Here is a 104,009-nt window from a genome sequence, read left to right on the forward strand (position 1 = left end):
TTCCCACGGCGCGACGATGGCGCCGATGTCACTGAGGAACTCGGTGACGCCCTCCCGGAAGTTGGAGGTCCGTGCCCGGGTGAACACGATCTGCACGCGGGGGTCGGACTCCAGCAGGGGGAGGATGTCGAGCAGCCGGGTCAGCGCGGTCACGGTGTGCGCCACCACGAGGACCCGGCGACTGTCGGGAGCGGTGGACCAGGCCGGTGCCGACCCGATGGGCACCCGCAGCCGCTCCTCGACCGACATGCGCCCTCCCGGTACCGCTCGCGTCCGTTTCGTCCCGCCCTGCGACGGAACAGCGTACCGAACGGCCCCACCCGTCCCGCGCCCCGGTGTCGCCCACCCGGGGTGGCCGCGGGGACGGCCCTGCCATCGGTGTCACCGCCGGGCCCACAGCGGCACCGGTAGCGGGATCACCGGTGAGGGAACCCCGTACGTCACACCGTCAACGGTTCCGGTCAGTGCGCCGGGGCGACGATGGCGGGCACCGCGCATACCGAGGCCCGCTCCTGCTGCCCGGTGCTCGGCGTCCGCTCCTCGTGCCCGTCGCCCGCTCGCCGGGACGCTGCGCGCGACTCCGCCCCCTGGCCGGGCGTCCGGACTGGGACGCGCCGGCCCTGTCCGGAAGCGAGCTCTACACGCCGTGGGCGGAGCGGCGCGCCTCGGCGTAGCGCTCGCGCACGTGCGGCGCGTCCACGGGTTCGGCGAAGGCCTCCGGCTCGCCGAGGTCCCAGGTCGGCGCCTCGGCGGTCCCCGCCAGCGTCCATGCCGCCTGCCGGGCGGCGCCCACGGCCACGTACTCCGCGGGCCGCGGCACGACCACCTGCGCGCCCAGGACGGTCGGCGCGACCGCGCGCACGGCGGCCGACTGGGCCGCTCCGCCCACGAGCAGCACCCGGCTGACCGGGATCCCGGTGTCGGTCATCGCGGACAGCCCGTCGGCCAGCCCGCACAGCATGCCCTCCACCGCCGCGCGGGCGATGTTCTCCGGGCGCATGTTGGACCGGCGCAGCCCGTGCAGCGACCCGGAGGCGTCGGGCAGCACTGGCGTGCGCTCGCCGTCCAGGTAGGGCAGCAGCACGACGCCCTCGGCGCCCGGCTCGGCGGCCAGCGCCAGCTCGTCCAGCCCCGCCAGGTCCACGCCCAGCATCGCGGCGGTGGCGCCGAGCACCCGCGCCGCGTTCAGGGTGCACACCAGCGGCAGGTACCGGCCCGTCGCGTCGGCGTACCCGCAGATGATGCCGCTGGGGTCCTGCGTGGGGCCCTCGCTCACGGCGAACACGGTGCCGCTGGTGCCCAGCGAGACCACCGCGTCCCCCGGGCGCAGTCCCAGGCCCAGGGCGCTGCCCATGTTGTCTCCGGTTCCCGGGGCCACCAGCGCGCCCGAGGGCGTGCGCCCCACGGCCTCGGCCGGTTCGGCCACGCGCGGCACCCGGATCTCGCGTCCGAACGCCCGCGCCAGCAGGTCGGGGCGGTAGGCGTCGTCGGTCGCCGACCAGTAACCGGTTCCCGAGGCGTCGCCCCGGTCCGTGGTGGGCTCGGCCCCGGCTCCGGCCAGCCGCCAGGTGAGCCAGTCGTGGGGGAGCATCACCGCGGTCGTGCGGTCGGCGTGCTCCGGCTCGTGCTGGGCCAGCCAGCGCAGCTTGCTGACGGTCAGGCTGGCGTTGGGCACGGTGTCCACGGCCTTGGCCCACTCGGCGGGGCCGCCCAGCTCCTCGATCAGGTCCAGGGCCGTCCCGGCCGAACGGGTGTCGTTCCACAGCAGCGCCGGGCGGACCACCGCGCCGACCTCGTCCACGGCGACCATGCCGTGCTGCTGTCCGGCGACGGAGACGGCGGCCACGTCGTCGAGCAGGCCGGAGGAGGCCTCCTCCAGGGCCGACCACCAGGCGTCGGGGTGGACCTCGGTCCCGTCGGGATGCGGGGCGCGGGCCTCGCGCACCACCGCGCCGCTGTCGGCGTCACAGACCACGACTTTGCAGGACTGGGTCGAGCTGTCGATTCCGGCGACCAGGGGCATGGTTCTCGCTCCGTGAGGGCAGGGTGGGGTGGCAACCCTCACAACCTAGAGGATCGGGGCGGGTGCTGGAAAGCGCTGCCACTCTCCGTTGTCCCGTGATGACCGTTGTGCCGGGGAGGTGCTCCGGGTGCGTCGGACTCTTGGTCAACTAAACCGATAGGGAAAGTGGTTGACTGCGGTCATGGCAGCCAGCGCACCACCACCGCACCCGCGGCCGTCCGGCGGGGGTCGTGTGGCCGATGCCACGTGTGCGGAGTCCGGGAAGTGATAATTCCTACCAATTCAGTGGATTAGGCTCTGATCAGCTCCGCGGTACCCCACAGGGTCCGTGGAGCCGCACCCTCGCCGGCACCCGTACCGGCCGCCGCGGGGCCCGTCCCCGCGATCCTCCAACCACGATCACGAAGGAGCGCACCATGCGCACGACTCCAGCCGCACTCGGAGCAGCCGCCCTCACCCTGGCGCTCGCCGCCTGCGGCGCGCCCAGCGAGCAGGCCGCCGAGTCCGGCGGCGAGGGGGACGTGCTGCGGGTGGGCGTCAGCCCGGTGCCGCACGGCGACATCCTCGCCTTCATCGAGGAGAACCTCGCCGAGGAGGCCGGGCTGAACCTGGAGATCGAGGAGATCTCCGACTACAACATCCCCAACACCGCCCTGGTCGAGGGTGAGCTGGACGCCAACTACTTCCAGCACCGCGCCTTCCTCGACGAGTGGGTGGCCAACGGGCCCGACGCCGAGCTCACCTACCTGACCGACGTCCACATCGAGCGGCTCGGCCTGTACTCCGACAGCGTCGAGAGCATCGACGACCTGCCCGACGGCGCCGAGATCGCGGTCCCCAACGACCCGGCCAACCTCGCCCGCGCCCTGGGCATCCTGGAGGCCGAGGGCCTGGTGACCGTCGACCCGGAGGCCGGGGCGTCCGCCACCGAGAACGACATCGTCGACAACCCGCGCGACATCACGGTGACCCCGCTGGAGGCCGCGCAGCTGCCCCGCTCGATCTCCGACGTGGACGCCGCGGTGGTCAACGGCAACTACGCCATCGAGACCGACCTGCCGGAGCAGTCCAACGTCCTGGCCTGGGAGCCCGAGGGCGACGACTACGTCCAGTCCTACGCCAACGGTCTGGTGACCCTGGCCGAGAACGCCGAGGACGAGCGCGTCCAGCTGCTCGCCGAGCTGCTGCACGACGAGCGGGTCCTGGAGTTCATCCAGGAGTCCTGGCAGGGCGTGGTCCTGGCCGTGGACGCCGAGGGCGACATCGTCGGGACCGCCGCCGACGACGCGGCCGAGAGCCCTGAGGCCAGCCCCGAGGCCAGCTCCGACGACGCCGCCGAGGAGAGCCCCGAGGCCGGCGCCGACCAGGAGTAACGGGTCACGGGTCGGCGCCCGACAGGGGCCCGACCCCGTACGTCCCTTCCCTTCGCGAGGGCGGTGGAGCAGCGAGCTCCACCGCCCTTCGTCGTGTCCGGCGGTTGGTGCGGGCACGCCACGCGCCTGGGAAAGGGGGGTGTCCTACTTTCACAAAACCTACTCATTAAGTAGAGTTCTGTCCGGCGGTTCCGCACCCGCACCCGCCCTTGTACCCGAACTTCGGAGCCGAGCCAGGCCCCGAGCCCGAACGCCCAAGCCCGCGAAGGATCCCGATGTCCCCGCGTACGTCCCCGCTCCGCGCCGCCGCCGCGGCCCTGGCCCTCGCCGCGGCCGCCACCGCGTGCGGGGCCCCGGGCGGCGCGGACGACCCCGGGCTCACCCTGGGCTACTTCCCCAACCTCACCCACGCCCCGGCGCTGGTGGGCGTGGAGAACGGCATCCTCCAGGAGGCCCTGGGCGAGGACGTCCCCCTCATCACCCAGACCTTCAACGCGGGTCCCGACGCGATCAACGCCGTCTTCTCCGGCGAGGTCGACGCCGCCTTCGTCGGCCCCAGCCCCACCGTCAACGGCTGGGCGCAGTCCGAGGGCGCCGCCCTGCGCGTCATCGCCGGGTCGACCTCCGGCGGCGCGGGCCTGGTCGTGCGCCCCGGCATCGACGGCGTCGACGAGCTGACCGGCACCACCCTGGCCACACCCCAGCTGGGCAACACCCAGGACGTGGCGCTGCGCTGGTTCGCCCGCGAACAGGGATGGAGCGTCGACACCGAGGGCGGCGGCGACCTGTCGATCCTGCCCCAGACCAACGCCGAGACCGTCAACGCCTTCGCGCTCGGCGAGGTCGACGGCGCCTGGCTCCCCGAACCGCACCTGAGCCGACTGGTCGTCGACGCGGGGGGCGAACTCCTGCTCGACGAGGCCGAGCAGTGGGCCGGGACCGGCGGCGACTTCGTCACCACCAACGTCATCGTCAACGCCGACTTCCTCGAAGCCCGCCCGGAGGCGGTCGAGCGCCTCCTGCGCGGCCACATCGACACCGTCGACTGGATCAACGCCCACCCCGAGGACGCGCGGGAGGCCGCCGCCGCCCACCTGGGAGACCTCACCGGCAGCCGGTCCGACCCCGAGGTCGTCGCCGCGGCCTTCGCCAACATGACCTTCACCGTCGACCCGATCGCACCGTCCCTGGCCGCCGGGGCCGAGCACGCCGAGGCCGTCGGCCTGCTCGACCCGGTCGACCTGAACGGCATCTACGCCCTCGACCCGCTCAACGGCCTCCTGCGCGAGGACGGACGGGACGAGGTCGCCGGACTCCAGGAGGAACAGTGACAGCCACGACCGAGAGCGTCGGCACCGTACGTGCCTCCGCCATCGAGATCGACCGCATCTCCAAGGTCTTCGGGGAGGGCTCCGGCGCCGTCACCGCCATCGACGGCATGTCCGTTTCCGTGCGGGCGCGGGAGTTCGTCGCGATCGTGGGCGCCTCCGGCTGCGGCAAGAGCACCCTGCTCTCACTCGTGGCGGGGCTGACCCGGCCCACCACCGGAACCGTGGACACGGGCGGACACCGCGTGGCCATGATGTTCCAGGAGGCCTCCCTGTTCCCCTGGCTCACCGTCGGCGGCAACATCGAGATCCCCATGCGGGTCAACGGGATCGCCAAGGCACGGCGTAGGGAGCGCGTGGCCGAACTGCTCGACCTGGTGCGCCTGGACGGCTTCGCCCGCAAGCGCCCCCACCAGCTCTCCGGCGGCATGCGCCAGCGCGTCGCCCTGGCCCGCGCCCTGGCCCAGGACGCCGACGTGTTGCTCATGGACGAGCCCTTCGGCGCCCTGGACGCCATGACCCGCGACATCCTCCACGACGAGCTCGAACGCATCTGGCGGGAGAGGTCGCTGACCGTCGTGTTCGTCACGCACAACGTGCGCGAGGCCGTGCGCCTGGGCGACCGGGTCATCCTGCTCTCCAGCCGCCCCGGCCGCGTCATCGAGGAGTTCACGGTGGAGGGTGAGCGGCCCCGCCGAATCGACTCCGCCCAGATCGCCTCCCAGGCGGCCCGGATCACCGACCGGCTGCGGGCGGAGGTGTCGCGCCATGCCGGCTGACCCGAGCACGCAGGACCGCCACGTCCAGGGGCTGGACGCCCTGGAGATGGGGCCCCGGAACCAGTCCGACCGCCCCACCGCCGCGCGGGTGGCGGCCAGGATGTGGGCGGTCACCTGGCCCAAGCTGGCGGCCGTGGCCATCGTGCTCGTGGCCTGGCAGGCCGTGGTGTGGAGCGGGTGGCGGCCGGTCTACGTGCTGCCCGGCCCCGACCAGGTGCTGCCGCGCCTGTTCGCCGAACTCTCCTCCGGCGAGTTCTGGGAGGCCCTCGGGGTCACCCTGCGGCGCGCCCTCGTCGGCTTCGCGCTGGCGCTGGCCGTGGGCGTGGCCCTGGGACTGGCCGTGTCGCGCTTCGCGCCGCTGCGCGTGGCGATCGGCTCCCTCATCACGGGCCTCCAGACCATGCCCTCCATCGTCTGGTTCCCCTTCGCGATGCTGCTCTACGGCATCAGCGAGTCGGCCATCATGTTCGTGATCATCCTGGGCGCGGCGCCCTCCATCGCGGGCGGCCTGACCTCGGGGATCGACTACGTGTCCCCGCAGCTGCTGCGGGCGGGCCAGGCCATGGGGCTGCGCGGCGTGCAGCACTACACGCTGCTGATCGTCCCGGCCGCCCTGCCGATGTTCGTCACCGGCCTCAAACAGGGGTGGGCCTTCGCCTGGCGCTCGCTCATGGCGGGCGAGCTGCTGGTCATCATCAACCAGCAGAACTCCATCGGCTGGGCGCTGAGCCAGGCCCGCCAGTTCAACGACTCCGAGGGCCTGCTGGCCTACGTCCTCATCGTGTTGTGCGTGGGCATCCTCATCGACGTGTTCTTCAACTGGGCCGACCGCTCCATCCGCCAGCGCTGGGGCGTCAGCGCGTCCTGAGCACCGGGTTCCACCCGTCGTCCCCGGCCAGGTAGGCCTCGGCGGTGTGCCCGGCGGCCTCGGCCGGGTCCATCTGCGGACGGTCCCCGGTGACCAGCGCGCCGGGGCCGGAGTTGCGGTACTCGCGCATCCGGAACCGCCGCCAGTCGTGGCCGGAGGCCATCGCGATCCACCCCTCCTCGCGGAAGTGGTGGCCCATCCAGGAGTCGCGGACCAACACCCGCGGTTCGGCGTCCGGGTGCGAACTGGGCACCCACGGGCGGCCCAGGTAGACGGTCCCGGCGGGGGCTTCGCTGGTGAAGCGGCTGCGGGTGACCAGGAAGCCGAACTCCCGGCCGGGCCGGGTGCTCGGCGCGGTCACGTAGCCGTTGTCGGTGTCGCTGCCCCGGTCCAGGGAATGGAACTCGCACGCGTCGAACACGGCCGTGCCCCGGCCGAAGACGAAGTCCACGTCGCCCTCGACGTAGCAGCCGCGGTAGTACTGCCGCGAGGGGGTGTCCTCGTCCGGCGAGTCCGCGTACAGCGTGTCCTGGTGGCCCAGGAAGCGCACGTTGTCGAAGACCAGCCGGTCCCCGGTGGCGCGCACCGCGACCGCCTGGGTGGCGGTGACGCCGGGGTGCTCCTCGCGCAGCCAGGAGTTCGCGAAGGTCAGGTCGCGGACGTGCGCGCCGTCCCCGGAGATGACGACGCTGGCGCTGCCGGACGTGCCGTAGACGCCTCCGCCGGGCTTGGGAGTACCCGCCGCGCGGTCGTACGTGAGGACCACGTCGCGCGGGTCGCCGGTCGCGCCGAGCAGGGTGATGCCGGGCCTGTCCGCGGGGATCACCACCGGCTCGCGGTAGACGCCCGCCCCGACGCGGATGGTGACGCGTTCGGCGGCGCCCGCGGGCACGGCGTCGACCGCGGCCTGGACGCCGGCGTGGTCGCCGGAGCCGTCGGCGGCCACGGTGATCACCCGGCCCTCCGCTCCGGGGGAGGGGTGGCCGGGGCGGGAGGCCTCGCCCGCGTGCGCGGCGCCGGAGGCGGTGGGGGAGCTGCGGCGGACCATGGGAGAGGCCCCTCTCATGTGGTAAACGCTTTCTCCAAGGGCGGGGGTGCCCCTGCAACCGATTGCGGAACTGTCTCCGATGCGGCCGCGCCCCGTCAACCCCGGGCACGTCGAGGGGCCCGGCGCGACCGCCGGACCCCTCGTCACGTGTGTTCCGCCCTAGGTGCGCACCAGCGGGGTGTCCACCAGGTGCTCGGCCACGAACCAGGCCTGGAGCTCGTTGGTGCGGATCACGTCCGACACCAGCAGGTCGTTCGTGCCGTCGTCCCCCAGCTCCTGCGTGCGCGCGGCGGCGTCGTGGCAGTCCTCCAGGACCGCCTCGTGCGCCTCCAGCAGGCGGGAGAGCATCGCGGGCACCTCCTCGACGCCGTTGGGCGGGCGCGGGATGCTGGTGATCTCCGCGACGTGCCGGGGGTCGCCGACCGCCACACCGCCCAGGGTCTGCACGCGCTCGGCCAGGCTGTCGATCAGCGCGGTCTGCTCGTCGGCGTGCTTGTCCATCAGCAGATGCAGTTGGTAGAAGGTGTGACCGCGCATGAGCCAGTGGTGCTTCTTGTACAGGTCGTGCAGGATGCGCGTGTCACACAGCACCTGGTTGAGCCGCTGGCACGAGTACATCCGTGTGTCGTAGGACAGCCCGACCGGGAACTGGCGGACCGTCCCGAACTCCTGGATCTCCTCGCCGCTCTGGTGCAGCCAGGGCTGGCTGCTCCTGGGCTTGGGCGCTCCGGCCTTGCGGTCTGCGGTCGTCACTCTGGTCCCCCTCCAGTCGGTGTGACTCGTGTCGCGGGGAGCGCGCACGGTGGCGCGCTCCGCCTGCCAGTCTCGGCTACCCACCGCTCCCGGGGGCCTAACCTCGCGCCAACCGCGGGTAAGTTTCCCGTGCTTTCACCGGTCAGAGGGGCCATCCGGTCCCGGGGGCGGTGCGCCAGGCAGCGGCGTACCGAGACCGTCCGAGGCGGCCGCTAGTGTCCGGCTGGAGCATCCCCGTGAGAGAGGAGTCCCATGAGCTGGGACGTGCTGTTGACGCCGGCGCCCGTGGACGCGGAGTCCGTCGACGACATTCCCAAGGGCACGGAGACCAAGTCCATCGCGCCGCTGTCACGGCTTCTGGCGACGCTGCGCGAGGCCTTCCCTGCGGCGGACCTGTCCGATCCGGCCTGGGGCTACCTCGGGGACGAGGAGCAGGAGTGGACGATGGAGCTCAACATCGGCACCGGCGACCCGGTCAGGGGCGTGATGCTCCACGTCCGCGGCGGCGACGCCGTGCCCACCATCCTCCGGATGGCCGAGGTGCTCGGCTGCCGCGCCATCGACTGCTCGACGGGCGACTTCCTGCGCGAGGACGACGGCGGATGGGAGTCCTTCCAGGATTACCGCGACCAGGTCCTCCTCCAGGTGTCGCCGGAGGGGGGCGGGCCGTCCGCGGCGTCCTGAGCCCGTCCGTGCGGGACGGCTCAGGGGGCGACGGCGCAGGCGGCCTCCAGCACGAACCGCTGCCAGGGCCGGTGCGGGTCGTGCCCGGTCAGCTCCCGCACCCGGCGCAGCCGGTAGCGCAGCGTCTGGGCGTGCACGTGCAGCGCCTCCGCGGCCGTGGTCGCCGCGCCCTCGCGCAGGTAGGCCCGCAGCGTCTCCAGCAGGTGGGCGTTGCCCTCGGCCAGCAGCGGCCCCAGCACGGTGCGGCGGACCGCGGCCGGGGTGACCGGGCCGCCGTTGAGCAGTGCCAGCACGCACGCGTCGGAGGTCCCGAGCAGCCCCCGGGAGTCGAAGGCGTGCGGGGGTGCGGTCTCCAGGGCGTCGTCGGCCAGCCGGTAGGCGGCCGACATGTCGGTCAGCGCGCGCGGCTCCAGCACGCACCCGCGCCAGGGGCGCCCGCCGAGCAGGGCGGCCACCCGGTCGGCGTCGTCGGGGGAGACCAGCAGCACCACCCGCCCCGAGCGCGTGGTCACCAGCGGGTCGGCGCCCACCGGTTCCACCAGACCCAGCAGCTCCACCCCGGCGGCGAGCGCGGCCGCCCGCGGCGGCGCCCCGTCGGAGGGGCCGCCGTCGGCCTCGGCCACCACCAGCACCGCCGGGTCGGGCGGGGCGATGCCCAGGGTCCGCGCCCGGTCGCGGATGGCTCCGCGCGAGGCCTGCCGACCGATCAGCAGGTCGTCCAGGAAGGCCCGGCGGGCCCGCTCCAGGTCGGCGTCCAGGCGGTGCGCGGCCTCGGCGTGGCCCGCGGACAGGCTCTCGGAGATCTGGTCGATCGAGGTCAGCCACAGTTCGCCCAGAGCGAACACGTCGGTGGCGTCGAGCCGGTCGGACGCGAGTTCGGCGACCAGGCGCACCGCCGCCGCCGAACCCACCCGGTGCGCGCGCACCACCGCGCCGATCGAGCGCCCGTCGGCCGCCCGCGAGCGGCCGATGCCCCGCAGCCGCTCCATGTCCTCCGGCGGCAGCCGCGTCGCCCCGGCCGCCCACAGCTCCAGCGAGCGGCCCATCAGCCACCCGGTGATCGCCCGCACCTCCGTGAGCTGGGACCCGTGCAGCGCGCGGTAGGCCGGGACCTCGGCGTGCACCTCGGCGACGATGAGCTCGACCAGCCCGGCCCGCTCCCGTGCCAGCTCGGCACCGACCCGGGCACGCTGTTCGTGTCCCATCGCCCCACCTCCAGAACGGCCAGGGAAGTCTACCGGCAGGGTCTTCGCCCCAGGGGCGGGAAAGACGTGTGGGCAGGCCGGTCCCAGTGGGGTAGGGGAACGGAGAGAGAGCACAGTGACGCGTGGGAGGTTCCGCTGGGGTGGAGGAGACCGAGGGGACGCGGCGCGGGACGCCGCGCCGCCCTCGCCGGGATCCCCTCCGCCCGCGCGGCGCCCCCTGTGTCCGGGATGTCCCTCCGCGACGGCGGTCACCGGGCGTGAACGGTAAAAAGCCCGCACAACCACGGCGCATCGGGGACCGAGACCCGCCCGGACGTGGCAGTATGCGACTGCGGTACGGGGAAGACCGCACGCTGGAAGAACAAGGCAGACCGTTCGGCGCTGACGGGGGATGAGACAGATGCAGCAGATGACAGTTCCAGAACTCACTCTGGGTAATGGTCTGCGCATTCCGCAGCTGGGCTTCGGCGTGTGGCAGGTGCCCCAGGAGGAGGTCGTGGCGGCCGTCTCCACCGCGCTGGAGGCGGGCTACCGCAGCATCGACACCGCGGCCGCCTACGGCAACGAGGAAGGGGTCGGCGAGGCGCTGCGCCGCTCGGGCCTGGAACGCGGCGAGCTGTTCGTCACGACCAAGCTGGCCAACCCCGACCAGGGCTACGACGCCACCCTGCGCGCCTTCGAGGCCAGCCTGGGGCGCCTGAACCTGGACACCGTCGACCTGTACCTCGTGCACTGGCCGATGCCCCGCAAGAACCTGTACGTGCCGACCTGGAAGGCGCTGGAGCGCCTCTACGCCGAGGGCCGCGTCCGCGCCATCGGCGTGTCCAACTTCCAGCGCCCGCACCTGGAGCGGGTCATGGAGGAGGGCGGGATCACGCCCATGGTCAACCAGATCGAGCTGCACCCCCTGCTCACGCAGGCGGACATGCGCTCCTTCGACGCCAAGCACGGCATCGTCACCGAGGCGTGGAGCCCCCTGGGACACGGCAAGCTGCTCAACCACCCGACCGTCGTCGCGGTCGCCGAGGAGCACGGGCGCACGCCCGCGCAGGTGCTGCTGCGCTGGCACATCCAGCTCGGCAACGCGGTGATCCCCAAGTCGGTGACCCCCGAGCGCATCCGCTCCAACTTCCAGGTCTTCGACTTCGAGCTCTCCCGCGCGGAGATGGACCGGATCAGCGGCCTCAACACCGACAGCAGGTTCGGCCCCGACCCCGACGACTTCGACGGCGTCTGAACCTCCCCGTCGTCCACAGGGGCGCGCGGGCGGACCCCTCCTAGTCGCGCAGTTCCCGGTGCCTGCGGGCCCCGGCCAGGACGGCCTCGGTGCCGTTGCGGCGCATGCGGCCGACGTAGACGGCACCGCCGACGAAGATGGCGGCGACCACCCCCAGCACGGCGACGAGGGCGAGGGCGGAAAGCAGCACAGTGATCGACATGCGCTCATCGTAGCCGCACGTCCGGCGGATTCCGAAAGGGGCCGTCCGGGGCGGGCGGCGGGCGCGACACGGGCAGGGAGGGGCCGCCGATGACGGTGCCGGGGGTGGTCGACCTCCTGGACCCCGGCGCCCTGGTGGAGGTGGTGTGCACCGCCGTGGTCCCCGGGGCGGCCGGAAGCGAACCCATGCGCGCCGAGCGGGTCTGGAGACCGGCCGAGGAGGCCGGACGGCCCGGGGTCACCGTCTCCGCGGACGGGGTCGGTCCGCTCCCGGTCCGGGAGCGGCGCCCGTAGAGGTCCCTTCCCCGTGCTCCGGTGCCCGGTCGGGAACGCCCGCGTGGGTCCCCTCCTCGCGTGCCGGTGCCCGGTCGGGAACGCCCGCAGCCGCCGCGTCCGTCCGGTCGGCGCCGCTCACGGTTCCCCCGGCGCCCACGAGCACCACGGCCACCGCGCACACCGCCATCCCCGCCAGGGCGCCCGGACCCACCGGGTCGCCGAACATCAGCCACGACCACACCAGCGTGGTGGGCGGGGTCAGGTACAGCAGGGCCGACACCCGGGCCACGCCCGTGCGGGACAGGACGGCCCAGTACAGGCCGTAGCCGCCCAGGGTGGACAGCACCACCACCCACACCACCGCCGCCCAGAACCCGGGATCGGCGGGCGGGGCCAGCGTTCCGGTGGCCGCGGCCAGCCCCGTGAACAGCACGGCGCTCACCGCGCACTGCACCGCCAGGGCCTGCACCACCGAGCCCCCGGGGCGCGTGCGGCGCTCCAGCAGGGTGGCGGCCACCAGGGACAGCATCGCCCCGAGCGGCAGCAGGTAGCCCCACCACGGCGCGGCGCCCGGCCGGAACAGGTCCGCGCCCACCACCAGGCCGACCCCGGCCAGTCCCAGCGCGAGGCCCGCCAACTGGCGCGGCCGCACCCGCTCGCCCAGCAGCGGGACGGCCAGGGCGGTCGCCACCAGGGGCTGGAGGGCGGCCACCAGGGCGCTCGTCCCGGCGGCCACGCCCGCCTGCGCGGCGGCGAACACCCCGTACAGGTACCCGGACTGGGCCAGCAGGCCCAGCACGGCGTGCGCCGCCAGGTCCCGCCGTGACATCCGCTGGCGGCACCACAGCCACCACCCCGCCAGCAGGGCCGCCACGACCAGGAAACGCCAGGCCAGCAGGGTGGTCGCGGGCGCGTGTTGGGTGCCCAGCTCCGCGCCGACGAAGCCGGAGCTCCACATCACCACCAGTCCGGCGGCGAGCAGGAGGGGCGGTGCGGGACGGAACGGGCGCGTCTTGGTGTGTTCCATGCAGGCAGGTAAACACACCGGTCGGTATACTCACAATGTAGTCCGAACGAGACGCCCCCCGACGGTGGGGGACGCGACAGAGGGAGTGGACACCGTGCCCGGTACCGTGACGACACCGCTGACCCCGGCCGCGCGCCGCGTCCTGGACGTGGCGACCGAGCTGTTCTACACCCGCGGGATCAACACCGTGGGCATGGAGCTGGTCGCCGAGCGGGCGGGGGTGACCAAGAAGACCATCTACGACCGGTTCGGCTCCAAGCAGCAGCTCGTCGTCCAGTACCTGCGCGCCCGCGACGCCCGCTGGCGCGCGTACCTGGACGGCTACCTGGAGCGCGCCCGGACCCCGCGGGAGCTGGTGGCCGCCACGTTCGACGCCCTGGACGACTGGATGGGCGAGGAGAACCCGCGCGGCTGCGCCATGGTCAACGCCTACGCCGAACTCTCCGACCCCGAGCACCCCGGCCGCGCCGTCGCCGAGGAGCAGAAGCGGTGGCTGCGCGGCCTCTACGCCGACCTCGCCGAGCGGTCGGGGGCCGGGGACCCGGGCGCGCTCGGCGACGCGCTGGCCATGCTGCACGAGGGCGCGGTGGTGGCCCGCAACGTCACCGGGGTCGCCGACGCCGCGCGCACCGCCCGCGCCGCGGCGGACGCCCTGATGACCGTGCACGGCGCGGACTGAGGGGCTCGGGGAACCGGGGCGTCAGGGGGGTGTGCCCGGAGGCCCCGGACAGGGGTCCAGGGCAGCCGTGGGCGCACGGGACCGGTGAGAGCTCAGGCGTAGCCGAGCCGGGACAGCTCCGTGCCCGCCACCTCGCGCACGTCGCCGTACTGGTCGCGCGTCAGGCGCTCGCGCCACGACCCCACGCCCCAGGACTCCGCGGTCAGCAGCTCCGAGGCCGACACCCGCGCCCCGGTGAACTCCCGCAGCCGTTCGGCCGTGTCCACCTCGCCGCCGTGCACGTCCTCGTAGCGCAGGGTCAGCAGCTGCTCGGCGCCGATGGAGCGGCGCAGCAGCGCCGACATGCGGATCGCCCCGCGCCAGCGCATCGCGCACTTGGCGGCGGTGGAGCCCTCCGTGAACGCGGACAGGTCCGACTCCTCCTCCAGACCGAAGAAGTGGTTGGGGAACTCGTGGTCGAGCTTCATGAAGCTCGGTTTGAGCCAGGTCAGCGAGCGCTCGTCCTCCATCATGTCCGCGATGACGTCGCGGCCGTCCCGGATCACCTGGACGAACAGGGCGTCGGGGAAGGCCGCGTGCAGGGCGGTGGCGCAGAACAGCAGGTCGGGGCTGGCGTCGCCATAGCGGCGCACCTCCGCGCTGTGCTCGCACGGCTCGGCGGCGGCGTTGGCGGGCACGCGCGCCCACGGCCCCGGGCAGCGCGGGCAGGTCAGGGGCGTGAGCTGCCAGGCCTCGGCGTAGGCCTCGCGCAGCAGGCTCGCGGTTCCGGCGACCTTCTCCAGCGCGAGGGAGGGGCGTCTGGCCACGGCGTAGACGGCGTTGAGCACGCCCGACGAGCCCGCGCCGAGGTGCAACCCCGGCACGCGCGACAGGGCACGGGCGATCTCGGCGACTCCCGAGTGGGGAGCGCCCAGGACGAACACCGGGCGCTCGACCTTGGTCCCGTTGACCACGAGGATGTAGGACGGCTGCTTCATGACGGTGTCGATTTTTGCACCCTTTGCCCACCTCGTGTGCATCGGCAGGGGATGTGGCCTCCGTGCCCCTCCTGTCCACCCGAGGTTACGCCCCGGGTTGGACCGGGGCCGCGCACCGTTCCGGCCTCGGGCGGGGTGGCGGAGCGACGGAGGGAACGCCGGGCGGAGCGGCGAGCGCGGTGGCGGACGCGGTGGGACGAACGGTCCCCCGGCCGCGTAAGAATGGGGGGTATGGCCTCGACGACCACCGACTCAGCGCCCTTCTCCGACCCCGGGGAGTTCGAACGGGCCGCCGACCTCCTGGAGTCCGCCGAGCGCGTCACGGTGCTCACCGGGGCGGGCGTGTCCACCGACTCCGGCATCCCCGACTTCCGCGGCCCGCACGGGGTGTGGACCACCGATCCGGACGCGCAGGCCCTGTCGGACATCGACATCTACATGGGCGACGTGGACGTGCGCCGCCGGGTGTGGGCCCAGCGCCGCACCCACCCGGTGTGGCGCGCCCGGCCCAACGCCGCGCACCGAGCCCTGGCCGAACTGGAGGCCACCGGACGGCTGCGTGCGCTGGTCACCCAGAACATCGACGGCCTGCACCAGCGGGGCGGGGTGTCCGAGGACGCGGTCATCGAGGTGCACGGCACCATGCTGTGGGTGGTGTGCATGGCGTGCGGGCTGCGCACGCCGAGCGAGACGGTGCTGGCGCGCCTGGACGAGGAGTCCGACCCCCGCTGCCTGGAGTGCGGGGGCATCCAGAAGTCGGACACCATCTCCTTCGGGCAGCGGCTCGACGCGGAGGTCGTCGACGCGGCGACCAGGGCCGCCCGCGAGTGCGACGTGTTCCTGGCCGTGGGCACGTCGCTGACGGTCCACCCGGTGGCGGGGCTGTGCGACGTGGCCATGATGGCGCGGGCCAGTCTGGTCGTGGTCAACGCCGAGCCCACGCCCTACGACGACTTCGCCGGCGCCGTGGTCGGCGACCCCATCGGCGAGGCGCTCCCCGCCCTGGTGGAGTGGGTGCGCGCGGCCGGTCGGTAGGAGCGGAGGGACCGGCTCCGCCCGGGCGGAGCACCGGCGCGGTGGCCGTGGTCGACGCGCTCAACCACCGCTGGTGTACTGGCCCCTCTCGGCCGGAACCGTGCGGAGCCGGGTGACGGTGTCGACGGCCTGTTGTTCCTCGGTCCCCCCGACAGCGTCGGCTGCACGGAGTTCCCGTTCCGGCGCCCATGAGGCCCGGACGAGTTCGAGGACGCGATCGAGGACCTCCTCGTGCGTGTGCGGGGCCAGGGATCGCAGGACCGGGACGACCGTCTCTTCCCGGAGCTGGGTGCCGACCACGACCGCACGCACACCGTTGAGGTAGGAGTTGACGGTGTTCACGAGTTCGGTACCGAAAGCGGACTCCTCGGCCGTGAGGGTCAGGTCCTCCGCCGCCTGCCTGAGCGCCACCAGTTCGAGGCGTCCGAGGGCCCGCTGCGCGAGCAGGCGCCGGTAGGTGCGCAGGCGCTGATCGGGGTGTTCGGCGACGGGCTCCAGCCGCAGCCGCATGACCTCGTGGACCTCCGTCCACGCCTCCTCGGAGTGGACGTCCGCGTACCAGGTCGCCAGGTCGTCCGAGACGTGACGCAGGTACGGCAGCAACCCGAGCAGGAAGCGCGCGGACGTGCCGTTGACCCGCATCGCCGTCGACCGCAGCAGACGGGAGGTGGTCGTTTTGTGCGGCACGGTGATCTCGTAGGGGTCGAGTACGGACGGTGTGGCGTCCATGTTCATCCGCAGCTCGAACCCCGTGCTCTCCCCGACGTTGACCGGTGAGGACTCGTCCAGGTCCACGACGGTGACGCCCCCGCCCGCCTCCCACCCGTTCAGGTGGCGCACGCGCAGGGCCGCCACGATGCTGAACCACTCGGTTCCCGGCAGGGTCCGCCACAGCGCGGCCGTGTGCTGCCAGTCCTGGAGGGTCTCGGGGGAGTCCGGGAACAGCTCCCGGGTGTCGACCGGCTCCTCACGCACGAGACACAGCAGGATCATGAGGTTGCTGGTGTAGTTGGCCTCGCGCCGTGTCAACGGCAGCCGCGTGGGCTCGTAGGCGGTGTAGGAGCGGTTGGAGGCCGGGAAGGGCGCCTCCTGGAACAGCTCCACGAGCAGCCGCGCGTAGTCCTCGCGGGCCCCCGGTTCCTCGGCGAACCGGCGTTCCAGGAGTTCGGCGAGGAAGTCCACGACCTTCTCCCGGCCCGCGTAGCTGGCGAAGGAGGACAGGGCGTACAGCTCGCCGTCGTCGGGACGCGCGCTCCGCCCCCGGCGCCGCGAGGAGCGCGAGCGGGACTCGTCCAGCTCCTCCAGCGCGATCGCCACGGCCCGCGCCACCAGGTACTCCCCGAAGGTGGCGTGCAGGAACTCGAAGACGCTCGCGGTGCCCTCACCCGTCTGCGCGCGGGCCTCGTGGACGAAGAAGAACCTGCCCAGCACCTGGTGTGCGGGGTCGATCCGTCCGTGCAGGTCGACGTCCTCCGCGCGCACCGCCGCGTCGGGCATGAGGACCGCCAGGTCCCGGTTCAGCTCGTCGGCGTCCACACTCTGCTTGCGCCGGGTGAACATCGCCAGCGCGGCGACCTCCAGACGGCGCAGCTCGTCCTCGATCGCGTCGTCCAGGTCCCGGTCGTTGAGGTGGGGCCGGTGCTTCTCCACCTCCCTGCGGGCGAACTTCTTCAACAGGCTCTCGTACAGCTCACCGTGGGAGAGGGTGTCCGAGGCGCGCCGCAGGGCGTTGCCCTCCGCGTCGTAGATGAGCAGCATCAGCAGCAGCAGGGGTTGCTCGGCCAGCTCGCGGTACCGCACCAGGACGTCGATGGTCAGGGGGTCCAGACCGGAGGCGGCGAACGCCCGGGAGTTCGCCCTGTTCCACACTTTCAGCATCTGCCCGATCCGGGCGTCGTCGAAGGGCTCGAGCCGCATGACCATGGAGCCGTCGGGGAAACGGGCCCGGTCCGCCACGACGGTGCGGCTGGTGACGATCACCGCCGTCGGCTGGCCCAGCGCCTCCTGCTGGCGCTGGAACTCCTGGACCCGCTCCAGGTAGTCGGAGCGGTCGACTCCGGTCGCCTGGAGGAGTTCGTCGAAGCCGTCCAGGATGACCACGGGCAGCGCTCCGTCCGCCGACTCCGCGAGTTCACGCCAGGACACACGGGTGTGCAGCGTCGCGGCGAGCCCCTCCTCGATCTGCGTGTGGATGGGCGCGTTCGGCTGGACCGAGCGCAGCTCCACCCGGATCGGCAGGAAGTCGGCGGCGGGCAGGCTGGCCGCGAGCATCTCGGTGAACTTGGACTTGCCCGCACCCGGGTGGCCCAGAATGACCGTGGGGACCTCCGTGGCGACCGGGTGGACCAGGTGGGCGGCGATGACCGGTTGGAGGTCACCGACCACGGGCAGCCGGTCCCACCACTCCTCGGCGGAGGGCGTACCGCTGTGCACCGCGTAGGCGGCGCGGCCCCGCGGCGGGACGTAGGCCTCCTCCAGCGGGGGCAGGGACAGGCCCGGGGGTATGTCGTCCGAACGCAGCACGGGCTGGCGTAGGACCGCCTGGTACCCGGCGGACAGCTCCCGCCGTCGCAGGTCCACCGTGCGGTGGGAACTGATGCGCTCCAGGTGCCTGCGCAGTTCCCCGAGCCCCGTACCGACGACCTCGCGCGTGTGCTCGTGTTCGGCGAGGTGGACCCACATGCCGAACTCGGGGATGTCGGCGGCGAGCTGACGGTAGGACTCCTGGTACCGGCGGGAGGCGTTCGCGGGGACGAGGCGCCGCATGTTCCGCAGGAGGCTGTGATCCTCGGAGGTGATCCCGTGCCTTTCGGACACCGCGAGCCCTGTCAGGGCCACCGCGAAGTCCCTGAACAGGAAGTCCGAGAAGAAGCGGGGGACCCAGCCCGACCCCAGGGACACGGCGGGAGCGGTCCCGGAGTGCGCGAGGACGCGATCCATCAACCCGGCCTGTTCCTCCCCGGTGAACTCCAGGTCGGCCAGGGTGAAGGGGGCGTCCAACTCGGCCAGGGCCTCGTCCACCGCCTCGAAGAAGGCGACGACGACGATGATCTGGTGCGCCGCCTCGATCTTCTCCGTCCGCGACAGGCGGCTCTCGCCGCTGATCTTGTCCCGGATCCCCTCGATGGCCCGCCGCCCCCCGCTGACCAGCGCTCCCCGCAGACCGAAGAGGTCGGGCACCCCGACCAGCCCCAGGCCTCCGTCGGCCAGCCTCTCGGCGAGGCCCATCACCTCCGAGTCGTTGTGGCCGAGGATCTTGAGCGCGTCCGCGTAGGTGAGCCGTTTCGCCATCGGGGGTGCCTCTTCCGGCGTCGAGGGGAGTGGGAACACAGTCGGACCCGGCACCGGGGGCGGTGCCGAGTCCGCAGGTCAGCATGGGTCTCGGGGGTGAGGAGAAGTCATCGCGATCCCGTGGTGGGATCCGCTAGGGCAGCTCCCAGTTCACCAGTTCGGAGTTCTGTTCCTTGAGCATCTCGTTGGCGCGGCTGAACGGCTTCGAGCCGAAGAACCCGTTCTTCGCCGACAACGGGCTCGGGTGCGCGGACTCCACACACGGCACACCCGGCATCAGCGGGCGCAGGTTGCGTGCGTCGCGCCCCCACAGGATCGCCACCAGCGGCTTGTCGCGCTCGGCGAGTGCCCGGATGGCCTGCTCGGTGACGGCCTCCCAGCCCTTGCCCCGGTGCGAACCGGCCTTGCCCGGCTCCACCGACAGCACCCTGTTGAGCAGCAGCACGCCCTGCTGGGTCCACGGGGTCAGGTCGCCGTTGGAGGGCATGGGCACGCCCAGGTCGTCGACCATCTCCTTGTAGATGTTGCGCAGGCTCGCGGGCAGGCGCACGTCCGGGGCGACCGAGAAGCTCAGGCCCACCGCGTTGCCCGGGGTCGGGTAGGGGTCCTGGCCCACGATGAGCACGCGCACGTCCTCGAAGGGCTGCTTGAAGGCGCGCAGGACGTTCTCACCGGCGGGGAGGTAGGTGCGGCCCTCCGAGACCTCCTGGCGCAGGAAGTCACCCATCGCGGCGATCTGCGGCGCGACCGGCTCCAGGGCCTCGGCCCAACCGCTGTCCATGATTTCTTTCAGGTCCTTCGGCATGGCCAGAACACTAGCGGCAGCGAGCGACATCCACGTCCCCTTCGGGCCTGCCCCGTTCCTGGAGGCGCACTTTTTCACCCGAGGACGCGGAGCCGGGAGCCCATCTCGTCCACGTACTCGCGTACGGAGCGTTCGGGGACCCGGCAGGAGCGGCCCACCCGGATCGCCGGGAGGACTCCGGAATGGACCATGCGGTACACCGTCATCTTCGACACGCGCATGATCGAGGCGACCTCCGCGACAGTCAGGAAGCGCACCTCCTCATGAGGTGCCTTCGGTCCGCGCCGAAGCGGTGGGACGGGCACACGGTCATCGAGCCCCAGGATCTGGGCGGCGAACGCGTTCACCCACGCGTGTGTGTCCGAGTCCGCTGTTCCAGCCTCCTCCAGAACCTCCAGGAGGGCTGTGGTGTCCAGAGGACGCCCCAGGGTGAGGACCTCCACCCCCACCGGCCGACCGTCAGCGGAGTAGTCCACGACGAACGGACCGTAGTCGAGGGTTCTCTCCACGCGAGCGTCGGTGAGAGTCAGGTAACCCGCGTCCGCTTCCTGGTCGATCGTCACTCTCCGAGGCGCTGCCATGGGAATCACGATACTTCCACCACCGTTTTGATCACAGGGTCTGGCGTTCCCCAGGTCGTGTCCTTCACCGCCACGTAGATCTTCCTGCCGTCACCGGTGTGTCCGTACAGCTTGTAGGAGTTGTTCGCGGAGTCGCGCGCGGACCTCACGCGTCGGGGACGAGCACGACCTTCCCGACGACGGTGCGGGACTCGGCGAGGGTCATCGCGCGGGAGACCTCCGAGAGCGGGACGCGGGCGGCCACCTGCGGTGCCAGGACGCCGTCGGCGAGCAGACGCAGCACCTCGGTCAGGTCCTCGCGCAGCCGGGCGCGGAAGGCGTCGGCATGGCGGCGGCGTCCGGCCCAGAAGTTGTAGAAGTGGGCGCCGCGGCCGTTGGGCAGGGCGTTCCACACCAGGAGCCGGCCGAAGAGCGCGAGCACGGGCAGCCGGGAGTTGCCCTCGACATCCTTCGTCGACGCGGTGCCGTAGGAGACGAGCGTGCCGCCGCGGCGCAGCAGGCGCCAGGAGCGGACCAGACCCTCCCCTCCGACGTGGTCGAACACCGCGTCCACGCCCTCGGGCGCCAGGGCCCGGATCCTGTCGTACACGTGCGGGTCGCGGTAGTCGACGGGCATCGCGCCGAGCGCGCGCACGGCCTCGTGGTGGCGCGGTGCGGCCGTGCCGATCACGGTGATCCCCTCGTGCAGGGCGAGCTGGACCAGGGCCGTGCCGACGCCGCCGTTGGCGCCCAGCACGACGACGGTGCCGCCCCGTCGCACGCGGGCCGTGCGGTGCAGCATCTGCCAGGCGGTGATGCCGTTGACGAGCAGCGTCTCGACCTCCGCCGGGTCCGCTGTCTCCGGCACCGCGACGAGGTCGCGTGCGTCCAGGAGCAGGTGGCTGGCCCAGGCGCCGGTCTTGGTGACGGCGGCGAAGCGGCGCCCGACGAACGAGGCGTCCACGCCCGGACCCACGGCCTCGACGGTGCCGACGACGTCGTAGCCCGGCACGAACGGGAACGGGGGCTGGTCGAAGTACTTGCCCCGGCGCATCTGCTGCTCGGCGAACGAGACCCCGGTCGCCTCCATGCGCAGCAGGACGTGACCGGCTTCGGGAGCGGACAGCGTCCGGGGCCGCACCTGAAGACGGGAGGGTTCGACCCGGCCGGGCAGCAGGACCTGGGTGGCGGTGGTGGCGGCGTTCATCGGGACTCCTGTCGGAACACTCGGGGTAACGCTTGTAAACTTACATGCGTAACCTTAAGGGTGCAAGGCAGGCCGCACAAGCTTCCAGCCGTAAGGTGACACCATGAAGGACACGAAGGACGCGTCGGCTCCGCGCACCCGTAACCGCCGAGGCCAGGGCGGCCGCCTGCGCGAGGAGATCGTCGACGCCGCGGTGGAGCTGCTCGACGAGACGGGGGACGAGCGCACCATCACCCTGCGGTCCGTCGCGCGCCGCGTCGGAATCGCGGCGCCGTCGATCTACCCGCACTTTTCGGACCAGCCCGCCATCATGCTGGCCGTGGTCCGCAGGGCCTTCGACGAGCTCGAGGCAGCGCTGAACGCGGCGGTGGCGGAGGCGGGCACCGACCCCCGCGCGCGCCTGTACGCCACGTGCCACGCCTACCTCGACTTCGCCCGCTCGCGCCCCGAGCGCTACCGCACCATGTTCGGCGGTCTGTGGATGCCCACGCTCGGGGACTCCTCGGTGACCGGGCAGGAACTCGTCACCCTTGGGGACGCGAGCCTGCGCGTGCTCGGCGAGGCGCTCACCGCCTGCGTCGACGCCGGGATCTCCACCAGCACCGACCCCGGCGCCGACGCGGTCGGGCTGTGGCTGGGCCTGCACGGGCTCGCCCACCAGCGCGCCGTGACCCGGGTGTTCCCCGGCCCGGAGGACATCGGCGAGCGGATGATCCCGGCACTGGCCCGCCTCCGCGAGGACTGAAGGCCTCCGCGTCGCCTCGGGGGCCGGCCTTCACGCCGTGCCGCTCGTGTGTCCGGCCCGCCGGTCAACCGTCCCGTACGGGGCCGTCGGACGGAGATGGCGGCAGCGGAAAGGGGGCGTGTCCGGTCATGCGAAGAAGGTGTAGAGCACGTAGACCGTGAGCACGAGTACCCAGGTCTCCCCGGCCCACGCGGTGACGGCGAACACCTTGTCACGGGTCTTCCCGCGGCGGACGACGGTGCGGAGTTCCTCCCTCCTGGCGTCGAACGCCCGCTGGAACTCCTCCCTGCGCTCCTCTGCTCGTAGGTCGATGGCCTCGATGCGTTCGGCGAGCTGGCCGACGGCCTCCGTCGACTCGTCGGGATCCATGACGGCCAGTTCGGAAGGATGTCTGGCGCCCTTGCCGGTGATCTTGCCGTAGACCCGGCGCTCGCACTCGCGCACGGCGGCGAGCTTCTCCTCGATCGCCTCTTCGAGGATCTCGTTCTCCTGCTGTCTGCTCTCAGCCAGGAGCATGGCGTCGACCGTGCCGCCTTCGATGCGTACGACGCGCCGGACGGAGCCGCGGTGGATCCATGAGAAGAGGAGAAAAACAGGAAGGGCGACCAGAAGGAAAATAATGGTGGTGGCAGGCATACGTTCTCCTCCGGGCTAGCGTGTTTTTCGGCGAGGGATCCTAAGCGCCGGTCTCACCGGTTTCGCCGGTTTCGCCGACTGTGCTGGTTGCTCCAGCCTGGGGACCTCCAAAAGCTCCCGAAGCTTCTCGGTCTCGTTGCTTTTCCACTCGCTATTCCCTCTGCGGCTTGCTCTTCTCAGCGTTTTTATGAGCCATTTTTGATTCAACCTCTCCTCAGTTCTCCTGAGGGCTCCCTCCACGGTGGTAAGGTTTTTCGTATGGCTGTTGGGTTTTTCCTTCCTCAGTTCGTTTTTGGTCATCTTTCTGAAACCGCGCATCCTTGCCTCGGTGTAGTCAAGAAATTTTTTCTTTTTCTGGATGTCCTTCATTATTTTGTTGTAGTCGCTGACCCACTTTTGGAGGGAGGACGACTGCTCGCGGCTCAGAGATGTGAGGTCGATGGGCTCCAGAAGGCCCGCTCGGTTTTTGGTGAGGACTCCTGCATCAACGTACTCCTTGATGTCCTGTTTGATCTTTTTCTCTTGGGCCAAAATATTATTTCGGGCTGTCGAAATATTTGCAAGCGCCATATTGGCTTCAAAAACCGTTCCCTTTTTTTCTTCCCTGTGTCCGCGTCTGAGGTATTCCATTCCATCTTCGATGCTCCTTCTTGTGTCCGAAATGCTCTCGCGGTCACTTCTTCTCTGCTCTTCGGCCTGGTGGTGCGATGACCTGTACGTCAGGCGTGAATTCGCATTCCGCACAACCATTCCCGAAGCCCTTGCTATCAGGGCTCCGGCAATTACGGCAATGAGGAAAAGCACTGATTCCATGAGTCTTGCCAATCATTTCAGGATTCCGTTATTTCTTTCCTCCAGCCCTCTGTGCGGGGCACGGAGATTCTCATTCCTCTCTACGGGAAAGATGGAGGGAGATGACTTCCTCCGTGCGCTCCAAGGTTCCAAGTATGTCTCCGACCTGGTATTGAATTACTCCTCCGGTAGTGTCTTCCTGGACTCGTTCGAGTGCTTGGCTGAGCAGACGGCACCTGCCTTGTACGACCCCGTCGGCCCGGGCGAGACCTCCGCGCTCCTCGTTGAGCCTCTCAAGCCTCCTTAGAAGGGAGGAAATATACTCGTCCGTCGGTGGGGAAATTCCTTTCTTTGCTTCCTTGGAGCGATGAGCCCTGTGTGCGAGAAGAATGACGACTGCGGCTGCCATGAGCATGATGAGCTGTATAGTAATTGCTGACATTTCGGCGATTTCCTTTCTTTTTGCCCTTCTGGGCGTGTGCCACTATTCATCTTCTTGTTCTGCGAGAGTTTTTCTTCTGCGCTGGACTGTTTGACTGGTTCATTTTTTTGGCCAGTGCTGAGTTTCGCTCCTTCTGCTTATCCTCCTTTCTTTTTGATTTCAAGAGATCGTCGAGAATCTCTTTTATCCCCTCGAATTCTTCAGCGAAGTTCTTGGCGCGGGGGACAAGCTCTGATGCCAATTTGATCTTCTTGGCCTCGCTCAGTACGCGTTCCTTATGGGTTTCGATGGGTTGCTGTATGGTTTTGACATCATCCTCAACCTTGAAACGCGTGTGTTCCAGTTCTTGCTGGAGTATTTTTTCGGGGGATTGATTGACTGATTCCTTGATTTTTCTCGCCGCGAGAAGTATGCGCTCGTTGAAAAAGCTAGCCATGCCGATGAGGCCATTGAGTGCGACCATCCCTGCCAGCATGGTGATCAGGCGAAGGGATTCGCTGGGTATGCTGGTCAGTCCCTGCAGGAGATCGCCCAAGGGGTGATCCTCCTTTCCGTCTTCTTTTTACTCAGTCGTCGAGCCAGCCCTCGGGCACGGGCGCGACGGGGAGGGCGCGTGGTTCCTGGTGTCTTCGCGAAGTGCACTCGCGGAAGGGGCCGGTGTCGCCGAGGATCACTGGGAGTTGCGTGTCCAGGTAGTCGCGGTACCAGATCGCCATGCCGGTACCGGGTTCCAAGCGCATCACCTCCCAGGAGTGCCACAGCGCCTGGAACCGGGAGACCGCCTCCGGATGCCGCCACCACTCGGCACACCAGCGGAACTGGCCGCCTTCCGGTCGACAGAACACAGGGACGAAGCGCTCGGTGACGAATTCCTCCACGTCCGCGAAGACCGGCTGCGGACTCTCCTCGTCATCCCCGTCGGCCGCAACCTCCTCCTCGTACCCGTCTGGGTTCTGCTGCTCTGCTTCGTCATGGGTGTTGGCGGTCAACGGTTCGTGTCTCCTCGGTGGTGTCGTCCGGTCAGGTCGCCGAGCATTCTGTAGTGCTCGTTCTCGCTGGTTTCGAGACGCACCGGTTCACCGTCTCCGTCCCCGAGCAGAATGAAAAACGGAATGTCCTTGCTCACAACTATATGATCCTCTGTATCGATCTTCGCGGTTTTATCTCCCCTTTCTTCTGGCGGAACTCTTGTTGTTGGCCTGCTGCGGAGCAGGGGCTCTCGCCTTGCCCTTTCCACTGGCCTTGCCGGAGTGCTGATCGCTTGATTCCTTTTCCAGTGCCTTGTTGATTTTCGGTGCGGCATCAATATTTTTTACCTGCTGGGACATGGCGTCCTTGACCTGCTTTTCAATATTATTCAAGGTTCCCTTGGGAATGTCTTTCTCTCCATGTTTTGGGATAATAACCCTGCCCTTGCCGTTTGGGCCCATGAGTTTGACATGGCTGCCTTTCTGGTCTTTTACTCGAAATCCTCTTTTCTGGAGTTCTGCGATAATCTTCTTGCCAGTTTTGGGGAGTTTATCGTCAGTCATCCTTGACGCTGATCTCCACTGTGCTCAGGGTCGGGTCATCAACGGCGGGCGGAACCGGCTGGTCGGTGTAGTTGAGCTCCAAGGCCTCGATGATCATCGCTTCGGCCTCTGCGCGGGTCTCTCCGAAGCTTGCGATGTCGGCTTCCACGCAGTAGGACACGTACTGGTCTTCCTCCCGGTAGGTGACCACGGTCAGTTTGTGCTTTTCCATGAAGGGTCTCTTTTCTTTTCGTGTGTAACCAGAGGCACCGTCGCCCTGGTTTCGTGCTGCGGACTTCGCTGCCTGGGGAATACGGTCCCTGGGCGGACAGCAACGGCCATGACGGCGGCCTGACCGTTCAGGCCTAGGTGGGACTGATCCGTCAGGTCCAGCCGAGCAGTCGGTAGTGCTCGTTCTCGTCGGTTTCGAGGCGCACGGGCTCGCCGTCTCCGTCCCGGGGGAGGACGAACACCACGCCGTCCTTGCTCACCGCGATCTGGTCCTCCTCCGGGGACAGCGCGTACGCGTCGACGCCGTGTTCGTCGAGCACCGGGTTCCACTCGCTGACCCCGCCCTCGGAGTCCAGCGTGAACTCGATGACGGGTCCCGGAACCGTGGATCCCCGAGAATCCTCGGAGCTCATGTCGAAACCGATGTAGCTGCCGTCCTCGGTGGGGGTGAAGTGGTCGTAGACGCTCCTGCGGTCGTAGTCGTAGGCTTCGTCGCCGTCGTTGGTCAGGATGGCGACCTTCCTGAGGAGGACGCCATTGTCCGCTCGCACCCCTTCGACATGCAGGCTGTCGGCGCCGATCCGTCTCGTCTCGGCGAGTTCCACGGGGTCCAGCGGGGGTTCGCCGCCGATCAGGTTCTCCAGACCCCTGTACTCGGCTTCCTCCTGGACGAGCGCGGGTTCGGCCCCTTCCTCCAGGAACGGCACGGAGTGCAGCGAGGACGTCCTCAGCTCCATGAGGTACAGGTGCTCGCCGCCGGAGCCGAACCCGAGCCAGCGAAAGTGCGGATCCGTTGAGGAGATATCGTCGCCCACGGTGTCGAACTCCGCGATGGTCTCCCTGTCGGCGAGGCGGTGGACGATGACGCTGTCACCGCCTGCGACGAGCGCCAGATAGCCGAAGTCCTCGCTGAAGGCCGCTGTGAGGCTACTGCCCTCGTCCGCGGCGCTCGGGTAGACGAAGAAGCCGTACCTGGCCGTTCTGTCTGACAGTTCCAGCCCTCCCCGCCCGTCGCCGAGGTCGATGCGGTGCAGTTCCTCCCCGGTTTCGGGATCCAGGGTCACCAGCACGCGGTAGTCCTCGGTGTGCGCGATGATCCCGGGGGAGTCGCCCCAGACGGGGGCCGCCTCGGAGGCCGTGGGTTCGGGTTCCCGCGCGCCGCCGTCACCGGTCCCGCCCGAACAAGAGGTGGCCACGAGGACCAGGGCCAGCGGCCCGGCGATACGGCTTAGGGTCGTGGACGTGCTCAATGGATTTCCTCCGTTTTCTCAGGAGTCCGCCGTCTGTTCCGCGCCCCCTCGGTGATCAGGGTGTCAGCGCGTTCGATGGCCTCGGTGATCTGCTTCGCGTCGTCATTCTCGTACCAGGGGCGCATCTCCACGAGGGTGGGCCGGGCCGCGGTGGCGAAGAGCAGCGCCTCTCCCTTGGCGATCTGCCGGATGTCGGAGCCCTGCATGATCTCCTGTCGCCGCAGCTGTACGGAGTGGTTGCCCTTGCCGTCGCCGAAGCTGAACGACCCCGTGGAGACGTCGTGCTGTCCGATCAGCTTGGACAGGGCCTCCACGATCTTGTGGTCGTCGAGCCCCGCTCCGAAGACCTTGACGGTGGCGGCCGACCACATCGCCTCCATGCCGTTCTCCGTCCACACGCGCACGCCCTGCCGGTAGCTCTGGAGGATGGTGACCGGGATGACGCCGCGGGAGCCCAGATGGGAGTACATGTCGGGAAGGTCGGCGATCTTGCAGATGTTGGCCGCCTCGTCCAGGACGGCGACCAGGGGCGGGTCCAGCCTTCCTCCCTGTCCCTCCGCGGCCTCCTCGGCGGCGAGGAAGACGGCGTCGGTCAGCGCCGCGATGAGGGGAGCGGCGGCCGAACGGGACTTGCTCAGCAGGTGCAGCGTCTGGCGGGTGAGCACGAAGGACCGCGGTTCGAACTCCCGTACGCCGAAGTCCTCGGGCGGTGTCACCCACTCCATGATCGCCGGGTCGTCCAGGCAGCGCGCCGCCGTGCGGGCGGTCGTGTAGATGCCGTCCCGGGTCTCCGAGACGATGTTCTGGGTCTCGCGCAGAGCGTCCGCGTAGGCGTTGAAGCCGTGGTCGTACAGGATGTTGACGGGTCTGGGCTGTTTGGCGTCGTGCAACCACTCGCCCACGGTCTCCAGGGACTCCCCGTCCAGGGCCGCGGCCAGGAGCAGCTGCGAGATCAGCGCCTTGGCCGCAGGACCCCACATGTCCTTCTTGGAGTCGTCGTCGATGGTCAGGACGAAGTGGCCCGCCAGACGGTGCGCGGCCTCGACGCTGTCCACTTCCCGCAGCGGATTCCACCACAGGCGCTGGGGCTGGTGGGCGACGCGCTGGGGATCGAACAGCCACACGCTCTCGCCGGTGCGCTCACGCCTCAGCTGGGCGGTCGCGGCCCACACATCCGCCTTGTTGCTGGTGGCGAGCGCGGGTCCGGGAGCGGAAAGCACGTAGGGGACCGCCATCGCGGTCGTCTTGCCCGCCCGGGGGGCCATGTACGCCAGAACGGTGTCCTCCCAGGAGGCGAAGAGCGTCGGTTCGGCCCTGCCGCGCGGACGCTTCACCGCCCCGATCACCAGTCCCACGTCCGGGTCCTTCAGGGACTTGGCCCTGCGTCCGGCCAGTGAACCGCGGCGCAGCCTCAGGGCCTTCTCCGCGGCCGCGGGTCTGGCCAGCTCGGCCACGGTGTCATCCCCGCTGTTGAGCGCGGCCACGGGGTCCGCGGCGCGGCCTCGGATCCCGCCGACCAGCCGTGCGGCCAGCACGACCACGGCGATCGCCAGCAGCACCAGTGCGAGCGCGACCACCAGGACCAGCGGTGTCGGCATGCCCGGCCAGGTGGCACCGGTGTCCCCCCTGGCCAGGGAGAAGGCCCAGGAGACGCCGAACGGGGGGACGTCCTCGTCCACGAGCAGGCCGGTGACCCACGCGCCGCCCCACACCAGCCACACCAGGAGGACGGCGGACCAGAGCGCCACCAGGGCGAACAGGGGGCTGGCCGCGGCGGACCAACCCGTTCCGCGTGGTTGTAGTTGTCTGCCCATGGCTTCTCAGGCCCTCATCTTCTGGTCGGTGTCGTAGAGCCGGGCCTCGTCCGGGGTCAGTGCCATCTGTACGGGGATGCCCAGGCGCTCGGCACCGGTCTTGATCAGGTACTTGCCGCGTCCCGGATGCCTCGCGCCCGGTTGCCAGGAGTCCGGGGAGGACCAGGAGGAGACCAGGTTCTGTTCGGGACCGGTCAGGGGCGTGATCTGGTGGACCCGCGCCAGCTCGCGCGGGGGCAGGCCCGCCATGACGAGGATGGCGCTGCGGTCCACGAACCCCCGCGCCTTGGCCCGGTCCTCCTCACTGGTCAGGGACTCCAGGTCGGAGAGGGAGTGCGTGACCATCACCGACGCCATGCCCTTGGACCGGTTCAGCCGGGTCAGGGAGTCGGCGTACTCCACCAGCCCGGGGGCCCCGCGCAGCGCACGCCACAGCTCGTCCATGACACCCAGGTAGGAGCGCCGGGGGGCCAGGCCCGCGTCCGCGAGGGCGGACGCGGCGTCCACCATGCCGAAGCCGTAGCTCCACGTGCACAGCATGGCCGCCGTCAGCAGTTTGTCGCCCGCAGCCCCCACCCGGCTGATGTCCACGCTCACTGCGGGGCTGGACAGGTCGATGGGCTCACTCGTGTCCTGGTCGAAGACCCCTGCCAGGGAACCGGAGACCAGGAGCCGCAGCGTGAAGATCAGGTCGTCCACGCGGCGGTTGTAGCTCCCCTCCCCGTCGGCGCGCGCCGCCGCCCTCAGGGGCTCGGGGCCCTCCTGGATGACGCGCAGCACGTCCACCACCGTCGGCTGGCGCCCGGTCAGCTCCAGCTTCTCGTCCAGCAGGTCCACCGCGGTGCCGAGCACGACCTCCTCGGCGTTGTTGATGGGCGCCTCGCGGATCAGCAGGCACAGCGCCATCAGCAGCGCGATCCGGCGTCCGCGCACCTCCCAACGCAGCTTCTCCCCGTCGGCGCGGCTCATCCTGGAGACGGCCCTGCCCAGGGGACCGGCGTCCAGCGGGTTGATGCGGTCCATGCCGCGCCCGATCTTGATCACCTGGCCGCCGAGGTGTTCGACGAGGTCGCTGTAGTCGGGCTTGCTGTCACCGAGGACGATGGTGCGCGTCCCCGCCGCGATCGAGCCCGTCACCATGCGTTTGACCAGGGTGGACTTGCCCGTGCCGGGCTGTCCCAGGACGAAGACGCCGGGGTTGGTCACCAACCCCGCCCGCAGCCACGCCAGCGGGTCCAGGCACACGACCTCGCCCGACAGCTGGTCGCGGCCGATCGGCGTGCCCACAGCGGGAGGCTTGCTGCTGGTCACGAACGGGAAGAGGCCGCACGCCTGAGTGGTGGTCGCCTGGTACTCCACGACCGGGCAGATGTTGGGGGAGCGGCCTCCCGCACGGTGCCGCCAGCCCAGCGGGGGAGGCGGCTGCTCCGGGGTTTCGCCGTCACCGGCCCCGGAGACGGTCGTGGGTTTCTCCTCCGCCTTCCGCTCCTTCTGGTTCTTCTTCCACGCGGTCTCCGGCGGGAACCGTTCCGCGCCAGAGGCGGACGGGGAGTCCGTTGTGTCCTCGGAACGCACCGACTTCTTGGATCTGGTCCTGAACATCGTTCCTACCAACCGTTCAGTCGCTGCAACAGCCATGGTGGACAGATTCCCAGCGGGAGCGTGGTGGCGAAGGCGACGTCCTGACTGCCCCAGGCCCGCCTGAGCCGGATACGCGAGGACTCGGCGGCGGACTCGGTCTGGGCGATAGCCGCGGCCAACTGCTCCTCGTGCTGGACGGTCACCGTCACGTACATCGACATCTGCACCAGGCCGGCGCCCATGCTCTCCTCACGTGCGGCCTGGGCGGCGCGCTCCTCGTCCTGCCGGTCGCGCGCGCTGACCTGGTGCCTGATCCTGCGGCTGAGCTCGGACTTGTACTGGGCCGCTGTGCGCTGGTTCTCCAGGGCCGTGGCCGCGCTGGCCGCGGACCAGGGGCGGTAGAGGATCGTCGTCCGCTTGCAGTACCTGGTGGGGGAGAGGAGCTTGGCGAGGACGTTCGAGGTCACGTTGGTGCGCGGGGCCTCCTGCCACACCCAGGACACGCTCGTGCCGCTGTCGTGGACGTACCGGTCATGGCGCAGCTCGGCCGACATGGGCCCGGCGTCGGCCCAGTCCTTCGTGCGCAGGCCGTCGCCGTTCTCCAGGAGCAGTCGGTTGGTGTCTCCTCGCGCCGCGGGGTCGTAGGCGTTGCGCACGGAGGCGACGAGGTGCTGGGGCGTCGCCCTGCCCAGGAGGCTGACCCCGCAGTTGCCCAGCCCGCCCTCCAGTTCGTTGAGGTAGTTGCCCAGTTCGGCGATGGCCTCGACCTTGGTCTTCGGGTTGGCCGGGAACCTGCGGGGGTCGAAGGTGATGGAGATACGGGTCTCGACGTTCGCGCTCACGGAGGGAGTGCTGGCGACGAGGTCGTTCATGATCTTGTGCGCCTCGGCGGGCGCGTCGGGATCCAACTGCGCGGACACCTGGTGGCGCAGGGTGGAGCCGGGGTCCGGCGCGCTCTCCACGGTCACCGCCACCCAGGAGATCCAGGGCATGTATCCCAGACCCGCCAACCACGCGTGCCAGTTGGCGACCCACCCGTCGACGTCGCGGGACTCGGCGAGCCAGGTGGAGTTGGGCGCCGTGCGCACGGTGGCGGTCATGTGCCCGGTGCGGCGGTGCCAGACCAGTCCGTAACGACCTCCTCTGCCGTCCTCGACGTTCAACAGGCTCACGGGGGCGAGGACGCCGGGGAGCTGGAAGGCCCGGGGGTGTTCGACCAGGACACCGCCCACGTACCGTGTGTGGCCGCGGGCTCGGGCGGTGGCCCACCTCAGACGCAGGCCGATCCACTGGCCCAGGGACTGGCCCTGGACGGGAACGATCATCACCAGGGCGGTGACGATGAAAGGCGGCCCGGCGTATACGAGGAGTCCCGGACTGACGGAGGCGACGACGACCAGGACGATGAGTCCGCCCATCAGGGCCATGGTCGCGCCCAGGCCCAGACCGGCGATGCCGATGCTGCGCTGCTTGCGCCATCCGCCGTACATGCGCGGTTGAGACATGGGTGTGGCATCCCTTCGGGACTAGTCGTCCTGAGGCTCGGTGGAGGAGTCTGCGTCGGTATTGGTGGGCAGGGCGCCGGTCTCTGGCTGCGCCGCTCCGCCCGAGTCTGCGTTTTCGGAGGAGGAGCCTCCGTCCTGGGCCGGTGGCGCTCCTGTACCGGTTGGCGGCTGGTCCGCCCCCGTCCCGGGGGGAGCCTCCGGGACGGGTGTCGGTGCCTGGTTGACCTTGTTCGGATCCTGGGAGGCGCCCTGCGGATGGTCCTGGTCGGATGGTGTTTCCTGAGGCTGCTGCGTTTTTTCGTCGCCAGAGTTCTGGGCGCCCACGTCCGATCCCTGCCCGCCACCGGGGTCGCCCGGGGACCCCGCCACCTTCTGGCCGTCGCCCCCGGGGCCGGCGCCGGTCTTGGGCGGGTTGATCCCGTCGCCGAGGTTTCCCAGACCGGCGTTGATGTTGCCCGCCTGCGAGGCCGCCGCTTCCCCGGCCGCGGAAGCGCCGCCGGTCGCCGCGGCGGTCCCCGCTGAGACGGCCGCGTTGAGCAGTGCGGGGGCCGGGTTGGCGAACCCGCCGACGTGGCCGACGGTGAAGTCGAAGAGCTTCACCATGACCGGCATGGCCAGGAGCGCGAGCCCGAGCACGATGACGCCCATCGTCATCGTGTAGGCCATGTTCAGGAGGCTGTCCAGGGTGACGTCCTCCTCCGCGTCCTCGGCCTCGGTGAAGCCGAGTTCCTGCGGTGACGATGTGTTGAGGTCCAGCGCGTCGTCGCCGAACATCTCGGTGGAGTTGGAGAGGTCGGGCTGTCCGCCCTGGAGGAGCATGAACCCCACCCACATCACCATGACCGCGCACGGTTTGTAGAAGATGAGGGCGAGCATCCAACCGGTGATCTTCTCGAACCACTTGGTCCCGGGGATCATCTTCCCGACCGCGGCGAGGGGGAGCACCCCGGCGAGGACGATCAGCGACGCGTCCCGGAGCAGCATGAAGGCCATCTGCGCGAACAGGAAGAGCAGGCCCAGCAGCGCGACGATCAGCATGAAGAACGCGTAGGCCAGGACCTGGAGGTTGTTCTCCATGAGGCCCTGCTCCGGTTGCAGCGCGTTCATTTCGAGGGTGTTGAGGATCAGGTAGGAGGAGAGGTCGTCCGAGAACCGGATCAGGACCTCGGCGATCGCCAGCCCCAGGAAGGTCGTGATGACCAGGGTGATGATGCCGCTGGCCACGTTGGTGAGCGGTTCCACCCTGCGCATCCACGCCAGGCGCGCCGAAGCCGCCAGGAGGCTGCAGATCGCGATGATCGCGACCAGGACGATGAGCTGGTCCTGAATAGCGGCCGAGGGGCCCGCGCCTCCTCCGTCGCCCTCCTGCACGTTGAGCAGGTCCGCGTCGGTGACGCTGACCGTGGGCTTGAGGGCCCAGCTCATGAGGAAGAGCTTGAGCATCGAGATGAAGGCGTTGATCGCGATCGCCGACAGGCCGGTGATTCCCTCCCCGACCCAGTCGGCCACCGAACCGATGAGGCTGTCAAAGATCATGGGAGGGGTTCCTTAGCGTGGGGCCCGACGGTATCGAGGCGTTCACCACTCCGCCTTCGAGCGTCGGCTGGCCCGCGAGTTCAGCGATGATCAGCGAGGACAGGAGCATCAGACAGATACCGAAGACCACCCAGGTGACCCCGCCCACCCCGTCGACCACCAGATCGCTGCCCCCGAACTTTCCCAGGGCCATCCGCCCCGCGGACCAGAGCAGTCCGAGGACCGCGAGCACGGCGACGATTCCCTTGCCCCAGGCGATCAGGGAGGCGACCGCCAGCGAGAACCGCGTGGTGCCCGTGTTGTCGCTGACGGACAGGATGGAGTCGCTCGCCTCGGCGTTTCCCCCGATCCCTGTTCCCGGGATGAGGACGGTCACCATGGGCACGGCGATGAAGGTGATGCACACGGCCAGCAGTACCCAGGGGATCTGGGACACCGCTTCGGACGCCTCGAGCGAGTTCTTGCGCAGGCTCGCCATCACCATTTTCGCCGCGATGACGAGAAGGGAGATGACGGCGATGATCAGGGTGAGCCAGGCGAGCGCGCCGACGATGTGCTCGATCTCCCCGAAGGGCGCCGGGAGGGAGAGCGCGGCGTAGGCGGGGGTGTGTGCGGGGAGCGCCGATTCCGCTGCGGTTGTCGGTGCGGTCATCTCAGAGGAATTCCGTGACGATCGGGATGGCCACCATCATCAGGGAGAGGCCGAAGACGACCCAGACGAGGGAGCCGATGCCGTCGGCGGCGAGGTCGGTCCGTCCCATCTTGCCCAGCGCCATGCGACCGGCGGAGAAGAGGATGCCGATGACGCCGATGACGACGATCACTCCCTTGGCCCAGCCGAAGAGGATCACCAGGGACGAGTTGACCTCCTCGGGGAGGTCGGCTTCGGGATTGGGCACCAGAGCGGCCAGGAGGGAGGCGTCGGTTGCGGTGGTCAGGACAGCGAAGGGGTCCATTTTTCCTCTTTTGCTCTGTCCGTCTGGTCAAGACGGGTTTCTTCTTCCTGCGCGCTCGCCGGCGGCGATGATCTGATCGATCGCCTGTTGGGCTTTCCTGGGGAGCTTGGCCGACGCGACGTCAGGAGTGTTCACGTACCGGAACTGGGACACATAGGGGAAGAAGACGGGGGCGGAGGTCTGTCCCTCCAGCAGGCGAAGACGTGAACGCGCGTCCGCCGGTATCCGTCCCGGGGTCTCCGCCACGACGACGAGTGCGGTGATCCGAAGTCCGAGGAAGCCCAGGATGTTGACGACCTCCGCGGCCCTGACGCTGGCGGACACGCTGTCCCTGGCGACCAGTACCAGGTCCTCTTCGAGACCCTGTGTTCCGTGACGCTTGGTGTCGAAGGCCCCGAGGTCCCTCGCGCCGGGCACCAGTGTGGCCAGCGTCGTCGTCCCCGCGCCTCCGTGGCACCCCATGAACCCGATTTCCCGGGGTGGGGCGCCCTTCCAGGCGGTGCCTTCGAGCGGAGGCGCCCAGGCGTGCTGACGTTCTGCCCGTGCGGCCCCGGTGTCAGGCGCGCGGGTATTGCCGAACAAGCTCAAGACAGGTCTGCCTTCGACTGCTGGGGTAATAGCGGAAAGGTTCTTTGCAGGTGGGTTGACGGTTTTGTCGGCAGGGTTCCAGCGCTCTGAGGAGCTGCCGGCGTTCATGCTCATAGATATCAGTTCCCTGCGACATTCTGTGGATGTGATTGGCCGGATGTGGCCAGAACCGAATCCGCTCCTCGCTAACAGTGGTCACTGTGGCCTCTCGCTTGACGGGACGTTCTGGATTGCCGTGGCCTGCGGCTTCCCCGGGAAAACGCGCTGACCTTTGCTTTGTGCTGTTCCTGCTGGTGGCGCCTGCCTGTTGTCCGTCTCTTTCCCCACCGGCACGAGCACGCACCGTAGTCAATGAGATCTGCATCATTTTTGCCTCCTGTCGTTGGTCGGTGATAGAAATCCGAGCGATCGCAAGGGGCGGGGAAAACCTGCCTGCTATCTGGCCTTTGAACGTGCGCAGGCTTGTCCATGTCTTTTTTCGGTGGCTTCGTGATTGCGGTGGGGAAACGAAATGGGCGACTACTACACCCGGGATTGGAAGGACGGCGTCATGCCGGTGCTCGGGGTCCTCGCGGCACTGGTGGCGGTCGCCCTCCTCGTCTTGGGGGCGCGCTACGTGTTCGTCGAAGGTGATCCCCGGGCGCGGCGCCGCGGGAGGGAGAGGAGGAGTCCAGGCCCTCGCCCGCGGAGGAGGAGGCGGTCCCCGACCTTGCTGAACTCTTCGTGGGGGACCACGATGACCTCGCCCTGGCCGCAAGCGTGGCCGTTGACTTCGCCGCCGAGGCCGCGAGTCTCGCTGAGGGAGACGGGCCCAGCGACTACCACGACCGGCTGGCTCCGTACACGTCCTTCGACATGACCACGCGGCTGCCGAACGATCCGCACGTCGGGACGCTCTACGAACAGCTCTCCGAACTCGGAACCGACACGGTGGGATCGGCCGAGATATTCCAGCTGCGGATCGAGGGGGCCGACACCGTCGAGATCTCCGTGAACGTCCACGCGCGTTACGGCTCCGACCCCCAGCCGATCGGACTGGTCGACCTCTCCCTCAGCTCGGAGACGGGCGAGTGGAAGGTGACCTCGGTCCACAGGTTCCTGCACTGAAACCCGCGAGTCGCTCTCCTCACGAAACAGGTGGACGGATGTTTCCCGGCTCCCGGCGCAGCAAGGGCGCGAAGCGCGCCGACGACCAGGGCGCGGCGGCCCTCGTCGCCGGTCTGGTGGTGCTCCTCCTTCTCCTCGCCATGCTCATCGTCGTGACCATGTTCGGTGGTGGTTCGGGCGAGGCCTGCGTACCGGGTGGCGGGGGAGGCAGTGGTACCCGCTCGGACCAGCCCGACGTCTCATCCGAGGGAGAGGACGACATTCCCGAGGACATGCTGGAGGTCTATCGCCAGATCGGCCGTGAGACCAACGTCCCCTGGAGCCTTCTGGCGGCGGTCGGCAAGGTCGAGAGCGATCACGGGCGGGATGAGAGGAGCCGGTTCGTCAATGACGCGGGCGCGATCGGTCCCATGCAGTTCGGAGTCCTCAACGACGGGGCGGCGGGCAATGCCTGGTCAGCACCCGAGTCCGGCCTGACCACGCACAGTGTGGAGCACTTCGGACATGAGACGTTCTGGGACCACCCCGAATCCCGCCGCGACGATCCGGACTCGGTGTGGCGGCCCTTCGCCGCAGACGGCGACGGCGACGGCGACTACGACGTGCGCGACAAGTGGGACGCGGTGAAGGGAGCCGCGGGGTACCTGCTCTACCTCGGCATCGAGGATGACGTGGAGAATGCCCTCGCGCTGTACAACGCGGACTCCACGGGTGCCTACGCCGACAAGGTCCTGGAATACGCCGAGAACTACTCCGAGGGAGATTTCAACGTCGGATCCGCGGCGGATGGGGAGGGCTCTCGGGAGAGCTGCGGGGATGACGCGCTCGAAATGTCGGTCGAGCCCCAGGACTTCGACGTGGACGAACTCGTGAACTTGCCGCCGGATTCTTGCGCGGTTCCCGGAGCGGTCGGCGGAACCCAGCAGATAACGCCTTTGACCTGCGCTGCGCACAAGGTCATCTACGACCGCTTCCAGGAAGGTGTCTACCTGGTTCACGCTGGTCGCTGCCCCCCGGACGGATTCGAGCATCCGATGGGGCAGGCAATGGACTACATGATCAACAACGGCAGCGTGATGCCGGACTCCGGGCAGAAACAACACGGAGACGCGATTGCCGAATGGGTGATGACGAATCACGAGGTACTGGGAGTGATGTACGTTATTTGGTACAACCGTGTCTGGTTTCCTTCGGAGGGGGTTATGGAGCTGGAGAGCTGGCGCGGTTACGGGGGGAGCGGGCCGACTCTGGGGCACTACGACCATGTCCACGTGTCCTTTAACGGCCCCAGGATCGTGGCGTGCTGAACCGGGCGTGTGACTTCCCGAAGGATGTGGTGACGTGACCGTTCCGGATCAGGGACAGACCGGAGCCGACGGGGTGGATCCGCTCACCGAGGCGAGCAAGCAGGTCGCCGCTCAGTGGTCCGGTCCACGCGGTCGGCAGAGGACGGATACGCGACGGGTGAGCCGAAGGAACAGAAGGGTGTCCAGGTTCGCGGCGAGGCTGCTGGGGCGGCTGGGTTCGGCTCTGCGGAGGCTCTTCTCCGGCGGCACCCGGTCCGAAGCTGGTCGTGGCCGGTCCGGGCGGGGGCCACAGGCTCCTCGCACGAGAGGTGACAACGACCGGTCGGCGCAACGACTGCGGACCCCTCGGGTGAAGGATCCCGCACCCGGGGAAGAAGGCGAGCCCGCTCCGGATGACGCCGCCGTGCGTGCGGAGACCGATACGGCGGGACAACACGAGGCCCGCGGGAAAGCGGGGACCGAAAGGGCTCAGGATACGCGGGACCCCCAACGGCCCACTCACTCCACGGAACAAGGCTCGAAGCGACCGGGTGGAGCCCAGAACGGGAGCGGAGCGACCGAGACGGAAGGGGGAACCGCGCGACCGGCGAACAAGGGTGGTTACCTCAGGGGTGAGCCGTCCAGTCCCCGAGGGCTCAAAGGCACGTTCGTCTCCTTCAGGAGACCTGCACGGCGTCCGGGACAGGGCAAAGCGCCGCCCCAGACGCCGCGGATGTAGCGTGCGCGGGAGCCGTGACCGCCCCGAGGGCTTGCGCGCCGCGCCGTGGCAGCGGCCGCGCCTCCGCCAGGACTGAAGGCCGCCCCGCGCCCCGGCCCCGGTTCGGGTGGTCCCGGGGGCGCGTGGGCGCGGGGGCGTGCCTCCGCTCTGGTGTGCGGGTGCTCCGGTGTCGCTCTGCTTTGGCGGGGGGCAGCGGGCGGGGGGAGGGCATCGGGGGAACGGGGGCGTGCGGGGGCGGGGCGCGGTCTACTCGGCGCGCCATCCCCCCTGGCGGGTGGCCAGGTTCAGCGCGGTGGTCACCAGGGGCACGTGGCTGAACGCCTGGGGGAAGTTGCCGACCTGGCGGTTCTCGCGCGGGTCCCACTCCTCGGCCAGCAGGCCCACGTCGTTGCGCAGGGACAGCAGCCGCTCGAACAGCTCGCGGGCCTCGTCCTGGCGGCCGATCGACAGCAGCGCGTTGGCCATCCAGAAGCTGCACGCCAGGAACGCGCCCTCGTTGCCGGGCAGCTGGTCGGCGGAGTCGTCCAGGTCGGTGCGGTAGCGCAGCACGAACCCGTCCACCATCAGGTCCTTGCGGACCGCCTCGATGGTGCCGACCACGCGCGGGTCGTCGTAGGGCAGGAAACCCACCTCGGGGATCAGCAGCAGCGCCGCGTCCAGTTCCTTGCTGCCGTAGTACTGGGTGAACGTGTTGCGCTGGGGGTCGTAGCCGTACTCGCACACCTCGGCGTGGATCGTGTCGCGCAGGGCCCTCCAGCGTTCGATGGGCCCCTCCTTGCCGAACTCCTCGATGCTGCGCACCGCGCGGTCGGCCGCCACCCAGGCCATCACCTTGGAGTGCACGAAGTGCTGGCGTGGCCCGCGCACCTCCCACAGACCCTCGTCCGGCTCGTCCCAGCACCACTCCAGGTAGTTGACCAGCGAGCGCTGGAGGCCCCACAGGTAGTCGCCGCCGCGGATGTTGTGGCGGCGGGCCAGGTGCAGCACGTCCATGACCTCGCCGTAGACGTCGAGCTGGTACTGGCCCACGGCGGCGTTGCCGATCCGGACCGGGCGGGATGCCTCGTAGCCCGGCAGCCACTCGGCCTCCCACTCGGTGAGCCTGCGCTCGCCCCGGATGCCGTACATGATCTGCATGAGCTGGGGCTCGCCCGCGATCGCCCGCACCAGCCACTCGCGCCAGGCCAGCGCCTCGTCCTTGTAGCCGGAGCGGATCATCGCCTCCAGCGTGATGGTGGCGTCGCGCAGCCAGCAGTAGCGGTAGTCCCAGTTGCGTACCCCGCCGATCTCCTCGGGCAGGGAGGTGGTGGGGGCGGCGACGATCCCGCCGGTGGGACGGTAGGTCAGGGCCTTGAGCACGATGAGGGAGCGGATCACCGCCTCGCGGTAGGGGCCCTCGTAGGTGCACTGGTTGACCCACTTCTCCCAGAATCGCTCGGTGCGCGAGAGCGCCTTCTCCGCGTCCAGGTGGTCGGACTCCTCCACCTGGGAGGGGTGCCAGGTCATCACGAAGGGCACCCGCTGGCCCGCGGTGACGGTGAAGGTGGCGTCGTGGGTGAAGTTGTGGCCCTGGAGGGGGATGGGGGTGCTGAGCCAGATGGCGTCGGGTCCCGCGATGGCCACCAGTTCGGCCCCGGTTCTGTGCACCCAGGGCACGACGTGGCCGTAGTCGAAGCGGATGCGCATGGTCGTCTCCATGCGCACCGAGCCGCTCAGCCCCTCGACGATGCGCACGATGTGCGGGGCGCCGCCGCGCGGCGGCATGAAGTCGATGACCCGGACCGACCCCGAGGGGGTGTCCCACTCCGACTCCAGGATGAGCGTGTCATCCCGGTAACGGCGGCGGGTGGCGCGCGTCTCGCCCTCGGCGGGGCGCAGGGTCCAGCAGCCGTTCTGCTCGTCGCCCAGCAGCGCGGCGAAACAGGCGGAGGAGTCGAAGTCGGGAAGGCAGGCCCAGTCGATGGAACCGTCGCGCCCGACCAGCGCGGCGGTCTGCATGTCGCCGATCATTGCGTAGTCTTCGATCCAGCCGGGCACGCGGCTCACCCCCATCACGTCGTCATGGTCTGTGCGGTCGGCGCCTCGTGGGGTGCGCGGTGCCCTGCGACGGCCGCCCGCGCGCGCACCCGTGTGCGCGTCCCGCCGGGGTTCCGTCTCCTGCCCGCCATGGGGGGCGGCACCGCCGCCAGGCGCCGTTCGGGCCACGTTCCGCCTCCGCACCAGCCGCCGCTTGCCTTCCACCCGGTAATGTGCCCAGGTGAGGGCAGCCGAAAAGGCCGGTGCCCAGGAACCGTCCCGAACACGGTCCTTTCCGTTCACCGCGCTCCCCATCTTCCCCCCTCCTCCGGAGGGGCGCCACCCGCAGGTGCACGTGCATCGGAAGGTGCGGCGAGGTATGTGGCGAAATGGGGCAGTTTGTCAGGCCAGAAGTTATGACGCGGTGATCAAGATCCGGTGACGGGAAGGCCAAGGCCCGCCGGAATGGGTGTACTTGAGCCGTCCGCAACCCCCGCCGGGCCGCCGGAGCCGTGTGCGCGTGACGGTACGGGCCGCGCCCTGTGCGCCGGGAGTCCGCCACGGGCAACCGCAGCCGTGTGAGGGTGGCGGTACCGCTCACCCGGACGGGGAGTGAACGGAAGCAACCTCTCAGGTCAATACAGCTAGGGCCGTGCGCGCGGCGGTACCGCGGAGCGCCGACGCGCCCCGGGAACGGGTTCGCACCGAGGACTTTCACCTCGGGCCGGGGTCACTCCGGGTGGACGGGCCCCGGCGGACGTTCGCGGTCAGCGCCCCAGGACCGGCGGGGCGCGGTCTGCCCGGCGGCCGGGTCGGGCACGCGCATCAGGGGAAGGAAGACCTGGGCCAGCGGACCGATCGCCACCGCGAACACCAGCGTGCCCACCCCCACGGTCCCGCCCAGGAGGAAGCCGGTGACCACGACGGCCACCTCGATCACGGTCCTGGCCAGGCGCACCGACCACCCCCGGGCCGCCAGGCCGGTCATCAGCCCGTCCCGGGGGCCCGGACCCAGCTGGGCGCCGATGTAGCAGCCGGTCGCGACCGCGCACACCACCACCCCGAGCCCCAGCAGCAGCACTCGCACCACCAGTGATTCCGCCTCGGGCAGCAGCCACAGGAACAGGTCCACCGTCATGCCCACGACGACCACGTTGCTCAGCGTGCCCAGACCCGGCTTCTGGCGCAGCGGGATCCACAGCAGCATCAGCGCCGCGCCCACCAGCACGCTCCACGTGCCGATGGACAGCCCCGTCTGGCGGGACAGCCCCTGGTGCAGCACGTCCCAGGGCATCGCTCCCAGTCCCGCGTGGACCAGCAGCGCGCCGCTCAGGCCGTAGAGGACCAGGCCCGCGTACAGCTGTGCCAGGCGGCGCGGCCGGGGCCGGGGCAGGGCGGGGGTGACCAGCACCCGGCCCAGCAGGGCGGCGGCCGCGTCACGGGCGGGACGGGGCTGTGCGGTCACGGGACACCTGTCTTTCCTGGGATCATCGGATGAGAACCCGCGCGGAGGCGCGGGTACGGGCACGCGGTCCCGGCGGAGGCGGGGCCGGAAGCGTCGGGCCCGGGGCGGGGTTCAGGGCGCACGGGGCGAGACGACCGGCCGTGCCGCCCGCCGTCCCCCACGACTGCCCTCACCGGACCCGGGTCCAGTAAGGGGGCCACCTGGGTATCGTGGCGGATGTGGCGCCTGGAATGAAGAGCCAATCCAGGTAACTGGCCCTTTCAACGCGGCGACAGGGGACGGCATGGCGAGACAGAGCGGCCACCGCGCGGCGGAGCGTTCCGGGGGCGGTACCCGGCGGATCAACGGGCGCCTGCTGGCGCGCCTCATCGGCGAGGCGCCCGTGGAGCGCCCCTTCTACCTGGCCATCGCCCGCGCCGTCAGCGGACTGGTCCTGGACGGCCGCGTGCCCACCAACACCCGCCTCCCGGCCGAACGCGACCTCGCCGCCGCCCTCGGGGTCAGCCGCAACACCGTCACCGCCGCCTACGCCTGGCTGCGCGACAACCGCTTCCTGGAGAGCAGGCAGGGCGCGGGCAGCTGGACCGTCCTACCCGACTCCGCGACCAGCGAGCCCTCGCCCTTCGTCCCCACCGCCGAGCACATCGACCTGGGCGTGGCCGCGCCCCCGGCGGTGGAGGGGCTGCGCGCCGCCGCGTTCCGGGCCGCCGAGCAGCTCGCCGCGCACGTGGGAGGGCTCGGCTACTACCCCTACGGGCTGCCCGAGCTGCGGCACGCCATCGCCCGGCGCTACGTCGAGCGCGGGCTGCCCACCACCCCCGAGCAGATCTTCGTCACCAACGGCGCCCAGCAGGGCGTCGCGCTGGCCGTGGACATGCTCGTGCAGTCCGGCGACGAGGTCCTGGTGGAGTCGCCCACCTACCCGCACGCGTTGGACGCCATCCGCCGGGCCGGGGCGCGGGTGCGCACCGTCGGGGTGAGCCCGCAGGGCTGGGACATGGAGTACCTCGTCGACGCGTTCCGCCAGTGGAAACCCGGCCTGGCCTACCTCATCCCCGACTTCCAGAATCCCACCGGCGCCCTGATGGACGACGAGGAGCGCCGGGTCCTGGTGCGCGAGGCGCGCCGGGCGGGAACCCACCTGGTCGTCGACGAGACGGTCGCGGAACTGGCCATCGACTCCGGCGACCTGCCCGCGCCGGTGGCCGCCCACGACACCGACGGCCGGGTGCTGACGGTGGGATCGGTGGCCAAGCTGCTGTGGGGCGGCCTGCGGGTGGGGTGGGTGCGCACCACGCCTCCGATGGTGGCCCGGTTGATGGCCATCCGCCAGCGCTTCGACCTGGCCGGGGCGGTGCTGGACCAGCTCACCGCCACCCACCTGCTCGCCGACGTGCTGCGCATCCGGGCCGAGCGCAGCCGCCAGCTGCGCCGCAACCGCGACGCGCTGCTGCACGCCCTGCGCGAGCGCCTTCCCGACTGGCGGCCCAGCGTGCCCGGGGGTGGGCTGGTGCTGTGGGCGACCCTGCCCCACCCCGTGGCCAGCGCGCTGGCCACGGCCGCGATCCGGCACGGGGTGCACCCGGCCGCCGGTCCGGTGTTCGGCGCCGACGGAACCCTGGAGCGCTACCTGCGCCTGGCCTACACCCAGCCGCCGGACGTGCTCGTGGACGCGGTGGAGCGCCTGGCCGCCGCCTACACCGAGACCCTGGTCTACCCGACGCAGCCCCGGGGACAGCTGTACGTCTGAGGGCACGCCGAGGGGAGGGGAAGGCACGAGGTCCCCTTGCCAACAGCTCACCACGCCCGGCTGCCCCGGCACCACGCCGAATCCGCGCCTGTGGAAAAGTCGGCGTCGCGGACCAACCGGTACCGAACCGATCCGAACCGATCCGCGCCGGACGTGCCGGAGGTGCAGGGATGGATCCGGAACGCTTCGACATGTCCGCCGCGATGCGCGAGCTCGGGTTCCTGGACACCGGAGACAATGACACCGTCGGCCTCGACCGGCTGCTGGACGCGCTCGGTGTGGACCCGGCCACGGTCGGGGCGCCGGAGGCTGAGAAGGCACGGGTGGGCATGGCATGGCGGCTGTTCCTGTTCGACGTGGTGTCGCTGGTCGTCCCGCTCGGTCCCAACGAGGACCAGGAATGGATCTCACGCCTGCACGCCGCGACCACCGCGACCGACGACGCCCTCATCAGCGCGCTCACCCACCCGGATGTCGATCTGCGCAGACTCGCCGCCTGTGCCGTCGCCTACACGCGCGGCACCGGGCCCGCCGTGCTGGACGCGATCCGTGCGCGGCTGGAGCGCGAGCACGACGCCTCCGTCCGGCTCCAACTCCTCGTCGCCCTCGGCGGCCACGCCTTGGAGAGCGCGGAGACGGGCGCCGAGGTAGCCGAGATACACGCCGAACTGCGCCGCCTCATCGGCACGGAGCACGACTCCGTCACCCGCCTGGGCGCCGCCCTGGGGCTGCTCCGCGCCATCGGGGGCGACCGCGTGGCCGAACACGAGCACCCCGTCTCCTCCATCTTTGACCTCCAACCCCACAACGTGGCCGATGACGAGGTCGACGACGACCTGATCGACGCGCTCGCGGAGTGTGTGGGGCCGGGCGGGGAGGCGCTGTACCGGCTTCCCGCCCGGCTGGAGTGGGAGCACCCTGTGCGTGTCGTGGTCGAGCACTGGACCCTGACGCCGCGGACCAGGGTGCGACTTCTGGCTGTCCTCCTCGCACGGCTGGAGGCCGACCCCGCCCCAGACCTGGACCTCGCGCGTCCGGTTCCCTACCTGGCGCGTCAGGCCTGTGACCACGGTATCGACGGCGCCGAACCGCTGGCCACCGCGCTGTCCGGCCTCCTTGACCGTCAAAGGAACGGTTCCGGTCGCCGAGGGGACGCCTGACCGTCGCCGGTCCAGCCGCTCCCGCGTCCTCAGCCGTTCCCCGCGGGCAGGGCGAAGCGCTGGGCGAAGCGGACCACCTCGCCGAGCACCTCGTCCCGGTTGGTCTCGTTGAACACCTCGTGCCGTGCGCCGGGGAAGACCCGCGCGGTGAAGTCCTCGCCCATGATCGCGGTGACGCCTACCCGCGTGCCCTCCAGCGGCACCAGCCGGTCGTCGGAGCCGTGCACCCACAGCAGCGGCAGCGGTCCCACGCTCCCGGCGGCCAGACCGCGCTCGATCTCGGTGAGCATGGCGTTCACCGTGGCGCGCTTGAAGGGTCCGTGCCAGACCAGTTCGTCGGCCACGTACGCCTCGCCCACGGCCGGGTCCCGCGAGAGCGTGGACGGGTCGATGGGGGCGTCGGGGATCTCCTCGGCCGCGGCGAGCCGCTCCAGGGTCTCCCACCGGCCCAGCACCGGCCCGGACAGCACCAGCGCGCTCACCTGCCCGGGGTGGGTCTGGGCGTAGCGGGAGGCGATGAGCCCGCCCATGGAGTGGCCGATGAGCACGAGCGGCAGCGTCCGGTAGGCGGTGCGCGCCTGGGTGACGAGCCGGTGCACGTCCTCGACCACGCCCGCGTAGTCATCGACCAGCACCCGCTCACCGGAGGAGCCCCCGTGTCCGCGGTGGTCGGCGCCGTAGACCACCGCGCCCGCCCGGACCAGGTCCTCGGCCACCGCGTGGTACCGGCCCAGGTGTTCGCCGTAGCCGTGCACCAGCACCGCGAGCCAGGTCGGCTCGCCCTCGACCGGGGCCCACGCCCGCGCCGCCAGCTTCCCCGAACCGTCCGGTCCGCCCGCCAGGGCCCACTCACGTGTGGTGATCACCGTGTCCCGCCTCCTCGCCCGAGCCTTCGTCTGCGACGATCGAAGCCGTGCGCGACCGTCGGATGGTCACCCTACGGCGCGGCGGGGCCGGTGCGCAGCAGTGCGGACCGGGAGTGCGCGGAGCGGGCACGCGCGGCCCGTGGCCCCGGGGGTGTGGGATCACCCGATACGCCGACCGTTTTCTCGTGTCCGCCCACGAAAAACGGCATATGACGCGATTGGGTCTGCCCGCCACTTAAAGGGATCTTCTACGCTTATCTATGGGTACCCCTCGGGCCGGGTACACCTCCGTACACGGACCGCCCGACAACCCGGACTGGAGAGGGTGACGCCCGTGCTGGCCGACTCCTACGGACGAGTGGCGACCGACCTGCGGGTCTCGCTCACCGACCGCTGCAACCTCAGGTGTACCTACTGCATGCCGCCGGAGGGGTTGGAGTGGTTGCCCAAGCCGGAACTGCTCACCGACGACGAACTCCTGCGCCTCATCCGCATCGGTGTCACCCACCTCGGCATCACCGAGGTGCGCTTCACCGGCGGAGAACCCCTGCTTCGCCGCGGCCTGCCCGGCCTCGTCGCAGGGACGACCGCGCTGGAGCCCCGCCCCCACACCGCCCTGACCACCAACGGCATCGGACTGGCCCGCATGGCCCCCGCCCTCGCCGAGGCCGGGCTCGACCGAGTCAACGTCTCCCTCGACACCCTGCGCCCCGACGTGTTCGAGACCCTCGCCCGCCGCCGCAGGCTCAACGACGTCATCGACGGCCTGGCGGGCGCCGCGGAGGCCGGGCTCACCCCCGTCAAGGTCAACGCGGTGCTCATGCGCGGCGTCAACGACGACGACGCCCCCGACCTGCTGCGCTTCTGCGTCGAGCACGGCTACGAGCTGCGGTTCATCGAGCAGATGCCGCTCGACGCCCAGCACGGCTGGCGGCGCGACACCATGATCACCGCCGAGGAGATCCTCGCCAACCTCGAAACCGAGTTCACGCTCGACGCGGCCGACGCCGACACGCGCGGCAGCGCCCCCGCCGAGCTCTTCCACGTGCGCGGAGCCCGCTTCCCCAACGGGGAGCAGGCCACCGTCGGTGTCATCGGATCGGTCACCCGGCCCTTCTGCGGCGCCTGCGACCGCGTCCGCCTCACCGCCGACGGACAGGTGCGCAACTGCCTGTTCGCCCGCGAGGAGTCCGACCTGCGCTCCCTGCTGCGGGGCGGCGCCACCGACGAGGAGATCGCCCGGAGCTGGACCGCCGCCGTGTCCGCCAAGCTGCCCGGACACGGCATCAACGACCCCAGCTTCCTCCAGCCGTCCCGGCCGATGTCGGCCATCGGCGGCTGAACCCCGGCCGCGGCACGCCACCGGTGCGCCCGGACCCCGCGCCCGCCCTGCCCTAAAACCCGTTGCCTCCTCCGACCGGCTCTGGCTTGATGTCCAGGGGCACGACCGCGTACGTGCCCGTACGAACGGCCCCACAGGCCGTGCCGGGAAAGGGAGGTGGCTTGAACATGTCCTACACCGAGGTTTCCGGGGAACGCATCCCCATCCGCATGTGGGCCGCGCCCGACGAGGTCGAGGCCGCGGCCATGGAACAGCTGCGCAACGTCACCCGCATGCCGTGGGTGCACGGTCTGGCCGTCATGCCCGACGTGCACTACGGCAAGGGCGCCACCGTCGGATCGGTCATCGCCATGCGCGACGCGGTCAGCCCCGCCGCCGTCGGCGTGGACATCGGCTGCGGCATGACCGCCGTGCGCACCGATCTGACCGCCGAGCGCCTGCCCGACGACCTCCGGCGGCTGCGCTCCGCCCTGGAGGCGGTGATCCCGGTCGGCTACCACGCCCACGACGAACCGGTCGACCCCGCGGCCGTCCCCACCCTGCGTGAGGCCGACTGGTCCGGCTTCTGGGCGGGGTTCGACGCCCTGGCCGACGCCGTGCACCCCCGCCGCGAGCGCGCCCTCCGCCAGATGGGCACCCTCGGCGGCGGCAACCACTTCCTGGAGGTGTGCCTGGACGACGGCGGGGCCGTGTGGCTGGTGCTGCACTCCGGGTCGCGCAACATCGGCAAGGAGCTGGCCTCCCACCACATCGAGCGGGCCCAGACGCTGCCGCACAACCAGGACCTGCCCGACCGCGACCTGGCGGTGTTCGTCACCGGCACGCCCGAGATGGACGCCTACCGCCGGGACCTGTTCTGGGCCCAGGAGTACGCGCGGCGCAACCGCGACGTCATGATGGGCCTGGCCTGCCAGGCCCTGGCCGAACAGGTCCCTGGCACCCGCTTCGAGCAGTGGATCTCCTGCCACCACAACTACGTGGCCGAGGAGACCTACGACGGGGTGGACGTGCTCGTCACCCGCAAGGGCGCCATCCGCGCCGGTGCGGGCGACCTGGGGATCATTCCCGGATCCATGGCGACGGGAACCTACATCGTGCGCGGACTGGGCAACCCGGCCTCGTTCAACTCCGCCTCGCACGGGGCGGGACGGCGGATGAGCCGGAACAAGGCCCGCAGGACCTTCACCGAGGCCGACCTGGTCGAGCAGACCAGGGGAGTGGAGTGCCGCAAGGACCGGGGCGTCGTGGACGAGATCCCCGCCGCCTACAAGGACCTGGAGGCGGTGATCGAGGCCCAGGCCGACCTGGTCGAGGTGGTCGCCCACCTGCGCCAGGTGGTGTGTGTCAAGGGCTGAGGCGGTGTGCGGGCCGGGCCCCGCGTCCTCCGCTCCCGGGGCGCTCCGTCCGTACGGACAGCGCCCCGGGAGCGGCGTACGCTTCCCTGCATGGGACACCGACACCCGAGCAAACTCAAGAACTCCGAGGTGAGCCACGCCCGCGCCCGCTGGCTGCTGCGGGCGGAACTCGACGGCTGCGACGAGTGCCGCCGGGAGGGGGACCGCGAGGCCCTGACCGATCTCGCCGTCGGCGGCGTCTTCGACTCGCTCCTCATCGGGTTCGTGCTGTCCCGCACCCAGCACTGGTACTCCCCGAGCAGGCCGGTCCCGTACCCGGCCACGGTCTACCGCATGGCCCCCGTCGACGAGCGCGACTTCTGGCGCCAGCCCACCCAGCACTGCATGCGGGTGTGCACGGTGCGGGGTTCGGAGGGCACCAGCGTGGACACCGCGCCCGCGCTCAAGGAGCTGCGGCTGATGTCGATGGACCACCGCAGGGCCGTCCTGGACGACGTGATGGACGGGCTCGCCGAGACGGAGGGGTGAGCGCGATGCCGTCGCCGTGGGCCATGCTGGGACCTTGACTTCCTCTCCTGCCTGAAGGCGGGAGATTCCGGAACCACCTACCGGTGGTTCGAGGCCAGGGCCTCGTCACGGGTCGCCCCGTGGCCTTCCTGCTTCGTCACCGGTCGCCCCGTCCGGGAGGACTCCCGTTGAGGTCTCACACCAGCTCCGCAGGCAGATGCCGCCAACCCGGCGGCCCTGAGATTGTTCGCCGCGTTCACATCGCGGTCGTGGGTCACCCCGCAGTGGGGGCACGTCCACTCCCGTACACGCAACGGCAACGACGCGTGCACGTAGGCGCACCCGGGCGTCGAGCACAGCCGGGAGGAGGGAAAGAACCGGTCCACCACGACCAACTCCCGCCCATGCCACTGCGCCTTGTACTCCAGCATGGTGCGCAGCTCACGCCAGGCCGCGTCCGAGATCGCCCGGGACAGCCTCCGGTTCCTGACCAGATTGCTCACCGTCACATCCTCGATCACGACCACTTGGTTCTCGCGGACGAGTCGAGTAGTGAGCTTGTGCAAAAAGTCGCGCCTGCGGTCGGTGATGCGGGCGTGCACCCGCGCCACCTTGCGGCGGGCCCTGTCCCGGTTCGCGCTGCCCTTGGCCTTACGGGCCAGCGCCCGCTGTGCCTTGGCCAGCCTGGCGCGGTCGCGTTGCTCGTGGCGGGGGTTGGCCACCTTCTCCCCCGTGGACAACGCCACCAGCGACGTCACACCCATGTCCACGCCCACCGCGTCGTTGACGGCCGGGGTCGATGTGATGGTGTCCTCGCACAGCAGGGACACGAACCAGCGCCCGGCCGCCTCACGCGAGACCGTCACCGTCGAAGGGCGCGCTCCTTCGGGCAGGGGCCGCGACCACACCACGTCGAGCGGATCAGCCATCTTGGCCAGAGTGAGCTGGCCGTCGCGGTAGCGGAACGCGGACCGGGTGTACTCCGCCGAGGCCCGGGACCTCTTCTTCGACTTGAACCGCGGATACCGCGCACGCCGGTCGAAGAAGTTGCCGAACGCGGTGTGCAGGTGGCGCAGCGTCTGCTGGAGCGGAACGCAGGAGACCTCGGTGAGGAAGGACAGCTCCTCGCTCTTCTTCCAGGCGGTCAGTGCCGCGGAGGAGTCGGTGTAGGAGAGCCGCCGCTGTTCGGTGTTCCAGGCGGCGGTGCGTTCGGCCAGGGCGCGGTTGTAGACCAGGCGCACGCACCCGAACGTGCGCGGCAGCTCAGCCGCCTGCGCATCGGTCGGATAGAAGCGGTACCGAAACGCCCGCTTCACGCTCTTCCTGGTCATGGAACACACCGTAGCGACCACTCTGCGACCGCGTGAGCCGAACCCAACAGAAAGCCACGAGAAAGGAGAGGGCGTTTCCTCCCCGCCCTGAAGGACGGGGTGTCCACGCCCAACAAACAGATGAACGAGACCCTGGACGCCGTCGTCCTCGCCGGGGGCGCGGCCCGCCGCATGGGCGGCGTCGACAAGCCCGGGCTGTCCGTGGCCGGACGCACCCTGCTGGAGCGGGTCACCGACGCCGTCCTCTCCCACAACGCCGGGGCGGGGGACGGGGGCCGGGTGATCGTGGTCGGCCCGCCCCGCGAGAGCCCCCGCGCGCTCTACGTCCGCGAGGACCCGCCCGGCTCCGGCCCCGTGCCCGCGCTGCGCGCCGGACTGCCGCACGTGCGCACCCCACGGTTCGCGCTGCTGGCCGCCGACCTGCCCCACCTGGACCCCGGCCATCTGGCCGCCCTCCGCGCCGCCGCCGACGAGGACGCCGACGGCGCGGGCGCGGTGTTCGTGGACTCCACCGGGCGCGAGCAGTGGCTCACCGGCGTGTGGCGCACCGAGGCCGTGCGCGCCGCCCTCGCCGACTACCCGGGGCGCTCCCTGTACGGGCTGCTCGGCCCCCTCGCCCCTCGCACGGTGGCCTTGACCGACGACCTGGCCGTGGCCGACTGCGACACCCCCGGCGACCTCGACCGCGCCCGTCGGATCCTGGAGCCGCCGACCGGTTGAGTGCCGCAGACGGGCTGGGAACCGCTGACCGGCTGAGGACCACCGACGAGTGGGAGCCGTTGACCGGTCGGGGCGCTGACGGGACGGAAATGGCTGACCGGTCGAGTGCCGTGACGGGCTGGGTGCCGCCGAGAGCTTGAGCGCCGACGACCGGCTGGGGACCGCCTCAGGGTTGCGCGAGCGCGCCGCGGTGGTCCATGATGTCCGCCATGACGATCAGGAAGGGCGGATCCCGCCCGGGCCTTTGAGCCCCACCGCGCCGACGTACGGGTCGGCCACCTCACTCCTCCGCTCCGTCGAGGACCGCGCCGCCTCCCGGCGCATGCGCGTTCTGGCGCTCTACGCCCGCGACCACGCGGGCACACCCCACCTCACCGAGATCCTCCGGCAGCTCGAAACCGCGGGCCGCGGACGCCTCGCCGTGCACATGGCCGCGGCCGCGCGCGACACCGACACCCTCGCCCTGCACCTCGCCGGACCCGACCCCGAACTCCGCCGGGCCGCCCTGTGCGCCCTCCGTGAGCCCTCCCTGCCCGACCAGGCCGTGCCGCCCGTCCTGGACGACGCGCCCACCGGTCTGCGCCGGGCCCTCTACCGGACCCTCTACCACGCGCGGCGCACCGGCCTCGCCGACTCCCTCCTGTCCCGCGTGCGCGCGGAGTACGGCGACGCCGAGGCAGCCGCCCTCCTGCCCGCGTGCTCACCCGCGCAGGTCGCCGCGCACCTGCCCGGCCTCCGCCACGCCGTGCGCTCCTGGCGGCGGCTGGCCCGACGCCACCCCGACGCCCTCCTGGACCTGCTCCGGGAGGCGCACGCCCGGGGCGGGTGGACGTTCGAGCGACTCCCCGACCTGAGGCGCGTCCTCCAGGCGCTCGACCCCGTCCGACCGGCCGAGCTCGGAACCCTGCTCCGGGAACTCGGCGAGGAGCGTCGGGGCCTCGCGCTCCTCGCCCCCCACACCCACCGACTGCTGTACCGCGACGGCGACGAACGCCACTACTCCACCCGCTATCCCGCCGGTCCCGGCGGCACCCGCGACATCCGCCGCCTGTCCAGGCATGCCAGACACACCCCCGCGGAGGTGCTGCCCGTCCTGAGAGCCATGCCCCTGCCCGTGCGCACCGCCCACCTGGACCGCATCGCCCGGCGCGGGGACGGCTACGGGGCACTGCTCCTGCTGCCCTACCTGGACCTGCTTCCCCGCGACCGCGCCGAGGCCGAGGCCCGTCGCGCACTGGCGGAGGTCACCGCCTTCCAGAGCCGCAGCACCCGCTACGGCGACCCCGACAAGGACCTGGACGCGATCGCCCACCTGCCCTACGGGGAGGCGGCCGGACCGCTGGAGGAGGCCGCCTCGGCCGGAGATCCCGACCGCCGTGCGCGCGGCCTGGCCCGGCTGGTGGAGGCCACCGCCCGCACCGGCGACCCGCGCCTGCTGGCCCGCGTGCTCACCGAGCGCGCCGAGCGCTCCCGTGCCGAACGCGACCCGGTCCGCCGCTCCCTGCTGTGCGCCCTCTCCCGGGTCTCCCCTCCGCTGCTCGCGCGGGCGTCCCTGCCCGCCCTGCACCGCCTGCTCGCCGACACCCTGGGCTCACGCGACACCTCGGCCGACACCCGCCGAGCCCTGCGCGACCTGGCCGCCGCCCTGCTGCGCCACCCTCTGACCCGGCAGAACGCGGAGGCGACGGACTGGGCGCTGGAGGCCTACACCGGCCTGGTCGCGCGCTTTGGCGCGCGGGGACTGGGCGAGCGGGGCCGTCCGCGCTCGCGTCCCCCGTGGTGGAGCGCGCCGCGCCGCTGGGCCGCCCGGGCCGCCCTGGACCCCGCCCTGGACCAGGTGCTGCCCCGGGGGCTGGAACGGGAGCTGTACCGGCGCCTGGCCCCGGCGCTCGACGACGCCCGCGCCCGGGGCGACCTCGCCCCCGCGGTCGCCCTGGCCCGCGAACTCGGCCGCCGCGCACACGGCGTTCCGGAACTGCGCGAGCACCTGGCTGCCGCCCTCGGCCACGACACGTCCACCACCGGTTCCGTGAACACCACAGGCCCTTCCAACCTCAGGGGCGCCGTGGCTCCCACCGGAACCGAGGGCACCACCGACTCCTCCGGCCTCCGGTACACCGGCACCGGAGCCCTCACCACGGCGGAGACCGAGGCCACCGCGCGCGAGGCGGCGGAGCTGTACCTGACCGGTCCCGGCGCTCGCGCCGACGCACGGGCGCTGTTCGACGCCGACCCCTCCGCGGCCCGCGTCCCCCGGGTGTGGAGCCTCCTCGTCCGCCACGCCGAGCCGTCCGCGCTCCGCACCGCCTTCGACGCCGTCGGGGAGCACCGCGCCGCCGACGCGGGCGCGTGGGTGCCCGTCCTCGACCGGCGGACCGTCCGGGACTGGCCGGAGGAACTGTGTGCCCGGGCCGCCGACCACCTGGCGGGGATCGCCGACGACCCCTCCCAGGCGATCGACGACCGTGAGCGCGCCCTGCGCGGTCTGGGCGCGCTGCCCGGCGCGGCCGACCGGCTGACCCCCTACCTGGACGGCCCCGACACCGTCCTGCGCGAGGCCGCCCTGAGCGCCCTCGGCCGCTGCGACGAGCCCGCCCGCGCCCTGGACCTCGTCCTGGCGCACGCCGACGGACCCCGGTCCCGGGCCGCCGGACCGGCGTTGTCGCGCTGCGCGAAGGGCGTCGCTCCCTCCCGCCTGGGTCCGGCGCTGTGCCGGGTCCTGGACGGCCCGGCCAAGGTCACCGTCCGCAAGGCGGCGGCCCGGCTGCTGGAGCACCACCGCCCGCCCGGCGGGATCGAGCACCTCGCCCGCGTCCTGGACACCGGCGACGGGCTGCACCGGGACGTGCGCGCGGCCGTGGCGGGCGCGCTCATGCGGGCGCTGGACCATCCCGAGGCCCTGCCCGCCCTGGCCCGCAACGCGCACGGGTTCACACGGGTGGAGGTCCAGTTCGCCGTGTTGCAGATCTCTCCGCTGGCCTGTCCGCCGTCGCGGAGGGAGGGCGCCGCTCAGGTGGTGGCCTCGCTGCCGGAGCCCTCCCGCGACCACTGGCGGTTCCCCGGGTGGACCAGCCGTTGGGCGCCCTGGACCGACCACAATCTGGACGCGTTGGCCGATGCCGTGTGCGACATGGGCCGGGACGGCGAGCGGGCGATCCGCGCCTTCGGGCAACTGCTCCTGGACGGACGGGGGACCGACCGGATCAGCGGGATGCTGGCCCGGCTCCTGGCGGCCGTCCCCCGACCCGAGCACGGGGTGCCCGCGCGCGGCCCCCTCCGGAAGTCGGAGGACTCCGCCCACCGGAGGGTGAAGAGACTGGTCGGGCTCCTCCAGAACCGGATGTCGGAGAGCGGGGACCGGGATCCCGTACTGGAGGAGCAGGTGGACGCGGTGCTCGGCCTGCTCGGAACCCGGGAGGAGTACGCCCCGGAGGCGCTCTTCCTCGTTCAACGCAGGATCGCGGTCGCGTGTGCGCCCCCGGAAGGGGACCCGTCGGTCCGTGAGCTGGCGGACCTGCTCCTTGCCGGTGCCCACCTGCTGGCCCGTGAGCCCTTCGACCAGGGAGATCCGAACCGGCTCCTCCAGCCGTTCCGGGGCACCTACCGCCGTTCGGGGGTCGAGCCGCGGGTGCTGGAGGCGGTGGTGCGCCGACTGTTCGGCGCGGCCTCGGCGACACAGGGCGCGGCGGGGGAGACGGCGGCCCTCCTGGGCCTGCGCCTGGTGAAGGGGGCGGGCGACGAGGCCGACTGGGACGGGCCCTGGCCGCGGCTGCTCTCCCGCGCGGGCGACCTCGGCCACGAGAGGGTGCGCGCCGCGGCCTGGCGGATGGTGGTGTAGCGACTCCTCCGGGCGGGGAAGGCGCGGTCTCCGGCCGTTCCCGCCCGGGAGGCGCTCCCCGCTCCGGAGGCTCCCACCGGCCTCGGAACCGCCGCCTCCGTGCCCGGACGACGGGTTCCGCCAGCGGGTCAGCCCTCGAACTCGTCCATGGGGACGGTCTCGCGCAGGAACCCGCGCATGTCCAGGAAGGAGGACAGGTACTCGCGGTGCTCGTCGCAGGCCGTCCACACCTTGCGGCGGTCCGGGGTGTGCAGTTTGGGGTTGTTCCACACCAAAGCCCACGTCGCCTCGGCGCGGCACCCGCGCCGCGAGCACTGTGTCTCCGCCGGTTTACCCAATGCTGACCCCCAAGCCGGGAAACTGCCTCCATGGTCAAGCCACGGGCACGTTCGGGTCTTCGCCTCCGGCCGCCCGCGCGGGCGGCCCGGGGCCGGACACAAGGCGACGCCGGGTGGTTACGGGGGCAAACCACCCGGCGTCGCAGGCGATGTTCCAACGGGGGCTCGGAACACCGCTCCCGCGCTTCGACGGGGGACCGAAGCGCTAGAACCCAATGTACACCGATGCCCCCCGGTGTACGTCAAGAGTCAGTTACGACGTTGTCTCGGGAGAGTTCCGCCGATACGGGGCCCTAAGTCCCATATCAGTACTCACCTGGCATTTCGCCCATAACATCTGGCCCGCGGGCCACGATCACCGGGTCAAGGGGGACCCAACCGCGTGTCCCACGGGCCCCCGCGAACGGCAAAGCGCCCGGTCCCTCCGCGCCGGTGCGAGGCGGGTGCGCCGGGAGGGCTCCGTGTGGCTCCGGGGGATTACGGGGAGGCAGGAAACGGGGGGTCGCGCTCCGCGCGGCCGAGAACCGACTACGCAGGGGGTCCCACATGTCCCACAACACCTACCGCGTCACGGAGATCGTCGGAACCTCGCCGCAGGGGATCGACCAGGCCATCCGCAACGGCATCGACCGCGCCTCGGCCACGCTGCGCGGACTCGACTGGTTCGAGGTCACCGAGATACGCGGCCACATCGAGGAGGGCGACGTCGCCCATTTCCAGGTGGGCCTCAAGGTGGGCTTCCGCCTGGAGGAATGAGGAATGAGGACGGGCGGCCGCGGTCACGGGGCCCGTGTCCGCCGTGGCCGCGCCCGCCTCACCCGCCCTCGGGGGCCTCCCGCCCGCGCTGCACGTCCACGTGCACGTGGTCCAGGTGGCGCAGGATCTCGTTGCCCGGGTCGGCCTCGTAGTCGCGCCACCCCAGCGACGGGAAGCTCGTGCTCCAGATCCGGTCGTCGAAGATGATCACGTCGATCTCGTAGTCCGGGGCGTGCGCGATCAGCCAGTGCGCCATCACCCACCCCGCGCGGCGGTTGTCCTCGTTGACCGGCCGGTAGAAGACGTCGATCGCGCGGCCGTCGTAGTGCGCCGAGTCGTCGCCGTGGCCGGTGTCGAAGCCGCCCGGCTGGTAGCCGCCCAGGCTCAGACCGGAGAAGTGCTCCTCCATGCCCTCCAGCAGGTGCTGGGCGCGCGGCTTCAGGCCCGAGGGCTCCAGCTCCTCCTGCACCTCCAGGTCGGGGTTCTTGGTGGAGCGGCAGGTCAGCGAGGGCCCGGCGTCCCCCTCGGGGCCCTCCTCCAGCAGCGTCATCACCGGCTCGGGGATGTCGCCGGTGTCGGGCGCCCCGATCGGGGCGCTGTCGCCCTGCACGGCGACGGCGGCCGCGGTGGTCGCCCGCCGGGCCTGGTCCCGGTCCAGGCGGACGTGCACCTCACCCGTCCACACCGAGCACTCCGGGCCCCAGGGCGTCGAGGCGGGGAACAGGTCGGTGTTGCGCGCCACCCAGCGCGCGCTCACGACGGCGATGACGGCCAGCACCAACAGAACGGCCACGGCCATGAGCACGCCGGTCCACCGGCGCTCGGGCCGCGATCTGCTGTGTGTCATGCCCTGCTCCTCCGTGTTCGTGCCGGGCAGCGCTGTCGCCGCCGGCGCGTTTCCCAGAGAGTCAACTCCCGGGGGGACCCCCGGGTTTCCGGCACCGAGGACATTTTTCCCCGTCGGGGCGGATCTACCGTCCCCGAGGCCCGTCGCCGCAGGTCACCGGATCGACCACAGGACGAACAGCCCGCCCAGGACCAGGGTCAGCGCCCAGATCCGGTCCATGGTCACGCCGCGCCAGCGCAGCGCGTGCACCCCCAGGAAGTCGTGCGCGAGCAGCGCCGCGACCCCCGCCGCGGCCAGCATCGCCAGCGTGTGCACGCCGGTCGCGGCCAGGCCGACCAGCGTCGCGTCCCAGAGGGTCCAGGCCCCCTCGGCCGCCGCCCCGCCCGCCGCCGCGCCCCCCGTCGTCGCTGCTTCCTCCGCGGAGGCGCCGTGTCCGCCGTGCTCGTCCCCGCCGGAGTGCGTGTGCGTGAGCTGGCCCGCCAGAACCGGCATCAGCATCAGCCCCGCGCCGTGCGCCGACGACATCAGGAACGACCACGCCGACAGCTGCCACAGCGGCAGCCGCACCTCGCGCCAGTGGAAGTGCCGACGCGTCAGCAGCATCACCAGCCCCACCAGAACGATCAGCGTGCCGCCCGCCACCGGAAAGAGCACCGATGCGGTGACCGAGCCGGTGACGGTGACGGCCACGGCCGCCACCGCCACGCTCGCGGCGTGCCCGGCGGCGATGGCGGGCAGCGACCGCAGCACCTCGGCGCGACCGCCCTCCTGGAGGCCGCGGGTCACGGCCAGCAGCCAGCCCATGCCCGGGTGTAGGCCGTGGAAGGCGCCCAACGCGACGAGGGTCCAGATCTGCGCGGGGGTCACCGCGTCAGAGTCACACGGCGGTGAGCGACCCGCAACGGTCCGCGTCCCTCTGACCGACACCGGTCACGGGGGATTGCGCGCGGCCCCCGCGGGGGAGCGGGGGCCGCGCACCGGGTTCAGCACCCGGTCAGGGGCACAGGGCCTCCAGGTTGCTGGGCTCCGCGCCCACCTGGCGGCCCGGCTCGTCGGGCTCCTCCTCGTCGAGGCCGGTGTACTCCTGCCACTCGGTCAGCCCGTCGTCCTCCGGGGACCCAGCCGGCTCGGAGGGCTCGGCGGACTCCTCCTCGGCGGGGGCGTCGGAGGCCTCCTCGGTCACGTCGTCGCCCGCGGGGTTCCCCCCGGCGATGGCCTCGGCTACCAGGGCCTTGACCTGTTCCCAGTCCGGGTTGGCCGTGTTGACCTGGGGCGGCGAGAGCTGGAACGTGCTCATGCTCCCGCTGTCGGTGACCGTGTCGGCCAGGTCGACGAACGCGGGCACCTTGGCCTGGGGGATGTCCGTGCTCAGGGTGCGCTCCGTGGCGCCCGCGAGCCTGCGGTAGCTCGTCAGGACGGTCATCGGGTCGACCTGCTCGGCCACGTACTTGATCAGGCAGCCCTGGCGGCCCATCCGGCCGTAGTCGTCGCTGTTGGTCCGCGAGCGGCCGTACCAGAGCGCGTCGTGGCCGTCGAGGCGGCGCAGGCCCGGCTCCAGCACCCCGCCGTGTACGCCGTAGGGGATCGGCTCCTCGATGAACACCTCCACGCCGCCGATGGCGTCGATCAGGTCGCGGAAGCCCATCATGTCGACCATCGCGTAGTAGCCGATCTCCAGGTCGAGGTTGTACCCGATGACCTTCTTGAGGGTGTCGGCGGAGGGGTCGGCCGCGTCCGGGTTGAGCGCCAGCTCCTCGGGCTCCTCGGCCACCGTCTGGTACACGTCGTTGAGCAGCAGGTCGAAGCCGTAGGGCTCGGGGTAGCGCTCGGCCAGGGCGCTGTCCTCGGGGAAGTGCACGTTCTCCAGGTTGCGCGGCAGCCCCACCAGCACGGTGTCGCCGGTCCCGGTGTCCATGCTGGCCACCATCATGCTGTCGGTGCGCACCCCGTAGCGGTTGTCCGCCGAGTCCGAGCCGATCAGCAGCACGTTGACCCGCTCCTGGCCGTTCCAGGGGTCGGCCTCGTCGTGCGGGGGCATGAGGGGGTCCTCGTCGGCGTGGAAGACGTTGTTCAGCGTCTGGTACGCCGTGTAGCCGCCGTGCAGGGCCAGCGCCGAGGGCGCCGCGACGGTCAGGCACAGCAGCAGGACCACGGCCGCGCCGAGCACTCGCGAGCCCCGGGGCGCCCCCGCGGGCCGGGTGATCACCCAGGAGTGCACGATCACCGTCAACCACAGCACCGCCACGACGAACACCACGCCCATGGCGCCCAGCAGCCACCGATCCTGTAGCGCCATGGTGGCCAGCCGCGTCATGGTGTTCGCCTCGTCGGTGCCCAGCCGCCACACCCACACGACCAGACCCAGGATCCCGGCCAGGTACACCCCCAGGATCACCGCGCCCGCGACCCTGCGGCGCATCCGCAGGTGGGCCAGCCCGGGAAGGGGAACCGACGCCGCGGTCCACAGCAGCGCCCGGCCCGTACCCGGGCGCGCGGGCGCCTCGTCCCGCTGATCGTCCTCCGCTGTCACCGGTGGTTCCTCTCCAGCCGCGGGGCGGACCGCCCCGTTGTCCTCGCCGTTCCCGTCGCGGTCGCCGTGCGGCGCCACGCAGCGGGCTCGGTCTCGTGTCCGAAACCCCTGTTGTGTACATGCCAGAGAAGGGTCATCTTGTTCCCCTGCGGGTGGGACCCGTGCTCTCCGGACGTACCGCGCGGGCCGTCCTCCTCCGGGCGTGGGGAGCCCGTGGGGTGCGTGTGCGGGCCCGACAGTTCAGTGTGGCGCTTTGCGCGAGTTTGTGTGCACCACTACTCAGTCATGAGGGATGTTCTATACAAGTCTGTTATGTGTCTCGCACGCGGCTGATGGGGTATTGGCCACCCCCTCTGTCGCGGCCAAAGGGGGAGATCGACCGATTTCTTTGGCGATCAGTAGTGCGCGCACGCCGCAGCTGCGATGATCTGGCCGCAGGAGGGGGCGTCGTCCGGGGGAAGGGCGGCGTCATGGGAATGAAAGGCAAGCCATCGTGCTCGATGCGGTTGACACCGCGCTCATGCGCGCGCTGCAAGGGGACGGCAGAGCGACGTTCCAGGCACTGGCCGACGGGGTCGGTCTGTCGAGGACAGCGGTACGCGCCAGAGTGCGCCAGCTCGTGCAGTCCGGGGCGATCAGGATCGTCGGGGTGCTGCACGCCGGAGTCGTGGGAATGGAGGTCCTCAGCCACGTGTCGTTCCGCGTCAGCGGCCCCGTGGGACCGATGCTGGACGCGTTGGGGGAGAGGGAGGCGGTGACCTTCGCCGCGCACGCGGCCGGGCGGTTCCCGGCCGTGGCGCAGGTGCGGGTGGCCGACGACGCCGCCCTGACCAAGGAGCTCTCCGAGCTGCGCGCGCTGCCGGGAGTGGACGGCGCGGAGGTCTTCCGCGCCAACTCCGTGTTCAAGGACGCCCACAGCAGCGTCCGGGAGCTGCGCGACATCGAACTGGACGCCCTGGACTGGCGCCTGGTCCGGCAGCTGCTCAGGGACGGCAGGTCCTCCTACGCGGACCTCGCCCGCCAGGTGGGCCTGTCACAGGCCGCGGCCCGCTCGCGGGTGGTGCGGCTGCTCGACTCCGGAGTGGTGCACGTGACCGCGCTGGTGGAGCCCACGGCGGTGGGGGCCAACGAGCGGCTGGGCTTCGGCCTGCGCTGCCGGGGCGACGCCGAGCTGCTGGGGGCCGCGCTGGCGAACATGCCCAGGATCTCCTTCCTGGCCAGCGGTTTCGGGCGCTACGACGTCATCGGCACCCTCACCGCGCCCGACCGCTGCCAGCTGGTGGAGGCCCTGGAGGGGGTGCGCGCCACCCCGGGGGTCGGCTACGTGGAGTCCTGGGACCACCTGTCGGTGCGCAAGGAGCGCAAGGGGGGCGAGCGCCCCCTGGAGTGGGTCGCGCCCTAGGTGTATTGACCTGAGAGGTTGGTTACGCGGGAGGCGGGAGGGCCGTCCGGGGCGGCGGGCACGCTGGGTAGGCGCTGGCGGCTTCTCCGTCCGTATCTGTAACCAGCGGTAGCATTTTTATGTGTTTCCCGCGTGCATGGCTTGCGTCACGCTTAAGTTACCCGTGAGTATGGGAAGGGGTCGGTCCGTACCGGCCGCACCGGGCGCGGGTGTAGTGGGAGGCTGACGTGGCACTGGCGGATACGTTGACGGCTGTGGGCACGGTGGCGCTCGCGCGGTGCGGCGGCAGGCCGTTCGGGACGCACCTGTTCTCCGTCTGGCCGGGGGCCGCCTTCGCGGCGACCGCCTTCCCGGTCCGCTGCACGCCGGGGGACAACCTCGCCATCCACGTCGCGGTGGCCCAGGCTCCTCCCGGCTCCGCCCTCGTGGTGGACGTCGCTGGGGAGGCCGAGTACGGCTACGTCGACGAGATCCTCGCCGTGGCCGCCAGCACCCGCGGGGTCACGGGCATCGTCCTGGACGGCTGCGTCCGCGACATCGCGGCCATCGCCCGGTGCGCGCTGCCGGTGTTCGGGGCCGGGGTCGCGGTGCGCGAGGCCGCGCACGAGGCGGGCGGCTCGGTGGGCCGCCAGATCAGCATGACGCCGGGCGGCCCCGCACCCCTTCCGGTGCGCCGGGGCGACTGGATCGTCGCCGACGACGACGGCGTGGTGTGCCTGCCCCGGGGGCAGGTCGGCTCCATCATCGCCGCGACCGTGGACAGCGTCTCGCGCGAACGCGAGATCATCGACGCCGTCTACGCGGGGGAGAGCACCCTGGACCTGCTCGGCCTGGACCCCTCGCGCGTCGCGGGCTGGGAGGACCGCTCCGAGCACCGCTCCCGGCGCCCGGGGCGCTCGCGGACCCTGGGCACCCTCCGCGACACCGCCGCCCGCGGCGCCGAGGGGCACTCCCCGGCGCGTTCGCGGACCTCGCCGCGCTCCGCCGTGGGCGACCCCTGGGAGTGAGCCCGAGGAGCCGTCCAGGGACGGTCGGACCGGCGTCGGAGGGTGTTTCGCCGTCCCCAGAGCCGCACGGTCGCGCGGCGCACGCCGGGGCCGGGCGCAGGCCCCTCCACGGCGGCTGGGGCCCGGTGCGTGCCGGGCACGGTTCCGTGAGGGCCCCGGAACCCGTCCAGGCCCCTCCGCGGCCGCTGGAACCCGGTGTGCGCGCATCGGCCCGGAAACGCGTGGGAACGCTCCCGGGCCGCTGGCGCGCCGCTTGGCAGGACCGGGTCCGACGCGGGCCGCTCAGTCCTCGGTGAGCGAGAGCAGCTCGTCGATGTAGCAGGTGGCCTCCCGCGCGGCCCCGGCCGCGTCGGCGCCGCGGATCGCCTCGGTCAGCTTGGAGTGGTCCACGCCGTCGGTGGCCGAGGAGGGCCGGGCGGTGGCCTCGTCGCCCTGCTCGTAGGCCGTGTGCGCGATGCTCGCGTACACCACCTGCGCGATGTCGTCGTACAGGTCGATCAACAGGGTGTTGTGGGTGGCGTTGACCACCGCGCGGTGGAACGTGAAGTCCGCCTCCACGAACGCGCCCATGTCGCGCTCGCGCCAGGCGGCCTCCCGCAGCGCCATGGCGCGGTCGATGTCGGCCATGTCCTCGTCGCTGTGGCGCAGCGCGGCCAGCCGGGCCGCCTCCACCTCCAGCGCGCGGCGCACCTCCAGGTTCTCCCTCAGGCGGGAGCGCTCCAGACGGCGCCGCAGGGCGCCGCCGAGCTCGCTGGAGGCCCGCACGAAGGTGCCCGCCCCCTGTCGGATCTCCAGCAGTCCGGCGTGGGCCAGGGCGCGGACCGCCTCGCGGACGGTGTTGCGGCCCACCTCAAGCTGCTCGGAGAGCTCCGACTCGGTGGGGATGCGGTCGCCCACGCCCCACTCGCCCGAGTCGATCTGTGCTCGTAGCTGACTGATGACCTGGTCGACGAGACCGGTCCGGCGTGTCGAGGCGAGGGGCACGCGTATACCTCCTAGGGGCGGGTCGCCGGATGACTGGGCCAGCGCACAGGTACGGGACGGTTAAGGCCGGAGCTTAGACCAGTTACGGTCGGGAATTGTCCTTGAACGGTAATGCGTTATCCTCATGAAGTACATCGGGTCATCCTATGAATTTCTGCGAGTCGCCTCCATGAGCGCCGGACCAGCCCCCCGCACCTCCGTGAAGAGCGGCCCCGCCGCAGGCCGGACCGCCCTGAGCCGTCCCCCGCGCGCGGTACTGCTGCTGCTCGCGGCCGGGATCGCCCTGGCGGCGCTGAACCTGCGCACCGCCATCACCAGCGTCGGCCCCGTGCTCGACGAGGTCACCGCCGGACTGGGCATGACCGGGGTCGGCGCGGGGATCCTCACCACCCTGCCGGTGCTGTGCTTCGCGCTCTTCGGCGGCCTGACCCCCGCCCTGGCCCGCCGCCTGGGCGAGCACCACCTGCTGGTCTACGCGCTCACCGCCCTCACCGTCGGCCTCGCCGCCCGGGCGGCGGCCCCCGAGCCGTGGATGTTCCTGGCCCTGAGCGTGGTGGCCCTGTCCGGCGGCGCGGTTGGCAACGTCATCCTGCCCGCCCTGGTCAAGGAGCACTTCCCCGACCGCGTGGGCCTCATGACCACCGTGTACACCACCGGCCTGGCGCTGGGCACCACCATCGCCGCCGCGGCCACCGTGCCCCTGGAGCAGTCCACCGGCGAGTGGCGCGCGGCCCTTGGCGCCTACGCCCTCTTCGGCGTCGTGGCCGCCGTCCCCTGGCTGCTGGTGCTGCGCCACGAGCCCGCGCGCGGCGACGCCTCCCAGGCCCTGGGCTTCGGCCAGGTGCTGCGCACCGGCCTGGGCTGGCAGTCCGTCCTCTACTTCGGCACCCAGTCCTCGGTCGCCTACATCATGTTCGGCTGGTACGCGCAGATGCTGCGCGACCAGGGCATGGACGCCCAGAGCGCGGGCCTGGCGCTGTCCTACCTCACCGTCCTGGGCATCCCCATGTCCCTGGTGCTGCCCACGCTGCTGACCCGGACCAGCGACCAGCGCCCCTTCGTGGTGGCCTTCTCCGCCGCCTACCTCGCGGGCCTGGTCGGGCTGTGGTTCGCCCCCCTGTCGGGCGTGTGGGCCTGGACCACGCTCCTGGGGATCGGGATGGGCAGCTTCGTCTTCGCCCTGACCGCCTTCGCGCTGCGCACCCGCACCGGGGCGGGGACGGCGGCGCTCTCGGCCGTCAGCCAGAGCCTGGGCTACCTCATGGGCGGCGCGGGCCCCTTCCTGTTCGGACTGCTGCGCGAGCTCAGCGGCGGCTGGCACGCGCCCCTGCTCCTGCTGGCGGTGCTGGTCGTGGTCAACCTGGCCATGGGCCTGCTGCTGGGCCGCCCCCGCTACCTGGAGGACGCCATCGCCGCCCGCGGCCTCACGAGGGCAGCCAGTCCAGACGGCCGATGAGGTAGACCGAGCCGACGAAGGCCACGACGTCGATGACCGTGTGCGCCACCACCAGGGGCATCACGCGTCCGTGGCGCAGGTAGAACCAGCCGAAGACCAGCCCCATCACCAGGTTGCCGAAGAACATCCCCACGCCCTGGTAGAGGTGGTAGAAGGCGCGCAGCACCGAACTGGCCAGCACCGCCTTCCACGGCGTCCACCCCAGCTGCCCCAGCCGGTGCAGCAGGTAGCCGACCACGATCACCTCCTCCAGGATCCCGTTCTTGGCCGCCTGGAGCACCAGGACGGGCACGTCCCACCAGTTCCCGGCCAGGGTGCTGGGCTGGATCGTGACCGTCAGTCCCAGCTGCCAGGAGACCACGTACAGCGCCAGGCCGCTCAGACCGATCAGCGCGGCCAGCAGGGCGCCGGTGCCCAGGTCGAAGCCGGGACGGCGCACGTCGAAGCCGATCGTGGCCGAGGAGTCGCCCGAGCGGCGCAGGAGGTAGGCCACCAGCAGCACCGGGACCAGGGCGTTGGCCAACGCGAACAGCTGCCAGGACAGGTCCAGCCACGGGCGCTCCTGATCGGCGCGGGGGCGCACCAGACTGGCGGTCTGCTCGGCCAGGGACTGGGGCTCGGTGAGCACGCCGAGGAAGGAGATGGTCGCCGAGACCGCCGCGGCGCCCAGGGACAGGGCGAGCACGCACAGGATCTCCCAGCGCAGCAGGCCGCGCTCGACGGGGGCGGAGGGGGCGGGCGGCGCCCCCGGGGGCAGTTCGGCGTCGGGGGTGTGGGTCTTGTCGGTCACGGGTTGCAATGTACGCGCTGTCGGCGGGGCCGGTGACCTTGGGGGAGCGGGGCGGGCCGGAGACGCGCCGGGGCGCGGCCTGAGAGCTCGCCCCGGCCCGTCCGGCCGTGCCGCCGGGAGCGGTCAGTCGGTGTCGTTGTTCTCCATGTCGCCCTCGCCGCCGTTGTCCTCGTTCCCGCCGTCGTCGTCCTCGCCGCCGTCCTGGTTGTTCTCCTGGCCGCCGTCGTCCTCGTCGCCCTGGTCGTCGCCCGGGGTGTCCACGGTCGGGGCGTCGGCCCCCTCGGGGTCCTCGCAGGCCGCGACGCCGAACACGGCCACGGCGGCGATCGCCGAGCCCGCCAGTGCCCGGCGCAGGGCGGTCAGGGTCTGCCTGCTGATGTCCTCGAACCTCATCGCTGACTCCCTCGGGTCGCGGCTCGTGCCGGGGGTCCGCCCGGGCCTGGGCGGCGGGCACGAGCCGGGTGTTATCCGTCCGTGACCCACCTTAGGGCGTGCTCCGTGTCCGTGGCCAGAAGAGCGCGGAGGGTGACGGCCTTCGAAGTGGCGGGGGTGCGTCGCCCGGCGCCCGGAGGGAGGGGCCGGGACCGGCGGGGGAGGGGGGAGAGGGCCCGCACCGCCGCTCGGGGCGTGCCCGGCGGCGGCAGCGGGTCAGCGGGGCTCAGTCGTCGCCGTCGTCGTCGCCACCGTCATCGTCTCCGCCGTCGTCTCCGTCGTCCCCGCCGTCGTCCCCGCCGTCGTCTCCGCCGTCGTCATCGTCGTCGCCCTGTTCGACGTTCACGTTCGGCATGAGGTCGTCACAGGCCGCGGTGCCCAGGACCACGACGGTGGCCAGGGCGCCCACGGCGAGCACCCGGCGCAGTGTGGCCAGGGCGGCGAGGAGCGGTTCGAACATCTTCAAGTCAGGCCTCCGGTTCTCCGGGTGGGCCGCGGGGGGCGCGGCCCGGTGCAGCCGTCAGCGTAGGTCCCGGCCGCGCGGGGGGCCAGTGCGTCCCCTTTCCTCCGGGGACCGAACCCGTGCCCGGGACGACCGAAAACGGACGCGGCGGACACTCCGGGCACGGTACGGAACAAGCCGCCGGCCATGCGCGTGTGACACGGAGCGCGCATGGCCGACGGCTAGGGGGCGGAGGCCGCCCGCCCCGCCCCAGCCACGAAAGCGGGGAGGGACGGCCTCCTGGGAACGAAGACCAGTGTCAGTGAGCCGCTGAGAACTGGTCTTCCTCGGTGGAGCCGGTGAGAGCCGTGGTGCTGGCCTCGGGGGAGATGGTCGTGCTGATGGAGTCGAAGTAGCCGGTGCCGACCTCGCGCTGGTGGCGGGTGGCGGTGTAGCCCTGGGCCTCGGCCGCGAACTCGGCCTCCTGGAGCTGGACGTACGAGGTCATCCCGTTCTGGGCGTAGCCCTTGGCCAGGTTGAACATCGAGTGGTTGAGCGAGTGGAAGCCCGCCAGGGTGATGAACTGGAACTTGTAGCCCATGTGGCCCAGCTCGCGCTGGAACTTGGCGATGGTCGCGTCGTCCAGGTGGCGCTTCCAGTTGAAGGACGGCGAGCAGTTGTAGGCCAGCATCTGGTCCGGGTACTCGGCCTTGATCCGCTCGGCGAAGTCGCGGGCGACCTCCAGGTCCGGGGTCGCGGTCTCCATCCACAGCAGGTCGGAGTGCGGGGCGTAGGCCAGGCCGCGGGCCACGCAGGCCTCGACGCCGTTGCGGAAGCGGTAGAAGCCCTCGGCGGTGCGCTCGCCCGTGATGAAGGGCTGGTCGCGCTCGTCGACGTCGCTGGTGATCAGGGTCGCGGCCTGGGCGTCGGTCCGCGCGATGACCAGGGACGGGACACCGGCGACGTCCGCGGCCAGGCGGGCGGCGTTGAGCGTCTTGACGTGCTGACCGGTGGGGATGAGGACCTTGCCGCCCAGGTGGCCGCACTTCTTCTCGGAGGCCAGCTGGTCCTCCCAGTGCACGCCCGCCGCCCCGGAGGCGATCATGCCCCGCATCAGCTCGTAGGCGTTGAGGACGCCGCCGAACCCGGCCTCGGCGTCGGCCACGATCGGGGCGAGCCACTCGGGCGCGCTGTCGTCGCCCTCGGCCCAGGTGATCTGGTCGGCGCGCATCAGCGCGTTGTTGATGCGGCGGACCACGGCCGGGACCGAGTTGGCCGGGTACAGGCTCTGGTCCGGGTAGGTGTTGCCCGAGAGGTTGGCGTCGGCCGCGACCTGCCAGCCGGAGAGGTAGATGGCCTTCAGTCCGGCGCGGACCTGCTGGACCGCCTGGTTGCCGGTGAGGGCGCCGAGGGTGTTGACGTAGTCCTTGGTGTGGAGCAGGTCCCACAGGCGCTCCGCGCCGCGGCGGGCCAGGGTGTGCTCCTCGGTGACCGAACCGCGGAGCTTGACCACGTCGTCGGCGGAGTAGGTGCGCTCGATACCGGCCCACCGGGGGTTGGTCTCCCAGTCGCGCTGGAGTTCGGCGCTGGCTTCCTGTCGTCGAGCGCTGGTGCCCATGTTCGATCCCGCCTTACGTGTAGTCCCCAAGTGTTCACACCGGTCGAGAAGGCCAGGTCAGAGCCAGGGGGCTGAGCCCTGAGCGGTAAGTTCCCCGCCGGTAACTAGATTCTTGGGGAAGTTCCGAGGCTTTTCCACTGGAAATCTTGCGAAGATCGTCGATTCTTTCCGTACTATGAAGCCATGGCGTACTTTGGTGCTGAAGAAATACCGTCTTTGACAGGTGACCTGGATCTCGTCACCTTTGGCCAGCGGCTCCGCCATCTGCGGCGGGCGCGCGGCCTCACCCTCTCCGACCTGGGCGAACGCGTGGGCCGGGCACCCTCCCAGCTCTCCCTGCTGGAGAACGGCAAGCGCGAGCCCAAGCTCTCCCTCCTCACCTCCCTGGCCTCCGCCCTGGGCGTCTCGGTGGAGGAACTGCTGTCCAAGCAGCCCCCGAGCCGCCGCGCGCAGCTGGAGATCGCGGTCGAGGAGGCCCAGCGCGACACGGTCTACCAGGACCTGAACCTGCCGCACCTGAGGATCGGCAAGCGGGTCCCCAACGACGTGCTCGAACACATCGTGGGCCTGTACGGGGAGCTCCGGCGGCGCAGCGCCAAGCCGACGGCCACCCCCGAGGAGGCGCGCCGGGCCAACGCCGACCTGCGCCGTCAGATGCGCGAGCGCGGCAACTACTTCGAGGGCATCGAGAAGGCGGCGGCCCAGACCCTCGACGCCGTCAACTACACCGCGGGGGCCCTGTCCCAGGGGCAGATCCTCGCCATCGCCACCCACCACGGGTTCTCCCTCAAGTACGTGCAGGACCTGCCCCGCTCGGTGCGCTCCCTCACCGACCACGTCAACCGGCGCATCTACCTCAAGCGCGAGACCACGCTGGGCATGCACAGCCCGCGCACGATCCTGCTCCAGACCCTGGGCCACGTCGTGCTGGGCCACGGCAGGCCGCGCGACTTCGGCGACTTCCTGCGCCAGCGGGTGGAGGCCAACTACTTCGCCGCCGCCGTCCTCATCCCCGAGTCCACCGCGGTGCGCTACCTCCAGGAGGCCAAGCAGGCCCGCGACCTGTCGGTGGAGGACCTGCGCGACGTGTACTCGGTCTCCTACGAGATGGCCGCGCACCGGTTCACCAACCTGGCCCACCGCCACCTGGACCTGGTCTGCCACTTCATCCGCAACGACGAGACCGGCATCATCTACAAGGCCTACGAGAACGACGGCCTCGTCTTCCCCACCGACGACACCGGGGCCATCGAGGGCCAGCGCATGTGCCGCCAGTGGTCGGGGCGCCAGGTCTTCGCCTCACCCGACCGCTACTCGATCTACTACCAGTACACGGACAAGCCCAACGGCACCCACTGGTGCGTGGCGCACGTGGACCCCAGCCGCGAGCGCAACTTCGCCATCACCCTGGGCGTGCCCTACAAGGAGTCGCGCTGGTTCCGCGGGCGCGAGACCACCAACCGCACCAAGTCCAACTGCCCCAGCGGTGAGTGCTGCGTGCACCCGCCCGCGGACCTGGCCGCGCGCTGGGAGGGCAACGTGTGGCCGTCGGCCCGCGCGCACTCCCACGTGCTCTCGGCGCTGCCCTCGGGGACCTTCCCGGGCGTGGACGAGCACGACGTCTACACCTTCCTGGAGAAGCACAGCCTCGACTGAGCGGCGGGTCCGGAAGGCGCGTGCGAGGAGACCGGGAGTCGGCGGGCGTTGACCCCGGCCCCCTCACACGTGCGGGTGTGGCGTTGTGGCGTGCGGAGCTGGCTGTTACCGTTGGTAACACGCATTGGCCCCCTCCCTCCCCCCGGAGGGCCCGACAAAGGATGTAAGCGCATGAGTGAGGCCACCGCGCCCGGCTTCAGCCTGGAACCGAGCGAGGACGTCCGCGAGGTCCGGGACTGGACCCACGGGTTCGCCGCCGACGTCATCCGCCCCGCCGCCGCCGAGTGGGACGAGCGGGAGGAGACCCCCTGGCCGATCATCCAAGAGGCCGCCAAGATCGGCCTGTACTCCCTCGACTTCTTCGCCAACCAGTGGCTGGAGCCCAGCGGCATCGGCATCCCCGTGGCCTTCGAGGAGCTGTACTGGGGCGACCCGGGCATCGCCCTGGCCATCACCGGCACCGGCCTGGCCGCGGTGTCCGTCGCCGCCAACGGCACCCAGGAACAGCTCTTCGAGTGGACGCCCCAGATGTTCGGCACCCCCGACGACGTCAAACTCGCCGCGTTCTGCTCCTCCGAACCCGACGCGGGCAGCGACGTCTCGGCCATCCGGACCCGCGCCGTCTACGACCAGGCCAAGGACGAGTGGGTGCTCAACGGCACCAAGACCTGGGCCACCAACGGCGGTATCGCCGACATCCACGTCGTGGTCGCCTCGGTGGAGCCCGAGTTCGGCTCGCGCGGGCAGGCCACGTTCATCGTGCCGCCGAACACGCCCGGGCTCAGCCAGGGGCAGAAGTTCGCCAAGCACGGCATCCGCGCCTCGCACACCGCCGAGGTGGTCCTGGACGACGTGCGCGTGCCCGGCTCGTGCCTGCTGGGCGGCAAGGACAAGCTCGACGAGCGCCTGGCCCGCGCCCGCGAGGGCAGGGGCTCCAAGGGCCAGGCCGCCATGAAGACCTTCGAGGCCTCCCGACCCACGGTCGGCGCGATGGCGGTGGGCTGCGCCCGCGCCGCCTACGAGTACGCCCGCGACTACTCCACCCAGCGCGAGCAGTTCGGCCGCCCGATCGGTGAGAACCAGGGCGTGGCCTTCACCCTGGCGGAGATGGCCACCCGCATCGACGCGGCCCGCCTGCTGGTGTGGCGCGCGGCGTGGATGGCGCGCAACGACAAGGACTTCGACAGCGCGCAGGGTTCGATGAGCAAGCTCTACGCCAGCGAGACCGCCACGTTCGTCACCCAGAACGCGGTGCGCATCCTCGGCGGCAACGGTTACACGAGGGAGTACCCCGTGGAGCGCTGGCACCGCGACGCCACGATCTTCACGATCTTCGAGGGTGCCAGCGAGATCCAGAAGCTCATCATCGGCCGTGCCGTCACCGGCCTAGCGGTGCGCTGACTCCCCAGCGGCAACGGTTACACGAGGGAGTACCCCGTGGAGCGCTGGCACCGCGACGCCACGATCTTCACGATCTTCGAGGGCGCGAGCGAGATCCAGAAGCTCATCATCGGCCGTGCCGTCACGGGCCTGCCGGTGCGCTGACGTCGCGCGGGCGGGACGGTCGTGCGGGCGACCCCACGCGGAGCGGCGGCCCGTCCGGCCCGTCCCCGCCCGTGCTCGGACGCCGGGAGTTTCCGTGGTGAACCGGTGACGGAGTGAGGTCGCCGCTCCTATGCTGACGCCATGAACCTCCCGCACCTGCGCTTCGCCGCGTTCGTACTGCCGCTCGCCGCCCTGACCGCCTGCTCGTCCCCGAGCCAGCAGGAACAGGACGCCTCCTCCGCGGCCGCTGAGCCCCCGGCCTCCGCGTCGCCCTCCGCCCCGGCCTCCCCGAGCGCCTCGCCCTCCGCGTCCGTCAGCCTGCCCACCCTGGCGGACCTGCCGGAAGAGGGCAGGGACCTCGCCTCCTGTGAGGACGGGCAGTGCCGGGTTACCGTCGAGCCCGGTGACCGGATCCCGGTTCCGGAGGAGGCGGGCGGCACGGAGATCGTGATCGGGTCGATCGCCGGGGGAGAGGTGACGTTCCAGCAGAACCGCTCCGATGGTGGCTCGACCACGATCACGCTGAAGGAGGCCGGTCAGGGCAGCGGCATGCTCGCGGACGGGAACAGGTTCACCCTGGCCTTCCCCGAGATCGGCGACGGCGAGGCCGTCATGCAGGTCGACGTCTGACTCCCGCCCGCTGGAACGCCTGCGCGCCCGCCTGCTCCGACGCCTGGCCGGGGTCTCCCGCTGGTCTCACCGCTTCCACGCCCAGAGCGCGGTGCCCGTCCTCGGCGGCAACGGTTACACGAGGGAGTACCCCGTGGAGCGCTGGCACCGCGACGCCACGATCTTCGGGGCGCCAGCGAGATCCAGAAGCTCATCATCGGCCGCGCCGTCACCGGCCTGCCGGTGCGCTGACGTCGCGCGGGCGGGACGGTCGTGCGGGCGACCCCACGCGGAGGGGCGGGCCGTCCGGCCCGCCCCCGCCCGTCCGGGCCCGCCGGGCCGCCCTGGCCGGTACGGACATCCGGCACCTAACCTGGCTCCCATGAACGCCACCGCGGGCAACGGCGCCCCCACCCTCACCATCCCCGCCGGATACAACGGCCCCGACGGGTCGGGCAACGGCGGCTACACGGCGGGACTGCTCGCCGCGCGGCTGACCGTCGTCGGCGGACCGGCCGTCCAGGTCACCCTGCGCACCCCGCCGCCCCTGGACCGCCCGCTGACGGTGGAGGGCGGCCCCGAGGGCGCCCTGCGGCTGACCGACCCCGGCGCCGAGGAGGGCGCCCGCCTGGTGGCCGAGGCGGTGACCGCCGACCTCCCGGGCACCTCCGTCATTCCCGGTGGCCCCGTCACCGTGCCCGAGGCCCGCGAGGCCGAGCACCGCTACGCGGGGCTGACCGCGCACCCCTTCCCGCGCTGCTACAGCTGCGGCCCCGAACGCGCCGAGGGCGAGGGCCTGCGCCTGTTCGCCGGTTCCGTGCGTCCGGGCACCGGCCCCGACGGGGTCGGCAACACCGTCGCCTGCGCCTGGGCCCCGCACCCCTCCCTGGACGAGGGCTCCGGCACGGTCGGACTCGCCCAGGTGTGGGCCGCCCTGGACTGCCCCGGCGGCTGGTCCAGCGACGTCTCCGGCCGCCCCGCCCTCCTGGGCCGCATCACCGTCCGCGTGGACGAGGCGCCCCGGACCGGGGAGGTCCACGTGGTGATGGGGCACCTGGAGGCGGTCGACGGCCGCAAGATCACCACCGGCAGCGCCCTCTACGACGGCACGGGCCGCCTCCTGGCCCTGGCCAGGGCCACCTGGATCGCGCTCCGGGCCTGATCCGGGCCCCGCGAGCCGCTACGGTGAACCCTTGTGGCACTCGAACGCGCGCGGCGGACCGCGCTGACCGACAGCAGTGACGCCTCCGGCGCTCCCGTGCCGGAGGCCCCCGCCCCGCGCGGGGGGAGGGGTGCGCGCGGACGCGACCCCGAGCGGCGCCGCGCCATCCTGGACGCGGCCGACCGGGTGATCCAGCGCGACGGCCCGGACGCGTCGATGCTGGCCATCGCGGCCGAGGCCGGGATCAGCAAGCCGATCCTGTACCGGCACTTCGGGGACAAGGGCGGCCTGTACCGGGCGCTCGCCCGGCGCCACGTGGACCCGCTCATCGAGCGCATCCGCGAGGAGCTGCACCAGCACACCGAGTTCGAGGTCCGCGCCCGTGCCACGGTCGGCGCCTACCTGTCGATGATCTCCCAGAACCTCAACCTCTACCGGTTCCTGATGGACCGGGCCACCTCCGAGGACTCCCGGACCCGCGGCGACCTGGGCATGATGGTCCGCCGCCTGGGCGAGGAGCTCGCCGACCAGCTCGTCGCCGAACAGCGCGTCGGCGACCGCCCGCGCTCCCAGATCGTCGCGCACGCCGTCGTGGGCATGGTGCAGGCGGCGGGGGAGTGGTGGCTGGAGCACCCCGAGGTCGGGGAGGAGGAGATCATCGACGACCTCACCGCAGCGGTGGTCGGCGCCATCCGCGCCAGCCAGACCTAGAGGGCTTTTCCGCCGACCCCCTTGACCTGGAGTGCGCTCCAGGTCCCATGCTTTCTCTTCATGAGGGACTACTACACGCCGGGCCAGGTCGCCGAACGCTTCGGCCTCACCCTGGACACCCTGCGCTACTACGAGAAGGCGGGGCTGCTCCGCCGGGTGGAGCGCGCTCCCAGCGGGCACCGCCGCTACCGGGCCGACGACGTCGAGCTGCTCGACATGATCCGGTGCCTGCGCGGGACCGACATGCCCATCGTCCGCCTGCGCGAGTTCGCCGAGCTCATCCGCGAGGGCGAGCACACCGTTCCCGACCGGCTGGACCTGCTCCAGGGCCACCAGGAGCGGCTGGACGAGCGCATGGAGGAGATGCGCCGGTGCCAGAAGGTGATCCAGCACAAGATCGACTACTACCGCGGCGTGCTCGCCGCGCACACCCCCGAACCCCTCAAGGAGACCTCCTGATGCGCTACACCACCATCGGCGACCGCCGCGTCAGCGCCCTGTGCCTGGGGGCGATGAAGTTCGGCAGCGAGACCGACGACGCCACCTCCGCCGCGCTGCTCGACCGCTTCGTGGCGGCCGGGGGCACCTTCGTGGACACCGCCGACTGCTACCAGTTCTGGGTGGAGGGCTTCGAAGGGCACGAGAGCGAGACCTTCCTGGGCCGGTGGCGGCGCGAGCGCGGCGTCACCGACGAGGTGGTCATCGCCACCAAGCTCGGGGCGCAGCCCACCGTGCCCGGCACCGGCGCGGAGACGAAGGAGGGCCTGTCGGCGCGGGCCGTGGCGACGGCCGCCGAGCGCAGCCGCGAGCGTCTGGGCGTGGACCGCCTGGACGTGCTCTACGCCCACAACGAGGACCCGAGGACCCCGCTCTCCGAGACCCTGGAGGCCTTCGCCGAGCTGGTCGGCGAGGGCTCCGTCTCCCACCTGGGGCTGAGCAACCACCGCACCTGGAAGCTGGAGAGGGCCCGCGCCGTCACCGAGGCCCGGGGCTGGCCGCGCCCCCGTGTGCTCCAGTACCGGTACAGCTACCTCCAGCCCCGCCTCGACCTGCCGCTGCGGTCCGCGGGCCACATGCACGCCACGCCCGAACTCCTGGACTTCGTCCGCGCCGAGGCGGCCGAGGGCCGCGAGCACACGCTGGTCGCCTACACCTCCCTGCTGTGGGGCGCCTACACCCGTCCGGAGAAGGCCGCCGAGCTGGACCGGGCCTACGACCACCCGGGGACCCCCGCCCGCCTGGCCGTCCTGGACGAGGTCGCCCGGGAGACCGGCGCCACCCGCAACCAGGTCGTGCTCGCCTGGCTGATGGGCGGTGACCCGAAGGTGGTGCCGCTGGTGGGGGTGAGCTCCCTGGAACAGCTGGACGAGGCGATCGAGGCCACCGACCTGGTGCTCAGCGACGAGCAGTGGAGGCGCATGGCCGAGGCGGGGTAGTGGGTTGGCCGACGGAGAAGCTGGGCCGCCACCGCGTCGCAGCGTTGTCCACAGGGGGAGGACTCGACCTGGCGGGCGAGAGGACGGCCGGTCACACTGGACTCGGGGGCGCGTGCGGTGCCCACAGGCGAGGCGCAGCGCCCCCGGATCAAGGTTAGGCCGTCTCCACCGGGCGGCACCAGCCCGTCCCTCACTCTGTGGAAAACAGCCCGTCCCTCACTCTGTGGACGACCCGGCCCCGCCTGCCGCCTGCCCGGAAGGACGGGCATGGCCGGGGCCGGTCACCAGTCCCGGACAAACCACGTGTAACACCTCATATGTATTCATGCGCGGTTTTCACCATCCTTTGACCGGATACCTTCCCTAGTGGCGGCGGAGCGGCCGCGCCGCCTCGGTCCGCGAACCCGTGGGAGGGGCGACTTGCCCGACAGCACGTACCACCAGATCCACTTCGCCTGGGCCGAACCCACCCTCCTCGGCCGGTTCGGCCCCGGGCCGGCCGCCTCCTCCCTCCCCGAGGCCGAGCAGCCCGTCCTGCGTTCCTGGCGCGACCGCCTCGTCCCCGCGCTCACCGCCGACTACCGCTCCGCGCTGCCCGACACCGACCCGGGGGAGTACCCCGAGACCCTCTGGGCGCGCACCTACCCCGACGGGCAGGCCGCGCTGGTCTACCGCTGGCCCGGCGACGTCCGGTCCGCGCACGCCTGGGCGATCGTGGGGTCCGCGCACGGACTGACCCTGCCGCGGCTGCTCTCCCTGCACGAGAACCCCCACACCCGCCCGGCCCCGCGCCGCCCCCCGGCACCGGGCTGGGCGACCATGGACACCCTGCCCACGCCCGAACCCTGGGAGCGCACCGCCGCACCCGGGGCCGTGCGCACCCGCGACCGTCGCGCCGCCGAGACCACCGTCGAGGACGAACCCCTCCTGGTGGGCGCGGTGGCCGCCGCCCTGTACCGGCCCGACGCGCCGATCCACATCACCCTGGCGCCCGAGCGGGCCGACCTGTGGCAGGCGGTGCAGCTGCGCTTCCTGTGGGGCGTGCACCGGGTGCTGCACGACGTGCTCACCCCGCCCCGCGCCATTCCCGCGGCCGGGTGGAGCTGGTCGTTCTCCACCTACGACCCGGTACTGGGCACCGCCGACGGCCAGCACCTGGCCTTCGGCCCGCCGGTCGCCGACGTGTCCGGGCCCTTCCTGGAACCCCCGGCCCCCGACTACCGCGCGGTCGCCGAGGGGCTCGTGTCCGTCCTGCGGGAGGAGGGCGGGGACGCGCTCGCCCGCCACCTGGCCGAGCGCGGCGTCCCCGAGGCCCCGACCTTCGCCGACCGGCGCGCGCTGCTGCGCGACTGGCTCGACCCGCGGCCCCGGCGGTTCGACGACGTCCCCGTCCCCGAACAGCTGCCGGACGAGGACGGCCCGGACGGTGGGGCGTTCCTGCCCGAGCTGCCCGAGGTCGAGGTCCCGGGGGAGGAGGAGACCGGTCCGTGGCCGCTCTCCGGGTCCCGCGTTCCCGTGGGTCGCCCGGGCCTGAAGGCGGACGGGGCCCCGGGCGACGCCGTCCCGGGCGTGCCCGGCGGCCAGCGCTCCCTGAAGGGGATCACCGAGGAGGGCGTGGAGTCCTCTGCCGCGGGGACAGGCGGCGGGCGGCGGCGCGGGGATGGCCGCGTGGATCCCGCTGTGCCTGAGGCTGAGGGGACACTCGGGGACGACGAGGCGCACCGGGAGAGCCGGACGCACGGGGGAAGCGAGGCGGACGGGGACAACGAGGCGCTCTGGCCCGAGCCCGTGACCGAACGCCTGCCGGAGGAACCGGGAACCGACGGCTCCGGTGACGCCCCGCGGCGCCCGGAACCGCGCATCGCACCCGCGCGGGAGCGGACGTCCGCGGCCCCGGAGAGCCCTTCCGCGCGGTCCGGCGTCTTCGGGGCGCCCGAACCCCACCGCAGGCCGCGTCTGGTCCCGGACACCAGCGACCAACGGGATTCCGCCCACGCCTTCGAACACCGTGAGCACGCCTCCGGGACCGAGGACGCGGAGCGGAGCGATTTCCGGGCCGCTGACGCGCCGATGCCGCACGAGCCGGAGGCGGAGCCGTCCGGGGAGGGCGGACCGCGGGCCTCCCGAAGTGGCCGGGAGTCCTTCCTGTTCCTCGGCCGCGGCAGACGTGCCGTTCCGGAGGCGGACGAGTCCGGGTCCCAGGGCGAAGCGCCACGGGACGGATCCGCGTCCGCGTCCGCGTCCGAGTTCGCGGGCGGAACGCCGGGGGACAGGGACGCGGAGGCGTCACCGGCCCCGGCCCAGGACACCTTCGGAACGGGCGGGACGGCAAGCCTTGCCCGCGAGTCCGCACCGCCACCCGAATCCCTCGAACACCAACAGCCACACGCCCCCGCGGACGAGTGGACCATCGCCGCCTCCCCCAGAACGCAGGGGGCCCCGCCGGACCGAAGGACCGCGGACCACGACCCGGCTCCGGGCCCCGGCCTCACGGACGGCCCCGAGGACCGGGCTCCCGCCGACGCGCCGCCCCTGCCGGTGGTCCCCGACGCGGAGGCCGACCTCTCGCGCCGGGCGCCGCTCGACTACGCGGCCGAGACCGAACCCGACCCGGAACACTTCCCCGACGACGAGGTCTCCGAGGACAACTGGCCCACCCAGTACGTCGACCTCCCCCTGGCCCGGCTGGAGCGCTGGCACCACCGGCACGGACCCGAGGGCGCCCGGATCGACGTGGTCGACGCCCGCGCCGCCGTCCGCGCCGAACGCGCCGAACTCCAGCGGGTCCGCGAGGAGCGCGACCACTACCACGCGGAGGTCCAGGACCTGCGCCGCGAGGTCGCCCGCCTGGACCGGCCCTGGCTGGACCGGGCGGACGGGGAGGAGGACCTCCCCGAGGCGCCCAGCCCCCGCCGCTGGCCCTCCCGCGTCCTGGTCCTGATCCTCCTGGCGGCCTTCCTGGCCACCGGGCTGGAGGCGGGCGCACGCTTCGGCCTGGGCGCCGTGGACCTGTTCGGACTGCTGGGCGCCGCGATCACCGACGCTTCCTGGTGGCCCCTCTGAGCGGTGGCCCCTCTGTCAACGGAACCGGAACCCGGCCCACCGGCCTCACCCCTCGGCGGTCCCGGCCAGGCGCTCCAGCACCCGCGGCAGCTCCCCGGTGTGCGCCACCGCCAGCCGCCGCGTGGCCCGGGTGACCGCCACGTACAGGTCGTTGCCGCCGCGCGGCTGCGCCAGCACCGCCTCCGGTTCCACGACCACCACCGCGTCGAACTCCAGCCCCTTGGACTCGGTCGCGGTCAGCACCACCACCGCCTCCTCCAGGGAGTCGCGGACCCGCCCGGAGGCCGTCGTCCCCGGCCGCGCGGCCCCCGGCAGCGCCGCCGCCACCGCATCCGCGTGCCGGTCCGAGGTGATCACCGCGATCCGGCCCTCACCGATCGCGGCCGCCTCCTCCGCCACCAGCGCGGGCAGGTCCGCCGCCAGCGACGCCAGCCGCACCGCGCGCGGCCGGTCGCCCTCCTCGCGCACCGACTCCGGGACCTCCTCGCCCGGAGCGGCCACCCGCAGCACGTCGGCGGCCACCGCCATGATCGGCTCCGGCGTCCGGTAGTTCACCCGCAGCCGCTCCACGTGCACCTTGCCGGGCGCGTAGGGTTCCAGCGCCTCCAGCCACGAACGCGTCCCCGACGCGCTGCCGGTCTGTGCCACGTCCCCCACCACGGTCAACGACCGGGTCGGCACACGCCGCATCACCGTGCGCCAGGCCATCGGCGACAGCTCCTGGGCCTCGTCCACGATCACGTGCCCGTACGTCCACCCCCGGTCCGCGCCCGCCCGGTCCGCGGTGGTGCGCGCGGCCCCGGCGTCCCGGTGGCGCGCCGCCAGCGCGGCCGCGTCCATCATCCGGTCCTCCAACAGGCCCGTGAACTCCAGCACCCCCTGCGCGTACCGCTCCTCCTCGGCCCGCTCGGCGTCCTCACGGCGTTCCCGCGCCCGAGCGGCGCCACCGTCCTCCCCGAGCAGTTCCGCGGCCTCGTCCAGCAGCGGCACGTCCTCCACGCTCCACGGCTCCCCGGCGGAGCGCGCCAGGAGCGCGCACGCGTCCCCGCCGAACCCGGCCCGCGCACCCACCCGCTCCAGCGCCTCGGAGTCGGCGAACAGCGCCCGCAGCAGCCGCTGGGGGGTCAGGTGCGGCCACAAGGCGTCCAGCGCCTTCCGCACCGGGTCCTCCGACCACAGCCGTGCGCCCGCGAACTCCAGGTCCTCCTCGTCCGCGGGCCGCCCGAGCAGGCGCGACTCGGCCCGGGCCAGCTCCGTGAGCAGGGACCTGACCACGTACACGCGCGCGGTGTTGTGGGGCAGGCGCAGTCCCCGCGCGGTCCGCAGCACGCGCTCGCACAGCGCCCCCGGCACGGTGAGCGCGCCCGCGTCGGTCTCCACGACCAGGTCCGCGCCGCCGAACGCCTCCAGCGGCGTGCGTTGGCGGTCGGCCACGGCCGCGTGCACCAGGTCGGCCATCGCCAGGCAGCCCTTCACCGCCGCCGTGCCGTGCGCGTCGCGGCGGGAGGCCGCCACCCCCGGGAACAGCTCCCCGACCGTGCGCATCACCGCGTCGGTCTCCCCCAGGGAGGGCAGCACGTCGCCCACATAGCGCAGGAACGCCGGGTTGGGCCCCACCACCAGCACCCCGCGCCGCTCCAGCACGGCGCGGTGGGTGTAGAGCAGGTAGGCGGCGCGGTGCAGCGCCGCCACGGTCTTGCCGGTGCCGGGCCCGCCCTGGACCACGAGCACCCCGGCCAGCCGGGCGCGGATGACGCGGTCCTGTTCGGCCTGGATGGTGGCGACGATGTCGCCCATCCGCCCGGTCCGGCCCCGGTGCAGCGACGCCAGGAGCGCGGCCTCTCCGACCAGTTGGCGGCGGTCGGTGTCGGTCATCCCGTCGGGGTCGAACACCTCGTCGTCGAGCCCGAGCACCCTGCGACGGCGCACCCGCAGGTGGCGGCGGCGGGTGACCCCGTGCGGGTCGCCGGGGGTGGCGGCGTAGAAGGGGCGGGCGGCCGGGGCCCGCCAGTCCACCAGGATGGTCTCGTACTCGGCGTCGCGCAGGCCGATCCGGCCCACGTACCGGGTCTCGGGCCCGTCGCCTCCGTGGGAGAGGTCGACGCGGCCGAAGCACAGGCCCTCCTCGACCGCCCCCAGCTGGGCGCGGCGGCGCGCCTGCTCGTAGGAGCGGGTCTCGCGCTCCACGAGGGCCGCGTACCCTCCGCGCTCCTGGAGGTGGGCGGAGGCGAGCTGCTCGGAGGTGTGGGCGCGCAGGGCGTCCAGGCGCTCGTACATCGCGCTGATCCTGGCCTGTTCCACGGTCAGGGCCGACGAGGTACCTTCGTCGGCGCCGGCTTGACAGAACTCCATCTGCTTGCTATGCTCCGTACGTTGGGTTTTTTGTGGATGGGTCCAAAAAGCGACAACGGGCTCCGTACCCTAGCACAGCGCCGCGCGCCTCCGCGAGAGCGCTCTCGCGCCCCTCCCTTCTCCGCGCCGCCGCACGGTCCTCTCCCCGTACTCCGGGCCAGCCCCGTGTGCCGTCCGCGTCGCGACCGGACCGGAAAACCTCCGCGTCGGACTCCCCAGCGCACACCGCACCCGCTACACTCGTGCCCATGCGACAGACGACCACCCAGGCTCAGTGGTGGCGCCGCCCCTAGGCGGTGCTCCGAGTTCGCATACCCATGCAGCGACCGCCCCGGACCGGCGGTCGTTTCGTGTTCTCACGGCCCCGGACGGTGCGGCCCATCCGACCGCGCAGCCAAAAGGACCGGCCGTGAACCCCAGCGACGCACAGACCAGCACGTACCTCACCGAGGGCGGCGTCACCGTCCACCGCAGCGCCACCCCCTGCGATCCCGAGATCCTCACCGAGCTCGTCCGGTCGGTCGAGCGGCGCCGCGGCGGCGTGCTCTCCTCCGGCATGGAGTACCCGGGCCGCTACGACCGCTGGCACCTGGGCTACGTCGACCCGTGCCTGGAGATCACCACGCGCGGGCGCCGCGTCGCCGCCACCGCCCTCAACGCCCGCGGCCGCGTGCTGCTGCCCGTCCTGGCCGCGGCCCTGTACTCCGTCGGCCTCCCCGACCCCGACAGCACCCTGGCCGACCTCGAACACGGCAGCGTCGCCGTCACCGTCCCCGAACCCGACCCGGGGGAGTTCTTCTCCGAGGAGGAGCGCAGCCGCCGCCCCAGCGTCTTCACCGCGCTGCGCGCCGTCATGGCCGCCCTGCGCAGCCCCGAGGACGCCAACCTGGGCCTGTACGGCGCCTTCGGCTACGACCTGGCCTTCCAGTTCGAGCCCATCGAGCGCCACATCGACCGCGACCCCGACGACCGCGACCTGGTCCTGCACCTGCCCGACGCCGTCATCGTCCGCGACCGCAAGCGCGAGACCTGCGTGCGCCACACCTACGACTTCACCGTCCCCGCCGACGGCGACCGCGCCGAGGCCACCACGCGCGGCCTGCCGCGCGAGACCGAGCCCACCCCGCCCGTGGTCGCCGCCGAGGTGCCCGAGGGTCCCCGGCCCGGCTCCTACGCGCACGTCGTGGCCAAGGCCAAGGAGAAGTTCCGCCGCGGCGACCTGTTCGAGGTCGTCCCGGGGCACCGCACCTACGCCCGCTGCTCCTCGCCCGCCCGCTTCTACGAGCTGCTGCGCGAGCGAAACCCCGCCCCCTACGAGTTCTTCTTCAACCTCGGCGAGAGCGAGTACCTGGTCGGCGCCTCCCCGGAGATGTTCGTCCGCGTCACCGGCGAGCCCGGCACCGGCCAGCGCGTGGAGACCTGCCCCATCTCGGGCACCATCCGCCGCGGCGAGGACGCCCTGGGCGACGCCGAGAACATCCAGGAACTGCTCTCCTCGGTCAAGGAGAAGTCCGAGCTCACCATGTGCACGGACGTGGACCGCAACGACAAGTCGCGCGTGTGCGAGCCGGGCAGCGTCCGCGTGATCGGCCGCCGCCAGATCGAGATGTACTCGCGCCTCATCCACACCGTCGACCACATCGAGGGCACCCTGCGCCGCGACTTCGACGCCCTGGACGCCTTCCTCACCCACATGTGGGCGGTCACCGTCACCGGCGCGCCCAAGACCTGGGCGATGCGGTTCATCGAGCAGAACGAGACCAGCCCCCGCCGCTGGTACGGCGGCGCCGTCGGCGTGCTCAACTTCGACGGCTCCATGAACACCGGCCTCACCCTGCGCACCGCGCACATCCGCGACGGCGTGGCCGCCGTGCGCGTGGGCGCCACCCTGCTCTACGACTCCGACCCCGAGGCCGAGGAGCGCGAGACCTTCCTCAAGGCGCGCGCCCTGCTGGAGACCCTGGCCCTGGGCGAGCGGGAGGACGCCCCGGCCGAGGCGGGCAGCGCGACCGCCGCCGAGCCCGCCGAGCTCCCGGGAGAGGGCATGCGGGTGCTGCTCGTCGACCACGAGGACTCCTTCGTCAACACCCTCGCCGACTACGTGCGCCGCCACGGGGCCGAGGTGACCACGGTCCGCTACGGGTTCGATCCCTCCCTGCTCGACCGGCTCGCCCCCGACCTGGTCGTGCTCTCGCCCGGACCCGGCCTGCCCGCAGACTTCGGGATGTCGGCCCTGCTGGACGCGCTCGCCGCCCGCGACCTGCCGGTGTTCGGGGTGTGCCTGGGACTCCAGGGGATGGTGGAGCACGCCGGGGGAGAGCTGCGCACCCTGGACGAGCCGGTGCACGGCAAGCCCGGCCGCGTGCGGGTCTCCGGCGGGCGGCTCCTCACCGGCCTGGGCGAGGAGAACGCCTTCCCGGCCGCCCGCTACCACTCCACCTACACCCTCCCCGAGCTGGTCAAGCACTTCGAGGTCACCGCGGTACTGGAGGGCGGGGAGGGCGGGGAGCCCGTCGTCATGGCCGTCGAGGACCCGGTCGCGCGGTGGTACGGGGTCCAGTTCCACCCCGAGTCGATCCTCACCGCGGCGGTCGGCGAGGGCATCGTGGCGCGGGCCCTGCGCCTGGCCCGCAGCTGAGGCCCCTGGCGTCGCCCCGGGGACCGTCCCCGGGGCCGCGGACCCCCGCGCGGAGGGCGTGTGCGAAGGGTCACGCGGGCATTTCGAGGAGTGCGGCGGTATCCGGTGCACAGTGTCCACCTGTACCAAGGCGCCTTTCCCGAATTCCATCCAACCAAAAAGTTTGATCAACCTGTTACGGGACAGTGGTTGTGTATGGGTATTCTGCTGACAATCCTCGGAGTCATTCTCATCATCGCCGGTGTTCTCGGGGTGCTGCGCGGGCAGCTCCTGTGGGGCATCATCGCCATCGTCGTCGGGCTCTTCGTGGCCCCCGGCTACTTCTACGGCTTCTAGCGGGTTGTCCCTCCTCCGCGTAGCGACAGCACGACCAGGAAGCACGCGCAGCACCGATCGCGGGCCGGGTGCCGGGCCGGGGGAGACCCGGCGGGCCCCGGCCCGCCCGCTGCCCCCGGCCGACCCCCGCCGACCCCGTGTACCCTCGGGGAGGGCTGGTCAGCCCCCGCCCCCGCCACGCCTCCCCGCCCCGCGCCGCCCGTCGGTCGCGGTGCTCAGGCGTGCGTTCGGGGAGTCGGGAACACGAACGGGAGGCATGCTGTGAAGAGGGTCGAGCCGCAGGTCCGTCTGGTGGCGCGTCCGCAGGTGGACTACGACGCCATCGCCGACTACCTCAAGGAGGTCGGCGGGGAGGCGTGGCTGGAGCGGTTCGACCGCGGTGAGCTCGACGCCCACCTCAACGACCCCCAGAACCTCGCCGAGTTCGCCGGGCGGCTGTGCTACCGCTCCTGGGAGCCGGGCCTGAACCCCAACGTGACCCGGGTGCGCACCGACCAGGACGCCTACCTCGGCAACATCCTGGCCAGCATGCACGGCTCCGTCCTGGAGCACATCAGCTTCAGCTTCGTCCTGCACAACGTCTCGCGCGTGTGCTGCTACGACTCCGACACCGAGGTGCTGACCGACCGGGGCTGGATTCCCTGGCCCAAGATTGAGGGTGACGAGACGTTCGCGACCCTCAACCCGCGCAGCGGGGAGCTGGAGTACCAGCAGGCCACGGAGGTTTACCACGCTGACTACGACGGTCCGATGTACCGTGTCGCCTCGGAGCAGGTCGACCTCCTGGTTACCCCGAACCACCGGATGTGGGTGCGCCGGTACGACACCCAAGCGGCGAAGCGCGGTGAGCAGGACTTCGGAGTGGAGTTCGCCGAGGACATCCTCCACAAGCGGGTCCAGTACCAGAAGGCCGCGACGTGGCGTGGACACACCCCCGAGCGGGTGGAGATTCCCGCGACGACGCGCTCCTTCGTCCGGAAGGACACAGGTACGCCGGGCACCCGTCACTATCCGGGCATGTCCCTTCCCACCGAGGCCTTTGCCCGCTTCCTCGGCTACTTCATCGCTGAGGGAAGTATCAACGGCCATCAGATCGTTCTGGCCCAGAACCGTGGCCCGATCCTGGAGAAGATGCGCCGGACCATCGAGGAGATGGGGCTGCCTGCCTACGTCCCTGAGACGGGGCATGGATCCGTGCGCACCCAGTCTGCGGCCCTGCGGGACTTTCTGGCCGAACTCGGACACTCGCACGAGAAGTACGTGCCCGAGATGGTGCACGGCTGGGAGCCTGGAACCATCGCCACGTTCCTGGACGCGATGGTGGAGGGCGACGGGACCGTGCACAAGAAGAACGGTCACCGCGCCATCTACACCTGCTCCAGTGAACTCGCGGACGACCTCCAGGTGCTCGCGATCAAGGCAGGCCTGTCAGCCAACGTCCGTCTTGACGACCGGGTGGGGCTTGAGCGAGTCATGCCCAGTGGCCAGCGTTTCAACAACCTGCGTCCCTGCTATGTCGTTTCCCTTCTGAGCAAGCGCTCCCACCCTCTGGTCAACACCGGTCGTACCAGGCCCAGCCGCTACTGGAACGCCGAAGGTTACAACGACCAGATGGAGCAGTACAGCGGGCAGATCCACTGTGTCAAGGTGCCCAACGGACTGCTCTGGGTGCGCCGCAACGGCAAGCCGGTCGTCTCCGGTAACACACACGAGCTCATCCGCCACCGCCCGGGCGTGGCCGTCTCCCAGGAGTCCCTGCGCTTCGTGCGCCTCTCCGACCTGCCCTTCTGGTTCCCCGACTGGACCGAGGACGACCCCGAGCTGATGGAGCGCGCCACCGCGATGCTCCGCCAGATGGAGGAGTTCCAGCTCTGGATGGCCGACCACTTCGGCCTGGACGACGAGGGCGTCAAGTTCGCCGAGAAGAAGCACAAGACCTCCTTCATGCGCCGCTTCGCCCCCGAGGGCGTGGCCACCGGCCTGGTGTGGACCGCGAACGTGCGCACCCTGCGCCACACCCTGGAGGCGCGCACCGCCCCCGGCGCGGAGGAGGAGATCCGCCTGCTGTTCCACCTCATCGGCCGGACCCTCCAGGAGGAGGCCCCGGCGCTCTTCGGTGACTACGAGGTCCAGGACGGCGCCTGGGTGCCCAAGTACCGCAAGGTCTGAGCGCTTCCGAACCGCTTCCGGACACGGCCCGCCCCTCGGGGCGGGCTTTTTTGTGCGCGCAGGAAACCGGGACTTCTCCTCCCCTGGCGGGTGCGCGTCTCACGGCGTTCGGCGCGAACACCCCGGGGCGGCGTCGCGGGCGGAGGCGTCCGGGCGGCCGGTCCCACGTGTAATTCGCCATAACGGGGAGCACTCCAGCCCCTCGCGGCTCCTGCGTACCCGGGGAAACCCGTCCGTTTCGGGCCCCCTCCCTCCCAGGGCGCGCACCTTTCCGGCGATAACACGGCCTAACGCGCGATCTGCGCATATCTTGGCGAAGGGTTGGAAAGCATGCTTTTCTGCATTTTCCTTCCCCTGGCGCTTTCCCCCGCTTCGACTCCGGGTAGCGGTTGCCCGAAATCCTCCGTGGAATCAAACCAGGTCTGGTCTTTGTGGTGACGGCGGGCCAGGATGTCCGGGGCGGCTTCGCCGTATCGGTGATATGTGCGGGCCGATCCTTCGGAAAAGGTGTGGAACGAAAATGGAGGCAATCGGAATGAGGGCTCTCGTGTCCGCCGCGGCGGCACTCGCGTTCGTGGTGGGCGGGACCGTGGCGGGCGCCGCTCCGGCCTACGCCGCGACCGGTGAGGTCGTCGTCTTCACGACCGAGTTCGAGGAGCTGCGACGCTACCCCGAACCCCCGTCGGGCACCTGCCAGCGGCTTCCCGAGACCGCGCACGTCCTGGTCAACCTCACCGACGCGGACGTGCGTATGCATGCCGGCACGAACTGCTTCGGGCCGTCGGTCGTGGTCGCGCCGGACCACGGCTGGCACGCTCCGCCCAGCGGGCTGTTCAGCTTCTCGGTGGCCTGACCCCGACCGGTCCCGCGACCGCCGCCCGGCGGTCGCGGGACCGCACGGCGTCCGCGCGGCGCTCCGGCCGTAGGGGAGAAAACGCCATGAAAGGATGCATTTCCTTCTTGCCGTACGGGTGGCAACATGTCCGTTTCCGAGTTTTCGGACCCAGGAACATGTTCTCTTCTTTGACGCTTTCGGCGCGATGTCCGAGTGTGGTGGGGAAGCGTGTGGCCGCTGCGTTCCAGGATTTGGCAGCGCACCGCCGTGAAAGAGGAAGGGAAAGGTGCCCGTACGTTATGCTGCACACCCTCATCGTCGGCCTGGGCAGATCGGGAGAAGGGCTGCACCTGCCGTCGCTGGCCAAGGCGCGGGCCCAGGCCCCCGCCCTGTTCGTCCCGGGGCCGGTGGTGGGGTTCGACCCGTTCCGGCCTCCGGTTGAGGGGGTCCTCACGGCCGACTCCCTGGAGGAGGCGGCCCGCTGCGCGCCGCCCCCGCGCACCGTGGTCCACCTGTGCACGCCGCCGCACCTGCGCTCCGGCCCGCTGGAGCACCTGGCCCGCCTCGGCTACCGCATGGTCGTCGTGGAGAAGCCGCTGGCCCTGGACCTGGTGGACCTGGCCGCCGTCGCCCGGCTGCGGCGGCGCTGGGACCTGGACCTGACCGTCACCACCCAGTGGCTGGACAGCGCGCTCACGCGGCGGCTGCGCGCCGCGGTGCGGGGCCGGGTCTTCGGCGACCTGCGCGCCATCACGGTCCTACAGAACAAGCCCCGCTTCACCCGCACCGCCGAGGCGCCGGGCCACCCCACCGCCTTCGACGTGGAGGTCCCGCACGCGCTGGCCGTGGTGATCAGCCTGGCCGGGGGAGCGGACGTCGCCGCGGCCTCCCTGGAGGACATGGTCACCGACCAGACCCGGCTGCCCGGCCTGGGCCGCGCCCGCCTCGACCTGGCGCACCACGGCGGGGTGCGCAGCCGGATCGACTCGGACCTGACCTCCCCCGTCCGCGAGCGCCGCATCGCGCTGGAGTTCGACCGCGCCGTGCTCACCGGTCACTATCCGTGCAGCGCGGCCGACCACACCGCCCAGCTGTCGGTGGACGCCACCGGACACCGGGCCTCCCACTCGGTCTTCACCGACGACGCCCTCCCCGCCTTCCTCCGCGCCGCCTACGCCCGCTACGCCCGCTCCTTCCGCGGCCCCGGCACGCTTCCGGTCCAGGTCGAGGCGGTCCGGCTGCTCACCGAGGCCAAGGCGCTGTGCGCGGCCGACGGCCGCAGGCAGGAGGTGGGCAGTGTCGTCGGCGCCTGAACACACCCCTCCGCCGCTCGCCGGCATCGGCGACGAGGCCGCGCCCGACCTCGACGGGCAGCTCGCCGCCCTCGCCGAGCTCGGCTGGAACCGCCTGGAACTGCGCACCGTCGACGGGACCGCGGTGGCCGCCCTGGACGAGCGGACCTTCGACCGCGCCGCCGGACGGATCCGCGAGGCCGGGACCGACGTGGTCGCCGTCGCCTCCCGCATCGCCGACTGGTCCAGGCCCGCCACCGGGGACTTCGCCCCCGACCTGGCCGAACTGGACGTCCTGGCCCGGCGCTGCGCGGCGCTGGACACCCGGCTGGTCCGGATCATGTCCTACCCCCGGGACGGGCTCCCCGAGGCCGAGTGGGGACGGCGCGTCCGCGCACGCCTGCGCGAACTGGCCCGCCGGGCCGAGGACGCGGGCCTGGTGCTGGTGCACGAGAACTGCGCGGGCTGGGCCGGGGACCGCGCCGACCGCGCCCTGGAGCTGCTGGCCGGGGTGGACAGCCCGGCCCTGCGGCTGCTGTTCGACACCGGAAACGGCGTCGCCCACGGCTACCGCGCCCCGGAGATGCTGCGCGACCTCCTCGACCACGTGGCGCACGTCCACGTCAAGGACGCCGTCACCGCACCCGACGGCGGGGTCGACTACGTCCTGCCCGGGCACGGTGAGGCCGGAACCGCCGAGTGCCTGCGGCTGCTGGCCGCGCACGGCTACGCCGGAACGCTGTCCATCGAGCCCCACCTGCACCTGCGCCCGCACCTGCGGGTCTCGGGCGGCGACCCCGGCCGCGGCGACCGGTCCGCCTTCGTCGCCTACGGGCATGCCCTGGAGGACCTCGTGGCCCGCACCTGGCACACCGGTGAGCGGATCCGGCGCCCCGGGGACGCGGCTCGTCGTACCGAGGACGACGCCCACCGTGACGGGGATGACTCCCACCGTGTCGGGGACGCGGACCACCAGGCTGGGGCCGTTCGTACCGCTGAGGCCCACCGCCGCACCGAGGGGGTCCGATGACCGCCGCGCTCACCCCCGCCGACCGCGACCTGCTGCTGCGGCTGCTCGAACTGCCCACCGCGGGCCCGCTGGAGACCGGCCCCGACGGGCCCCCGCCGCTCCTGCGGGAGGCCCAGCTCCTCTACGCCCGCGCCGCCGCCGGAGCCGGGTTCGGCGTCGTGCGCCACGCCCCGGCCGACCCCGCCGACATGGACCGCCCGGACGTCCCGGCCCCGGTCCGCGAGGCCCTGGCCCGCCCCGGCTTCCTCGACTGCCAGCCCAGCCTCGTGCTGCGGCTGGGCCCCGAGCTGCCCGCCGAGCGCACCGTGATGTTCAACGTGCACCTGGACACGGTCGCCGGGCAGCAGCCGGTCGGCTTCGACGGCGAACGCTTCCACGGGCGCGGCGCCATCGACGCCAAGGGACCGGCGGTGGCGCTGCTGGCCGGGGTGCGCGCCGCCCGCGAGCGCGACCCGGCCGTCGGCCGCGACGTCGCGGTGCTCGTCCAGGCCGTGGCCGGGGAGGAGGGCGGCGCCATGGGCACCCTCGGCACCCGGCCGCTGGTCGAACGCGGCCACACCGGCCGCCTCAACGTCTTCTGCGAGCCCACCCGGATGCGCTTCCTGCCGCGCAGCACAGCGGCGATGACCGCCCGGATCTCGGTCCGCGGGGACGACGCGATCGACGACCGCCCGCACACCGGGCACAACGCCTCCGTCCTGCTGGGCTACCTGGCCCAGCACCTGGGCCGCGCCCTGGACGCGCACGCCCGCTCCGGCGCGGTGTGCCTGGCCGGACTGCACACCGGCACCCTGCACAACAGGGTCTACGGCAGCGGGTCGCTGCTGCTCAACCTCGCCTACGGCGACGCCGCCGCCGGGCGCGTCCTGGAACGCGCCCTGACCGATGCTCTCGACGGGGGACTGGACGCCTTCGCCAAGGACTTCGCCGACACCGCGCTGTTCGCCCGCACCGCCGCCGACGCGCGCGCCCTCACCCGCCTGGAGTGGACCAAACGCGGCCTGCCCGCGCTGGACGACCGCGACCCCTGGGGGCACGCCCTGCTGCGCCGCGCCGGAATCGCCCCGTGGCCCGCGGACGAACCGGCCTTCACCTGCGACGCGATCTGGATGTCCGGGGTCGCCGGAGCCCGAACCGTGGTGCTGGGTCCCGGCGACCTGGCCGCCAACAACGCGCACGCCGACGGCGAGTTCGCGCGCGCCGACGAACTCGACGGGTTCGCCGACGCCGTGGCCCGCGTCCTGGCCGCCTTCACCGACCAGACCCCGCGCCGGGCCTGAGCCCCGACGCCACACGAGACCGAAGAGCCCTACCCCTACACGAGACCGAAGAGGAAGGCGACGAGGACATGCGCGCACACCACACCCCTCCGCACCCCCGGGAGGCCCGGTGAACACCGCGGCCCCCACCCAGGCCCCGCCGCGGCACGGGACCGTGCGGGTACGCCACGACGACCTGGTCGCGTTCGCCGCCGGGGTGTTCGCCGACCGCGGCCTGCCCCCCGGCCGGGCGGCCGAGGCGGCGCGCGCGCTGTGCCACGGCGACCTCACCGGACCGCGCTCGCACGGCCTGGCCAACCTGACCCGCCTCTACCTGCCGCTCCTCGACGAGGGCAGGGCCGACCCCGCCGCCGAGCCCCGCGTGCTCACCGACCTCGGCGCCGCCGTGCTCTGGGACTCCCGGCGCGCCCTGGGTCTGTGGGCGGCGAGCGAGGCCATGGACCTGGCGGCCGAGCGCGCCGCGCGCCACGGCATCGGACTGGTGTCCGTGCGCGGCGCCACCCACCTGGGCTGCGCCGGGTACCACGCGCTGCGCGCGGCAGAACGCGGCATGGTGGGTCTGGTGGCCAGCAACTGCGGACGCCAGCGCATCGCCCGCCCGCCCGGCGGCGCGGTCGCGATGCTGGGCACCAACCCGCTCAGCGTCGCCGCCCCGGCGGGTGGTCACCCCCCGTTCCTGCTCGATATGAGCACCACGGCCGCTCCCACCGGCCGGGTCCGCCAGGCGGCCCGGGAGGGCCTCACCCTGCCCGAGGGCCTGCTGTGCGACGACACCGGGGCGCCCGTCACCGACCCCGCCGCCTTCGACGCCGGGCGCGCGCACCTGATGTGGCTGGGCGGCGACGCGGGACGCTACAAGGGCTTCGGCCTCGGACTCATGGTCGAGGTGCTCTCCGCGCTGGTCCCGGGGGCAGGAACGGGCCCGCACGCCGACGCCCTCGACGGGGACGGCGGCCCGAGCGGACGCGATGACGACATCGGCTTCTTCGTCGCCGCGATCGCGCCCGACGCCCTGCGGGAGGGGGCCGCCGACGACGCGCGGGAGCTGTTCGGCGCGCTGCTGGCCTGCCCGCCCACCGACCCGGACGCGCCGGTGCGCTACCCCGGCTGGCACGAGTACCACCGGGCGCGCGAACTGCGCCTGGCGGGCGTGCCGCTGGAGGCGGCGCTGTACACCGAACTGGCGGAGCTGGCCGACCGCACCGGCCTGCCCTTCGAGGCGATGCGGGAGGAGACGCGATGAGCGCCCCGCTGCGCACCGGGCTGGTCGGCCTCGGCGTGATCTCCCGCTTCTACCTGGAGGCCCTGCGCACCGCGCCCGGCCTGGACCTGGTCGCGGTGTGCGACCGCGACCCCGGCGTGCTCGCCGCCCACCCGGTCGGGGCGCGGGGCTACACCGACCACGCTCGGATGCTGGACGAGGCCGGGCTGGAGGCGCTGGTGGTCACCGCGCCCAACGACGCCCACGCCCCGATCTGCGCCGACGCGCTGCGGTGCGGGGTGGCCGTGTGCGTGGAGAAGCCGCTCGCACTGGACGCCGCCCAGGGGGAGGCGCTGGCCGGGCTCGCCCGCGACCGGGGCGCGGTGCTGTTCACCGCCTTCCACCGCCGGTACAACTCCGCGCTCGCGCGGCTGCGCCGGGACCTGGCCGGACGGCGGGTGGAGGAGCTGACCGTGCGCTACCTGGAGCGGATCGAGGAGCACGCCGGGACCGACACCTGGTACCTGGACCCGGCCCGCTGCGGTGGCGGATGCGTCGCCGACAACGGACCCAACGCCTTCGACCTGGTGGAGTGGCTGCTCGGCCCGGCCGAGGCGGTGTCGGCGCACGTCGCGCGCGACGCCGCGGGCACCGACCGCCGGGCCGAGGTCGTGCTGCGCGCCGCGGGGGCGCGCGCCCGCGTCCTGCTCGACTGGTCCCACCCCGGCGAGCGCAAGGACGTCGAGGCGCGCACCGTCGACGGGGCGGTGCTCACGGCGGACATGCTGGAGGGCCACCCCGGGTTCAAGGACTCCCTGTGGCACGAGTACGTGGGCGTGCTCGCCGAGTTCGAGCGGCGGGTGCGCGGCGGTGTGGTCGAGGACCCGGGTGGGCCGTCCGCGCTGCGGTTGGTCGGGGACGCCTACCGCCTGGCGCGGGCCGCGGAGCCGGTGGGGGAGGGAGTGCGATGAACCCCCGTGAGGACGGTCCCAAACGGGACGTCACCGCGACGCTGGTCAAGGTCCTGGTGCACCGCAGGAACGAGCGGGGCATGCGGCTCGAACCCCACGCCAGCCGGTGCGTGCGCGCGGGGGAGGTGCACGAGCTGGTCGCGACCGACCACACCGAGACCGCCCCGGGGGCCCGGATCGACCGGGTGGGCTTCCTCGGGTTCGCCGAGATCACCGGCGCCGGGGTGGTGGACCGGGGCGACGAGGTGTGGATCGGCTCGCGCAGGGTGGGCACGGTGCTCGGCTTCGACGGCTGCCACCTGCCCAACCACTACAACGTGCTCATCCGCGCCGACCCGCTGCCGACCGGGCGGGACCTGGGGCTGGCCGCGGGCGAGGGTTTGGTGTTCCGCCAGGGGGCGCCGGTCACCGCGGACCCGGTCGCCGAAACGGTTTCCGAAGAATCTGGCATTTGCCGAAAAATGTCCGATATAAAAAATCAATAGCATCCTCATATTCTCCTGAACCCCTTTTGTGGTGCTCGCTTACAAGCTAATATTCTGGGTGTGGGGAGGGTTCGACCGGGCTCGGTCGGAGGATCCTTTCCTCTGCTCGAAGAGAGCATCGTACGTCTGTTTTTCCATATGGTATCGAGAGGGAAAATCAATGACGACCGCAACCAAGGCCAACAGCCGCCTCGAAGAGCGTTTCCGCCTCTGGGACGCCAACGGCAACGGCGCCATCGAGCGCTCGGACTTCGAGAGCGAGGCGAACGACATCGTCTCGCGCCTGGGAGCCGAGGGCACCGCCCAGGGCAACGAGCTCAAGACCGCCTACCTGGCCATGTTCGACCACCTGGCCTCCGCCGCCGGCACCCAGCGCATGAGCCAGGAGCAGTTCGTGCGGGCCGCGGAGCAGGAGATCATCAGCAAGGGCGACGCCGGCTTCGCCGCGGTCGTCCAGCCGACCATCCAGGCCATCGTCAACGTGCTCGACGTCGACGGTGACGGCGAGATCAGCCCGCCCGAGATGCAGAAGTGGTTCGCCGCCATCGGCATCGGCGGCGCCGAGGCCGACCGGGCCTTCTCCGAGCTCGACGTCGACGGCAGCGGCAAGCTGTCCATCACCGAGCTGGTCGACGCGGTCCGCGACTACCACCTCGGCCGCAACGACATCCCCCTCCTCGGGAGCTGAGCCCCCCGCCCCGGCCGCGGCCGACCGCCGCGGCCGGGGACCATCCCCCGCTCCCCCCTTCCGCAGCGTAGAAACGTGGAAAAGTGAAGAGAACGCTCGCGCCCCCCGAAGCGGCGCCCTCGGGGAGAACGCGCTTTCCCGTACCTTTTTTCGACCAGTCCCAGAGCTTCGGAGAACTGTGGCCGCACATCCGTGACAACTGTCTCCGGGTCATGGACCGGGGAAAGTTCTCGCACGGGGCCATGGTCGCCGAATTCGAGGACGCGCTGGCCCGTTGGACCGGCGCCCGGCACGTGGTCGGCGTCAACTCCGGAACCGACGCCCTGGTCATCCTGCTGCGCGCCGCCGGACTGCGCCCCGGCGACGAGGTGATCGTCCCCGCCTACTCCTTCGTCGCCACCGCCAGCTCCGTCGTGCTCGCCGGAGGCGTCCCGGTCTTCGCCGACATCGAGGAACACGGGTACGGCATCGACCCGGCCTCGGTGGACGCGGTGGCCACCCACCGCACCCGGATGGTCATGCCGGTCCACCTGTTCGACCGCCTGGCCGACATGGAGGGCGTACGCGAGGTCGCCCGGCGCCGCGGCCTGACCGTGCTGGAGGACAGCGCCGAGGCCATCGGCATGCGGCTGCACGGCGTGCACGCCGGACTGCTCGGCACCGGCGGCGTGCTGTCCTTCTTCCCCTCCAAGACCCTCGGCGCCATCGGCGACGCGGGCGCGCTGCTCACCGACGACGACGCCGTCGCCGAGACCGCGCGGGCGCTGCGCCACCACGGCCGCTCCGGGCGCACCCTGGACGACTTCCCCGGCATCGCCAACCCGACGGTCGTCGCGGGCTGCAACAGCAAGATGGACGACCTCCAGGCCGCCGTGCTGCTGGCCAAGCTCTCCCGGCTCGACGCCGACATCGCCCGCCGGGCCGAGCTGTCCGCGCGCTACGACGCCCGCCTGCGCGACCTGTCAGGGATACGCGCCGTGCCCGGCGCCGTCACGCCCCACCCCGGCGGCACACGGGTGGTCTACGTCCACCTCGTCGAGGCCCGGGACCGCGACGCCCTGGTCGCCCACCTGGCCGAGGCCGGGATCGGCACCGAGACCTACTACCCGATCCCGCTGCACCTCCAGCCCTGCTTCGCCCACCTGGGACACGCGCCGGGCGATTTCCCGCGCGCCGAGGCGGCCTGTGAGGCGGCGGTGGCCCTCCCGCTCTACCCCGACCTGACCGACGCCCAGGCGGACCGGGTCTGCGAGGAGATCGAGGACTTCTGCGTTCGGAGGCACGGATGACCACGGCGACCGCGCGGCGCATCCCCTTCTTCGCCCCCGACCTGTTCGACGACGACCGCGACGCCTTGCTGGAGGCCGTCCACGCGACCGGCACCGGCAGCGCGCAGAAGTTCATCCTCGGCGAGCGCACCGCCCGCCTCGAACGCCAGCTGCGCGACCGCCTCGCCGCCGCCGACGTCGTCGCCTGCTCCAGCGGCACCTCCGCGCTCACCCTGGTCCTGGCCGCCATGGAGGTCGGCCCCGGCGACGAGGTGGTGGTACCGGCCTTCGGCTGCGCGCCGCTGGCCAGCACCGTCATCGAACGCGGCGCGCGTCCGGTCTTCGCCGACGTCGACCCGGTCTCCCTGACCCTGGACCCGGACGCGGCCGAGGCCGCCCTCACCGCGCGCACCAGGGCGCTCATGCCCGCGCACGTGTTCTCGATGATGGCCGCCATGCCCCGGTTCCGGGAGCTGGCCGACCAGTACGGGCTGCGCCTGGTCGAGGACTCCGCGCTGGCCCAGGGCGGAACCCTCGGCGGCCGCCCCGCCGGGCTGTGGGGAGACGCCGGGGTCTACTCCTTCGTCCAGGTCAAGACCTTCGGCATGCCCGGCGAGGGCGGCGTGGTGGTCACCGGCGACGCCGAACTCGCCGTACGCGTGCGGATGCTGCGCAACCACGGCCAGGACGGCACGCACCGCTTCCTGCACCACCGGATCGGCCACAACAGCCGCTTCGACGAGGTGATGGCCGGGTTCCAGCTGCACCGGCTGAGCGGGCTGGAGGCCCGGCTCGCACGCCGGGCCGAGATCTCCACCTACTACTCCACCCGGTTCGCGCAGCTGGCCGGAGCCGGGATCACGGCGCCGCCCACGGGCGGCGACGGGCGCTGCCACTACGTCTACACGCTCCTGACCGAGCGGCGCGACGAACTGCGCACCCACCTGGCCGCGCACGGGGTCGACACCCACGTGTACTACCCGCGCGTCCTGCCCGCCCAACCCGCGTTCGCCCCGCACACCCGGGCCGGGGCCCGCTGGCCCAACGCGGAGTCGGCGGCCCGGCGCAACATCTCCCTGCCGCTGTACCCGCACCTGGACGACGCCCAGGTGGAGCACATCGCCGACACCGTGTGCGCGTTCGCCGACCGTTCCCGGAGAATGAGATGACCGACCACACCGCCGCGCCCCCCGCCGGACCGGCGCCCGCGGCCGCACCGCCCCGGGGCACCCTGGCCGCCTACGCGCGGCTGGCCAAGCTCGACATCTACGACTACTACATCGGCCTGCCCCTGGTCCTGGCCATGCTCGCGCCCGCGCTGCGCTGGGAGCCGGGCACGCTGGGGCTTCTCCTGCTCATCCTGCTCGCCGAGGTGGCCGTGGTGGCCGCCATGGTCGCCTTCGACGACGTCACCGGCTACCGGGACGGCAGCGACGCGGCCAACTACGGCTCGGACGCGGCCCGCCGCCGACTGGCCCGCAAACCCCTCGTCGCCGGGACGCTCACCGAACCGCAGGCGCTGCGCTTCGCCTGGGCGGCGACCGCGGTGAGCGCACTGCTCTGGGGCCTGGTCGTCCTGGTCGCTCCGCACCAGCCCGCCTGGGCGGTCGGCCTGGCCGCCCTGTGCGTGGTCGCCTCGGTCCAGTACTCCTGGGGCCTCAAGATCAGCTACCGGGGCTTCCAGGAGGTCTTCCTCATCGGCCTGGGCGTGGGCTGGGTCCTGGTGCCCTACGGACTGCTCACCGGGGAGCTGAACGGCTTCGTCGTGGTCCAGGCCCTGCTGTTCGGCTTCGGCCCGATGCTCTTCGGCCTGTACTCCAACACCAACGACGCCGCGGGCGACCGCGCCGCCGGACGGATCACCGTGGCCGCGCTGGTGCCCAGGCGCCTCAACGCCGCCTTCATCATCGCGGCGACCGCGGCCGAGAGCGCGCTCATCACCGGCTCCACCCTGGCCGGGATCTCCCCGTGGTGGTTCCCGCTCGTCCTGGCCCCCGTCTTCCTGATGCGGGTGGCCCAGTTGCTCATCGGGTTCGTCCAGGGCGACATCCTGCGCGCCCGCCGCCTGGCCATCCACACCCACCGGGTCACCGTGGTCCTGCTCATCGCCGCCCACCTGCTGGCCCCCGTGCTCCTGGGAGCCGCCGTATGAGCGAGGGGCTCGACGTCGCCGTGGTCGGAGCGGGCCCCGCCGGACTGGCCACCGCCCACGCACTGGCCCGCGCGGGGCGCTCGGTACGCGTCCTGGAGGCCGACGAGGCCGTGGGCGGGCGGATGCGCACCCTGCGCGAGCACGGCTGCCTCATCGACACCGGCGCGGAGATGCTGCCCCCGGCCAGGGCCTACCCGGCCACCTGGCGGCTGATCCGCGAGGTCGGCCTGGACGCCGACCGCGGCGCGGTGCCCCGCATCCGCGGCGCCCTGGCGTCCTGGCGCGAGGGCCGGGCCCGACCGCACGTGGGCCGCCCCCTGGGCCTGCTCACCGGCGCAGGGCTGTCCCCGCGCGCGCGGGCCGACCTGCTGCGCCTCCAGACCCAGCTGGCCCGCCTCGCCCTGGACCCCGAACACCCCGAGCGCTCCCCGCTGGGCGCGCGCACCCTGGCCGAACTGCTCCGCCCCTACCACCCCGAGCTGCGCTACCGGCTGCTCGGCGCCCTGGCCGCCGGTTTCTTCGGCTGGGACCCCGAGCACACGGCCGCCGCGCCCTTCGCCGCGCACCTGGTCTCCGCGGGCAGCAGCGCCCGCTGGCGCACCTACCGCGACGGCATGGACACCCTCGCGCGGGTCCTGGCCGACCGGCTCGACGTGGTCACCGGCCACCCCGTGACCGGTGTGTCCGCGGGCCCCGACGGGGTCAGGCTGGACTCCCCGGCGGGCGCGGTCACCGCCCGCGCGGCCGTGCTGGCCGTGCCCGCCCCGATCGCGGCCGGACTCCACCCCGGCGCGTCCGGCGTCGAGCGCGCCTACCTGGAGGCCTGCGAGTACGCGCCCATGCTCCGCGTCTCCCTGGTACTGGACCGCCCGATGGAACCGGCCGGGGCGCGCGGCGGCTTCGCCACCCTGGTGCCCGCCCTGGAGGACCCGCTGCTCAACGTGGTCACCGCCGACCACAACAAACACCCGGGCCGGGTGTCGGCCGGACGGGGCCTGGTCTCGCTGGTCGCCTCGCCGCGCGGCGCCGCCGAACTCCTCGACGCCCCCGACGCACTGGTGGCGGAGCGGCTCACCGCCCGCGCCGAACACCTGCTGCCCGGCCTGTCCCGGCACGTCGAGGCCGTCCGCGTGCACCGCTTCCGCCACGGCCTGCCCGCCGCGGGGCCGCGCGCGCTGCGCGAGCGCGCCGCCTTCGCCGTCCGCCCGCCCGCCGCCGTGGACTACGCCGGGGACTGGATCTCGCTGCGCCCGTGCAGCGAGGGCGCGGTCTCCTCCGCGGCCACGGCCGCCGCGCGGGTCCTGGCCTTCCTCGCCTCGACGGCCCAGACCCCCGTTCCCACCTCCAGCGAGGAGCGACAACGATGACGCTGTTCACCAAGCCCCTCCACCTGGGCACCCTCTTCGACGACCTGGCCGCGCGCGGCTCCGCGACCGCCGTGCACCTGAGCAGGCCGCTGGACATCGCCCCCGGCCTGGGCACCGAGCTGGACGTGCCCCGGGTGGCCGAACTGGTGCGCGAGGCGGCCGGATGGCTCGCCGCGGCCGGTGTGCGGCCCGGCGACCGCGTCGCGATCGCCAAGCGCAACCACTGGGACTACGTACTGCTGAACTGCGCCGCGGCCCGGCTGGGCGCGGTGCCCGCCTCGCTGTCGGCGCACCTGGAGCCGGACGCGCTGGAGGTCCTGCTCAAGCGGCTGGACCCGGCGCTGCTGGTCACCGACGCCGCCCTGCTCGCGGCGTCCCGGAACGCGGGGGCCGACCCCGCCGTGCACGCGGCCCGCACCCTGGTCATCGACGGCCCGGCGGGAGCCGAGGGTCCGGTCGGTGGCGGTGGCGGTGGCGGTGGCGGTGGTCCGGTCGGGGACACGCTTCCGATCGGGGACAGGGTTCCGGTCGGGGGAGGGGGCCCGGCCGGGAGCGTCCTGCACCTCGACGACGTGCGCGGCAACGACGCCCCGCCGCCGCGCAGGCCGCACCTGGACGCGCCCCTGGCGATCATGCACACCTCCGGCACCACGGGCGTGCCCAAGCTGGTCCCGCACTCCACCCGCACGATCATGCGCCGCCTGGCCGGGTTCGAGGCGCACCGCTGGCCCGTGCTGGGCAGCCGCCCCGACGACACGGTGACCGGCGCGTACTCCTTCGCGCACGGACGCGCGCTCGCCTGGACGGCCAGCGTGCTGTGGCTGTCCCCGGGCGCGCTGTCCGTCGTCACCTGGGCCGACTGGGCCGAGGCCGGGCCGCTGCTGGAGCGGCACCGCCCCACCACCCTGGAGGCCGCCCCCGCGGTCTTCGCGCGCTGGCAGGGCCGGGCCGGGCGGGAGGGCGCCCCGTTCGACCGGGTGCGGCTCTACGTCAGCACCTTCGACGCCGTGCACCCGCCGACCGTGCGCGCCTTCCTGGGCGCCACCGGCCACCGGCGCCCGGTGTGGATGCAGGGCTGGGGCCAGAGCGAGACCGGGCCGCTGACCTTCCGATTCCTCACCCGGCGGGCGCTGGCCGCGGAGAGCGAGCGCCATCCGACCACCCGCGACCTGGGCCGACCCATCCCCACCCGCACCAGACTGCGCGCGGTCGACCCGCGCACCATGCGCCCCGTTCCAGCCGGGACGCCCGGCCTGATCTTCTGCCGCACCGAGGCCCTGTGCCTGGGCTACGTCGGCGAGGAGGGCCGGTGGCGGTCCAAGCTGGTGGGCGAGTGGTGGAACACCGGCGACATCGGCGTCCTGAGCCGTACCGGCGCACTGCGGCTGGTGGACCGCGAGGTGGACGCCCTGCGTGAGGGCGGCTGCCTGGAGGTGGAGGACGTCGTGGACGACCGCCTGCCCGAGGTGCTGGAGTGCGTCGTCCTGAGCGTTCCGGACGGGCCCCCGGTGCCGGTGGTGGCCACCGAGAGCGGGGGACTGGACATCATGGCCTGGCGCGGCGCCGTCGCCGACCTGCCCGAACTCGCCGATCCGGTGGCGATGACCTGGGACGAGCTGCCGCGCACCGGCACCGGCAAGGTCCGCCGCTCCGTGCTGCGCGACCACCTGGGCCTGCGCCCCGACACCTGCGGGACGGGGAAGTGGACTTGACCGTGACACCGGTGGACGCGGCGGTGCTTCCGCTGGCCGGGGCCGCCGCGCGGGCGGTGGGTGACTCGGCCGCGCTGCGGATCGCGGCTGCGCGCCTGGAGGCGCTCGGCTGCGCGGTCTCCCGGACCGGCGGGCCCCCGCCCACGCGGGCACCGGCCGGGTGGATCGGTCTGGCGGCCGTCCCCGGCGGATGGGGTCCGGGCGGGAGCGGCCTCGGCGGGGGAGGTCTGACCGGGGACGGCTCCGGCGGAGAGAACCGGTGGGGAGGGAACCCGGGCGGAGAGGGAGCCCGGATGCTGCCGGTACCGGTCGGCTGCGCCATCGGCTGGTCCGGGCCGGTCGCGGCCCCCATGGCGGGGGAGCGCGACGTCCAGGCCGCCTGCGGGCTGGCGCACCTGCACGGCCGGGCCCGCGGGACGCCCCGGTTCCTGGGCGTGGACTACGCGTCGGTGTGCGCGGGGGTGCTGGCCGCGCAGGCGGTGGCGGCCTGCGCGCTGGCCCTGGCGCGCGGCGGTCCGGCACTGTCCGCGTCGGTCTCCGCGGCCCAGGCCGCCCTGCTCGCGGCGGGACCCTACGTCGCCGCGGCCACCGCGCCGGAGCAGAGGGCTTCGGCGGGCGGTACGGGTGCGTCCGTGCCCGGAACCGTCCCGCCGTTCCGCTCCGCCGACGGGGCGCGCTTCGAGATCGAGACCCTGGACGCCGAGGTCTGGCTGCGGTTCTGGACCGACCTGGGTGCCGCCCCGTCCGCGATCGCCGCCGGGTGGCCGCCCTTCCAGCGGCGCTTCGCCACCGCGGTGTGCCCGCTGCCGCCCGAACTGCCCGCCGCGATCGCGGCCGTGGACCTCGCCCGGGTCCGCCTGGCCGCTCGGCACGCGGGCATGAGCCTCGCCCCCATCCGCGACGTCCGGGAGGCCGAGGAACCCGCCCCGGCCTCGGAGTGGCGGTTGCGAGCCCAGGGTGACACCGGCGTCCCGGTTCCCGCCCTGGCACCGCTCGGTCCCGACGCCACCGCGCCCCTGGCCGGACTGCGTGTGGTGGAGGCCACCAACCGCGTGCAGGGCCCGCTCGCCGGACTGCTGCTCGCCATGCTCGGAGCCAAGGTGGTGCGGGTCGAGCCCCCGGGCGGCGACCCCATGCGCGGGGTGGCGCCGATGGCGGGGGACTGCTCCGCCCGGTTCCTGGCCCTGAACCGGGGCAAGGGCGCGGTCGAGATCGACCTCAAGACCGCCGCCGGGCGCCGGAGCGCACGGGACCTGGCCGCCACGGCCGACGTCCTGCTCTACAACTGGCCGCCCGGTCGCGCCGAGGGGTTCGGTCTGGGCCCCCACGACCTCGCCGACCTCGCCCCCGGCCTGGTCCACGTGCATGCCGACGGGTGGGGCGGCCGGGCCCCCGAACCCGGCGCGCTGGCCACCGACTACCTGGTCCAGGCGCACGGCGGGGTGGCCGACCTCCTGGCCGGGCCCGGCCAGGAGCCCGCGCCGTCCCTGCTCACCCTCACCGACGTGCTCGGCGGGATCCTCGCCGCCGAGGGGGCGCTGGCCGCGCTGCTGCTGCGTATCCGCACCGGCACCGGGGTCCGAGCCCGGACCGCCCTGTCGGACGCGGCCCGGCTGCTGCGCCGCGCCGGACGCGGCACCGCGCCCGGGGAACGGAGTGACACCGAGTCCGAGCGGTGGGGCGGCACCACACCCGAGGGCCGCGGCGGCACCGCGTCCGTGGAACGCGGTGGTCCCGCCCCCGTGGAACGCGGTGGTCCCGCCCCCGTGGAGGACCTGGCGGCGATGGCCACCGCACCGGCGTTCGCGGCGGCCTTCGACACGGTCGGCGGCGCGTCCTGCGTCCGGGCCCCGTGGGGTTTCGCGCCCGCCGCCGACGCCCCGAGCACCGACGCTCCGAACGCCGACGCCGCCCTGGAGAACGCCCGGTGAGCACACCCGACCACCACTCGGCCGTCCACACGCCTGCGGAGAACCGATGACCTGGACCTCGTCCAACGGACTGGAGCTGTGCGACCTCGTCCCGACCGACCTGCGCGCGCGGTGGACCGCGCGCGGCTGGTGCCCGGGCCGGGACCTGTACACCCTCTTCCACGAGCACGCGCTCGCGCACCCCGGACGCGACGCCGTCATCGACGACCGCGGCACACTCGACTACGCCGGGCTGGACGCCGCCGTGCGCCGCGCCGCCGCCGCGCTGGCCGCCGGGGGAACCGGGGAGCGGGACGTCGTCGGCGTCCTGCTGCCCAACGGACGCGAGGCCGTCGTGGCCGAACTCGCCGTCGCCGCCGTCGGCGCGGTCGCGCTGCCCGTCCCCGACGGCCGCTCCCCGGCCGACGTGCGCGGCCTGCTGGCCCGGTCCCGGGCCGCCGACCTCGTCACCACCCCGGAGCGGGCCGCACGGATCCGCCGCACGGACCTGCCGCGCCTGCGCCGGGTGTGGTCGTTCGGCCCGGCCCGCCCCGGGACGCGCAGCCTGGACCGGCCCGACACCGGGACGGTCCGGGACTGGCGTCCCGCGCGGCCCGACCCCGAGTCCCCGGCCCGCGTCCTGGTCTCCTCCGGCTCGGAGGGCGAACCCGGCATGGTCGCCTACAGCCACAACGCCATGGCGGGCGGCCGGGGCAACTACGTGGCGGCGCTGCACACCGGACCCGGTCCCATGCGCAACCTGGTCCTGGTCTCCCTGGCCTCCTCCTTCGGCTCCTGCGGGGTGCCGGTGACCCTGGCCCGGCTCGGCGCGACACTGGTGGTCCTGCCCCGCTTCGACCCGGCCGCCGCGCTGCGCGCGATCGAGCGGCACCGCCCCACCCACCTGATCGGGGTGCCCACCATGCTGCGGCGGATCGCCGCGCTGCCCGAGCGGGCCGACACCTCGTCCCTGCGCGCGGTGGTGGCCAGCGGCGCACCGCTGCACCGGGAGGTCCGCGACGCCTGCGCCGCCCGCTTCGAACGGCCCGTGGTCAACGTCTACGGCTCCACCGACGGGGTCAACTGCCACACCGGCCGCCGCCCCGAGGCGTGGGAGCCCGGCCTGTCTGGAGTTCCCGCCCCCGACGTGGCCGAGGTGAGCATCCGCGATCCGCGGGGGCTCCCGGTTCCGGAGGGGGAGACCGGCGAGATCTGGGCGCTGGGTCCGATGACACCGCTGTGCCACGTCGCCGCGCCCGGCCTGGACGCCGAGCGGCGGGCCCCGGGCGGGTGGGTGCGCACCGGCGACCTGGGCCGGCTGGACCCCGACGGCGCGCTGCGGGTGGTGGACCGCCTGCGCCGGACGGTGATCCGGGGCGGCGTCAACATCTTCCCGGCCGAGGTGGAACGCGAACTCGGCGCCCACCCCGCCCTCGCCGAGGCCCACTGCGTCCCCGTCCCCGACCCCGACCTGGGCGAGCGCATGTGCGCCTGCGTGTCCCCCGCCGAGGGAGCCGCCGCGCCCTCCCCGCAGGAGCTGGTCGCCTTCCTGCGCGACGAACGCGGCCTGGACGTCCGTGCGTTGCCCGAACACGTGGTCGTGCTGCCCGAACTGCCGCTCGGCCCGACCGGGAAGGTGTGCACGGCCACCCTGGCCCGCGTCGCGGCCGAGGCCGTCGCCGCGCACCGTCCGCCGTCCCGACCGGCCGGACCGACCCGACCGGCCGGACCGACCCGACCGGCCCCGACGATCCGACCGACCGACCCGACACCGAAGGGGAAACCGGTGACCGACACCGCCGCCGAGGACCAGCGTTACGTCTTCGACAACCACAGCGAGCACGCCTTCGACCAGCACCGCTTCCTGGCCGCCGCCTACGACCCGATGACCACCGAACGCCTGGAGCAGACCGATGTCGGGCCGGGGTGGAACTGCCTGGAGGTGGGCGCGGGGGGCGGCAGCGTCGCGCTCTGGCTGGCCGACCGGGTCGCTCCGGGCGGGAGCGTGCTGGCCACTGACATCAAGCCCGAGCGCATCCCCGCCACCGAGGGCCTGGAGGTCGTCCGGCACGACGTGGTCCGCGACCCGCTGCCCGAGGCCGCCTTCGACCTCATCCACTCACGGCTGGTGCTGCTGCACATCCCGGAGCGGATCGCGGTCCTGGACCGTCTGGTGCGTGCCCTCAAGCCCGGTGGCGTGCTCCAGCTCGACGAGTTCGACATCACCTACGGTCCGGCGCTGCTCATGCCCGACGCCGAGTCCCAGAAGCTCTACGAGGAGTTCCAGGAGGCCAAGACCCGGCTGATGATCCGCGCCGGAGCCGACCCGGCCTGGGGCCGCAACGCCGCCGAGGCGATGCGCCGCGCGGGCCTGGTCGACGTCGACCCCCGGCCCCGTCTGGAGTTGTGGGAGGCCAACTCTCCCGGCGTACACCTGATCGCGCACCACACGCGGCACCTGCGCGACGCCTTCGTGGACGAGGGGATGACCGACGAGCGGCTCGCCCAGGTGCGCGCGCTCCTGGCCGACCCGTCCTTCCGGGCCTGCTCCTGCGCGATCTACTCGGTCCAGGGCCGCCGCCCCCTCTGACGGGGCGCACGCCGTCTGTCGGCGGTGGCGGCTAGGTTGCCCGTGTACGAAAGCGCGGGTTCGAGGAGGGGCGGCCATGGCTGGGACACCGAGACGAGTCGACCGCGGGAGCAGGACCGTCCGCGCCTCCGCGGCGGCGGTCTACGCGGCGATGACCGAACCGGACGCCCTCGCGGCCTGGCTGCCGCCGGAGGGCATGACCGGCCGGATCGACCGCTTCGAGCCGTGGCCCGGAGGCGGGTACCGCATGGTGCTGACCTACCTCGACCCGGAGGCGGGGCACGGCAAGACCTCGCAGACGGAGGACGTCACCGAGGTCGCCTTCGCCGAGCTGGTGTCCGGTGAGCGGGTCGTGCAGCGGATCGACTTCGAGTCGCCGGACCCCGACTTCGCCGGGACGATGACGATGACCTGGACCCTCACCGCGAATCCGGAGGGCACCCTGGTCAGCGTCGAGGCCGCCGACGTGCCCCGGGGCATCGATCAGGCCGTCCACGAGCAGGCCCTCGCCTCGTCCCTGGCCA

Annotated in this window: 89 protein-coding genes and 6 pseudogenes; 53 read left to right on the forward strand and 42 right to left on the reverse strand. The window is 72.1% G+C overall.

Annotated elements, in window-relative coordinates:
- Positions 1-637: 637 nt before the first annotated feature.
- On the reverse strand, positions 638-2,023 hold the full coding sequence (gene xylB / locus ACSIH6_RS07180) for a xylulokinase (protein WP_435107440.1): 1,386 nt from the start codon (positions 2,021-2,023) through the stop codon (positions 638-640).
- 416 nt (positions 2,024-2,439) lie between these two features.
- On the opposite strand from xylB, the gene ACSIH6_RS07185 reads away from it, so the two are divergent.
- The 4 genes from ACSIH6_RS07185 (at position 2,440) to ACSIH6_RS07200 (ending at position 6,371) form a co-directional block, all read left to right on the forward strand.
- Positions 2,440-3,396: a MetQ/NlpA family ABC transporter substrate-binding protein gene (locus tag ACSIH6_RS07185; protein WP_435107441.1), complete on the forward strand. Its 957-nt coding sequence runs from the start codon at positions 2,440-2,442 to the stop codon at positions 3,394-3,396.
- A 275-nt stretch (positions 3,397-3,671) separates the two neighbouring features.
- Complete coding sequence (locus ACSIH6_RS07190) at positions 3,672-4,727, forward strand: ABC transporter substrate-binding protein (protein WP_435107442.1); 1,056 nt, start codon at positions 3,672-3,674, stop codon at positions 4,725-4,727.
- On the forward strand, positions 4,724-5,503 hold the full coding sequence (locus ACSIH6_RS07195) for an ABC transporter ATP-binding protein (protein WP_435107443.1): 780 nt from the start codon (positions 4,724-4,726) through the stop codon (positions 5,501-5,503). Before ACSIH6_RS07190 ends, ACSIH6_RS07195 begins: the two co-directional genes overlap by 4 nt.
- Positions 5,493-6,371 carry an ABC transporter permease gene (locus ACSIH6_RS07200; RefSeq protein WP_435107444.1) on the forward strand — a complete coding sequence of 293 codons (879 nt, stop codon included), beginning with the start codon at positions 5,493-5,495 and terminating at the stop codon, positions 6,369-6,371. The genes ACSIH6_RS07195 and ACSIH6_RS07200 overlap by 11 nt, the downstream gene beginning before the upstream one ends.
- Here ACSIH6_RS07200 and ACSIH6_RS07205 read toward each other — a convergent pair.
- Positions 6,358-7,437 carry a pectinesterase family protein gene (locus ACSIH6_RS07205; protein ID WP_435107445.1) on the reverse strand — a complete coding sequence of 360 codons (1,080 nt, stop codon included), beginning with the start codon at positions 7,435-7,437 and terminating at the stop codon, positions 6,358-6,360. The genes ACSIH6_RS07200 and ACSIH6_RS07205 overlap by 14 nt on opposite strands.
- 141 nt (positions 7,438-7,578) lie before the next feature.
- On the reverse strand, positions 7,579-8,172 hold the full coding sequence (locus ACSIH6_RS07210; RefSeq protein ID WP_435107446.1) for a Dps family protein: 594 nt from the start codon (positions 8,170-8,172) through the stop codon (positions 7,579-7,581).
- 252 nt (positions 8,173-8,424) lie between these two features.
- On the opposite strand from ACSIH6_RS07210, the gene ACSIH6_RS07215 reads away from it, so the two are divergent.
- On the forward strand, positions 8,425-8,856 hold the full coding sequence (locus ACSIH6_RS07215; protein WP_435107447.1) for a hypothetical protein: 432 nt from the start codon (positions 8,425-8,427) through the stop codon (positions 8,854-8,856).
- Positions 8,857-8,876: 20 nt separating this feature from the next.
- Here the strand turns inward: ACSIH6_RS07215 and ACSIH6_RS07220 are convergent, their stop codons facing one another.
- Positions 8,877-10,061, reverse strand: coding sequence for a PucR family transcriptional regulator (locus ACSIH6_RS07220; RefSeq protein ID WP_435107448.1), 1,185 nt, complete (start codon positions 10,059-10,061; stop codon positions 8,877-8,879).
- Positions 10,062-10,470: 409 nt separating this feature from the next.
- Here ACSIH6_RS07220 and ACSIH6_RS07225 point away from each other — a divergent pair, with 409 nt between their 5' ends.
- Positions 10,471-11,298 (forward strand): aldo/keto reductase, encoded by an 828-nt coding sequence (locus tag ACSIH6_RS07225; protein WP_435107515.1) that lies wholly within the window; start codon positions 10,471-10,473, stop codon positions 11,296-11,298.
- Between the two features lie 40 nt (positions 11,299-11,338).
- On the opposite strand, the gene ACSIH6_RS07230 is transcribed toward ACSIH6_RS07225, so the two are convergent.
- Positions 11,339-11,500: a hypothetical protein gene (locus ACSIH6_RS07230; protein WP_190394732.1), complete on the reverse strand. Its 162-nt coding sequence runs from the start codon at positions 11,498-11,500 to the stop codon at positions 11,339-11,341.
- A gap of 89 nt (positions 11,501-11,589) precedes the next feature.
- Between ACSIH6_RS07230 and ACSIH6_RS07235 the strand changes: the two genes are divergently transcribed.
- Complete coding sequence (locus ACSIH6_RS07235; protein ID WP_435107449.1) at positions 11,590-11,793, forward strand: hypothetical protein; 204 nt, start codon at positions 11,590-11,592, stop codon at positions 11,791-11,793.
- Here ACSIH6_RS07235 and ACSIH6_RS07240 read toward each other — a convergent pair.
- Positions 11,738-12,802, reverse strand: coding sequence for a DMT family transporter (locus ACSIH6_RS07240; protein ID WP_435107450.1), 1,065 nt, complete (start codon positions 12,800-12,802; stop codon positions 11,738-11,740). The two genes, ACSIH6_RS07235 and ACSIH6_RS07240, sit on opposite strands and share 56 nt — an antisense overlap.
- A gap of 85 nt (positions 12,803-12,887) precedes the next feature.
- Here ACSIH6_RS07240 and ACSIH6_RS07245 point away from each other — a divergent pair, with 85 nt between their 5' ends.
- A complete protein-coding gene (locus tag ACSIH6_RS07245; protein WP_435107516.1) occupies positions 12,888-13,481 on the forward strand; it encodes a TetR/AcrR family transcriptional regulator in 594 nt (197 codons plus the stop codon).
- Positions 13,482-13,573: 92 nt separating this feature from the next.
- Here ACSIH6_RS07245 and ACSIH6_RS07250 read toward each other — a convergent pair whose 3' ends face one another.
- A complete protein-coding gene (locus ACSIH6_RS07250; RefSeq protein ID WP_435107451.1) occupies positions 13,574-14,458 on the reverse strand; it encodes a sulfotransferase family protein in 885 nt (294 codons plus the stop codon).
- A 231-nt stretch (positions 14,459-14,689) separates the two neighbouring features.
- Between ACSIH6_RS07250 and ACSIH6_RS07255 the strand changes: the two genes are divergently transcribed.
- The gene (locus ACSIH6_RS07255; RefSeq protein WP_435107452.1) at positions 14,690-15,493 is read left to right on the forward strand and encodes an SIR2 family NAD-dependent protein deacylase; all 804 of its coding nucleotides are present in this window, start codon (positions 14,690-14,692) and stop codon (positions 15,491-15,493) included.
- A 60-nt stretch (positions 15,494-15,553) separates the two neighbouring features.
- On the opposite strand, the gene ACSIH6_RS07260 is transcribed toward ACSIH6_RS07255, so the two are convergent.
- From ACSIH6_RS07260 to ACSIH6_RS07280, 5 genes and pseudogenes are all read right to left on the reverse strand, one after another.
- Positions 15,554-18,784, reverse strand: a complete 3,231-nt coding sequence (locus ACSIH6_RS07260; protein WP_435107453.1) for an NACHT domain-containing protein — start codon at positions 18,782-18,784, stop codon at positions 15,554-15,556.
- A 133-nt stretch (positions 18,785-18,917) separates the two neighbouring features.
- Entirely contained in the window at positions 18,918-19,589 is a 672-nt protein-coding gene (locus ACSIH6_RS07265; protein WP_435107454.1) for a uracil-DNA glycosylase, read from the reverse strand.
- 74 nt (positions 19,590-19,663) lie between these two features.
- Entirely contained in the window at positions 19,664-19,894 is a 231-nt protein-coding gene (locus tag ACSIH6_RS07270; RefSeq protein ID WP_435107517.1) for a helix-turn-helix domain-containing protein, read from the reverse strand.
- Between the two features lie 138 nt (positions 19,895-20,032).
- Positions 20,033-20,170: pseudogene (locus ACSIH6_RS07275) on the reverse strand (DUF2283 domain-containing protein); the annotation flags it as partial.
- Between the two features lie 145 nt (positions 20,171-20,315).
- Positions 20,316-21,356, reverse strand: coding sequence for a medium chain dehydrogenase/reductase family protein (locus ACSIH6_RS07280; protein WP_435107455.1), 1,041 nt, complete (start codon positions 21,354-21,356; stop codon positions 20,316-20,318).
- Positions 21,357-21,459: 103 nt separating this feature from the next.
- Here ACSIH6_RS07280 and ACSIH6_RS07285 point away from each other — a divergent pair, with 103 nt between their 5' ends.
- Positions 21,460-22,101 carry a TetR/AcrR family transcriptional regulator gene (locus ACSIH6_RS07285; RefSeq protein ID WP_435107456.1) on the forward strand — a complete coding sequence of 214 codons (642 nt, stop codon included), beginning with the start codon at positions 21,460-21,462 and terminating at the stop codon, positions 22,099-22,101.
- A gap of 126 nt (positions 22,102-22,227) precedes the next feature.
- On the opposite strand, the gene ACSIH6_RS07290 is transcribed toward ACSIH6_RS07285, so the two are convergent.
- The 16 genes from ACSIH6_RS07290 to ACSIH6_RS07365 form a co-directional block, all read right to left on the reverse strand.
- Positions 22,228-22,737: a hypothetical protein gene (locus ACSIH6_RS07290; protein ID WP_435107457.1), complete on the reverse strand. Its 510-nt coding sequence runs from the start codon at positions 22,735-22,737 to the stop codon at positions 22,228-22,230.
- A 15-nt stretch (positions 22,738-22,752) separates the two neighbouring features.
- A complete protein-coding gene (locus ACSIH6_RS07295) occupies positions 22,753-23,562 on the reverse strand; it encodes a hypothetical protein (protein WP_435107458.1) in 810 nt (269 codons plus the stop codon).
- A gap of 58 nt (positions 23,563-23,620) precedes the next feature.
- A complete protein-coding gene (locus ACSIH6_RS07300; protein ID WP_435107459.1) occupies positions 23,621-23,944 on the reverse strand; it encodes a hypothetical protein in 324 nt (107 codons plus the stop codon).
- Between the two features lie 73 nt (positions 23,945-24,017).
- A complete protein-coding gene (locus ACSIH6_RS07305; protein WP_435107460.1) occupies positions 24,018-24,506 on the reverse strand; it encodes a hypothetical protein in 489 nt (162 codons plus the stop codon).
- A 31-nt stretch (positions 24,507-24,537) separates the two neighbouring features.
- Positions 24,538-24,960 carry a DUF4913 domain-containing protein gene (locus ACSIH6_RS07310; protein ID WP_435107461.1) on the reverse strand — a complete coding sequence of 141 codons (423 nt, stop codon included), beginning with the start codon at positions 24,958-24,960 and terminating at the stop codon, positions 24,538-24,540.
- On the reverse strand, positions 24,957-25,097 hold the full coding sequence (locus ACSIH6_RS07315) for a hypothetical protein (RefSeq protein ID WP_435107462.1): 141 nt from the start codon (positions 25,095-25,097) through the stop codon (positions 24,957-24,959). The genes ACSIH6_RS07310 and ACSIH6_RS07315 overlap by 4 nt, the downstream gene beginning before the upstream one ends.
- A gap of 34 nt (positions 25,098-25,131) precedes the next feature.
- Positions 25,132-25,503 carry a type II toxin-antitoxin system HicA family toxin gene (locus ACSIH6_RS07320; RefSeq protein WP_435107463.1) on the reverse strand — a complete coding sequence of 124 codons (372 nt, stop codon included), beginning with the start codon at positions 25,501-25,503 and terminating at the stop codon, positions 25,132-25,134.
- Positions 25,496-25,714, reverse strand: coding sequence for a type II toxin-antitoxin system HicB family antitoxin (locus tag ACSIH6_RS07325; RefSeq protein WP_435107464.1), 219 nt, complete (start codon positions 25,712-25,714; stop codon positions 25,496-25,498). The genes ACSIH6_RS07320 and ACSIH6_RS07325 overlap by 8 nt, the downstream gene beginning before the upstream one ends.
- A gap of 151 nt (positions 25,715-25,865) precedes the next feature.
- Positions 25,866-26,963: a hypothetical protein gene (locus tag ACSIH6_RS07330; RefSeq protein ID WP_435107465.1), complete on the reverse strand. Its 1,098-nt coding sequence runs from the start codon at positions 26,961-26,963 to the stop codon at positions 25,866-25,868.
- A complete protein-coding gene (locus ACSIH6_RS07335) occupies positions 26,960-28,777 on the reverse strand; it encodes a type IV secretory system conjugative DNA transfer family protein (protein WP_435107466.1) in 1,818 nt (605 codons plus the stop codon). The genes ACSIH6_RS07330 and ACSIH6_RS07335 overlap by 4 nt, the downstream gene beginning before the upstream one ends.
- Before the next feature lie 6 nt (positions 28,778-28,783).
- Positions 28,784-30,379 (reverse strand): putative type IV secretion/conjugal transfer ATPase, encoded by a 1,596-nt coding sequence (locus tag ACSIH6_RS07340; RefSeq protein ID WP_435107467.1) that lies wholly within the window; start codon positions 30,377-30,379, stop codon positions 28,784-28,786.
- A 5-nt stretch (positions 30,380-30,384) separates the two neighbouring features.
- Positions 30,385-31,863 (reverse strand): SCO6880 family protein, encoded by a 1,479-nt coding sequence (locus tag ACSIH6_RS07345; protein ID WP_435107468.1) that lies wholly within the window; start codon positions 31,861-31,863, stop codon positions 30,385-30,387.
- Between the two features lie 21 nt (positions 31,864-31,884).
- Positions 31,885-33,399: a TrbL/VirB6 family protein gene (locus ACSIH6_RS07350; RefSeq protein WP_435107469.1), complete on the reverse strand. Its 1,515-nt coding sequence runs from the start codon at positions 33,397-33,399 to the stop codon at positions 31,885-31,887.
- On the reverse strand, positions 33,389-34,051 hold the full coding sequence (locus ACSIH6_RS07355; protein WP_435107470.1) for a hypothetical protein: 663 nt from the start codon (positions 34,049-34,051) through the stop codon (positions 33,389-33,391). Before ACSIH6_RS07355 ends, ACSIH6_RS07350 begins: the two co-directional genes overlap by 11 nt.
- A gap of 1 nt (position 34,052) precedes the next feature.
- The gene (locus ACSIH6_RS07360; RefSeq protein ID WP_435107471.1) at positions 34,053-34,355 is read right to left on the reverse strand and encodes a hypothetical protein; all 303 of its coding nucleotides are present in this window, start codon (positions 34,353-34,355) and stop codon (positions 34,053-34,055) included.
- A gap of 27 nt (positions 34,356-34,382) precedes the next feature.
- Positions 34,383-34,817 (reverse strand): hypothetical protein, encoded by a 435-nt coding sequence (locus ACSIH6_RS07365; protein WP_435107472.1) that lies wholly within the window; start codon positions 34,815-34,817, stop codon positions 34,383-34,385.
- A gap of 849 nt (positions 34,818-35,666) precedes the next feature.
- Between ACSIH6_RS07365 and ACSIH6_RS07370 the strand changes: the two genes are divergently transcribed.
- The gene (locus ACSIH6_RS07370) at positions 35,667-36,050 is read left to right on the forward strand and encodes a hypothetical protein (protein WP_435107473.1); all 384 of its coding nucleotides are present in this window, start codon (positions 35,667-35,669) and stop codon (positions 36,048-36,050) included.
- Positions 36,051-36,088: 38 nt separating this feature from the next.
- Entirely contained in the window at positions 36,089-37,357 is a 1,269-nt protein-coding gene (locus tag ACSIH6_RS07375) for a VldE C-terminal domain-containing protein (RefSeq protein ID WP_435107474.1), read from the forward strand.
- A 964-nt stretch (positions 37,358-38,321) separates the two neighbouring features.
- On the opposite strand, the gene ACSIH6_RS07380 is transcribed toward ACSIH6_RS07375, so the two are convergent.
- Together ACSIH6_RS07380 and yczE are read right to left on the reverse strand one after the other, a co-directional pair.
- Positions 38,322-40,127 carry a glycoside hydrolase family 15 protein gene (locus tag ACSIH6_RS07380; RefSeq protein ID WP_435107518.1) on the reverse strand — a complete coding sequence of 602 codons (1,806 nt, stop codon included), beginning with the start codon at positions 40,125-40,127 and terminating at the stop codon, positions 38,322-38,324.
- Positions 40,128-40,821: 694 nt separating this feature from the next.
- Positions 40,822-41,556, reverse strand: a complete 735-nt coding sequence (yczE, locus tag ACSIH6_RS07385; protein WP_435107475.1) for a membrane protein YczE — start codon at positions 41,554-41,556, stop codon at positions 40,822-40,824.
- Between the two features lie 283 nt (positions 41,557-41,839).
- Here yczE and yczR point away from each other — a divergent pair, with 283 nt between their 5' ends.
- Both yczR and ACSIH6_RS07395 read left to right on the forward strand, forming a co-directional pair.
- Positions 41,840-43,306 (forward strand): MocR-like transcription factor YczR, encoded by a 1,467-nt coding sequence (yczR, locus tag ACSIH6_RS07390; protein WP_435107476.1) that lies wholly within the window; start codon positions 41,840-41,842, stop codon positions 43,304-43,306.
- A gap of 170 nt (positions 43,307-43,476) precedes the next feature.
- Positions 43,477-44,466, forward strand: a complete 990-nt coding sequence (locus ACSIH6_RS07395) for a hypothetical protein (RefSeq protein WP_435107477.1) — start codon at positions 43,477-43,479, stop codon at positions 44,464-44,466.
- A gap of 29 nt (positions 44,467-44,495) precedes the next feature.
- On the opposite strand, the gene ACSIH6_RS07400 is transcribed toward ACSIH6_RS07395, so the two are convergent.
- Positions 44,496-45,332 (reverse strand): alpha/beta hydrolase, encoded by an 837-nt coding sequence (locus ACSIH6_RS07400; RefSeq protein WP_435107478.1) that lies wholly within the window; start codon positions 45,330-45,332, stop codon positions 44,496-44,498.
- A 334-nt stretch (positions 45,333-45,666) separates the two neighbouring features.
- Between ACSIH6_RS07400 and moaA the strand changes: the two genes are divergently transcribed.
- The 3 genes from moaA to ACSIH6_RS07415 all read left to right on the forward strand — a co-directional run bounded on the left by moaA (position 45,667) and on the right by ACSIH6_RS07415 (position 48,557).
- Positions 45,667-46,674, forward strand: coding sequence for a GTP 3',8-cyclase MoaA (gene moaA, locus ACSIH6_RS07405; RefSeq protein WP_435107519.1), 1,008 nt, complete (start codon positions 45,667-45,669; stop codon positions 46,672-46,674).
- A gap of 167 nt (positions 46,675-46,841) precedes the next feature.
- A complete protein-coding gene (locus tag ACSIH6_RS07410) occupies positions 46,842-48,029 on the forward strand; it encodes an RtcB family protein (protein ID WP_435107479.1) in 1,188 nt (395 codons plus the stop codon).
- A 90-nt stretch (positions 48,030-48,119) separates the two neighbouring features.
- Positions 48,120-48,557 (forward strand): hypothetical protein, encoded by a 438-nt coding sequence (locus ACSIH6_RS07415; protein WP_435107480.1) that lies wholly within the window; start codon positions 48,120-48,122, stop codon positions 48,555-48,557.
- 77 nt (positions 48,558-48,634) lie between these two features.
- On the opposite strand, the gene ACSIH6_RS07420 is transcribed toward ACSIH6_RS07415, so the two are convergent.
- Positions 48,635-49,867, reverse strand: a complete 1,233-nt coding sequence (locus tag ACSIH6_RS07420) for an RNA-guided endonuclease InsQ/TnpB family protein (RefSeq protein ID WP_435107481.1) — start codon at positions 49,865-49,867, stop codon at positions 48,635-48,637.
- A gap of 120 nt (positions 49,868-49,987) precedes the next feature.
- Here ACSIH6_RS07420 and mobA point away from each other — a divergent pair, with 120 nt between their 5' ends.
- Both mobA and ACSIH6_RS07430 read left to right on the forward strand, forming a co-directional pair.
- Positions 49,988-50,587, forward strand: a complete 600-nt coding sequence (mobA, locus tag ACSIH6_RS07425) for a molybdenum cofactor guanylyltransferase (RefSeq protein WP_435107520.1) — start codon at positions 49,988-49,990, stop codon at positions 50,585-50,587.
- A gap of 136 nt (positions 50,588-50,723) precedes the next feature.
- Positions 50,724-54,425, forward strand: coding sequence for a hypothetical protein (locus tag ACSIH6_RS07430; protein WP_435107482.1), 3,702 nt, complete (start codon positions 50,724-50,726; stop codon positions 54,423-54,425).
- 128 nt (positions 54,426-54,553) lie between these two features.
- Here ACSIH6_RS07430 and ACSIH6_RS07435 read toward each other — a convergent pair whose 3' ends face one another.
- Complete coding sequence (locus ACSIH6_RS07435) at positions 54,554-54,763, reverse strand: hypothetical protein (RefSeq protein ID WP_013152454.1); 210 nt, start codon at positions 54,761-54,763, stop codon at positions 54,554-54,556.
- A 546-nt stretch (positions 54,764-55,309) separates the two neighbouring features.
- Here ACSIH6_RS07435 and ACSIH6_RS07440 point away from each other — a divergent pair.
- Positions 55,310-55,519, forward strand: coding sequence for a dodecin (locus tag ACSIH6_RS07440; protein ID WP_013152455.1), 210 nt, complete (start codon positions 55,310-55,312; stop codon positions 55,517-55,519).
- Between the two features lie 58 nt (positions 55,520-55,577).
- On the opposite strand, the gene ACSIH6_RS07445 is transcribed toward ACSIH6_RS07440, so the two are convergent.
- The 3 genes from ACSIH6_RS07445 to ACSIH6_RS07455 form a co-directional block, all read right to left on the reverse strand.
- Entirely contained in the window at positions 55,578-56,366 is a 789-nt protein-coding gene (locus ACSIH6_RS07445) for a VldE C-terminal domain-containing protein (protein ID WP_435107483.1), read from the reverse strand.
- Between the two features lie 153 nt (positions 56,367-56,519).
- Positions 56,520-57,233 carry a cell wall anchor protein gene (locus ACSIH6_RS07450; RefSeq protein ID WP_435107484.1) on the reverse strand — a complete coding sequence of 238 codons (714 nt, stop codon included), beginning with the start codon at positions 57,231-57,233 and terminating at the stop codon, positions 56,520-56,522.
- A gap of 127 nt (positions 57,234-57,360) precedes the next feature.
- Complete coding sequence (locus ACSIH6_RS07455; protein ID WP_435107485.1) at positions 57,361-58,896, reverse strand: LCP family protein; 1,536 nt, start codon at positions 58,894-58,896, stop codon at positions 57,361-57,363.
- A gap of 493 nt (positions 58,897-59,389) precedes the next feature.
- Between ACSIH6_RS07455 and ACSIH6_RS07460 the strand changes: the two genes are divergently transcribed.
- Positions 59,390-60,298, forward strand: coding sequence for an Lrp/AsnC family transcriptional regulator (locus ACSIH6_RS07460; protein WP_435107486.1), 909 nt, complete (start codon positions 59,390-59,392; stop codon positions 60,296-60,298).
- A gap of 254 nt (positions 60,299-60,552) precedes the next feature.
- Positions 60,553-61,305 carry an RraA family protein gene (locus tag ACSIH6_RS07465; RefSeq protein ID WP_435107521.1) on the forward strand — a complete coding sequence of 251 codons (753 nt, stop codon included), beginning with the start codon at positions 60,553-60,555 and terminating at the stop codon, positions 61,303-61,305.
- 282 nt (positions 61,306-61,587) lie between these two features.
- Here ACSIH6_RS07465 and ACSIH6_RS07470 read toward each other — a convergent pair whose 3' ends face one another.
- The gene (locus ACSIH6_RS07470) at positions 61,588-62,289 is read right to left on the reverse strand and encodes a FadR/GntR family transcriptional regulator (RefSeq protein WP_435107487.1); all 702 of its coding nucleotides are present in this window, start codon (positions 62,287-62,289) and stop codon (positions 61,588-61,590) included.
- A 169-nt stretch (positions 62,290-62,458) separates the two neighbouring features.
- On the opposite strand from ACSIH6_RS07470, the gene ACSIH6_RS07475 reads away from it, so the two are divergent.
- A complete protein-coding gene (locus ACSIH6_RS07475; RefSeq protein WP_435107488.1) occupies positions 62,459-63,745 on the forward strand; it encodes a CynX/NimT family MFS transporter in 1,287 nt (428 codons plus the stop codon).
- Here the strand turns inward: ACSIH6_RS07475 and ACSIH6_RS07480 are convergent.
- From ACSIH6_RS07480 to aceA, 4 genes are all read right to left on the reverse strand, one after another.
- Entirely contained in the window at positions 63,714-64,535 is an 822-nt protein-coding gene (locus tag ACSIH6_RS07480) for a CPBP family intramembrane glutamic endopeptidase (RefSeq protein ID WP_435107489.1), read from the reverse strand. The two genes, ACSIH6_RS07475 and ACSIH6_RS07480, sit on opposite strands and share 32 nt — an antisense overlap.
- A gap of 123 nt (positions 64,536-64,658) precedes the next feature.
- Positions 64,659-64,928, reverse strand: a complete 270-nt coding sequence (locus ACSIH6_RS07485; RefSeq protein WP_435107490.1) for a hypothetical protein — start codon at positions 64,926-64,928, stop codon at positions 64,659-64,661.
- Between the two features lie 265 nt (positions 64,929-65,193).
- Positions 65,194-65,427: a DNA primase gene (locus ACSIH6_RS07490; protein WP_435107522.1), complete on the reverse strand. Its 234-nt coding sequence runs from the start codon at positions 65,425-65,427 to the stop codon at positions 65,194-65,196.
- A gap of 301 nt (positions 65,428-65,728) precedes the next feature.
- Positions 65,729-67,027 carry an isocitrate lyase gene (aceA, locus tag ACSIH6_RS07495; protein WP_435107491.1) on the reverse strand — a complete coding sequence of 433 codons (1,299 nt, stop codon included), beginning with the start codon at positions 67,025-67,027 and terminating at the stop codon, positions 65,729-65,731.
- A gap of 216 nt (positions 67,028-67,243) precedes the next feature.
- Between aceA and ACSIH6_RS07500 the strand changes: the two genes are divergently transcribed.
- The 9 genes and pseudogenes from ACSIH6_RS07500 (at position 67,244) to ACSIH6_RS07540 (ending at position 77,209) form a co-directional block, all read left to right on the forward strand.
- Positions 67,244-68,683: a helix-turn-helix domain-containing protein gene (locus tag ACSIH6_RS07500; RefSeq protein ID WP_061079084.1), complete on the forward strand. Its 1,440-nt coding sequence runs from the start codon at positions 67,244-67,246 to the stop codon at positions 68,681-68,683.
- 171 nt (positions 68,684-68,854) lie between these two features.
- Positions 68,855-70,228, forward strand: a pseudogene (locus tag ACSIH6_RS07505) (acyl-CoA dehydrogenase family protein).
- A gap of 141 nt (positions 70,229-70,369) precedes the next feature.
- Complete coding sequence (locus ACSIH6_RS07510) at positions 70,370-70,858, forward strand: hypothetical protein (RefSeq protein WP_435107492.1); 489 nt, start codon at positions 70,370-70,372, stop codon at positions 70,856-70,858.
- A gap of 88 nt (positions 70,859-70,946) precedes the next feature.
- A pseudogene (locus ACSIH6_RS07515) lies at positions 70,947-71,089 on the forward strand (acyl-CoA dehydrogenase family protein); the annotation flags it as partial.
- A 130-nt stretch (positions 71,090-71,219) separates the two neighbouring features.
- Entirely contained in the window at positions 71,220-71,999 is a 780-nt protein-coding gene (locus ACSIH6_RS07520) for a hypothetical protein (protein ID WP_435107493.1), read from the forward strand.
- A 33-nt stretch (positions 72,000-72,032) separates the two neighbouring features.
- A complete protein-coding gene (locus ACSIH6_RS07525; RefSeq protein WP_435107494.1) occupies positions 72,033-72,710 on the forward strand; it encodes a TetR/AcrR family transcriptional regulator in 678 nt (225 codons plus the stop codon).
- A 60-nt stretch (positions 72,711-72,770) separates the two neighbouring features.
- On the forward strand, positions 72,771-73,169 hold the full coding sequence (locus ACSIH6_RS07530; RefSeq protein ID WP_435107495.1) for a MerR family transcriptional regulator: 399 nt from the start codon (positions 72,771-72,773) through the stop codon (positions 73,167-73,169).
- Positions 73,169-74,146 carry an aldo/keto reductase gene (locus ACSIH6_RS07535; RefSeq protein ID WP_435107496.1) on the forward strand — a complete coding sequence of 326 codons (978 nt, stop codon included), beginning with the start codon at positions 73,169-73,171 and terminating at the stop codon, positions 74,144-74,146. The genes ACSIH6_RS07530 and ACSIH6_RS07535 overlap by 1 nt, the downstream gene beginning before the upstream one ends.
- A 420-nt stretch (positions 74,147-74,566) precedes the next feature.
- On the forward strand, positions 74,567-77,209 hold the full coding sequence (locus ACSIH6_RS07540) for a hypothetical protein (RefSeq protein WP_435107497.1): 2,643 nt from the start codon (positions 74,567-74,569) through the stop codon (positions 77,207-77,209).
- A gap of 45 nt (positions 77,210-77,254) precedes the next feature.
- Here ACSIH6_RS07540 and ACSIH6_RS07545 read toward each other — a convergent pair whose 3' ends face one another.
- Positions 77,255-79,561 (reverse strand): HelD family protein, encoded by a 2,307-nt coding sequence (locus tag ACSIH6_RS07545; RefSeq protein WP_435107498.1) that lies wholly within the window; start codon positions 79,559-79,561, stop codon positions 77,255-77,257.
- Between the two features lie 409 nt (positions 79,562-79,970).
- Between ACSIH6_RS07545 and ACSIH6_RS07550 the strand changes: the two genes are divergently transcribed.
- The 21 genes and pseudogenes from ACSIH6_RS07550 to ACSIH6_RS07650 form a co-directional block, all read left to right on the forward strand.
- Entirely contained in the window at positions 79,971-82,199 is a 2,229-nt protein-coding gene (locus tag ACSIH6_RS07550) for an anthranilate synthase component I (protein ID WP_435107499.1), read from the forward strand.
- Positions 82,200-82,394: 195 nt separating this feature from the next.
- A complete protein-coding gene (locus tag ACSIH6_RS07555) occupies positions 82,395-82,535 on the forward strand; it encodes a GPGG-motif small membrane protein (protein WP_168444040.1) in 141 nt (46 codons plus the stop codon).
- A 261-nt stretch (positions 82,536-82,796) separates the two neighbouring features.
- Positions 82,797-83,138 (forward strand): annotated as a pseudogene (locus ACSIH6_RS07560) (FAD-dependent thymidylate synthase); the annotation flags it as partial.
- A gap of 414 nt (positions 83,139-83,552) precedes the next feature.
- Positions 83,553-83,762, forward strand: a pseudogene (locus ACSIH6_RS07565) (LAGLIDADG family homing endonuclease); the annotation flags it as partial.
- Between the two features lie 477 nt (positions 83,763-84,239).
- Positions 84,240-84,704 (forward strand): annotated as a pseudogene (locus ACSIH6_RS07570) (FAD-dependent thymidylate synthase); the annotation flags it as partial.
- 535 nt (positions 84,705-85,239) lie between these two features.
- A complete protein-coding gene (locus tag ACSIH6_RS07575; protein ID WP_435107500.1) occupies positions 85,240-85,557 on the forward strand; it encodes a hypothetical protein in 318 nt (105 codons plus the stop codon).
- A gap of 281 nt (positions 85,558-85,838) precedes the next feature.
- Positions 85,839-86,852: a Gfo/Idh/MocA family oxidoreductase gene (locus ACSIH6_RS07580; RefSeq protein WP_435107501.1), complete on the forward strand. Its 1,014-nt coding sequence runs from the start codon at positions 85,839-85,841 to the stop codon at positions 86,850-86,852.
- Positions 86,836-87,861 (forward strand): sugar phosphate isomerase/epimerase family protein, encoded by a 1,026-nt coding sequence (locus ACSIH6_RS07585; RefSeq protein ID WP_435107502.1) that lies wholly within the window; start codon positions 86,836-86,838, stop codon positions 87,859-87,861. Before ACSIH6_RS07580 ends, ACSIH6_RS07585 begins: the two co-directional genes overlap by 17 nt.
- Positions 87,858-89,141, forward strand: a complete 1,284-nt coding sequence (locus tag ACSIH6_RS07590) for a M20/M25/M40 family metallo-hydrolase (RefSeq protein WP_435107503.1) — start codon at positions 87,858-87,860, stop codon at positions 89,139-89,141. The genes ACSIH6_RS07585 and ACSIH6_RS07590 overlap by 4 nt, the downstream gene beginning before the upstream one ends.
- Before the next feature lie 109 nt (positions 89,142-89,250).
- Positions 89,251-90,384, forward strand: a complete 1,134-nt coding sequence (locus ACSIH6_RS07595; RefSeq protein WP_435107504.1) for an Ldh family oxidoreductase — start codon at positions 89,251-89,253, stop codon at positions 90,382-90,384.
- Positions 90,381-91,313 carry a Gfo/Idh/MocA family protein gene (locus ACSIH6_RS07600; RefSeq protein WP_435107505.1) on the forward strand — a complete coding sequence of 311 codons (933 nt, stop codon included), beginning with the start codon at positions 90,381-90,383 and terminating at the stop codon, positions 91,311-91,313. The genes ACSIH6_RS07595 and ACSIH6_RS07600 overlap by 4 nt, the downstream gene beginning before the upstream one ends.
- Positions 91,310-91,798, forward strand: a complete 489-nt coding sequence (locus tag ACSIH6_RS07605) for a DUF6917 domain-containing protein (protein WP_435107506.1) — start codon at positions 91,310-91,312, stop codon at positions 91,796-91,798. The genes ACSIH6_RS07600 and ACSIH6_RS07605 overlap by 4 nt, the downstream gene beginning before the upstream one ends.
- A gap of 160 nt (positions 91,799-91,958) precedes the next feature.
- Positions 91,959-92,486: an EF-hand domain-containing protein gene (locus tag ACSIH6_RS07610; protein ID WP_435107507.1), complete on the forward strand. Its 528-nt coding sequence runs from the start codon at positions 91,959-91,961 to the stop codon at positions 92,484-92,486.
- 83 nt (positions 92,487-92,569) lie between these two features.
- Positions 92,570-93,775, forward strand: coding sequence for a DegT/DnrJ/EryC1/StrS family aminotransferase (locus ACSIH6_RS07615; protein ID WP_435107508.1), 1,206 nt, complete (start codon positions 92,570-92,572; stop codon positions 93,773-93,775).
- Complete coding sequence (locus tag ACSIH6_RS07620) at positions 93,772-94,923, forward strand: DegT/DnrJ/EryC1/StrS family aminotransferase (RefSeq protein ID WP_435107509.1); 1,152 nt, start codon at positions 93,772-93,774, stop codon at positions 94,921-94,923. The genes ACSIH6_RS07615 and ACSIH6_RS07620 overlap by 4 nt, the downstream gene beginning before the upstream one ends.
- Positions 94,920-95,906 (forward strand): UbiA family prenyltransferase, encoded by a 987-nt coding sequence (locus ACSIH6_RS07625; RefSeq protein ID WP_435107510.1) that lies wholly within the window; start codon positions 94,920-94,922, stop codon positions 95,904-95,906. Before ACSIH6_RS07620 ends, ACSIH6_RS07625 begins: the two co-directional genes overlap by 4 nt.
- Complete coding sequence (locus ACSIH6_RS07630; protein ID WP_435107511.1) at positions 95,903-97,273, forward strand: protoporphyrinogen/coproporphyrinogen oxidase; 1,371 nt, start codon at positions 95,903-95,905, stop codon at positions 97,271-97,273. Before ACSIH6_RS07625 ends, ACSIH6_RS07630 begins: the two co-directional genes overlap by 4 nt.
- Positions 97,270-98,985 carry a class I adenylate-forming enzyme family protein gene (locus tag ACSIH6_RS07635; protein ID WP_435107512.1) on the forward strand — a complete coding sequence of 572 codons (1,716 nt, stop codon included), beginning with the start codon at positions 97,270-97,272 and terminating at the stop codon, positions 98,983-98,985. Before ACSIH6_RS07630 ends, ACSIH6_RS07635 begins: the two co-directional genes overlap by 4 nt.
- A 2-nt stretch (positions 98,986-98,987) precedes the next feature.
- A complete protein-coding gene (locus tag ACSIH6_RS07640; RefSeq protein WP_435107523.1) occupies positions 98,988-100,916 on the forward strand; it encodes a CoA transferase in 1,929 nt (642 codons plus the stop codon).
- 46 nt (positions 100,917-100,962) lie between these two features.
- Entirely contained in the window at positions 100,963-103,485 is a 2,523-nt protein-coding gene (locus ACSIH6_RS07645; protein WP_435107513.1) for an AMP-binding protein, read from the forward strand.
- A 151-nt stretch (positions 103,486-103,636) separates the two neighbouring features.
- Positions 103,637-104,009: SRPBCC domain-containing protein (locus ACSIH6_RS07650; protein ID WP_435107524.1), on the forward strand; the 373-nt coding region annotated here is incomplete at its 3' end.

It is taken from the genome of Nocardiopsis synnemataformans, assembly GCF_965343085.1.
GTDB classification, from domain to species: Bacteria; Actinomycetota; Actinomycetes; order Streptosporangiales; family Streptosporangiaceae; genus Nocardiopsis; species Nocardiopsis alborubida.

Coding starts and splice junctions, on each gene's coding strand:
- xylB (WP_435107440.1), bottom strand. CDS start 2,023: ATGCCCCTGGTCGCCGGAATCGACAGCTCGACCCAGTCCTGCAAAGTC.
- ACSIH6_RS07185 (WP_435107441.1), top strand. CDS start 2,440: ATGCGCACGACTCCAGCCGCACTCGGAGCAGCCGCCCTCACCCTGGCG.
- ACSIH6_RS07190 (WP_435107442.1), top strand. CDS start 3,672: ATGTCCCCGCGTACGTCCCCGCTCCGCGCCGCCGCCGCGGCCCTGGCC.
- ACSIH6_RS07200 (WP_435107444.1), top strand. CDS start 5,493: ATGCCGGCTGACCCGAGCACGCAGGACCGCCACGTCCAGGGGCTGGAC.
- ACSIH6_RS07205 (WP_435107445.1), bottom strand. CDS start 7,437: ATGAGAGGGGCCTCTCCCATGGTCCGCCGCAGCTCCCCCACCGCCTCC.
- ACSIH6_RS07215 (WP_435107447.1), top strand. CDS start 8,425: ATGAGCTGGGACGTGCTGTTGACGCCGGCGCCCGTGGACGCGGAGTCC.
- ACSIH6_RS07220 (WP_435107448.1), bottom strand. CDS start 10,061: ATGGGACACGAACAGCGTGCCCGGGTCGGTGCCGAGCTGGCACGGGAG.
- ACSIH6_RS07225 (WP_435107515.1), top strand. CDS start 10,471: ATGACAGTTCCAGAACTCACTCTGGGTAATGGTCTGCGCATTCCGCAG.
- ACSIH6_RS07230 (WP_190394732.1), bottom strand. CDS start 11,500: ATGTCGATCACTGTGCTGCTTTCCGCCCTCGCCCTCGTCGCCGTGCTG.
- ACSIH6_RS07235 (WP_435107449.1), top strand. CDS start 11,590: ATGACGGTGCCGGGGGTGGTCGACCTCCTGGACCCCGGCGCCCTGGTG.
- ACSIH6_RS07240 (WP_435107450.1), bottom strand. CDS start 12,802: ATGGAACACACCAAGACGCGCCCGTTCCGTCCCGCACCGCCCCTCCTG.
- ACSIH6_RS07250 (WP_435107451.1), bottom strand. CDS start 14,458: ATGAAGCAGCCGTCCTACATCCTCGTGGTCAACGGGACCAAGGTCGAG.
- ACSIH6_RS07255 (WP_435107452.1), top strand. CDS start 14,690: ATGGCCTCGACGACCACCGACTCAGCGCCCTTCTCCGACCCCGGGGAG.
- ACSIH6_RS07260 (WP_435107453.1), bottom strand. CDS start 18,784: ATGGCGAAACGGCTCACCTACGCGGACGCGCTCAAGATCCTCGGCCAC.
- ACSIH6_RS07265 (WP_435107454.1), bottom strand. CDS start 19,589: ATGCCGAAGGACCTGAAAGAAATCATGGACAGCGGTTGGGCCGAGGCC.
- ACSIH6_RS07280 (WP_435107455.1), bottom strand. CDS start 21,356: ATGAACGCCGCCACCACCGCCACCCAGGTCCTGCTGCCCGGCCGGGTC.
- ACSIH6_RS07285 (WP_435107456.1), top strand. CDS start 21,460: ATGAAGGACACGAAGGACGCGTCGGCTCCGCGCACCCGTAACCGCCGA.
- ACSIH6_RS07290 (WP_435107457.1), bottom strand. CDS start 22,737: ATGCCTGCCACCACCATTATTTTCCTTCTGGTCGCCCTTCCTGTTTTT.
- ACSIH6_RS07300 (WP_435107459.1), bottom strand. CDS start 23,944: ATGCTCATGGCAGCCGCAGTCGTCATTCTTCTCGCACACAGGGCTCAT.
- ACSIH6_RS07320 (WP_435107463.1), bottom strand. CDS start 25,503: ATGACTGACGATAAACTCCCCAAAACTGGCAAGAAGATTATCGCAGAA.
- ACSIH6_RS07325 (WP_435107464.1), bottom strand. CDS start 25,714: ATGGAAAAGCACAAACTGACCGTGGTCACCTACCGGGAGGAAGACCAG.
- ACSIH6_RS07335 (WP_435107466.1), bottom strand. CDS start 28,777: ATGGGCAGACAACTACAACCACGCGGAACGGGTTGGTCCGCCGCGGCC.
- ACSIH6_RS07340 (WP_435107467.1), bottom strand. CDS start 30,379: ATGTTCAGGACCAGATCCAAGAAGTCGGTGCGTTCCGAGGACACAACG.
- ACSIH6_RS07345 (WP_435107468.1), bottom strand. CDS start 31,863: ATGTCTCAACCGCGCATGTACGGCGGATGGCGCAAGCAGCGCAGCATC.
- ACSIH6_RS07350 (WP_435107469.1), bottom strand. CDS start 33,399: ATGATCTTTGACAGCCTCATCGGTTCGGTGGCCGACTGGGTCGGGGAG.
- ACSIH6_RS07355 (WP_435107470.1), bottom strand. CDS start 34,051: ATGACCGCACCGACAACCGCAGCGGAATCGGCGCTCCCCGCACACACC.
- ACSIH6_RS07360 (WP_435107471.1), bottom strand. CDS start 34,355: ATGGACCCCTTCGCTGTCCTGACCACCGCAACCGACGCCTCCCTCCTG.
- ACSIH6_RS07365 (WP_435107472.1), bottom strand. CDS start 34,817: ATGGGGTGCCACGGAGGCGCGGGGACGACGACGCTGGCCACACTGGTG.
- ACSIH6_RS07375 (WP_435107474.1), top strand. CDS start 36,089: ATGTTTCCCGGCTCCCGGCGCAGCAAGGGCGCGAAGCGCGCCGACGAC.
- ACSIH6_RS07380 (WP_435107518.1), bottom strand. CDS start 40,127: ATGGGGGTGAGCCGCGTGCCCGGCTGGATCGAAGACTACGCAATGATC.
- yczR (WP_435107476.1), top strand. CDS start 41,840: ATGGCGAGACAGAGCGGCCACCGCGCGGCGGAGCGTTCCGGGGGCGGT.
- ACSIH6_RS07395 (WP_435107477.1), top strand. CDS start 43,477: ATGGATCCGGAACGCTTCGACATGTCCGCCGCGATGCGCGAGCTCGGG.
- ACSIH6_RS07410 (WP_435107479.1), top strand. CDS start 46,842: ATGTCCTACACCGAGGTTTCCGGGGAACGCATCCCCATCCGCATGTGG.
- ACSIH6_RS07415 (WP_435107480.1), top strand. CDS start 48,120: ATGGGACACCGACACCCGAGCAAACTCAAGAACTCCGAGGTGAGCCAC.
- ACSIH6_RS07420 (WP_435107481.1), bottom strand. CDS start 49,867: ATGACCAGGAAGAGCGTGAAGCGGGCGTTTCGGTACCGCTTCTATCCG.
- mobA (WP_435107520.1), top strand. CDS start 49,988: ATGAACGAGACCCTGGACGCCGTCGTCCTCGCCGGGGGCGCGGCCCGC.
- ACSIH6_RS07440 (WP_013152455.1), top strand. CDS start 55,310: ATGTCCCACAACACCTACCGCGTCACGGAGATCGTCGGAACCTCGCCG.
- ACSIH6_RS07445 (WP_435107483.1), bottom strand. CDS start 56,366: ATGACACACAGCAGATCGCGGCCCGAGCGCCGGTGGACCGGCGTGCTC.
- ACSIH6_RS07475 (WP_435107488.1), top strand. CDS start 62,459: ATGAGCGCCGGACCAGCCCCCCGCACCTCCGTGAAGAGCGGCCCCGCC.
- ACSIH6_RS07485 (WP_435107490.1), bottom strand. CDS start 64,928: ATGAGGTTCGAGGACATCAGCAGGCAGACCCTGACCGCCCTGCGCCGG.
- ACSIH6_RS07490 (WP_435107522.1), bottom strand. CDS start 65,427: ATGTTCGAACCGCTCCTCGCCGCCCTGGCCACACTGCGCCGGGTGCTC.
- aceA (WP_435107491.1), bottom strand. CDS start 67,027: ATGGGCACCAGCGCTCGACGACAGGAAGCCAGCGCCGAACTCCAGCGC.
- ACSIH6_RS07510 (WP_435107492.1), top strand. CDS start 70,370: ATGAACCTCCCGCACCTGCGCTTCGCCGCGTTCGTACTGCCGCTCGCC.
- ACSIH6_RS07520 (WP_435107493.1), top strand. CDS start 71,220: ATGAACGCCACCGCGGGCAACGGCGCCCCCACCCTCACCATCCCCGCC.
- ACSIH6_RS07530 (WP_435107495.1), top strand. CDS start 72,771: ATGAGGGACTACTACACGCCGGGCCAGGTCGCCGAACGCTTCGGCCTC.
- ACSIH6_RS07535 (WP_435107496.1), top strand. CDS start 73,169: ATGCGCTACACCACCATCGGCGACCGCCGCGTCAGCGCCCTGTGCCTG.
- ACSIH6_RS07545 (WP_435107498.1), bottom strand. CDS start 79,561: ATGGAGTTCTGTCAAGCCGGCGCCGACGAAGGTACCTCGTCGGCCCTG.
- ACSIH6_RS07555 (WP_168444040.1), top strand. CDS start 82,395: ATGGGTATTCTGCTGACAATCCTCGGAGTCATTCTCATCATCGCCGGT.
- ACSIH6_RS07575 (WP_435107500.1), top strand. CDS start 85,240: ATGAGGGCTCTCGTGTCCGCCGCGGCGGCACTCGCGTTCGTGGTGGGC.
- ACSIH6_RS07580 (WP_435107501.1), top strand. CDS start 85,839: ATGCTGCACACCCTCATCGTCGGCCTGGGCAGATCGGGAGAAGGGCTG.
- ACSIH6_RS07590 (WP_435107503.1), top strand. CDS start 87,858: ATGACCGCCGCGCTCACCCCCGCCGACCGCGACCTGCTGCTGCGGCTG.
- ACSIH6_RS07600 (WP_435107505.1), top strand. CDS start 90,381: ATGAGCGCCCCGCTGCGCACCGGGCTGGTCGGCCTCGGCGTGATCTCC.
- ACSIH6_RS07605 (WP_435107506.1), top strand. CDS start 91,310: ATGAACCCCCGTGAGGACGGTCCCAAACGGGACGTCACCGCGACGCTG.
- ACSIH6_RS07610 (WP_435107507.1), top strand. CDS start 91,959: ATGACGACCGCAACCAAGGCCAACAGCCGCCTCGAAGAGCGTTTCCGC.
- ACSIH6_RS07620 (WP_435107509.1), top strand. CDS start 93,772: ATGACCACGGCGACCGCGCGGCGCATCCCCTTCTTCGCCCCCGACCTG.
- ACSIH6_RS07625 (WP_435107510.1), top strand. CDS start 94,920: ATGACCGACCACACCGCCGCGCCCCCCGCCGGACCGGCGCCCGCGGCC.
- ACSIH6_RS07630 (WP_435107511.1), top strand. CDS start 95,903: ATGAGCGAGGGGCTCGACGTCGCCGTGGTCGGAGCGGGCCCCGCCGGA.
- ACSIH6_RS07635 (WP_435107512.1), top strand. CDS start 97,270: ATGACGCTGTTCACCAAGCCCCTCCACCTGGGCACCCTCTTCGACGAC.
- ACSIH6_RS07645 (WP_435107513.1), top strand. CDS start 100,963: ATGACCTGGACCTCGTCCAACGGACTGGAGCTGTGCGACCTCGTCCCG.